General features: G+C 59.4%; 94 protein-coding genes and 9 pseudogenes (2 of these 103 cut by a window edge). 45 read left to right on the forward strand and 58 right to left on the reverse strand.

Translation table 11 applies throughout. The features are described 5' to 3' along the window. The 3 genes in view from HB780_RS12245 to HB780_RS12255 are tightly spaced (at most 33 nt apart) and all read left to right on the forward strand, a layout consistent with a single transcriptional unit that may run on beyond the window. Positions 1-421 carry the end of a class I fructose-bisphosphate aldolase gene (locus HB780_RS12245; protein ID WP_286202933.1) on the forward strand. Its footprint begins 422 nt before the window's first position, so only the last 421 of its 843 coding nucleotides appear in the window; its start codon lies off the left edge, out of view; the stop codon is at positions 419-421. A 33-nt stretch (positions 422-454) separates the two neighbouring features. Then, positions 455-1,984, forward strand: a complete 1,530-nt coding sequence (locus HB780_RS12250; protein ID WP_183688065.1) for an FGGY-family carbohydrate kinase — start codon at positions 455-457, stop codon at positions 1,982-1,984. Further along, complete coding sequence (locus tag HB780_RS12255; protein WP_183688067.1) at positions 1,981-3,606, forward strand: GMC family oxidoreductase; 1,626 nt, start codon at positions 1,981-1,983, stop codon at positions 3,604-3,606. Before HB780_RS12250 ends, HB780_RS12255 begins: the two co-directional genes overlap by 4 nt. A 303-nt stretch (positions 3,607-3,909) precedes the next feature. Here HB780_RS12255 and HB780_RS12260 read toward each other — a convergent pair whose 3' ends face one another. From HB780_RS12260 to HB780_RS12320, 13 genes and pseudogenes are all read right to left on the reverse strand, one after another. Beyond that, positions 3,910-6,252 (reverse strand): beta-glucosidase family protein, encoded by a 2,343-nt coding sequence (locus tag HB780_RS12260; protein ID WP_183688069.1) that lies wholly within the window; start codon positions 6,250-6,252, stop codon positions 3,910-3,912. A gap of 39 nt (positions 6,253-6,291) precedes the next feature. Beyond that, complete coding sequence (locus HB780_RS12265) at positions 6,292-6,780, reverse strand: MarR family winged helix-turn-helix transcriptional regulator (RefSeq protein ID WP_183688071.1); 489 nt, start codon at positions 6,778-6,780, stop codon at positions 6,292-6,294. Positions 6,781-6,832: 52 nt separating this feature from the next. Further along, positions 6,833-7,429 carry a cysteine hydrolase family protein gene (locus HB780_RS12270; RefSeq protein WP_183688073.1) on the reverse strand — a complete coding sequence of 199 codons (597 nt, stop codon included), beginning with the start codon at positions 7,427-7,429 and terminating at the stop codon, positions 6,833-6,835. A gap of 2 nt (positions 7,430-7,431) precedes the next feature. Further along, positions 7,432-8,481: an ABC transporter ATP-binding protein gene (locus HB780_RS12275; RefSeq protein ID WP_183688075.1), complete on the reverse strand. Its 1,050-nt coding sequence runs from the start codon at positions 8,479-8,481 to the stop codon at positions 7,432-7,434. Beyond that, positions 8,468-9,247, reverse strand: a complete 780-nt coding sequence (locus HB780_RS12280) for an ABC transporter permease (protein WP_183689705.1) — start codon at positions 9,245-9,247, stop codon at positions 8,468-8,470. The genes HB780_RS12275 and HB780_RS12280 overlap by 14 nt, the downstream gene beginning before the upstream one ends. 10 nt (positions 9,248-9,257) lie before the next feature. After that, entirely contained in the window at positions 9,258-10,172 is a 915-nt protein-coding gene (locus HB780_RS12285) for an ABC transporter permease (protein ID WP_183688077.1), read from the reverse strand. Next, complete coding sequence (locus tag HB780_RS12290) at positions 10,162-11,238, reverse strand: ABC transporter substrate-binding protein (RefSeq protein ID WP_183688079.1); 1,077 nt, start codon at positions 11,236-11,238, stop codon at positions 10,162-10,164. The genes HB780_RS12285 and HB780_RS12290 overlap by 11 nt, the downstream gene beginning before the upstream one ends. A gap of 356 nt (positions 11,239-11,594) precedes the next feature. Continuing rightward, entirely contained in the window at positions 11,595-13,850 is a 2,256-nt protein-coding gene (locus HB780_RS12295) for an MGH1-like glycoside hydrolase domain-containing protein (RefSeq protein ID WP_183688081.1), read from the reverse strand. A 17-nt stretch (positions 13,851-13,867) separates the two neighbouring features. Then, positions 13,868-14,191 (reverse strand): annotated as a pseudogene (locus tag HB780_RS12300) (carbohydrate-binding protein); the annotation flags it as partial. 190 nt (positions 14,192-14,381) lie between these two features. Then, positions 14,382-15,638, reverse strand: a complete 1,257-nt coding sequence (locus HB780_RS12305; protein WP_183688083.1) for an ABC transporter substrate-binding protein — start codon at positions 15,636-15,638, stop codon at positions 14,382-14,384. 28 nt (positions 15,639-15,666) lie between these two features. Then, positions 15,667-17,811: a putative bifunctional diguanylate cyclase/phosphodiesterase gene (locus HB780_RS12310; protein ID WP_286202934.1), complete on the reverse strand. Its 2,145-nt coding sequence runs from the start codon at positions 17,809-17,811 to the stop codon at positions 15,667-15,669. Positions 17,812-18,057: 246 nt separating this feature from the next. After that, positions 18,058-18,537 carry a chemotaxis protein CheW gene (locus tag HB780_RS12315; RefSeq protein ID WP_183688085.1) on the reverse strand — a complete coding sequence of 160 codons (480 nt, stop codon included), beginning with the start codon at positions 18,535-18,537 and terminating at the stop codon, positions 18,058-18,060. After that, positions 18,537-20,525, reverse strand: coding sequence for a methyl-accepting chemotaxis protein (locus HB780_RS12320; RefSeq protein ID WP_183688087.1), 1,989 nt, complete (start codon positions 20,523-20,525; stop codon positions 18,537-18,539). Before HB780_RS12320 ends, HB780_RS12315 begins: the two co-directional genes overlap by 1 nt. A gap of 783 nt (positions 20,526-21,308) precedes the next feature. Between HB780_RS12320 and HB780_RS12325 the strand changes: the two genes are divergently transcribed. The 3 genes from HB780_RS12325 to HB780_RS12335 all read left to right on the forward strand — a co-directional run bounded on the left by HB780_RS12325 (position 21,309) and on the right by HB780_RS12335 (position 23,302). Continuing rightward, positions 21,309-22,244 carry a TerC family protein gene (locus tag HB780_RS12325; RefSeq protein ID WP_183689707.1) on the forward strand — a complete coding sequence of 312 codons (936 nt, stop codon included), beginning with the start codon at positions 21,309-21,311 and terminating at the stop codon, positions 22,242-22,244. A 75-nt stretch (positions 22,245-22,319) separates the two neighbouring features. Next, entirely contained in the window at positions 22,320-22,625 is a 306-nt protein-coding gene (locus HB780_RS12330) for a hypothetical protein (protein WP_183688089.1), read from the forward strand. 47 nt (positions 22,626-22,672) lie between these two features. Then, the gene (locus tag HB780_RS12335) at positions 22,673-23,302 is read left to right on the forward strand and encodes an exopolysaccharide biosynthesis protein (protein WP_183688091.1); all 630 of its coding nucleotides are present in this window, start codon (positions 22,673-22,675) and stop codon (positions 23,300-23,302) included. Positions 23,303-23,373: 71 nt separating this feature from the next. Here the strand turns inward: HB780_RS12335 and HB780_RS12340 are convergent, their stop codons facing one another. The 5 genes and pseudogenes from HB780_RS12340 to HB780_RS12360 form a co-directional block, all read right to left on the reverse strand. Next, complete coding sequence (locus HB780_RS12340) at positions 23,374-25,503, reverse strand: mechanosensitive ion channel family protein (protein WP_286203043.1); 2,130 nt, start codon at positions 25,501-25,503, stop codon at positions 23,374-23,376. A gap of 22 nt (positions 25,504-25,525) precedes the next feature. Beyond that, complete coding sequence (locus HB780_RS12345) at positions 25,526-25,723, reverse strand: hypothetical protein (protein WP_183688095.1); 198 nt, start codon at positions 25,721-25,723, stop codon at positions 25,526-25,528. A gap of 142 nt (positions 25,724-25,865) precedes the next feature. Beyond that, positions 25,866-26,262: pseudogene (locus HB780_RS12350) on the reverse strand (nuclear transport factor 2 family protein). A 5-nt stretch (positions 26,263-26,267) separates the two neighbouring features. Beyond that, positions 26,268-27,164 carry an MBL fold metallo-hydrolase gene (locus tag HB780_RS12355; RefSeq protein WP_183688097.1) on the reverse strand — a complete coding sequence of 299 codons (897 nt, stop codon included), beginning with the start codon at positions 27,162-27,164 and terminating at the stop codon, positions 26,268-26,270. 145 nt (positions 27,165-27,309) lie between these two features. Then, positions 27,310-27,978, reverse strand: coding sequence for a DsbA family protein (locus HB780_RS12360; protein WP_183688099.1), 669 nt, complete (start codon positions 27,976-27,978; stop codon positions 27,310-27,312). Between the two features lie 112 nt (positions 27,979-28,090). Here HB780_RS12360 and HB780_RS12365 point away from each other — a divergent pair, with 112 nt between their 5' ends. Continuing rightward, positions 28,091-28,987, forward strand: coding sequence for a LysR family transcriptional regulator (locus HB780_RS12365; RefSeq protein WP_183688101.1), 897 nt, complete (start codon positions 28,091-28,093; stop codon positions 28,985-28,987). A 264-nt stretch (positions 28,988-29,251) separates the two neighbouring features. Here HB780_RS12365 and HB780_RS12370 read toward each other — a convergent pair whose 3' ends face one another. The 3 genes from HB780_RS12370 to HB780_RS12380 all read right to left on the reverse strand — a co-directional run bounded on the left by HB780_RS12370 (position 29,252) and on the right by HB780_RS12380 (position 33,740). Further along, positions 29,252-32,647 (reverse strand): acyl-[ACP]--phospholipid O-acyltransferase, encoded by a 3,396-nt coding sequence (locus HB780_RS12370; protein WP_183688103.1) that lies wholly within the window; start codon positions 32,645-32,647, stop codon positions 29,252-29,254. A 92-nt stretch (positions 32,648-32,739) separates the two neighbouring features. After that, the gene (locus HB780_RS12375; RefSeq protein ID WP_183688105.1) at positions 32,740-33,021 is read right to left on the reverse strand and encodes a YiaA/YiaB family inner membrane protein; all 282 of its coding nucleotides are present in this window, start codon (positions 33,019-33,021) and stop codon (positions 32,740-32,742) included. A gap of 32 nt (positions 33,022-33,053) precedes the next feature. Then, positions 33,054-33,740 (reverse strand): PspA/IM30 family protein, encoded by a 687-nt coding sequence (locus HB780_RS12380; protein WP_183688107.1) that lies wholly within the window; start codon positions 33,738-33,740, stop codon positions 33,054-33,056. A gap of 110 nt (positions 33,741-33,850) precedes the next feature. Between HB780_RS12380 and HB780_RS12385 the strand changes: the two genes are divergently transcribed. Beyond that, complete coding sequence (locus tag HB780_RS12385; protein ID WP_183688108.1) at positions 33,851-34,453, forward strand: TetR/AcrR family transcriptional regulator; 603 nt, start codon at positions 33,851-33,853, stop codon at positions 34,451-34,453. Positions 34,454-34,785: 332 nt separating this feature from the next. Here HB780_RS12385 and HB780_RS12390 read toward each other — a convergent pair whose 3' ends face one another. From HB780_RS12390 to HB780_RS12400, 3 genes and pseudogenes are all read right to left on the reverse strand, one after another. After that, positions 34,786-35,199 carry a DoxX family protein gene (locus HB780_RS12390; RefSeq protein ID WP_183688110.1) on the reverse strand — a complete coding sequence of 138 codons (414 nt, stop codon included), beginning with the start codon at positions 35,197-35,199 and terminating at the stop codon, positions 34,786-34,788. Positions 35,200-35,347: 148 nt separating this feature from the next. Next, entirely contained in the window at positions 35,348-35,653 is a 306-nt protein-coding gene (locus HB780_RS12395; RefSeq protein ID WP_183688112.1) for a YkgJ family cysteine cluster protein, read from the reverse strand. Between the two features lie 186 nt (positions 35,654-35,839). Continuing rightward, positions 35,840-36,097: pseudogene (locus tag HB780_RS12400) on the reverse strand (LysR substrate-binding domain-containing protein); the annotation flags it as partial. A 143-nt stretch (positions 36,098-36,240) separates the two neighbouring features. Between HB780_RS12400 and bcsN the strand changes: the two are divergent. From bcsN to HB780_RS12430, 6 genes are all read left to right on the forward strand, one after another. Continuing rightward, positions 36,241-37,230, forward strand: a complete 990-nt coding sequence (gene bcsN / locus HB780_RS12405; protein ID WP_183688114.1) for a cellulose biosynthesis protein BcsN — start codon at positions 36,241-36,243, stop codon at positions 37,228-37,230. 59 nt (positions 37,231-37,289) lie between these two features. Next, positions 37,290-39,482, forward strand: a complete 2,193-nt coding sequence (bcsA, locus tag HB780_RS12410; RefSeq protein ID WP_183688116.1) for a UDP-forming cellulose synthase catalytic subunit — start codon at positions 37,290-37,292, stop codon at positions 39,480-39,482. After that, a complete protein-coding gene (locus HB780_RS12415) occupies positions 39,479-41,812 on the forward strand; it encodes a cellulose biosynthesis cyclic di-GMP-binding regulatory protein BcsB (protein WP_183688118.1) in 2,334 nt (777 codons plus the stop codon). The genes bcsA and HB780_RS12415 overlap by 4 nt, the downstream gene beginning before the upstream one ends. After that, the gene (locus tag HB780_RS12420; RefSeq protein ID WP_183688120.1) at positions 41,809-42,858 is read left to right on the forward strand and encodes a family 8 glycosyl hydrolase; all 1,050 of its coding nucleotides are present in this window, start codon (positions 41,809-41,811) and stop codon (positions 42,856-42,858) included. The genes HB780_RS12415 and HB780_RS12420 overlap by 4 nt, the downstream gene beginning before the upstream one ends. 50 nt (positions 42,859-42,908) lie before the next feature. After that, positions 42,909-45,158 (forward strand): cellulose synthase, encoded by a 2,250-nt coding sequence (locus tag HB780_RS12425; protein WP_183688122.1) that lies wholly within the window; start codon positions 42,909-42,911, stop codon positions 45,156-45,158. Positions 45,159-45,308: 150 nt separating this feature from the next. Beyond that, positions 45,309-47,045, forward strand: coding sequence for a sensor domain-containing diguanylate cyclase (locus HB780_RS12430; protein ID WP_183688124.1), 1,737 nt, complete (start codon positions 45,309-45,311; stop codon positions 47,043-47,045). A 190-nt stretch (positions 47,046-47,235) separates the two neighbouring features. On the opposite strand, the pseudogene HB780_RS12435 reads toward HB780_RS12430, so the two are convergent. Continuing rightward, positions 47,236-47,704 (reverse strand): annotated as a pseudogene (locus HB780_RS12435) (hypothetical protein). A gap of 402 nt (positions 47,705-48,106) precedes the next feature. On the opposite strand from HB780_RS12435, the gene HB780_RS12440 reads away from it, so the two are divergent. The 5 genes and pseudogenes from HB780_RS12440 (at position 48,107) to HB780_RS12455 (ending at position 52,226) form a co-directional block, all read left to right on the forward strand. Continuing rightward, complete coding sequence (locus tag HB780_RS12440) at positions 48,107-49,807, forward strand: alpha/beta hydrolase family protein (RefSeq protein WP_183688126.1); 1,701 nt, start codon at positions 48,107-48,109, stop codon at positions 49,805-49,807. Between the two features lie 85 nt (positions 49,808-49,892). Further along, positions 49,893-50,066, forward strand: a pseudogene (locus HB780_RS33010) (IS6 family transposase); the annotation flags it as partial. Between the two features lie 175 nt (positions 50,067-50,241). Next, a complete protein-coding gene (locus tag HB780_RS12445) occupies positions 50,242-51,033 on the forward strand; it encodes an SDR family NAD(P)-dependent oxidoreductase (RefSeq protein ID WP_183688128.1) in 792 nt (263 codons plus the stop codon). 12 nt (positions 51,034-51,045) lie between these two features. After that, positions 51,046-51,825 (forward strand): MoaF C-terminal domain-containing protein, encoded by a 780-nt coding sequence (locus HB780_RS12450; protein WP_183688130.1) that lies wholly within the window; start codon positions 51,046-51,048, stop codon positions 51,823-51,825. Between the two features lie 11 nt (positions 51,826-51,836). Beyond that, entirely contained in the window at positions 51,837-52,226 is a 390-nt protein-coding gene (locus HB780_RS12455) for a nuclear transport factor 2 family protein (RefSeq protein WP_183688132.1), read from the forward strand. Between the two features lie 36 nt (positions 52,227-52,262). Here the strand turns inward: HB780_RS12455 and HB780_RS12460 are convergent, their stop codons facing one another. From HB780_RS12460 to HB780_RS12510, 11 genes are all read right to left on the reverse strand, one after another. Beyond that, a complete protein-coding gene (locus HB780_RS12460; protein ID WP_183688134.1) occupies positions 52,263-53,204 on the reverse strand; it encodes an AraC-like ligand-binding domain-containing protein in 942 nt (313 codons plus the stop codon). A 10-nt stretch (positions 53,205-53,214) separates the two neighbouring features. Then, entirely contained in the window at positions 53,215-53,931 is a 717-nt protein-coding gene (locus tag HB780_RS12465; protein WP_183689708.1) for an SDR family NAD(P)-dependent oxidoreductase, read from the reverse strand. 15 nt (positions 53,932-53,946) lie between these two features. After that, positions 53,947-54,666 (reverse strand): ABC transporter ATP-binding protein, encoded by a 720-nt coding sequence (locus tag HB780_RS12470; protein ID WP_183688136.1) that lies wholly within the window; start codon positions 54,664-54,666, stop codon positions 53,947-53,949. Position 54,667: 1 nt separating this feature from the next. Next, positions 54,668-55,372 carry an ABC transporter ATP-binding protein gene (locus HB780_RS12475; protein ID WP_183688138.1) on the reverse strand — a complete coding sequence of 235 codons (705 nt, stop codon included), beginning with the start codon at positions 55,370-55,372 and terminating at the stop codon, positions 54,668-54,670. Next, positions 55,369-56,406 (reverse strand): branched-chain amino acid ABC transporter permease, encoded by a 1,038-nt coding sequence (locus HB780_RS12480; RefSeq protein WP_183688140.1) that lies wholly within the window; start codon positions 56,404-56,406, stop codon positions 55,369-55,371. The genes HB780_RS12475 and HB780_RS12480 overlap by 4 nt, the downstream gene beginning before the upstream one ends. After that, complete coding sequence (locus HB780_RS12485; protein WP_183688142.1) at positions 56,403-57,269, reverse strand: branched-chain amino acid ABC transporter permease; 867 nt, start codon at positions 57,267-57,269, stop codon at positions 56,403-56,405. Before HB780_RS12485 ends, HB780_RS12480 begins: the two co-directional genes overlap by 4 nt. 69 nt (positions 57,270-57,338) lie before the next feature. Further along, entirely contained in the window at positions 57,339-58,592 is a 1,254-nt protein-coding gene (locus HB780_RS12490; RefSeq protein WP_183688144.1) for an ABC transporter substrate-binding protein, read from the reverse strand. A gap of 72 nt (positions 58,593-58,664) precedes the next feature. Then, positions 58,665-60,260, reverse strand: coding sequence for a GMC family oxidoreductase (locus HB780_RS12495; protein ID WP_183688146.1), 1,596 nt, complete (start codon positions 60,258-60,260; stop codon positions 58,665-58,667). A gap of 3 nt (positions 60,261-60,263) precedes the next feature. Then, the gene (locus HB780_RS12500) at positions 60,264-61,670 is read right to left on the reverse strand and encodes an aldehyde dehydrogenase family protein (RefSeq protein WP_183688148.1); all 1,407 of its coding nucleotides are present in this window, start codon (positions 61,668-61,670) and stop codon (positions 60,264-60,266) included. 125 nt (positions 61,671-61,795) lie between these two features. Then, positions 61,796-62,767 carry a helix-turn-helix domain-containing protein gene (locus HB780_RS12505; RefSeq protein WP_183688150.1) on the reverse strand — a complete coding sequence of 324 codons (972 nt, stop codon included), beginning with the start codon at positions 62,765-62,767 and terminating at the stop codon, positions 61,796-61,798. A gap of 135 nt (positions 62,768-62,902) precedes the next feature. Then, entirely contained in the window at positions 62,903-63,784 is an 882-nt protein-coding gene (locus HB780_RS12510; RefSeq protein WP_183688152.1) for a helix-turn-helix domain-containing protein, read from the reverse strand. 97 nt (positions 63,785-63,881) lie between these two features. On the opposite strand from HB780_RS12510, the gene HB780_RS12515 reads away from it, so the two are divergent. Both HB780_RS12515 and HB780_RS12520 read left to right on the forward strand, forming a co-directional pair. After that, complete coding sequence (locus HB780_RS12515) at positions 63,882-65,444, forward strand: 4-hydroxyphenylacetate 3-hydroxylase N-terminal domain-containing protein (protein WP_183688153.1); 1,563 nt, start codon at positions 63,882-63,884, stop codon at positions 65,442-65,444. Between the two features lie 9 nt (positions 65,445-65,453). After that, positions 65,454-65,966 carry a flavin reductase gene (locus tag HB780_RS12520; RefSeq protein WP_183688155.1) on the forward strand — a complete coding sequence of 171 codons (513 nt, stop codon included), beginning with the start codon at positions 65,454-65,456 and terminating at the stop codon, positions 65,964-65,966. A gap of 50 nt (positions 65,967-66,016) precedes the next feature. Here the strand turns inward: HB780_RS12520 and hpaR are convergent, their stop codons facing one another. Next, the gene (hpaR, locus tag HB780_RS12525; protein ID WP_183688157.1) at positions 66,017-66,490 is read right to left on the reverse strand and encodes a homoprotocatechuate degradation operon regulator HpaR; all 474 of its coding nucleotides are present in this window, start codon (positions 66,488-66,490) and stop codon (positions 66,017-66,019) included. Positions 66,491-66,611: 121 nt separating this feature from the next. Here hpaR and HB780_RS12530 point away from each other — a divergent pair, with 121 nt between their 5' ends. The 11 genes and pseudogenes from HB780_RS12530 to gspG all read left to right on the forward strand — a co-directional run bounded on the left by HB780_RS12530 (position 66,612) and on the right by gspG (position 79,961). After that, entirely contained in the window at positions 66,612-67,004 is a 393-nt protein-coding gene (locus HB780_RS12530) for a 5-carboxymethyl-2-hydroxymuconate Delta-isomerase (protein WP_183688159.1), read from the forward strand. A gap of 94 nt (positions 67,005-67,098) precedes the next feature. Next, complete coding sequence (hpaE, locus tag HB780_RS12535) at positions 67,099-68,616, forward strand: 5-carboxymethyl-2-hydroxymuconate semialdehyde dehydrogenase (RefSeq protein WP_183688161.1); 1,518 nt, start codon at positions 67,099-67,101, stop codon at positions 68,614-68,616. 38 nt (positions 68,617-68,654) lie between these two features. Then, positions 68,655-69,635, forward strand: a complete 981-nt coding sequence (gene hpaD, locus HB780_RS12540; protein ID WP_183688163.1) for a 3,4-dihydroxyphenylacetate 2,3-dioxygenase — start codon at positions 68,655-68,657, stop codon at positions 69,633-69,635. Positions 69,636-69,698: 63 nt separating this feature from the next. Continuing rightward, positions 69,699-71,153 carry an NADP-dependent succinate-semialdehyde dehydrogenase gene (gabD, locus tag HB780_RS12545; protein WP_183688165.1) on the forward strand — a complete coding sequence of 485 codons (1,455 nt, stop codon included), beginning with the start codon at positions 69,699-69,701 and terminating at the stop codon, positions 71,151-71,153. Positions 71,154-71,173: 20 nt separating this feature from the next. Further along, positions 71,174-72,043, forward strand: coding sequence for a fumarylacetoacetate hydrolase family protein (locus HB780_RS12550; RefSeq protein ID WP_183688167.1), 870 nt, complete (start codon positions 71,174-71,176; stop codon positions 72,041-72,043). Positions 72,044-72,045: 2 nt separating this feature from the next. Further along, positions 72,046-72,849: a 2-oxo-hept-4-ene-1,7-dioate hydratase gene (gene hpaH, locus HB780_RS12555; protein ID WP_183688169.1), complete on the forward strand. Its 804-nt coding sequence runs from the start codon at positions 72,046-72,048 to the stop codon at positions 72,847-72,849. An 11-nt stretch (positions 72,850-72,860) separates the two neighbouring features. Next, positions 72,861-73,673 (forward strand): 4-hydroxy-2-oxoheptanedioate aldolase, encoded by an 813-nt coding sequence (gene hpaI / locus HB780_RS12560; RefSeq protein WP_183688171.1) that lies wholly within the window; start codon positions 72,861-72,863, stop codon positions 73,671-73,673. An 843-nt stretch (positions 73,674-74,516) separates the two neighbouring features. Beyond that, positions 74,517-76,615 (forward strand): annotated as a pseudogene (locus tag HB780_RS12565) (LamG-like jellyroll fold domain-containing protein). 252 nt (positions 76,616-76,867) lie between these two features. Next, positions 76,868-79,012: a type II secretion system secretin GspD gene (gspD, locus tag HB780_RS12570; RefSeq protein ID WP_183688172.1), complete on the forward strand. Its 2,145-nt coding sequence runs from the start codon at positions 76,868-76,870 to the stop codon at positions 79,010-79,012. Beyond that, positions 79,009-79,515 carry a prepilin peptidase gene (locus HB780_RS12575; protein WP_183688174.1) on the forward strand — a complete coding sequence of 169 codons (507 nt, stop codon included), beginning with the start codon at positions 79,009-79,011 and terminating at the stop codon, positions 79,513-79,515. Before gspD ends, HB780_RS12575 begins: the two co-directional genes overlap by 4 nt. Next, positions 79,512-79,961 (forward strand): type II secretion system major pseudopilin GspG, encoded by a 450-nt coding sequence (gene gspG / locus HB780_RS12580; protein ID WP_183688176.1) that lies wholly within the window; start codon positions 79,512-79,514, stop codon positions 79,959-79,961. Before HB780_RS12575 ends, gspG begins: the two co-directional genes overlap by 4 nt. 22 nt (positions 79,962-79,983) lie before the next feature. Here the strand turns inward: gspG and HB780_RS12585 are convergent, their stop codons facing one another. The 10 genes from HB780_RS12585 to HB780_RS12630 all read right to left on the reverse strand — a co-directional run bounded on the left by HB780_RS12585 (position 79,984) and on the right by HB780_RS12630 (position 88,251). Beyond that, on the reverse strand, positions 79,984-80,634 hold the full coding sequence (locus tag HB780_RS12585; RefSeq protein ID WP_183688179.1) for a prepilin-type N-terminal cleavage/methylation domain-containing protein: 651 nt from the start codon (positions 80,632-80,634) through the stop codon (positions 79,984-79,986). 11 nt (positions 80,635-80,645) lie between these two features. Then, positions 80,646-81,020 carry a type II secretion system protein gene (locus HB780_RS12590; protein WP_183688181.1) on the reverse strand — a complete coding sequence of 125 codons (375 nt, stop codon included), beginning with the start codon at positions 81,018-81,020 and terminating at the stop codon, positions 80,646-80,648. Further along, positions 81,010-81,495 (reverse strand): GspH/FimT family pseudopilin, encoded by a 486-nt coding sequence (locus HB780_RS12595; protein ID WP_183688183.1) that lies wholly within the window; start codon positions 81,493-81,495, stop codon positions 81,010-81,012. The genes HB780_RS12590 and HB780_RS12595 overlap by 11 nt, the downstream gene beginning before the upstream one ends. Then, positions 81,492-82,703 carry a type II secretion system F family protein gene (locus HB780_RS12600; protein ID WP_286202935.1) on the reverse strand — a complete coding sequence of 404 codons (1,212 nt, stop codon included), beginning with the start codon at positions 82,701-82,703 and terminating at the stop codon, positions 81,492-81,494. Before HB780_RS12600 ends, HB780_RS12595 begins: the two co-directional genes overlap by 4 nt. A 2-nt stretch (positions 82,704-82,705) precedes the next feature. After that, positions 82,706-84,322 (reverse strand): GspE/PulE family protein, encoded by a 1,617-nt coding sequence (locus HB780_RS12605; protein WP_183688185.1) that lies wholly within the window; start codon positions 84,320-84,322, stop codon positions 82,706-82,708. Further along, on the reverse strand, positions 84,319-85,221 hold the full coding sequence (locus HB780_RS12610) for a hypothetical protein (protein WP_183688187.1): 903 nt from the start codon (positions 85,219-85,221) through the stop codon (positions 84,319-84,321). Before HB780_RS12610 ends, HB780_RS12605 begins: the two co-directional genes overlap by 4 nt. Continuing rightward, the gene (locus HB780_RS12615; RefSeq protein WP_286203044.1) at positions 85,218-85,721 is read right to left on the reverse strand and encodes a hypothetical protein; all 504 of its coding nucleotides are present in this window, start codon (positions 85,719-85,721) and stop codon (positions 85,218-85,220) included. The genes HB780_RS12610 and HB780_RS12615 overlap by 4 nt, the downstream gene beginning before the upstream one ends. Before the next feature lie 44 nt (positions 85,722-85,765). After that, positions 85,766-86,371 (reverse strand): type II secretion system protein GspM, encoded by a 606-nt coding sequence (gene gspM / locus HB780_RS12620; RefSeq protein ID WP_183688190.1) that lies wholly within the window; start codon positions 86,369-86,371, stop codon positions 85,766-85,768. Beyond that, entirely contained in the window at positions 86,368-87,084 is a 717-nt protein-coding gene (locus HB780_RS12625) for a PilN domain-containing protein (RefSeq protein WP_286202936.1), read from the reverse strand. Before HB780_RS12625 ends, gspM begins: the two co-directional genes overlap by 4 nt. Positions 87,085-87,762: 678 nt before the next feature. Continuing rightward, a complete protein-coding gene (locus tag HB780_RS12630; RefSeq protein ID WP_183688194.1) occupies positions 87,763-88,251 on the reverse strand; it encodes a MarR family winged helix-turn-helix transcriptional regulator in 489 nt (162 codons plus the stop codon). A 325-nt stretch (positions 88,252-88,576) separates the two neighbouring features. Here HB780_RS12630 and HB780_RS12635 point away from each other — a divergent pair, with 325 nt between their 5' ends. Both HB780_RS12635 and HB780_RS12640 read left to right on the forward strand, forming a co-directional pair. Continuing rightward, positions 88,577-89,416, forward strand: a complete 840-nt coding sequence (locus HB780_RS12635) for a p-hydroxycinnamoyl CoA hydratase/lyase (protein ID WP_183688195.1) — start codon at positions 88,577-88,579, stop codon at positions 89,414-89,416. Between the two features lie 13 nt (positions 89,417-89,429). Next, positions 89,430-91,586: an acetate--CoA ligase family protein gene (locus HB780_RS12640; RefSeq protein ID WP_183688197.1), complete on the forward strand. Its 2,157-nt coding sequence runs from the start codon at positions 89,430-89,432 to the stop codon at positions 91,584-91,586. A gap of 15 nt (positions 91,587-91,601) precedes the next feature. Here the strand turns inward: HB780_RS12640 and HB780_RS12645 are convergent, their stop codons facing one another. Beyond that, complete coding sequence (locus HB780_RS12645; protein ID WP_183688199.1) at positions 91,602-92,501, reverse strand: helix-turn-helix transcriptional regulator; 900 nt, start codon at positions 92,499-92,501, stop codon at positions 91,602-91,604. 246 nt (positions 92,502-92,747) lie between these two features. Between HB780_RS12645 and HB780_RS12650 the strand changes: the two genes are divergently transcribed. From HB780_RS12650 to HB780_RS12690, 9 genes are all read left to right on the forward strand, one after another. Further along, entirely contained in the window at positions 92,748-94,199 is a 1,452-nt protein-coding gene (locus tag HB780_RS12650; RefSeq protein ID WP_183688200.1) for an aldehyde dehydrogenase, read from the forward strand. Between the two features lie 77 nt (positions 94,200-94,276). Then, complete coding sequence (locus tag HB780_RS12655; protein WP_183688202.1) at positions 94,277-95,596, forward strand: ABC transporter substrate-binding protein; 1,320 nt, start codon at positions 94,277-94,279, stop codon at positions 95,594-95,596. Next, entirely contained in the window at positions 95,589-96,359 is a 771-nt protein-coding gene (locus HB780_RS12660) for an ABC transporter ATP-binding protein (protein ID WP_435693862.1), read from the forward strand. Before HB780_RS12655 ends, HB780_RS12660 begins: the two co-directional genes overlap by 8 nt. Next, positions 96,356-97,087, forward strand: a complete 732-nt coding sequence (locus HB780_RS12665; protein ID WP_183688206.1) for an ABC transporter ATP-binding protein — start codon at positions 96,356-96,358, stop codon at positions 97,085-97,087. The genes HB780_RS12660 and HB780_RS12665 overlap by 4 nt, the downstream gene beginning before the upstream one ends. Continuing rightward, positions 97,084-97,983 (forward strand): branched-chain amino acid ABC transporter permease, encoded by a 900-nt coding sequence (locus tag HB780_RS12670; protein ID WP_183688208.1) that lies wholly within the window; start codon positions 97,084-97,086, stop codon positions 97,981-97,983. Before HB780_RS12665 ends, HB780_RS12670 begins: the two co-directional genes overlap by 4 nt. Then, positions 97,980-98,999, forward strand: a complete 1,020-nt coding sequence (locus HB780_RS12675) for a branched-chain amino acid ABC transporter permease (protein ID WP_183688210.1) — start codon at positions 97,980-97,982, stop codon at positions 98,997-98,999. Before HB780_RS12670 ends, HB780_RS12675 begins: the two co-directional genes overlap by 4 nt. A 42-nt stretch (positions 99,000-99,041) precedes the next feature. Continuing rightward, positions 99,042-99,827: a coniferyl-alcohol dehydrogenase gene (locus tag HB780_RS12680; RefSeq protein WP_183688212.1), complete on the forward strand. Its 786-nt coding sequence runs from the start codon at positions 99,042-99,044 to the stop codon at positions 99,825-99,827. Positions 99,828-99,852: 25 nt separating this feature from the next. Further along, positions 99,853-101,298 carry an aldehyde dehydrogenase gene (locus HB780_RS12685; protein ID WP_183688214.1) on the forward strand — a complete coding sequence of 482 codons (1,446 nt, stop codon included), beginning with the start codon at positions 99,853-99,855 and terminating at the stop codon, positions 101,296-101,298. Between the two features lie 345 nt (positions 101,299-101,643). After that, complete coding sequence (locus HB780_RS12690) at positions 101,644-103,743, forward strand: TonB-dependent receptor (protein WP_435693885.1); 2,100 nt, start codon at positions 101,644-101,646, stop codon at positions 103,741-103,743. Between the two features lie 155 nt (positions 103,744-103,898). On the opposite strand, the gene HB780_RS12695 is transcribed toward HB780_RS12690, so the two are convergent. From HB780_RS12695 to HB780_RS12725, 7 genes and pseudogenes are all read right to left on the reverse strand, one after another. Next, a complete protein-coding gene (locus HB780_RS12695) occupies positions 103,899-105,023 on the reverse strand; it encodes an ABC transporter substrate-binding protein (RefSeq protein WP_183688218.1) in 1,125 nt (374 codons plus the stop codon). A gap of 29 nt (positions 105,024-105,052) precedes the next feature. Further along, positions 105,053-106,283, reverse strand: a pseudogene (locus HB780_RS12700) (MFS transporter). Continuing rightward, positions 106,280-108,157, reverse strand: coding sequence for an IucA/IucC family protein (locus tag HB780_RS12705; protein WP_183688220.1), 1,878 nt, complete (start codon positions 108,155-108,157; stop codon positions 106,280-106,282). Before HB780_RS12705 ends, HB780_RS12700 begins: the two are co-directional and overlap by 4 nt. After that, positions 108,157-109,296, reverse strand: a complete 1,140-nt coding sequence (locus HB780_RS12710; protein WP_183688222.1) for an NAD/NADP octopine/nopaline dehydrogenase family protein — start codon at positions 109,294-109,296, stop codon at positions 108,157-108,159. The genes HB780_RS12705 and HB780_RS12710 overlap by 1 nt, the downstream gene beginning before the upstream one ends. Next, a complete protein-coding gene (locus HB780_RS12715) occupies positions 109,293-110,303 on the reverse strand; it encodes a PLP-dependent cysteine synthase family protein (RefSeq protein WP_183688224.1) in 1,011 nt (336 codons plus the stop codon). The genes HB780_RS12710 and HB780_RS12715 overlap by 4 nt, the downstream gene beginning before the upstream one ends. After that, positions 110,300-111,676, reverse strand: a complete 1,377-nt coding sequence (locus HB780_RS12720) for a Y4yA family PLP-dependent enzyme (RefSeq protein WP_183688226.1) — start codon at positions 111,674-111,676, stop codon at positions 110,300-110,302. The genes HB780_RS12715 and HB780_RS12720 overlap by 4 nt, the downstream gene beginning before the upstream one ends. Further along, positions 111,673-112,110 (reverse strand): ParB N-terminal domain-containing protein, encoded by a 438-nt coding sequence (locus HB780_RS12725; protein WP_183688228.1) that lies wholly within the window; start codon positions 112,108-112,110, stop codon positions 111,673-111,675. Before HB780_RS12725 ends, HB780_RS12720 begins: the two co-directional genes overlap by 4 nt. Positions 112,111-112,681: 571 nt before the next feature. On the opposite strand from HB780_RS12725, the pseudogene HB780_RS33495 reads away from it, so the two are divergent. Continuing rightward, positions 112,682-112,756, forward strand: a pseudogene (locus HB780_RS33495) (IS6 family transposase); the annotation flags it as partial. A gap of 86 nt (positions 112,757-112,842) precedes the next feature. On the opposite strand, the gene HB780_RS12730 reads toward HB780_RS33495, so the two are convergent. From HB780_RS12730 to HB780_RS12740, 3 genes and pseudogenes are all read right to left on the reverse strand, one after another. After that, a complete protein-coding gene (locus HB780_RS12730; RefSeq protein WP_183688229.1) occupies positions 112,843-113,163 on the reverse strand; it encodes a YkgJ family cysteine cluster protein in 321 nt (106 codons plus the stop codon). A 366-nt stretch (positions 113,164-113,529) separates the two neighbouring features. Next, positions 113,530-113,732, reverse strand: a pseudogene (locus tag HB780_RS12735) (integrase core domain-containing protein); the annotation flags it as partial. A gap of 46 nt (positions 113,733-113,778) precedes the next feature. Then, the gene (locus tag HB780_RS12740; RefSeq protein ID WP_183688233.1) at positions 113,779-114,741 is read right to left on the reverse strand and encodes a LysR family transcriptional regulator; all 963 of its coding nucleotides are present in this window, start codon (positions 114,739-114,741) and stop codon (positions 113,779-113,781) included. A 234-nt stretch (positions 114,742-114,975) separates the two neighbouring features. Between HB780_RS12740 and HB780_RS12745 the strand changes: the two genes are divergently transcribed. Continuing rightward, a protein-coding gene (locus HB780_RS12745; protein ID WP_183688235.1) for an ABC transporter ATP-binding protein crosses the window boundary here: on the forward strand, positions 114,976-115,343 show its start. It continues 724 nt past the right edge of the window; the window shows 368 of its 1,092 coding nt (coding positions 1-368); it begins with the start codon at positions 114,976-114,978; the stop codon falls past the right edge of the window.

Below are 115,343 nucleotides of genomic sequence, written 5' to 3' on the forward strand. Positions count from 1 at the left end.
CGCGGACTGCGACAAATACGGCCTGCCGCTGATGATCGAGCCGCTGGTGATGCAGCCGGTCGACCAGGCCGGTGGCTACATGGTCGATGGCGATGCGGACAAGATCGTTACGTTGACGCGATTGGCGCGGGAAATGGGGGCCGACATCGTCAAGGCGGACCCGACCACCAATGCGGAAGATTTCCACAGGGTGGTGGAAGCAGCCCGTTGCCCGGTTCTCGTCCGCGGCGGCGGCAAGGAAGACCTTCGCGCCGTCTTCGACAAATCCGCGGCCTTGATGCGGCAGGGTGCCATGGGCATGGTCTATGGGCGCAATATCTATCAGCATGCCAATCCAGGCGCTGTCGTGCGCGGATTGATGGCGATCATACATGACGACGCCGGCGGCGAGGACGCTTTCGCGCTTTACCAGCGCGGCTGACAATGAAGACGGGAGCCTTGGGAGGGGTACGGCATGGCAGAATATCTATTGGGGCTCGATGCCGGCAACACCGTCATCAAGGCGATCATCTTCGACCGGGAGGGCAACGAAATCGCGGCGGCGGCGGCAGAGGGTCACAGCCGGATGCCGTGCCCCGGGCATGTGGAACGCGGGCTCGACGAACTCTGGGCGAATGCTCACAAAGTCATCCGCACCTGCATCGAGCAGGCGGGGATCCGACCCGGGGATATTGTCGCCGTTGGCTGTGCAGGTCACGGAAACGGACTTTACGCGCTGGACCGTGACGGGCAGCCGTTGCTCGGTATTCAATCTCTGGATACGCGAGCAGCTGCTCTCGTCGAGGAATGGCAGGCGCAAGGCGTTGGCGACCTCACCTATCCCATTGGCCAACAGCGGCCGTGGCCATCGCAGACGCCGACATTGCTTGCCTGGCTGAAACGGCACCGGCCGGAGACCTTTGCCAAGGTCGGCACGATTTTCCTGTGCAAGGATTTCATCGTCAACCGCTTGACCGGTACTCGCGTCAGCGAGGTGTCCGACATGACCGGCTGCGGCTTGCTGCATGTCGCCGATCGCCGTTACGATCGGACATTGATGGAGGCTTATGGTCTCGGCGACTGCATGGAACTTCTGCCGCCGTTGATCGAAAGCGCCGATATCGCGGGACGGATCACAGAGGAGGCCGCCAGTCAAACCGGGCTTGCCGCCGGGACGCCGGTCGTCGGTGGACTGTTTGACGTGATTGCTTCCGCCATCGGCTCGGGTGTCACCCGGACGGGTGCCGCCTCGATCATCGCCGGAACCTGGAGCATTAACCAGGTTATCATCGACAAGCCGCATCTAAACAGCCCGGTTTTCATGTCCTCCACCTTCGACCGGGAACGCTATATGGCGATCGAGTCAAGCGCCACCTCGGCGGCAAATCTTGAATGGCTGGTGCGCGAATTCTTTTCCGACACTCCGACGGATGGTCGCTCACCCTTCGATGTCTGCGGCGAGCTCGCCGCCACTATTGAGCCGGCTACGGATGACCCGCTCTACCATCCCTTCCTCTATGGCGCGCAGCAGAACGGCAATGCCCGCGCCGGCTTTTATGGCGTTGCCGGTTGGCATACCAAGGGGCATCTCGTGCGCGCCGTCCTTGAAGGCGTCGCTTTCGGTCACCGTGAGCACATAGAGACAATGCGCAGGGCAGGAGCCGTCTTCGACGAAGCGGTGCTTTCAGGCGGCGGTTCCCGAAGCTTGATCTGGCCGCAGATATTTGCCGACGTTCTGGGCCTGCCTGTGTCGATCGCGCGCTCGCGCGAGACCGGGGCGCTCGGGGCGGCGATCACGGCAGGAACAGGTGCCGGTATCTTCGCGGACTTTGCCGCAGGCGCGGCCTCGATGGTGCGGATGGAGCGCAACTACGCTCCGAACCGGCGCCTGGAAGGCCACTATGAACGGCGTTACGGCCTTTACCGGGATATCGCCGAGGCGATGGCCCCGATCTGGCGGCGCCTTGCCTCAGGGGCCGAACAGGTAGCAGGAGCCGTGAAATGAGCGAATCTCCAAACGAGGCGGTCATTGATGCCGGTTCCTACGACTTCATCATCGTCGGAGCGGGGTCGGCCGGCTGCGTGCTGGCCAACCGTCTCTCCGCAAATCCGGCAAACCGCGTCCTGTTGCTCGAGGCGGGTGGCAGCGATCGATATCACTGGGTGCATATCCCGATCGGTTATCTCTTCTGCATGGGTAATCCGCGCACGGATTGGATGATGAAGACCGCCGCCGAACCCGGGCTCAACGGCCGATCGCTTCCTTATCCGCGTGGAAAGCTGCTCGGTGGCTGTTCCTCGATCAACGGGATGATCTACATGCGCGGGCAAGCTGCCGACTATGATGGATGGCGGCAGGCGGGCAATGCCGGATGGGGCTGGGACGATGTGCTGCCGTATTTTCTCAAGTCGGAAGACAATTACCGAGGAAAATCGGCCATGCATGGGGAAGGCGGGGAATGGCGTGTCGAGCGACAGCGCCTTTCCTGGCCGATCCTCGATGCCTTCCGGGAGGCAGCGGCGGAACTCGGCATCCCGAAGACGGATGATTTCAACGGCGGCGACAATGAGGGGTCGGGCTATTTTGAGGTCAATCAGCGCGGCGGAGTGCGCTGGAACACCACCAAGGCCTTCCTGCGCCCGGCAATGAAAAGACCCAATCTCAGGGTCCTGACCGGTGCGGAAACAGAAAAACTTCAGCTCGATGGCCTCCGGGCCACCGGCGTCCGGTTTCGAATGAATGGCAAGCTTCATGCCGCGCGTGCCGGAGGTGAAATCATTCTCTCGGCCGGAGCGATCAACTCGCCAAAGATATTGGAAATCTCGGGGATCGGCGGGCCTGGCGTATTGCAGGCCGCGGGCATCGACGTGGCTCATTCGCTGCCCGGCGTCGGCGAGAATTTGCAGGATCATCTGCAGATCCGCACGGTCTTCCGCATCGAGGGCGCAAGGACGCTTAACCAGCTCTACCACAGCCTCTTTGCCCGCGCAGGCATGGGGCTTGAATACGCCTTTCGCCGCTCCGGCCCGCTTTCCATGGCGCCGAGCCAGCTCGGCATCTTTGCAAAGAGCGATCCATCCCTGGCGACGGCAGACCTTGAATATCACGTCCAGCCCCTCAGCGCCGACAGGCTGGGCGAGCCGCTGCATCGTTATCCGGCCGTGACCGTATCCGTTTGCAACCTCCGTCCGGAGAGCAGGGGAACAGTTCACGTAAGTGGTCCGAACGTCGCGGCCACACCGGACATAAAGCCGAATTACCTATCGGCCAGCCGAGATCGCATCATAGCGGCCAAGTCGATCCGCCATGCCCGCAGTCTCATGCAGACAAGCTCGATCTCAGCCTTCGCCCCAAAGGAAATGCTGCCAGGCACGGAGTTCCAGAGCGACGAAGAACTGATCCGAAGGGCTGGCGACATTGCGACGACGATTTTCCACCCTGTCGGCACCTGCAAAATGGGCAGCGACGAAAGCGCGGTTGTCGACGCCCGGCTGCGCGTACACGGCATTGGCGGACTGAGGGTCGTTGATGCTTCGATCATACCGAATATCGTTTCAGGCAACACGAATTCGCCGGTCATCATGATCGCCGAGAAGGCCGCCGAGATGATTGTCAATCAAGTGTGAGATCCCGGCATATGCCCAAGCGACAGCAGGCACCCGCATGAGGTAATCACCGAACTGAGGCATCCTGAAAACCGGACAAACTCTTGAGAGAACGGCTGATCCTCGAGAAACTGACAATGAGAATGGCGGGCGATTCAGTTGACCTGGCAGACACAGGATCAGGTGCCCGAAGAAATCCAGCAAAACCGCGACGTCACCGTTACCGCCATTCGCAACATCTTGCTGCTGGGCGGCCGTGATGTAGGGGACTAAACATCCAAGAGCGGAAACGCGATATGGCTGTCATTCCAGCGGATACAGCACCTAAACCTTGTTCAACCCTGCAAAGATTTCGGCGATATCCGTCTCCCGAACACTATCACCGACGTACCAGCTCAACGTGTCGTAGAAGCCGAGGAAAGAGCCCTTGGTCTTCGTAAGAAGCGCCGTGGCTTCCGCGCCGGTGATTGAAAGCTTGGCGACAAAGAAGGCGACGAGAGCGGCCTCGGCCTTCGGATGGGCAAACACCAGCGCCGTCGGTGAGTTGGGCAAAAGCACAGGCAGTGCTCGGCGCTCCGACCGGCATGGCAAAGTGACCTCCTGACGGATATCACGCGACGATGCCCCCGCTTCTATGACGAAAGCTTCCGCATCCAGCACCCACGCGGAACGGGCGGCGTCGAAATATTGGAAGTCGCGCTCAACGAGCGCAAGCGTCACCGTCTTCGCTTCACCGGGTTCCAGATGCAGTTTGACGAAGGCTTTTAGTTCACGGACTGGGCGCTTCAGGCCGGGTTTGAGCGGACGGACGTAAAGCTGAACGATTTCCTTGCCCGCGACCGATCCCGTGTTGCGTATGGTGACGCTCGCCGTACAGGCCACGCCCGGCGCGATCTCCTGTGCATTGATCACGAGATTCTCATAGCTGAATGTCGTGTAGCTGAGGCCATGCCCGAACGGGAACGCCGGGGCGATGGCCTTGAGATCGTAGTAGCGGTATCCGACGAAGATGCTTTCGCTGTAGAGATGGCGCCCCTGTTCGCCGGGATAGGTGTGCCAGCCGGGAATGTCCTGTATCCGCGCGGGCATGCTGGCAGACAGCTTGCCGCATGGGTTCTGCTCGCCGAACAGAATGCGGGCAATCGCTTCGCCACCGCCCTGCCCGGTATAGAAGCCGGCCAGCACCGCATCGACGTCGCCGAGCCAGGGCATTTCGACGGCATCCGGCATGGAGAGCACGACGACAACCTTGCGACCGGCTGCAGCCAGCGCATGGATGAGAGCATCGTGGCTGGCGGCCAGTTTTAGCGTATCGCGATCGTTGCCCTCGCCGTGCCGGCTCTTCTCGTTTTCCGCAAACACCACCGTCGCATCCGCTTTCGATGCTGCCTCGACAATCGCGTTGATCGACGCCTCCATCTCGACGTTGGCGGCAGATGCGAATGGCAGGTGCTGTACGTTGAAGTCTGCCCCTGTTCGTTCGGTAATCTGGGCGAAAGGACTATCGACGCGATAGGGGTTGGTCGTGGCGGAACCGGAACCCTGGATGACGGGCAGAACGGCGCCATCGCCCACGATGAGAAGCCGCCTCGTTTTTTTGGGGTCAATCGGCAGCACTTTGCGTTCGTTGCGCAACAGCACGATAGATTCCGCTGCGATCACCCGTGACAGGGCATGATGTTCCTCCAGATCGGTGGCGGTGTGAAGCCGCTCATGGGTCTTGCACTTGCGCAAGAGTTCCAGCACCTTCGCACAGGCTGCGTCCACCGTTTCCTGGGGCAAATTACAGGCTTCGATCGCCGCGCGCAGACGCGTCTTGCGCGGTTGGCTCTCCGGCATATCGAGATCCGTCCCGGCAAGAAGCGCCGCGCCACGGTCTTTGATCGCGTGCCAGTCCGACACGACAAGCCCGTCATAACCCCATTCTTCCCGCAAGACAGTGGTGAGGAGCCACCGGCTTTCGGCAGCCTGGACGCCGTTCAGCAGGTTGTAGGAACTCATGACGGTCCAGGGCGCACTCTTTGCTATCGCGCGCTCGAAGCCAGCCAGATAGATTTCGCGGAGCGCCCTTTCATCGACGTCGGAGCTGGTCGTGGTTCGCTCCATCTCGGAATTGTTGCAGGCAAAATGCTTCAGTGAGGCACCGACTCCATTGTCCTGCAGACCCGAGATGACAGCTGCCGCCAGATCGCCGCTGATGACGGGGTCTTCGGAAAAATATTCGTACGCGCGGCCGGCCAGCGGGGTGCGCCTGATGTTGATGCCGGGGCCGAGCAGCAGATGAACGCCGAAATTCTGGCATTCCGCCGCCAATGCGGCCCCCATGCGATAGGCTAGATCGACATCCCAGGAGCAGCCGAGCAGGTTGCCGTTTGGAAAGCACGTAGCAGGCCGGGTCGTGCCGAACATGCCGCCTGATGCGTCAGCCTGTTGTTCGACGAGCTGCAGGAATGCCTGCAGGCTGTCCTCGTCGCTGTCGCCGGCGTCGATCTGTGTGGTCGAGTAGCGAACGCCATAAGCGCCATCGGTCATAACGATCGATGGAATCCCAAGTCTTTCGATCCCGGCTGTTTTCCAAAGGCCGCGTCCACTAAGGAGATCGACCTTTTCGTCAACCGTCATTCGGCCGATGATCGACTTGATTTCGTCGTCGCTGGGCTGAAACATGATTAGTCTTTCGGGTTCTAAGCTGCAGCCGAGGGCCGCTCAGCAGATCTTCTGAAGCAACTCGATCAGCATCATGCGCTCTGCAAGCGTCAGGGTGCTTACCGTTTCCTGCGAAATCTCAAGCGCGATCGACAAATTGCGCGCCACCGTCGCCTCGCCTTCGGTCGTCAGCCGCAAGACCAGACGCCGCGCATCGGCCACATCCGGCGCAGTATGAACAAGTCCGCGCTTGACGAGGCGATCGACGACGCCTTTGATGGTCGCCATATCCATCGCCGTCTCGCGGCCAAGATTGCCCTGCGAACAGGGCTGAAGATCCTTGAGCTTGACCAGCGCTGCCCATTGGGTGGTGGTCAGCCTCTCCGCCATCAGGCTTGCGAAGATTGCCACATGACGCTGGTTGGCCTGTCGCAGGTAGAAACCGATCTGCTCGTCAAGAGCGTATTCGACTTGCTGGCCTTTCTCATGGGCAGTCGATGAAGATGCAGCTGTCGGCAAACCGGCTTTGTCTTTGAACGGAACGTCCATCGGATCTCCCAAATTTCGCTGTTCGCCTCTCCGAGCAGCACCGCCGCAAGATTTATGATCGCCATAGATTCAGGATGGCTTCGGTCGACAAAATTTCAATCTGCTCGGAAAGCCTTGGCGCCAAAATTTCCAGAATGACCGAATGCGCGGTCCTGTCGCCGCTTGCCAATGCGTCTTCTGCGAGAATGACGCGATAGCCGGCATCGACGGCATCGAGAACGCTTGCGTAGACGCAGACGTCAGTCTCGACGCCCGAAAAGATCAGCGTGTCGATACCTGCTGCTTGCAATCGCTCCGCAAAACCGGGCGCTCCGAAAACCGAATAGGTCTCCTTGTCGATGATGGAGCCAGGGCCAGCGATCGCCGCAAGCTCCGCGACGAGATCGAGCATCGCAATGTCCAATTCATCAACCGTCACAGCCGCCCAGCGACGATAGTAATTCTTCCACCGGCCCTTGGCGCTCTCCGCGTTTTGCGAAACGATAAAGCGGGCAAAGACCGTATCGGATGGCCTCGCTTTGCAGAGCGCCAGCACGTTCGGAAGTATCTCCGCAAGCGCCGGCGTGCGCCACGCCGTTTCCTCAGCAAAGAGCCGCTGCATGTCGATGACGACATGCAGCGTGTTGTTCGAGAAGGGCGCGGTTACCATGATCAGTTCGCCACCGGAACCGAATGTTCCGGAGACCAACTCAAGGTAATGGTGTCGCCATCGCTCAAAACCTTACCGTCGCGGTTCTGCGCAAACAGCTTGAGCGGCAGGCCATCCGGGGTCTCCAGGAGATAGGACAACACCGGCCCGGCATAGATGACGGTAGTGATGCGAGCGGTCAGGCTGTTGCCATCCGTCGGTCCGGATGCAATCGACATCTTTTCCGGGCGGACGGCCAGCGTGACCTTCGAGCCATTGGCGGGCAGCGTCCCCGTGGTCCTGACGACCGCGCCATCGCCGAGGCGGACGGCGCCGTTATCGACCGTACCGCTGAGGAAATTCGAATCGCCGAGGAATTCCGCCGCAAAGCGCGTCAGCGGTCGCTCATACACCGTTTCCGGCTCGCCTATCTGGACGATACGGCCCTTGTCGAGGATGGCCACCTTGTCGGACAGCGTCAATGCTTCTTCCTGGTCGTGGGTCACGAAGATCGTGGTCAGCCCGCTTTCGCGCTGGATGCGCAGCAATTCGACCTGCATCTCCTGACGGAGACGCCGATCGAGCGCAGACAGCGGCTCGTCGAGGAGCAGCACGCTCGGCTTGATGACGATGGCGCGCGCCAGCGCCACGCGCTGCTGCTGGCCGCCGGAAAGCTGCTTGGGCGTACGCTCGCCAAAGCCCGGAAGACGCACCATCTCCAGCGCGCGGTCGACTTCCTTGCGGGCTGCCGCACCCTTGATGCCGCGCCGTTCGAGGCCGAACGCAACGTTCTGGGCGATCGTCATATGCGGAAACAGCGCGTAGGACTGGAACATCATGCCAATGTTCCGGCCCCAGACTGGAATGTCTGTCACATCCTTGCTGCCGATCGTAACCACGCCCTGATCCGGCTTGATGAAGCCCGCGATGATGCGCAGAAGCGTGGTCTTGCCGGAACCCGACGGTCCGAGAAGGCTGGTGAAGGAGCCTTCCGGAAACTCGACGCTGATGTCGGCGAGGACGGGCGTGGTGCCATAGGTCTTGGCGACGGAATCGACTTTAACGTTTGTCACGGGTGTCTCCGGGCTTGGCGAAGCGCGCGAAAATCAGGATGATCGTCATCGAGCCGAGCAGAAGCACGGTCGAGATTGCATTGATTTCGGGGGTGAAGCCCTTGCGGATCGAGGAGTAGATCTGCACCGGCAGCGTGGTGTAGCCGGGCGTTGCGAGAAAGTAGGAAATCACGAACTGGTCGAGCGATACCGCGAAGGCGAACAGCGCAGCGCCCAGAATACTCGGATAGAGCAGCGGCAGCGTCACCGAGAAGAAGGCGTGCACTGGCGTAGAGCCAAGGCTCATCGCTGCTTCTTCCAGATCGGAACGAATGGTCCGGAAACCAGTGCCGACCACTAGAACCACGTAGGGGATGGCGAGTGCGACGTGTCCGATCAGCAAGGCGTGCATGCCGCGCCCGATGCCGCTCCAGTAGAAGAAGATCAGCATTGCCGTGCCGGTGATCAGCCATGGGATGGCGATAGGCGGCAGCAGCATCAGTTGCAGCAGGCTCTTGCCGCGGAATGTCCTGCGCGACAGCGCCACCGAGGCCATGGTTCCGAGCGTCGTCGCCAGCACAGCCGTGATCGTGGCAATGATGATGCTGTTCAGGCCGGCGGTCAGAAGCACAGTGTTGCTCCACAGCGCCTGATACCACTGCAGCGAAAAGCTGAACGGCAGTTCGTAGAGCGGCGATGCGTTGAACCCCATCGCCATCATCACGAGAATGGGCGTGTAGAGGAAGATCAAAATAGCGACGAGATAGATACGTCCAAGCGGTTTCATCATCCTCTCCTCAAGCTGCCGTGCCACGGCGCAGCACGCCGGAGAAGGTTGCGAAAATAGCGAGTACGACGGCGAGCAGCGTAAAGGACAACGATGCACCCAGCGGCCAGTTGAAGGCCTGCGTGAACTGGTCCTCGATCACCGTTCCCATGGTGACGCCGACACGACCACCCAGGATGCGCGGCTCCATGAACGAACCAATGACAGGGATGAAGATCAGGACGGACCCGGAAATCAGGCCGGGAGCCGCGAGCGGCACCAAAATCTTGAACAGAATGGTCCACCACCGCGCGCCGAGGCTCGATGCAGCCTCTATGATCGCGTCGTCGATAGCCACCAGGGCGATATAACAGGTCAGGATCATGTACGGCAGATAGCCGTGAACAAGACCGACCACGATGGCATAGCGCGTGTAGAGAAAGCCGATCGATCCGGCGTCGGGCGCAATCATATGCAGCAGGTTGTCGAGGAAGCCGTTTTCCCTGAGCACCATCGTCCAGGAAAAGACGCGCACAAGACCGTTGGTCCAGAAGGGCAAAAGGACCAGGATCAGCAGCATTTCACGCGTCTTGCCGAAGGTTGAGCGGACCAGCGCGACGGCGGCGAGAAAGCCGAGTACGGCGCAAAACAGCGTTGTCCAGAAGCCAATCAGCAGCGACGTGATACCGATACCGACCAGATAGGGTTGATCGATGAAGGCGCGGTACTGTTTCAGCGTAAAGACGATAGGGGCTTTGCCCATCGGGGTTGCCGACATGAAGCTGAACACGAACATGGTCAGCAGCGGCAGGAACACTGCAAGCGTCAACCACCCGTACGTCGGAAGCAGCAGAGCAGTCGTCGAAATCCATGACGGAAGCGTCCACCGGCTGCGCGGACCCGAAGGTCCGCGCTCTGACGCCGATGTCAGTTGATCATTCTGCATAGAAGGCTTTCACTTCCTGCCACGCATTGTTGAAGGCTTCGCGGCGATCGTCCGGCAGAGCCGACATGATGCCCATCGTCTTCAGATATTCAGGCTTGTGCACCTGGCGGCTGAGATCGTCGGCCGGCAGCGCAGCAAGAGCGGCCGAGTTCGACGAAGCCGGTGCACCCACTTTCGTTGCCCATTCGACGTAGAATACCGGATCGATCATCCAGTTGGCGAAAGCAAGGGCGCCTTCTGCATTCGGAGCCGATGCCGGGATACCGAGACCGTCGACCCAACCGATGCCGCCTTCCTTGGGAACGACGAACTGAACCGGAAGCTTCGAATTGCGCTTGGAGCGCACCGAACCGCCAGACCAGAAGAGCGACAGATCGAATTCCTTGGCGGCGAACGACTTGTTCCACTGATCTTCCGTGGACCACAACAGCTTGACGTTCGGCTTGATCGACTTCAGCGCAGTCTTTACAGCGGCGAGATCCTTAGGATCGTTGATGTCCTGGCCGCTCATCAGCGCGCCGACGCCGATGTTGATGATGGGATCGTCGTCCATGGCAACGCGGCCCTTGTAGGCGGGATCAGCCAGAACGGCGTAGCTGTCTGGAACCGGCATGCCTTCGCGGATCGCCAGTGAGGTCATGCCCCAAACCCACGGCACTGCAAAACCCTTGCCGTCCTTGCTGAAGTTCGGATTGGAACGCAGGGCTTCATCGACGGTTGCAGCGTTCGGAACCTTGCTGAAATCGATCGGCTGAAGCAGGTCCTCGGAAGCGGCCTGGGCGCAACGCGCGGCGTTGAGAACAACGAGGTCGTAGGCGCCGGGATTGGTGCGCAGCTTGGTCAGCATTTCCGATTCGGAGCTATAGTAGTCGTGAACGACTGCAATGCCGGTCTTCTCGGTGAAAGCCTTGATGGACCACGCTTCATCCGTGCCATAGCCCTGCCAGTTCAGCACCGTGATGGAGCCAGCGGAAAATGCCTTGCGCGGCAGGATGGAGAAGCTGACGCCAGCGGCAAGCGCTGCGGACATCAACTTCATCGTGTTGCGTCTGGTGAGTTCAGTCATTGTTGTACCCCTCTTGAACATACACAGTTATGGATGATCGTGACCGCAGTCAGCGACCTCAACGGATCGGCTAGGCCGAAAACAGATGACGTGTCGTAAGCACATCAAATTGTTTGTATGCAAACTATAATCAGAGGTGGTCCAGCACTTGAAATACGCTTTTTTGGGCGAGCAAAAGCCTGCACCGCATATGGCGGAACATCATTTAACAACAAAAAAAGTAGCGCGTAACTCCAATAACCTCCCACCTACGTCATTTGATCGTAGGCAAGCCTCCAGTTCAACCCTCTGATTTTAGCATCAGTCTTGTAGTTTTTTTATTTGTACACAAACTATTATTGAGGAAGCGATACCTGTCAAGCGATACCTTGCATCGGCAGAGGGTCGCACGGGGAGAAAGACACTTCGAGCTGGCGATCCCGGGCGCTTTCGGCAACCGTGATACGTATACCTTCCTGCGATGCAACGAAGCCGACACTCTCCCCATCCAGACGGACGACAAAGATGCTCTGAATGTTGACGCCCGGCAGCTCGATGTGGCCACTTTCGGAGGTTGGCGCGATAGTGCAGGCAAACCGCCCCTCTGCGATCGTGATGCGAGAGAGCGTGGTCCGCAGATCGGTCTTCAGCGTCGTGCGCTCGTTTAGCGTCATCACAAGATTCCCGGCTTCGACGCTTAGACGCAGCGCTCCCGAGGGCGACACCATCGGTCCGAGGACGATATCCTGCCCGATGTTGCGCACGGTCCAGCCCGTCCACGGATCGAACTCCACACTCTCGCCGGTCGCCATCAGCGGCAACATGGCGGCCCAGATATAGAACGGGTCGGTATCGCCCTGATCCATGGCCTCGCCGGTCACCGCGTTGTAGTTTTCAGAGGCGATGCGATCCTGCCGCCAGGACTTCATGAAGAGGTCGTAGCTCTGGCTGGCAAGCTTGCTCGCTTCCGCAATAAAGCCGTAACGGCGCAGACCGAGCCAGACCATGTAATTGACATTCGGCCAGATGCGTCCGCGCCAGTAGACATTGTCGGCGAAGGCAGGATCGTCGCGCGTCGCATTCGGAAGCACGCAGTCGCCGCCAAAGGTGCTCGCGTCGCTCAGATGCTCGAGGAGGCGAGCTGCCTGCGCCGGCGTCGCCGCACCGCAGAGCAGTGGATAGAAGCTGGTCGGAGACAGGGACCGCACGAAGCCACCACGACGCTGGCGGTTGGCGAAGATGCCACGGCTTTCGTCCCACAACGTTTCTGAGATGAGTGTGCGGCTGCGCTCGGCCAGTGCTGCGAATTCGCGCGCATCGTCATGCTTGCCGATCACGGCGGCCATCTTCGACAACATTTCGGCGTCAAGCGCCGCTGCACAGTTGAGGCCAAGGTCGAAGGTCGACAAAGTGCGGGTGACGGGATCGTAAACCGCCTCGTCATGGGTGGCGGAGTTGTCCATGCCGGTTTCGTTGCGAGCCGCAAAGGCTGTGCCTTTATAGAGTCCTTCGCCAACATCCGATGTGCCACAGGAGAGCAGACCAAAGCCGTCAGGATCGCGATTTTCCTGCCACCAACGCCGATTGCGCACCAGCGCATCATAGCTCGCCTGGATCATCGAACGTTCGCCGGTTCGCTGGTAGAGCTGCCAGACAACCAGCGCGCCGAACGGCAGCTGGGTGCGATCGACCCATGCATCGTTGGAGGTGACGATGCAGGCAATGTTGCCCTGCGGCGTAGCACTCGCCATTGCCGTCGCCATGTTCTCGCGCGCCAGATCCGCATCGAACACGCCAGCGAGAAGTGCTGCGAAGATCTGGTCGTTGAACCAGACGGCAAATTTCCCGAGGTTCCAGATCCGCGTCACCGCCGTGTACGGACGCGCGTTGGTTTCGTCCCAGATGGTGTTCCAGGCCACCACGTCACGCATCGCGTCGAGTGAGCCTTCGAACAAGCCGGTCTGCGCATCGGAGATATCGGCGGGTGCTCCGGCGGCAAGGCAGGCCTGTGCCTTCGCAATGGCAAGCTCCGCACTGTCGGCAACACCTGCGGCATAGGCGCCCCTGCGCATCATTTCGAGGTTGAAGCGCAAGGCGATGACCGGTGCCTCGTTTTTGCGGGTGGCGGTATAAAAGTAGCCATTCTCCTCGAAATCCGCGCGCAAGGCTTCGATCGTGTCATGCCCGGTTACATGCACCGGTGCCTCAGCGGTCGCGACCGCCACAAACCGGGTGCCAATCTTCACGAGGGTGACGTTTCTCCCTGCATCGTGGATAGCGATCTCACCGCCATCGGAAGAGATCGCAAGCGTCAGCCAGAAGCGCAGCCCCCATTCGGCCGACACCTTGCCGTCCCAACTGCCGCGAACGGCAAAGGGATCGGTCTTCGTCGTCGAAAAAGCCACGGTCGTGCCGCTGTGATCTGTCTCCAGCTCGATCAACGAGCCGTCGATCGTGTGACGTCCCAGCCGAACGGTATCGCGGCGTGGCTCGATCGCGGAGGTCGTCTTGCTGCGGGTAGAATACAGGATCGGCGTGATCCGAACGCCGAGCGGCAGGAAAACCATTTCCGCCGGTCTGTTGGACCAGCTGTTCCAGGCACGCATCAAGGGGATCGTCGAATGTTGTGGCATGGCTCTATGGTTTCCGGTCAGTTTAGCAACGGTATGAGCTTCGGTGCGGCAGTCAATCCACTCTTGCCGAGACTGTCGCCAAGATGGGGAGTGTTGTTGTAATAACGATTTGCGGCGATGTTGGCGACATGCAGTTCCAGCGAATGGACGCCACGCATCAACTGCCCCAAGGCAGACCGGTAGGGCCGCCAGCCTCGGCGATCGCTTTACGCGTCGTCTAACCGCGCGGCGACCACGGTATCGGCTCCAGACAATTCGAGGAGCCAATCGGCTCCATCGCCAATTTCGAAGGTCAGCCGGGAGATGCAGGCGCCGGAGAAATCGGCAAAGCTCTGCGTTTCCCGACGTCGAGACATCACCATGCAGAATTGGCGAGACATCACCCGCCTTCAAACTGCCGGATCGCGGCAAAGAAGAGAGGCGATGGTTCTTGTGGATGATGTTCGGCGAGTTAACCGGCCCGATCGACAAGCCAATCGTTATGACATCACCCCATAGGCGCGCTCTTTGCCGTGGTGCCGCGCTTGCGCTTTAACGTTGCATAACAACCTCATGAAGTCGCTGTTGCGCTGTTTGCGGGGACATATTCGAATCGTTGAAGAAATCGCCAAGGATACCGATCCAACCCTCCGACATTTGCGTGGGCATCGCCATGGACTGAGCGCTGACCACGCTCTTCTTCTCAGCGATCATCTGCAGACCAAGCTGGCCGCAGCGATCGAGGCTGCCTGGATCAACGTCGGTGCGTACCGGGAGGGAACCCTTAATGCGACTGAAGGCGACCTGATTGTCTCGATCCAGTACCATGCGCGCAAAAGCCTGCTGTGCCTCTGCGGCTCCTTCGCGGTTGGTCAACGGAAAGGCGAAAGCGTCGATCACCATGAAGTAAGCGATCGCGGTGCCTGGCACCAGACTACAACCGAAATCCTTGTCGACCGTGTAGCCGCGGGCCACGAGCTCGCCCTTGACCCAGTCTCCCATGAACTGCATGCCGGCCTCGCCCCGCCCAACAGCCGCAGCGGCGTCTGCCCATGTCTTGTTCGCTCGCACTGCCGCAGGCTCGGCATATTGAGACAGACGGCGCAACATCGCCAGCGCCTCGATCATCCGGGGATCGGCAACCATCTCCGGGTCACCACTGATGACCCGGGCATACCCCTCCGCACCCAGCTTATAATACATGATGTCGTTGAAAATCAGCGACGCCTCCCAGCGACCTCCACCGAGAGCAATAGGCAGGCGACCATTCGCCTTGATCTTGTCGGCGGCCGCAAAAATCTCGTCCCAGGTTTGTGGTGGCGATAGACCGACCTCATGGAAGACAGCCGGACTTGTCCAAAACCAGTTTTCCGCATGGATATTGGTCGGTGCAAAATAGATCTTGCCCTTGTAGCTGATGCGGTCGAGCACAGTGGCGGGGAGAACGTCGCGCCAATGGTCTGCCTGAGCCACCTGGTCGATGTCCCGCACAATCCCCATTTCCGGAAGTTCGCGTGAGCCCTCATTGGCGTTCCACTGCATAACCGCTGGCGCGTAGCCATTTGCGATACGCTCGCTCACGACCCTCTGGACTTCCACCTTGTTCTTGGTCGGCATATCGGCCCATTGGTTGCCGCCCGCGATCCATGCCTGCCTGAAGACGTCGAGCGCCGCCGCCTCACTCCGCGAGACCCAAAAATGCACGACGTCAACCGCCATCGCTTGATCGGCAGCCGCCGGCTGACCTTGGCACAGGTTCGCAAGCACGATGGCTGCTGCAAAACTTAACCGTTTGAACGTACGCTTCATTGCCGTCTTTCCTTGGGCATGAGAAAAATCAACCCACTGTTTCTGAGGGATTGAGTGGTTGGCTTCCCGTCAACCATCCGGTGGTGCGGCCGATATCTGACCTCGCCGCAACACTCTTTTTAGAACCGGTGAACCTCTTCGGTAGGTGCGCGCCTGCTCTGGCAGCAGGCTGCGGCTTGGCGAATAGATAGCCCTGGCCGATCTCGCAGCCGGCGCTTAAGAGAAAGCGCCGCTGAATGTCGGTTTCGATGCCTTCGGCGACACAGCGCTTGCCAAGGTTACGGGATAGATCGACCATGGCGCGAATGATCTGCTCGGACCGGATGTCGGTACCGATGTTGGCGACGAAGCTGCGATCGATCTTCAGTTCGTCAAAGGGAAAATCTCGCAGATGCACCAATGAGGCAAATCCGGTCCCAAAGTCGTCGAGCGAGATCGACAGGCCGTGTTCGCGGAAGCGCGTCACCGTCCCGAGGATCTGGTCGGCGCTGCGATTGATAAAGACGTCCTCGGTCACCTCCACCGCGAAGTCGCGCCAATCGAGCCCGTTCTCGCGAATTGCACCCGCGAGCATCTCGTAACCTTCCTCGCCGACCAGCAAGGCCTCGGGCAGGTTGATGGCGATCGGCCCGGGTATAAGCCCCGCGTCTTTCCATGCCCTGAGATCATGACTGACGATCGCTACCACCGCGCGGGTCATGCCACGAATGAGATGCGATCCTTCCATCAGCGGCAGGAAACGGCCCGGGGCAAGTATGCCGAGTTCGGGGTGACGCCAGCGCACAAGTGCCTCGAAGCCGAGATGCTCACCGGTCAACAGGCTGACCTTCGGCTGGTAGTGCACAATGAATTCGTTGCGATCCGCCGCGACAACCAAAGCAGCGGATAGTTGGTTCGCCTCCAGCCGCAGCGCAAGCGATGCTTCGTCGAAGATGACAACGGTGCTGCGTGCGCTCTTCGCTGCGTAGAGTGCAAGGTCGGCGATGCGAATAAGGCTTGGCTCGTCCGTCGCATGAATTGGTACAAGAGCGCCGCCGATGCTGGCCGATATCTGAAAGGTGTGCCCCTCGAACAGAACCTCCACTGCAATCGCTTCGATAGCGCGATTGGCGACCATCGCGAGCGATGCTGCATCGACAATCCCGGGCAGAAGCACGGCGAACTCGTCGCCGCCGAGACGCGCGACAACATCGCTCGAACGGAAGGTGTTCTGGAGTGCGGTTGCGACATGGCGCAACACTGCGTCCCCGGCAGGATGTCCAAAGCTGTCGTTGATGTTTTTGAAGCGATCAAGGTCTATAACGAGCATGGAAAACCCAGCTTCTTTCGTCTTCAAACCACTGAACAAATTACCGATAGCGCTATTAAATGCTGATCGATTGTCGAGCCCGGTGAGGGGGTCGGTATGCGCAAGTTGCGTCAATTGGTTCTCGAAATCCATCGTCCGACGGTGTTCGTTGCGCAATTTCTTCAACAGTGGACTGAAGAGAAATGTGCTCGCCAGGATTAGCGTTCCGGCTATCAATGCGAGAAGGGCGGACATGATCTTCTTGGCGTTATCAATGCTGATGTCGCTGCGGTTGTGAGCGCGGTCAATAAGGTCGCTGAATTGGCGGATCAGGACGCTGTCCGACGAAACGGCAAAGTCGATTGGACCCCAGAAGGTATAGCGTTGCCGACGATCTTCTTTCGAAGCTGCGGCCACCCGGGCGGCACGATCAAGAAAGTCGTCAAGTCGCCCACTAAGCTCAACACGCAACTCCTCTGAGGTCTCGTCGCGAGGATTGAGCTCCTCGAGGAAATTCTGCCCGATCCTATGGTGCAATTCCTCTAGCTGGCCGCTCATGGTTCGAATTTCAGTAATGGCCCCGCGGATGTCCTCGACCATCGGCGCGATGATGTAATCCGGCAAATTGGAATCTGCCGAGGCCCGCATCAGTGCCCGCGTCTGATTGGCGAGCTGCTGAAACCGGATAAACTGACTACTGGTGAGAAAGCTGATGTTCTGCTGCAGGGAATGACGATCAAGGGCGATCATGACCGTTAGATATGTGGCCCCTATGAGAAATGTCATAACCACGACGGCGTTGAGATAGTGTCGCCCTATGGATCTGATATATCTTTCGACTGAATATTGCGTTTTGGTCAGCGGGTTTGGCAGTTTCAGCATCATATCGTCGAATTCCTCGTAGACGCTCGCATCCAGGCAGTTGTTCGGCGCTCCCTTACATGTTCGTCGCGCGCAGCTTCGCTATGTTCCATTGCGCATAGTCCGTTCCAATGTCTTGCCGCCATCTGGTCGACTTGCACCTGATTTTACCAACGGGCAGCTTTCCCTCTCACGGGCTTGACTGCTGATCGCGTCATGCATGGATTAAGCCGATTTCCCGTGGCAGGAGTGCCAAAGCTTCCAGTCGCTCTAAGCGGCCAGATCTCCCTCACCGTCCTGCCCGAACATGCGTTCGAGGTTCAGAAAACAGATCATGCTGTCGTGCTGGGCGATGATGCCGTCGGAATAGCCGGTGCCGCCGGGCACGTTCATATTGGGTACCGGTTGGAGCAGCGCTGCATCAATCGTCAGAATGTCAGAAACGCTGTCGACAACGAGCCCCATCGCCGCGCCATTGATCTCGGCGACGACGATAGCGCTGCGTTCTGTTGGCGCGATGCTTTTCATGCCGAGTTTCAAGGCAAGGTCGATGATCGGGATCACGGCACCGCGCAGGTTCATCACACCGACGACATCAGCCGGTGCGTGGGGTATCGGCGTTGCAACAGCCCATCCGCGAATCTCACGGATGGATGTGGTCTTGACGCAGAATTCCTGGTCGTTGAGCCGAAAGGCGATGATCTCCAGCGTCTCGCCGCTACGTTGGGTATTTTGATGAAGCGCGCTCATTAAAACTCCTCCCAGCTTTCCTTCACCGCGACTGCCGCACCGCCATAGGCTCTGGCAACGTCGGCGACCATTCTACGCGCTGGAGAAGCCACGGGCTTATGATCGGGGAGAGCCTGGACGGGAGAACCCTTCACGGGGGCGATCGGGCGACGCACTGCCGCGCGCGGCACCTTGTTGTCCTCTCCACCAAAGTTGAACTGGGAGATCAGCTCGTGCAGGCGCCCCGCTTCATTGGCAAGTGATGCGCTGGCCGCATTGGTCTCTTCCACCATGGCGGCATTCCGCTGGGTGACCTGATCCATCTGATTGACCGCCGTGTTGACCTCGGCAAGCCCGGTCGACTGCTCCCGCGCGGAGGTGGCGATCGCGTCCATATGATGGTTGATCGTGACGACGTATTCCTCGATCGTCCTCAGTGCCCCACCCGTATCTCGTACCAGTTTGACACCACTTTCCACCTCGCTGGTGGAGGTGCTGATCAGATCCTTGATCTCCTTGGCAGCCTTGGCGGAACGCTGGGCGAGTTCCCGCACTTCCTGTGCGACGACGGCAAACCCCCTGCCCGCTTCGCCCGCACGGGCCGCCTCCACGCCGGCGTTCAGCGCCAGAAGGTTGGTCTGGAAAGCGATCTCGTCAATGACGCCGATGATGCTGGAGATCTGTTTTGAGGACTGCTCGATGCGCTGCATGGCATCGACAGCATTGGCAACGACCTTGCCCGACTGCGCAGCACTTGTATTAGCCTGGACGGCCACCGCACGCGCTTCGTCGGCACGCTTGGAGGAGTTCGAAACATTGGCGGTGATCTGATCGAGCGCTGCGGCCGTCTCCTCAAGCGAGGCTGCCTGTTGCTCGGTCCGTTTCGACAGATCCTCGGCGCTCCGGCTGATCTCGCGTGTTCCGTTATCGATCGAATTGGTCGACTGGGCAACCGAGCGCAAGGTTCCGCTGAGCTGGGCGACCGCCGCGTTGAGGTCATGGCGAAGAGATTCGAAATCCGCGGCAAAAGGCTCTGTCAACTCGAACGAAACATCGCCGGCGGCCAGTCGCTTCAAGCCAAGAGCGAGACCGGATGACGCATGCTGCATCTCCTCTTCCGCAATCCTTTTGGCTTCAATACTACTGCGAAGAAGTTCCTGTTCGCTGGATTGTCGCGTAGCCGCAGCCTCGGCTTCAAGCTCGCGTGTCCTCAATGCATTATCCTTGAACACCTGCACGGCGCGGGCTATCAAACCGATCTCGTCAAGACGCGCGGTACCCTGTGGCGAAACGGTGAGGTCACCGTTCGCGAGCCGCTCAATCGTCCTGGTGATCCCGACCAGGGGCTTTGCCACTGCGCTGCGGACCACGAGGAAAGCGCTGATGCTGAATATGGCCAGGCCGCCAAGGATCATCCAATACGTGGTCAAGATGGCGCTATTCGCCAGCTCGGTAAGGTCCTCGTTGATCTTGATCTTCTCGCCTTCGGCGGCCTGCGTCATACCGTCAATGGCCTCGATGACCGGATCGAATGCAGGTTCGCAACTCAACATATAGCTGGCCTGTGCGGCGGCGAGGTCTGCCGTCGACGTCGCTGTTTCGCCAAGCTTGGTGGAGACGGCACAAGCCTCGGAAAACAGTGCCGAAGCTTGGCTTGCAATCGCTTCATACGCATCGGCATTTTTTGGATAAGCACTTTTCGCGGCATTAATCTGCTCCACGAAGTCTTTCTTTGACTCTGTAATCTCCCCGAGAGCGTCGTTACGCCTATCATCGTCGGGGGCTATCGTCAGGCCGGCAATGGATCTTCCAGCGGCAACGAGCGCGCGTCCCGCGCCGGACAGATTGAGGGCGGCCTCTGCCTGATGCTCGCTGGCGCTGCTGTATCCCGCTTCAATGACATGCATCTTGGCTGTTGCGAAGAAGACCGAAGCAATTGTCAGCGATGCAAATATTGCAAGCATCAAACCGAGTTTGGCCTGAAGCCTGAGATTCCTGAGGAAATTCATATATTCTCCTGCATTCCATAAAAAGGCGATGTTGCTCTTCCAGAAATTAGGACCTTCACAGACACACCAATGAACCCGACCGATGGGCCGAGGAAATTCAGAATAGATCGAATGAGCCATCCTGAATGTAAGCATCATTTTTGAGGATTGATTGCATCATGCAATCATAATGCGCGCGCTATACTGCAGATGCAGTTCTTGTCGCTGGCGCCGCCGTAAAACTATTCACTGCAGCAAACTTGCGCACTACAGCTAAGCCGAATTTCTTTAATAAACTGCTATCTAAAAATTCTGGACGCCTTGGAACATATGAACGCCGCGCACTTAGGATAGAATTGCGTATTTCGGATAAATATATGCCGTTCGTCAGCTCTTAAGGAGCCTCACTCGACAAGAATTCGGCAGACATAATATGTTGAGAACCGCCGGGTTAGAATGCGGATGCGGACAATGCCGATCCAGGCTTCAACAGAAGCGATCGATTTGTCCCAATCCTTGGCTGATCGGCGTCAGCGATCGCACCCTCAGATGGCGAAGTGAACAAAGCCAAGCGTGGTGACACCCAGTTCGCAGCAAGGGCCTGGAGGCATCAAGCCAATATCAGCCCCTTGAACTGCGGGAACACGGCACCTATCTGCGGCTCAACCCGCTGGTCCGGGCCCCTCTGGTGAGAGCCGTCGGCGCTCTTGCGATGTCGGACCTTTCCGACATCTCGTGCCGACAGAGGTTCCTTTCTTGGAAACGTCTTTGTTTTTCGTGGAGTGGCTGGGAAAGCCGCTCTGGATGTGGGCAGGCTTCATCGCTCTGGTCATCGCAATTCTATCATTCGACCTTGGGATCTTGCATAAGGAAAACAAGGAAATCGGCGTCGGCGAAAGTCTCAGGCTTTCGGTGCTCTACATTTCGCTCGGCCTCGCCTTCGGCGGCTGGGTCTGGTGGTACCTCGGCGCTGACTCCGGCCTTGCCTACATGACAGGTTTCGTCGTCGAAAAGACCCTGGCGCTCGACAATGTCTTCGTCATCGCACTGATCTTCGCCTTCTTTGCCGCCCCGCGCCTCTACCAGCACCGGGTACTCTTCTGGGGTATTCTCGGCGTGATCGTGTTGCGTGCCATCATGATCGGTGTCGGCGCGACACTGGTGGCCGAATTTTCGTGGCTGCTTTACGTGTTCGCGGCGTTTCTCATCATAACCGGCATCAAGATGCTGGTGATGAAGGACGCGGAACCCGACGTTTCCAACAATCCCCTCGTCCGCTTCATGCGAAACCGGTTCAACGTCACCGACACGCATCATGGCGAGCAGTTCTTCGTGAAGCAGGCCCATCCGACCACCGGCAAGATCGTCTGGTTCATCACCCCGCTCTTCATGGCCCTGGTCATGATCGAAGTGGCCGACGTCATCTTCGCCGTCGACTCGGTTCCCGCGATCTTCGCGATCACCACGGATCCCTTCATCGTCTACACCTCCAACATCTTCGCCATCCTCGGCTTGCGCGCCCTCTATTTCGCGCTGGCGGCCATGATTCATCGCTTCAAATATCTGAAGCCGGCCCTGGCCGTCGTGCTGGTCTTCATCGGCTCGAAGATCTTCGTTGCCGACATGCTGGGCCTGGAAAAGTTTCCGGCCGCCCTCTCGCTCGGGATCACCTTCGCGATCATCGCAAGTGGCGTGGTCTGGAGCCTGCTCAAGACGCGCGGCCAGGCGAACAACGCTTAAAGCCTGCGACGCACCTGCTGAAGTGGCAGGTGCGCTGCCCCTCCTCTCCCAACAAACGCCCAACAAGGAACAGACATGCTCTCCAACATCATCGCATGGCTCTTTGCCACTTTCGCCATCGCTCCCCTTCAGGCCGAGATCGAGCGATACGCCGCCGCCGCAAATCTGCCGGTTGAGATCGTCCAGCAATCACGGACGTGCTTGTCATCGCAGGTACCCCTACTGGTACAACGTGCATCGGAGGATAGTTACTGGACCGTCTCCACCATTGTCGGCGTGGCGACCGGCTGGAGCGACCCGGCGGACCTGCTCGACAAGAACAATCCGGCTTGCGCTGATATCATTGGCCTCATCAAAACCAAAAGCGCTGATGCCACCTGACAAATTACAAAGCAGATCATTCCTCGGATCCGGAGTGGTGAAATCACATGACTGAACAGGCAGCCGGTACGGCACGGCAGGAAGAGATGGCATCCGTCCGTCTGAAAGAATTGGCAAGGCTGGCGCAATTGCAAGGCGGCGTCAGCTTGAGGGACGTGCCATCCAATCTGGGCCGGACCAGTATGGCTTTCACCATTCTTTTTCTGGCACTGCCTGCCCTCACGCCGATACCCGGACCGTTCGGGATGGTGTTCGGGAGCGCGCTGGCTCTTGTTGCCGTACAAATCGCCATGGGACGTCAGACGCCTTGGCTTCCGGCGTTCCTCAACCGGCGCAGACTGTCGCCGGCAATGGTGGATCTCATCGTCCGCTACAGCGTTCCGATCATTGCCAGAGTTGAGGCAATCATCCGCCCAGGGCGCCTGGCCATTTTCACGGGCAGGATGATGCAGTGGCTGCTGGCATTTCCGATCTTCGTGTTGGCGGTTGCTATCGCGCTGCCAATCCCGTTCGGCAACTTTCTGCCGGTTCTTGCGCTGACGGTGATTTCCATCGCACTGATGGCAAGAGATGGGCTCGTAACTCTGATCGGCCTGATGCTGTGCGCACTCGCATTCGCCGCCACCGCCGGGTTGGTGCAGGTCGCCATTGCGAGTTTCAACGCGCTTGGCTCCTGAGCAAGCGTGCCGTGTCGCCGGGCATGAAGCGATGGATGCGCTTGTCTCAACCTTATCCGGTTTCCAAGCCTCTATTCCTCTGTCTCCGACGCTGCATTCGCCGCCTTTTGCGCCTCGATGCGATTTTGCGTCAGGCGCGCAGCTGCGGCTGCGGTCGCGTCAGTGGTGCCACCTGCGACTTGAACGGTCGGCGTTCCGAAATGGATGCCTTTTTCCGCGAAGGTTCTGTTCAACATTGAAAGAGCCTTCCGGCGAATAGCGGACTGCTCTCCAGGTCTCGCCGTGAATTTCAGCCGAATTTCGATGCCGTAATCCGCCATCTGTTCGATGCCCTGCATTTTGAGCGGTTCGAGAATGTTGGGTCCAAGTTCCGGGTCGTCCGCAAGTTCCGCACCGATTTTCTTTATGGTCTTGCGCACGTCCTCCAGGTCGCTGTCATAGCTGAGTGTCAGAGAAAATTTCTCGATCACCCAATCACGGCTGAGATTTTGTACGGCGCCCAACTCTCCAAAAGGGACAACGGTAATCGGGCCGCGATGGTGCCGCAGGCGGATGGACCTCAGCGAGAAACCTTCAACAGTGCCCTTATACTTTGCCGACTGGATATACTCACCAATGCGAAAAGCATCGTCAAACAGGTAAAATACGCCGGAGATGATATCCTTTACCAGCGTCTGTGCGCCGAAACCGACAGCGATGCCGACAACGCCGGCCCCAGCCAACAATGGGCCGATCTGAATGCCGACGGCGTCGAGGATCATGAGGAGCCCGACAGCCCCGATCACCACGAAGAGAACGTTGCGCAGAATGGGGAGCAGGGTGTTTAGCCGCTGGCGTCGCCTGGCGTCTGGCCCGTCCGCATGAGTGCCGTGCACATCACTTCGCGACACAATCGCCATCTGGCTATCGATCAAGGTGCTAACAAGCTTCCAAATGACGTCTGTCACAAGCAGCACGATGACGATACGGATTGCAGCGCGGACAAGACGCGTGACCACCGTCTCGCCAGCGGCAAGGTCGCTGAGGTTCACATGCCAGGAACTGGCCACCAGAAGCGCGGCAACGACGATCAGCCCATTGCGCAGCGTTTGCATGATAACGACCGACCAACCGACAATAGAAGGGTCTGTCGCTATAGTGTCGTCGTCAAACCGCGTGATACGGCGAATGATGTCCTGGACCATCGACACGACGAGGGGCAGCATTGTGACGATAATGACGCTCCAGAAACCTGCATGAAGGCCTGAAACCCATAACAACCATGCCAGCACTGTACTGAGCGTAAGGCCGACTCCCACCAGGCGGCTCAAATGCGGTCCGTCGGCGCGAAACTGCCGCAGCCAGATCATGATGATCAATGCAATGGAGACGATACCGAGCCATGCCGCCATGAAGAGGTCGATCACGATGGCTGACGCGCCGATCGTTTGCATAACGGCAACGGCCGCCCGTCCCAAAGCCAGCAGTGCGACAATTCCGACAAGCCAATAATACCAAAACCACGCCAATGGCGTGCCGAGGGTTAAAAGGCGCATGTGTGGGAGTCTGGCACCCGGCGCGATAACAATCCGGCCGAAAAGAACCGCCAACCTGATCATCACCACCGCCGACAATAAGATAAGCGCGATGTCACGAAAGATGACGGGCCAGGGAAAGAGAATAAAGGCACCCAGGCTGCCGATCAGATAACCGGTTAGCCCAAGCAACCCCATGGACAGGCGGCAGGCATGGAGTTTGATCCGCTGCCGGACAGTCTCGGCGGGCGCGGTCAAGATGAAATTCAAGAGGCCGCGGCCTGACCACCAGGCAATGCGCTGAACGATAAAGCCGCCGGCGACAAAGAGAATGACCGCCAGAAGCAGTCCAACCGGGTCGAGCGCATCGTTGGTCTGAAAGATGCTCATCTCCGCGCGAATTTGCGTGGGAAGCGTTGGGACGGCGCTTGCCAGCGTGAGCAGGCGGCTGCGCAGATCTTGCAGGGCGGACCCGACAGTGGAAGGTGCAATAGTCTGCTCTGGCGGCGGCACCGTCGCTGGCGGCGTTTGCAAGAGCTGAGGCGTTATTTTGCTGACAATCGCGCGGCCTGCATCATCGTTCGGCAGCTCAATGATGACACGAATGGGGGCAGGCGGTGGGGATGGTTCGGCGGCTAACGCGGGTTGCCCAATCAGAAGACCGATCGCAAGCAGGAGAAACCGCATTTTCAAAATGCCACTATGGTCGTCAGCAGTGCCTATGGTCATAATTGCCCCGGCGACTGATGTCGTCGCTCGTTTTTGAATGGTCGATGGTTTCGCTGCCGCCAGCCGTAGCACATTCGGCCATATCGCGCGTAACAGCTAATTGCGGGTCTGGCTGAAATTTGTCCCCCTTGCTGGCGAGTACCGCAGCGTTGGACAGCCGCTCGCCGATAAAGCCCATGATAGCAGTGCATTGCGGACGATGTAGCCACGGCATACACGCGCCACATTCACAGCCAATATTCCTCGCATTTGAAACGCAAAATCCACGCCTGGAACTTAATCGCAGGCACAGGTCCCTGGAACGAGGGTTTCGCGATTGCCTAGTCGGTAACGAGCGCCTCCCTAACCATATGAGTATCGACATATTGGGTCATGCGGGCGATCTTACCATTTCGAAGTTCGTAGAGGTGGGCGAAGCCTGCCTCCATCGACTTGCCGGTCGCCTTGTAGGTACCGGAATAGATCCCCAAAAGCGGCGACCCTATCGCCGTCCTCCAGGAACGTGTGGACGTTGGCGCGGTAACCGATCCATTCGGTAGCAAGTCGGCGGAAGACACCTGCCACGATGGCGTCCGGTCCGACATACGTCCCTGCATAAGGGACGCCTTCGGCTTCCGTCCATTCGGCATCGGGGGCAAGGGCGATGAGCAGGTTGCGCCCATTTTCTTCCGAGGAACCTTCATAGGTCCCCCGGATCACCTCAAGATTACCCCCCATGAGAGTTAGCCCCACTTCATTTCGCCGGTGGCGACCTTGGAACCAATGTCCAGCGCAACGCCCATCCCGAGACCGGGGAAGCGTGCTTCCATCGCAGCCTTGAGCACGGCAGAGTCCTTGGTTTTGGCCAGTTCTTCCTCGAATGCCTTGAGGTAAGCAATGGTATGCTCGACGCCCGAAAGGTCGGTCGGCGCTTCCGGAGTCATATGTCCGGCAACAACGATCGCAGGCTTGCGCGCAGCAAGCTTTTCGAGAGTGCCGATCCAGGCGGCCCGCAGTTCAGCGCTGTTCGTGTCAGCCGTCCAGACGTGCACACCGTTGAAGATCATCACGCCGCCGAACACCGCGTTGAGGGACGGGACGAAGAGATAGCGCCGGTTGGCGAGCCCTTCCGCCTCGACGATCTCGATGGCCTCGCCATCGACGGTCAAAGAGCTGCCGCTGAAGGCTTCCGGTATGACGACATCGGCGAGCGTCTGCGGACCGTTTTCCTTGAGCTGCGGTCCCCAGACGGCCAGCTTCTTTTCGACACTGTCCTTAATGGCAGAAACAGCGGCTGGGGCTGCAATCACGCGCGCATCGGGAAAAGCCGCCTTGATCGGGCCGAGGCTGAAGTAATAGTCCGGATCGCTCTGACTGACATAGATCGTGGTGAGTTTCTTGCCGGTAGCCTTGATCGCCTCGGCGACGGCCTTGCCATCGGGGAGTGTGAAGCCGCCGTCTATCAACGCGGCTTCCGTCGCTCCGGAGACCAAGACGGGAGCACGGAAGAAGCCGTTCTGTCCGGCGGGAAAATGCTTCCAGGTGAGACCACCGGCTGCATGACCAAGGCCGGCGGGCGCAAAGACAGCGGTAACACCGGCTGCGAGCGTGGTTTTCATGATGGTTCTCCTAGTAAACATAGATGTCTCCCGGTGGTGGTTTGTGAATAGCGGGTGCGGTATAGGCCCGCACCTTTCCGGTTTGGCAGTTTCATCCGATGCGGCAATTGAGTCTTTCGCCGCAATGCCCCGCGCGCCAGGGGCATCCATTGTTCTAGGCGACCGGTTAGGGGTTTGGGCCGGCGCTTGGACGACCCGACCCGGTAAGCGCGTTAAGAAGCTCTGGGTTGGAGAACAACTCATTCGCCTGAACCAGACGGCGGCTCTGTCGGTCATCAACGATCAGTGCCGGAACCCCATCGACACGAAACCCCCGCATGGCGGTACGTCCAGCTTCAACCCGCCTGTGGTTCTCGGTCAGCAATTCCTGGTCCGGAACCCCAAGGCGGCTAGCAGCGACGCCAAGACCCGCATGGGTCAGAATATCCACAAGTTCGCGGGGGTCGGTCACGTCGCGACCCAATACATAGCGTGCCTCCTGAATGAGCCTCAGCGCATCGAGTTCGCGGGAAGGTTCCGTCAGAGCAACAGCTGTGAGTGCGAGAGTAGCCGGGCCTGAATCAAGAGAACTACCGAGCTTGCCAAGAACGTTCCTGCGGTATTGATCCGTGAAGGGTTGCCCCGTGATGCTGGCAATACGCTGGTCATGGGACCACGCATAGGCGGCAAAATGCGCATCCACCTCGCGCGCACCAGCCCCGGAGAATAACCCCACAGGGGCAAGTCCGATCGCCAGGTCGGGACTGGTCGCGAGCTCACCCAGTATTCGCGAGGCGCCATAGCACCAGCCACAGAGAGGATCGAAGAGATAGGTGATCTGGGGCTTGTCGTTCATATCTTCCTCGCTTTGTGCGGCAATACATACCACATGCGCATATGCCGCAAAAGATCGACAGAATACGACAGAATGTATGCTATAAGCTTACAATTAAGTGGGATCTGCTACCATGCCCGAAGCCATAAATCTGAACCGCCTCGCCTATTTTACTGCGGTTGTCGACACGGGGTCATTCACGCGGGCAGCCAAATATCTTGGTATTACCAAGGCCGTCGTAAGCAATCAGGTTGCGAAGCTGGAACAGGATATTGGCACCACCTTGCTGGTGCGGACCACGAGGCGCCTCCAACCGACCGAGGCGGGAGGAATCTTTCATGCGCGTTGCGTGTCGATCCTACGCGACGCCGAAGATGCTTTCGACGAACTGGCTGAGGCAAGGGTAGAACCAAAAGGGGTTTTGAGGATCACCGCACCCTATGATTATGGGACTTCGGTCATCGTGCCGCTGATAACCAAGTTCACTCTTCGATACCCCGCCTGCAAAGTTGAGCTGAGCCTGACCGATGAAACACTTGATCTGGTGGCGGCAAATATGGATATCGCGATCCGTGTCGGCTGGCTGGCGGACTCAAGCCTGCAAGCTCGGCGCATCGGTTCCTTTCGACAATTGCTCGTCGGCACGCCCGACCTTTCCGAACGGATAGCCGATATCAGCGTCCCGGAAGATTTGATTGCACTACCCTTTATCGCCAACACGGCGCTCCAGGAGCCGTTGCAGTGGTCCTTTTCGCGTGGAGACACCGACGCATACCTTGTACGTTTCTCAGCAGCCATCTCCATCAACACAACACCGGCCATTCTCGGAGCCGTCCGGGCTGGCGGTGGCCTTTCGATCGTGCCGGATTTCCTGGCGGAAAAATATCTGCAAAACGGACGACTTCTTCATGTCTTGCCGGAGTGGCACCTACCCTCGGGCGGGGTGTATACCGTTTATCCAGCAGCGCGTTTTCGTTCTCCGAAGGTCACGGCCTTTGTCGATATGCTGACAGAGTCGTTGCGACAATAATTTCAAGATCGACACATTTTAACAACGGACCTGAGCGCAGCCCAGTTGGCGAGTTGTTTTCGCTCAGGTGTCTATCGCCTGCCATTTCGGTCAATACCAGCAGCTGTTGGAGAATCAGTTTATCGTCGTCAGGGGGCCCTGGCTGATGGTTGCGATATGTGCTCCAGCCACGCGTCTGGGCCCTTGCGGCGGAACTGACTTCCAAGCAGACCGGATCGAGATAAATCGGCAACCCCTTGATACCAAGCGCCGACACTAAGGATTTCACGCGGCGCTGCGGGGGAGCTCCGAGTCTCGAGCAATCTTGCTCGCTGCGACAAAATCCACCTTTCCGGAGCCCAGCACCGGCACCTTGCCTATGTTGATTTCGGCTGGCACCATCATATCCATTGCCCCCTTGGACTTGGCGAAGGCAATGAATTCGGCTCGGGTGGCGTTCGGCGCGTCGGTCAGCAGCACCAGCCGTTCACCCTTCTTCGCATCAGGGATCGCGGAGACAACTGAAAGAGCGCCGGGCCAAAGCTGGCCGGCGAGCGCCTCGACGGCTGCAAGTGAGACCATTTCGCCGCCGATCTTCGCGAAGCGCTTTGCCCGGCCGCGAATCTTGATGAAGCCATCCTCGTCGATTGTCACGATATCTCCCGTGTCGTGCCAACCGTCGAAGAGTGGCTCGATAACGCCGGGATTTTCCGCGCGAAGATAGCCGGCCATGACATTCGCGCCACGAATCAGAAGACGTCCGCCTTCATCGATGCCAGGGACGGCTTCCAGTTTCCATTCCATGCCGGGCAAGATCTTTCCGACCGTTCCCGAACGATTGTACATGGGCGTGTTGAGCGAAATCACGGGCGAGGTCTCCGTCACGCCGTAGCCTTCGAGAATGCGCAGGCCGAATTTCTCCATATAGATCTCGCGGGTCGAGGGTTTCACGGGTTCGGCGCCGGAGAAGATGTAACGGATCGATCGGAAATCGTAGGGATGGGCTGTCCGTGCATAGCCGTTCAGGAACGTATCCGTGCCGAAGATAATCGTGGCGTTCGAGACATAAATCAGCTCAGGCACGATACGGTAATGCAGCGGAGACGGGTAGAAATACACGGGCACGCCCGAGACCAGCGGCAGGACGGTGCCTGCCGTCAGGCCAAAGGAGTGGAATATTGGCAGGATATTGAAGACCTTGTCGCCGGAGTGGAAATCGATGCGCGCCGCAGCCTGGGCGGCGTTCGAAAGGATATTGCGGTGGGTGAGCACCACGCCTTTCGGCGTTCCCTCGGAGCCGGAGGTGAAGAGGATCACGGCGGCATCGTCGGCAGTGCGTTTGACATGCGGCTTGTACTTGTGGAGCAGGCCGCGAATCTTGTCGACGAGCGTTACCGTCGTGCGGAGCTCATCGAGCCAGACGATCTTCACTTGTTTCTGGAGTTCGTCGATGACCGGACCGAGCTTGCCCTGCTCGATGAAGGCGCGTGAGGTTAAGATATGTTTCACCTCCGCGGCCTTGCAGGCCGACAGGATATTGGCGGCGCCGGCCGTGAAATTCAGCATGGCCGGAACCTTGCCCGCCGACATGACCCCGAGCAGGGTTGCGGCGGCGCCATTGGCATTCGGCAGCATCACCCCAAGCGTTTTTTCGTCTGCGAAGAGAAGTTTGAACTTGGCGCCGAGCACGGCCGCGCCTGTCAGCAGCTTCGCATAGGAGAGTTTGCCGGAGATGGGGTCCTCGACGGCAAGCCTGCTGCCGCCGCCTGTCACGGCAGCGTCGATGATGCGTTCCAGCACGGTCGAATCCGTGTCTGTGGTTTTGAACATCAGCATCGACATGACCTGGTAAAGGGCGGCGCCGGCAGCGATGCGGCGTTTGCGCCCCTTGAGCTCCGGCGGGACGCTGAGCCTGACCGGCTCGAGGATGGTCACCTTGACCTTGGGAAAGAAGCGACGCCGCACCTGCCCGCCCGAAAGGCGCGAAAAATAGCTTCTTTCGAGCCCGTCGATGCGGACCGGGACGATCATCGATCCCGTCTTGTCGGCAACCATGGCCGCGCCATCATAGACCTTCATCAGCGTGCCGGTGACCGTCAGCCGGCCTTCCGGGAAGATGCCGATCGCGTTGCCCTCGTTGACGATCTTGATCAGCGAACGCGTCGCCATTGGCTTGGTCGGATCGAGCGGCAGAAACCGGCACATCTTGAGGAAGGGGCGGACCCACCAGGCCTGGGCGATCTTGTAATCGACCGCAAAGACCGGCTCTTCCTCGGTAATGGCAAGCGCCAGCGCACCGTCGAGGAAGCTCACATGATTGAGGGCAATGATCGGCGCGCGGCCGGCTTTCTTGATGTTGTCGAGCCCTTCGACCTCAAGTCGCATGAAGGCGCGGAAAAGAATGGAGAGGAAATCGCGGAAAGGGTTGGTCGGCAAGGTCTTCAGCATCAAAAAGGCAACGCCGAGATTGATGACCGAGAGGCAAAGAACGACCATGGGAACAGACAGGCCGATGGCCTGCAGGATCGCAACCAGCGTAAGTCCGATGGCGATAAACAGTGCCGACAGCACATTTGCGGCGCCGATCACCCGAGCACGGCGAGCTTCATCGGCCCAGGTCTGCATCGCGGCAAACGTCGGGACGGCCATGAAGGCGCCGCCAATGGCCATGCCGGCGAGATCGACCGCCACACGCATGGTTTTTGCGCCGGCAAAGAAGCCAGCGATCGTATCCGCATGGGCGGCGGAGTGCAGGCCCCAGAGGTTCCATGCAAGATCAAGACCGAAGAGCGCAACGATGGCCGTACCAACCGGCGCCGGCAGCAGCACAACACGGCCGGCCGACATCCAGCCGGCGATGGCGGAGCCGACGGCGATCGAGATCGCGAAAATCGCCAGGTAGGCGGGGACGATGATTTCCGAGCCACCGAGGATCTCCGTGACCATGATCGGCAGCATGGACATGACAAAGGCGCCCACGAACCAGAACCAGCAGTTCATCAGTGCCGAGCGCCAGATCCGCTTGTCTTCCCTAAGTTCATTCACGAGCGTGACGCTTGAGCGGAAGATGTTTTTGTCAATGACCAGATCCGACGCTTTCGAACCGGTCGGCGGGATCATCTGCGCCGAAAACCAGCAAAGTATTGAAAGTCCCATCATCATCGGTCCGAAAATCCAGACATTGTCGCCCTTGGTAAAGGCAAGCGCCGCGACGATCGTACCGGTCAGGATGGCGATGAACGTGCCGCCCTCGATCCAGGCATTGGCTTTCGGCAAATCCCTGCGTTCGAGATGGTCGGGAAGAATGCCGTATTTGATCGGGCCGAAGAGGGCCGAGATCACGCCGAAGCCGAAGAGCGCCAGCATGAGGATCCAGATCGACGACAAAGCGATACCCAGAACGGAAATCGCCGCCACGCCGATCTCGGAACGTTTGAGTATCTCTGCCATCCTGGCCTTGTCGTATTTGTCGGCAAGCTCGCCGGCGACGGCGGAAAGCAACAGGAAGGGAACGATGAAAATCCCACCTGCAAGCGTCACCAGCGAGGCGCCCTCGGCTGCCATCTGGGCGAGGATCAGAAAAACCAGCGTCTGCTTGAGGAAATTATCGTTGAAAGCGGTGAGGAACTGCGTCCAGAACAACGGCGCGAACTTCCTCGATGTCATCAGATTGCGTTGCATGACAGTTCCCTTTTTGGATCGCAAAAGAAGGCCACAGAGTCGTTAGGCAAAGGTTGCGTCGGCGAACAACTCTGCGGCGTGGTTAAGGACTCCTAGTTTTCATTGCCCCGATTGAAGTTGACCAGGAGCTTTTCGGTCTTTGCATCCTCGATCTTACGGATCAGCTTCTCGGACTCGGCATTGTCACGCAGCGTCTTGGTGATGTTCACGGTCGTTTGCACCAGCATCAATACGCCCATTGCAAGATAGCCCTTGCCCCAGAGGTCGAGCGGCATCAGGTAAAGCCCGGCGGCGAGCATGAAGGCTGCCGTGCCGAAGGAAATATAGGAAAAGCTGACCCAGCTCGAGGAATGCTTCTGAAAACTATCGTTCATGATTATGGTCCCTTCGTTCGATAAAATATGCTTCAGGCGGCGTCGTTCGTGCGGGCGCGAAGCCGGGCGAGAACGTCATCGGCCGATGAGCGGAGCGGTGCGCCGCAGCCCGCATTGGCAAGCTTCTCGACGATACCGGCCGTGCGGGAGGGACTGTCCATGTCCCTGAGCACGGAGGCGATCGTGTCACTCTGATGTTGACGATCGCGCAGCCGCCCAAGCGTCTCCTCCGCCTCGTCGAGCGTCGCGAGACCAGAACCGGCGACAGCAATGTCGAGCTTCTGGGCCTCTTGCGTTGCGCGGGCCAGCCGCTCACCGCGTTGCAGTTCCTGCAGGCGCGCCTCGGCGGTTCGCAGGATCGCCTTCAGCTTGGTAATCGCCGTCGTGAACTGGGCTTGCGCCTTTTCCGACGTATCACGCTCCGCTTCGAGATAGGCGATGGCGTCGGCCGCGTCGCGAGCCAGGTCCTCACTGTGCTGTGCCAATGCGGCAAGCGCCCGCGTCTCAAGGTCGGCGATCCTGGCTAGGATCGTCGCATATTGCTTCTTTTCCTGGTCATTCTGGGCGATTGCCACCGCCACGGCGTGGCGGGCATATTGGATGCGCTGAGCCGCATCGCGAATTTGCTGGCTCAGCAGGGGCATAGCATGGCGATCTACAAAGGCTTGCTCGGCATCGTACGCCCTGCCGCGCAACAGCGTCACAATCAGATTGAACATTTCGTGTCTCCCGTTTATGAACGTTGTTCACGAGATGAGTTCTGACATAACAATGAACGTTGTTCAAGATATATTTTGAACAACGTTCATAAATCGAAATGGATTGGTTCATGGCCAGCAAGAGAGAAGAAAAGCGCGAAGACCTGAAGGCGCGGTTGATCGATGCGGCACGCAACCGGATAGCCAATGAAGGTCTGGCTAACCTGCGGGCGCGTGACATCACGCAAGACGCGGGGTGTGCGCTCGGTGGACTTTATACGGTGTTTTCGGACCTCAGCGAACTTATCATCCACGTGAACTCTTCGACGCTGAAGGCTCTGGGAGAATCGCTGGCGCTCACTGAGGTCAGTCGCCGCACACCGACCGACCGGCTGCGTAATTTGGCGCAGGGATATCTGAAGTTCGCGGTTGCCAATCGCAATCTATGGAAGGCTTTGTTCGATCACTATCCGCCTGAAGGCAGCCTGACACCGCAGTGGCATCTCGAGGAGCATATGTTCCTGATGGGCGTGATCGCCGAACCTCTTGCCGAACTGCAACCGGATATGTCCGCGGAAGACAGAGCCATTCGCGCCCGCACCCTGTTTGGCGCCGTGCACGGCGTGATCAGCATCAGCCTGGAAGCCCGGTTCGTGGGCTTGCCGCAGGAGCGGCTCGAGCGTGAGCTCGACGAATTCGTTCTCACCATCGCTGCCGGAGCGGCTGCAAGTTGAGCTTTACCGGCGAGCTGCGATTGTTGCCGATGACAGCGGCGTCATTGAAGGAGTTGTGCGTCAGCCTCGATTTTGACTCCAAAGGAGAACGAGACCGCTTCTCCATAGAGGGCAAATTGTGAATCCTTGATTTGAAGCAGCCTTACGGAAGAGATTGAACCGATACTCACAGAGACGGCCGCTGATGTCGGACACACATGCCCCATTGGATCTACACGGTTGATCGCGATTTCAATCGCGATCCATAGCTCATGGCATGCGGCGCCAGGCCCGCTTGAGATTTTCTGAGACAGTGTTCAATCACACCCCATAAAGTCATGAGACCCGTCGGCTCACGACCGACCTGCCCTGACGGCAAGTATGCTTCCAGGCCCGTGCACAGCGGCAAAGAGCAGGCCGGCAAGGAAAACAAAATGGTCGACGAAGAAGCCGAATTCAGCCTGGTTGCCAGTCCAACGCGACGGGCCGTGGAATGAGAATCCGAGGAAGATGACATAAACGGCAGCAACGATGGCAGCCGGTGTGAAGAATACGCCGGTCAGGAAGGCTATGACCAACAGCACTTCGAGGATCGCCGCGCACCAGGCGAGGAATAGTGGGAATGGGAAGCCCGCGGCGGCGATGTAGCTGGCGGTCGCGCCCATATCCATGAACTTGAACGAGACTGCCATCAGAAAGACAGCACCAAAGATCAGGCGGGCGATGAGTATGGCGGCGGTCTGCCAAGCTGATTGAGTGTTTTCCACGATGTCTCTCCGGGTTGAAGTGGTCGATGCTCCAAGGACGGACAGCAGAAGACGATTCCGACAGAGCCGTGAAAATTTATTTTGTTCGGGACGACCACCCCACGGGGTCGAAAGACGGCTACATCAGCAGTTCAATTGAAGCATTGCTTTATCTCAACTGGTCGAGCCCAAAAGACGCGCGGGCCTCCATACAGGCCCCATCTCCCGGAGTGCAGGCGCGACAAACATCTGGCCGAAGATCATAAACCAAGCATGATGTACTCGAACCGACGCGGCCGGACAAAGCAGAACAACGCGCGCCGTGACACCGCATTCCTCCTTGATCGTCCGAGACGAAATGCGCCGGTAAAGCGTCGAGCTCAGCTTCCGTCTCTGTGGAAAATCTTGGCCAAGTGGGCGAAAATGAGCAGCAAGCGCCGCAGGCTTCACAGTCAACGTCAATAGCAAAGGTCATTAGCGCGTTCTATCGCAACGATCCGGGAATGCCAGGCTTTTTATATCCCAGTCGGCATCAGATCATGTTTACAAGACTTCTTTGGCCTTGAAGGGATGCGATCCGGCCACCCGCTATTTCACGGCCTGCTCATCTCAAAGTGACCTAAATTACAGTGGGCTCACGCTGAAGCCACGAGTTCTATCGTCAGTTCCTTCCAGGACGGAACCTGAACGCATCGACGAATGCGGAGAATGCCGGCGAATGGTTGCGCCTATTGGGGTAGTAGAGATGATAGCCTTGGAAGGTCGGGCACCAAGGCTTGATGACTTCCAGTAGATAACCATCGTCGATATGGCGGCGAACGAGATCCGTCGGCGCGTAGGCAAGACCCATTCCGTCGAGAGACGCGCCGATCGCTGAGCCGATGTTACTGTAAACTAGCTGGCCATCGACGCGCACGCTGCCCCCCATCCTCGTGGATTTCTGATCTGTTAACCAATGGTTAACCATAATCGCGCTTATCTCAATATCGACGAAGGCCCTGTTCAAATCCATCGCGTCATTTCTCATGAATATGACGATAGACGACGACCGCGATTACGAAGATGCACCTACTTAAAATAATAGCCCTATTGTCGTTGGCTGGCCTTGGGACCAGTTGCACGACGACGGGCGGTGTGCGGCAATCGACGGGTGCGGAAACCGTTGCTAACGAAAAAGCGCTGGCATTTCCGCCACCCGGCGGTCCCGCCATCGTCAATGTCGTCGAGCAGAGGCACAAGGATGATGTGGAGCAGACGATTTCGCTTGCAACATCCTCGTCAGTCGCCGGCCAGAACTTTCTGAAAGTACAGTTTCTTGGCGTATCTGGAGGCAACCCCGGACTGGGTAGTACGCCGTACAAAGCTGTTAGCGAAAATGTGATAGCGCGGGAACTCGCTGCGGCAATACCGGGCGTCAGGCTCGCTCGCTCCGCGACCTTTGTACAGAATACCTATGGTCCGTTCGGTTATGCTTCCGGCCAAAGCCGCTCTGGAAATACCTGCCTTTACGCCTGGCAGCAAATTCGAGCCGGTCGCTCCACGCAGGCGCAATTGCAGAATTTCAGCATGGTTCAGATCCGGCTCCGGCTGTGTGACGCCCATGCAAATGAACATCAGCTCCTCAGCACCGTCTACGGCTATACGATTGCCGGGGGATTCAGGAATGAAGCGCTAAATCCATATGGAACTGTAAGGGGGGCCGACGCGGTGCTTGCTCGCCCCGGCGATCCCGTCTATCCGGATCTGGGCGGCTATCGCAGCAACGCGACCCCGATCGGCTATGAAGCCGCCCTTCCTGCTGTGCGTACGGTGATCGTGCGCCACCAGATCGCCGCCTCGCCGCAAACCTTGCCAGCTGTGGCCCTTCCGCAGGCAATCGGACCACGGGTGCCATTACCGGGCGAACAATACGGCCAGGCCCAAACGGGCACGGTCCCAATGCCGACAACGATAACAGGACAAGCTCAGCCAGCAGCGACACAGACCTATAGCACTGTCGTACCCTCACCGGATTGTATCGGTGCAGTGGCCAACGCTGACTGCATGAAATAGATTTTAGTCATTTGGAACGCCAGGATGGCGTTTGGCGAATACCTTTTGAAGGAACACCGATGCAGACAGCACGAAGCATCTTGATATGGGCTGCCGTTTCCCTATGCGGCATCGTGCTGATCACATTACCGGTCAACCTGCAAACCCAACTTATCGCCAGCGTGGTAGCCGTCACCTTCATGGCCGTCATCAAGGTCCTGAAACGCCAGGGCACCTGGCGGCTGGTTGCGCTCGCTCTGGGCACTTCGATCGTGTTGCGCTATGTCTACTGGCGCACGACCAGCACCCTGCCGCCTGTCAACCAGCCCGAAAACTTCATCCCCGGCCTGCTGCTTTATCTTGCGGAAATGTACAACGTGGCGATGCTGATGCTCAGCCTGTTCATCGTTGCAACGCCCCTACCATCACGCCCTGCCCGGGCAGCGAAGGTGCAGCACTTTCCTTCCGTCGACGTCTTCGTTCCGTCCTACAACGAAGATATCAACCTTCTGGCCAATACATTGGCTTCAGCCAAGGCGATGGACTATCCGGCCGACAAGCTCCAGGTCTGGCTGCTCGACGACGGCGGCACACTGCAGAAACGCAACTCTACCAAGATCCTGGAATCGCAGACGGCGATTGCGCGTCACAACGAGCTCCAGCAGCTTTGCCAGGAACTCGATGTCAAATATCTGACGCGTGAGCGCAACGAACATGCCAAGGCTGGAAATCTCAACAATGGCCTTCAACACTCGAGCGGCGACCTGATCGCCGTCTTCGACGCCGACCACGCGCCGGCTCGCGATTTTCTGCTTGAAACCGTTGGCTATTTTGAAGACGATCCGAAGCTCTTTCTCGTTCAGACGCCGCATTTTTTCATAAATCCCGATCCGCTGGAACGCAATCTGCAGACCTTCGACAACATGCCGAGTGAGAACGAGATGTTCTACGGCATCATCCAGCGCGGCCTGGACAAATGGAATGCAGCCTTCTTCTGCGGTTCAGCGGCGGTGTTGAGCCGTAAGGCACTCGAATCCCAAAGCGGCTTCAGCGGCATCAGCATCACCGAGGATTGCGAAACGGCACTGGCGCTGCACGGCGCCGGTTGGAACAGCATCTATGTCGACAAGCCGCTCATTGCCGGTTTGCAGCCTGCGACATTCGCGAGCTTCATCGGCCAGCGCAGCCGTTGGGCGCAGGGCATGATGCAAATCCTGCGTTTTCGCTTCCCGTTGCTGAAGCGTGGGCTCACCTTGCCGCAGCGTCTTTGCTACATGTCATCCACGCTTTTCTGGCTTTTTCCCTTCCCGCGCGCCATTTTCCTGTTCGCACCGCTATTCTATCTGTTCTTCGATCTGGAGATCTTCACCGCGTCCGGCAGCGAATTCCTCGCCTATACGCTGGCCTACATGCTCGTGAACTTGATGATGCAGAACTATCTTTATGGCTCCTTCCGCTGGCCGTGGATTTCGGAACTCTACGAATATGTGCAGATGGTGCATTTGCTGCCTGCCGTCGTTTCGGTGATCTTCAATCCACGAAAGCCGACCTTCAAGGTCACGGCCAAGGATGAATCGATATCGGTCAGCCGCCTTTCCGAGATCAGCCGTCCCTTCTTCGTCATTTTTGCGGTGCAGGTCATCGCGCTTGTGATCACGATATATCGCATCTATGCCGAGCCCTATAAGGCGGATGTGACGCTTGTCGTCGGCGGTTGGAACCTCATCAATCTGATCTTGGCCGGTTGCGCATTGGGCGTTGTGTCGGAGCGCGGCGAACGATCCTCCTCCCGTCGCATCAGGGTCGATCGCCGCAGCGAACTGGGCGTCAACGACAAGTGGCATACCGCCTCGATCGAGGATGTTTCAGTCCATGGTGCACGGCTTAACGTGTTCAACAAGGAGCTCGATCCGTTGGTTGTCGGTACGGAGGCGACACTGCGCTTTCAACCTTATGGTGGCGGCGAGATGCAAACCCTGCCGATCATGGTGCGCAATATCCATCCGTCCGGTGAAATCACGACGATCGGGTGTCAGTATGTGCCCAAGGGCGCATCGGATCATCGCTTGATCGCGGATCTGGTATTTGCAAATTCCGATCAATGGACGCAATTTCAGAAGGGTCGCCGCCGCAATCCCGGTATCATTCGCGGGACGATCTGGTTCCTGGGATTGTCGCTGTACCAGACGAGCCGTGGGCTGCTTTATTTCTTCCGTGGCATGCGACCGGAGCGGGAGGCCCAGCAGCAAAAGGCAAAGGCAGGTAACGGATGAAAGCAATCCTTTCAGCTGTCGTTTTGGCAATCGCTGCCGCCACGCTTGCCAACGCGCAGACACAGCCTTTCGACATGTCGCGGGAACGGCCGCAGACGTCAGCTCCGACCGTGTCGCCGGCAATCATACCTCTGCCGACGCGAACCGTCTCTGCTCCCAATGAGGCTGCCGCGACATCCGCCAACAGCGATTTCCAGAGATATGTCATACCCTTTGCGAAGTTTCGGCTGGAAGGCGAATATGATCGAAAATCATGGTCGATCTACCTGACCCCAGAACAGGCCGCGGCGCCCGCCAAATTCAATTTCGCCTATCAGAATGCCGTGGTCGTCGCGCCCGAAGCATCACAACTGACGATCCTTCTCAACAACCGCCCAATCGGCCAGCAGCAAATCGGATCGCCAGACAATCCGTCGACGGTCAGCTTCGACGTTCCACGCGGTCTATTGCAACCCGGAGCCAATCTGGTGTCGTTCGAGGCGACACAGCGTCATCGCACCGACTGCAATATCCAATCGACTTATGAATTATGGTCCGATATCGACCCTGCCAGAACCTATTTAAGCTTTGCTGAAGAGAACGCACAGAAACTGTCGAGTACGGACGCCATCCGTGCCATCGGTGTCGATGGCGCCGGCAAGACGGAATTCAATCTCGTGGTGCCGGCGCTGGCTCAGCCCGGCACCACGAAGCCCTTGCTAAGACTGACGCAGGGCCTTTCAGTGCTGAGCGGAATGCCGAACGAGACTTTCTCCTTCAGTACGGATTCTTTGCCGCCACCCGGCCCCGGAAAAATGACGGTTGTCGTCGGTACACCCGCCGAATTGCAACCGTTGTTTCCAACGCCGGCGGCGGCGCAAAATGCGGCCCTTGCAACATTCGTTCGGGATCCACGTACAGGTTCGACAGTCCTTCTCATCAGCGGGCCGTCTTGGCAGTCCGTTTCGGCAGCAATCGATATCGTCGTGTCGCCGACCGACAGGGATCCGGCTATCCGCCGCGACTTGCTGGTGACCCAACGGTGGACCGCCCCTGATGCCCCATTGATCTTTTCGGACACGGGCCTTTCGTTCTCGCAATTGGGTGTAGAGACAACCGAGTTCTCAGGTCGTCGCTTCCATACCAGCTTCAATGTGGGGATCCCGGCGGACTTCTATGCCAATGCCTATGGCGAGGCGACCATCTATCTCGATGCGGCCTATGCCAAGAATGTTCGGCCCGGCAGTCATATCGATATCTATGTCAACGGCAGTATTGCCACGACCAAGCCGATTACCTCGGCTGGTGGTGGTATTTTCCGGAAGCTTCCTATTCGCGTGACGATGCGTCACTTCAAACCGGGCCTGAACACCATAACATTGGAAGCGATGCTGCTGACCGATGACGACGATGTCTGCGCGCCGGGCACGACGGCCGACAACACCGCACGTTTCGCGCTTTTCAATACAAGTACTTTTCAGATGCCGGATTTCGCGAGGGTCGCCCAGCGCCCGAATCTCGCGGCTCTGGCGGGCACAGGCTATCCCTACGGTCGCAGCACTACCCCCACGGCCCTCTTCATCGACCGGACCGATCCCGATACTCTGTCCGCGACGGCAACGCTGTTAGGCCAAATGGCAATGGTCGCGGGACATCCAATCGCAGTTGACCTTATTGCGTCGCCGGGCAGCGCTGGAGACCGCAACGCGATCTTTATCGGTCCGATCTCGCAGATACCGGCAACGACTTTGTCGCAAATGAACATCGCGGCGGCGAGCCAGGCATCCTGGCGTCCTCCTTTGCCCGGACAAGGTACCCAGTCGGAAGCTGTCGCCACAGTGGATGAATGGCGCTCGCGAATTGGAGGCGGCATGTTGCAGCTTCAGATCCAGGCGTTTCAGGACTGGATGCATCGCAACTTCGACATCTCCTGGAGCTCGTTGCAATTCATTCCAGGCGCCGAGGAAATCTTCGCGCCTTCGAATATCAACAGCTTCATGATTGCCCAGGGAGACGGCGCGACGGCAAATTCGACATGGACGATCGTGACGGCGCCTTCGGCAAAGGATCTGCGAGCGGGCGCCAACTCCATCACGTCGCTGGGCGAATGGTCACAGATTGCCGGCCATGTTACCGTTTATTCCACCAAGACCGGAAAGATCGACACCGTGCCCGTAAGCCGCTTCGATTTTGTGACGACGCAACCCTGGTCGTTTACCAACTATCGCCTGATCGCCGCGAACTGGCTTTCAAGCAATATTCTGTCCTACGCGCTACTGCTGATCGCCTCCTCGCTGCTGATCGGGATAACGACGGCGGGCATTCTCGCAAAGATCGGCAGGCGCGGATGAAACGCTGGCGCATCATGGCCACTATAAGCAGCATCGTCTTCCTGGCGATGAGCCAGCAGCTTGCGGCGCAACATGCCCCGATCGATCCGCAGGCCTGGGAGGCCTATAAAGCGAAATTCCTCGACGCAAGCGGCCGAATTGTCGACAATGGAAACGGCAACATCAGCCATAGCGAAGGGCAAGGCTATGGTCTGTTGCTCGCCTATCTTTCAAACAATCCCGCCGACTTCGAACAGATCTGGTATTTCACGCGAACGGAATTGCTCCTGCGCGATGATGGTCTTACGGCTTGGAAATGGGATCCGGCCACGACACCCCATGTGGCAGACACCAACAATGCCTCCGATGGCGATATACTGATCGCCTATGCATTGGCGCTGGCGGGATCGGCCTGGAACAAAAAGGATTATCTGAGTGAAGCGTCGCATATGGCGCAGGCACTGCTTTTACGTGTCGTCATCCATGTCGACGGACGGACGGTTCTCCTTCCTGGCGCCGAAGGCTTTGGAGCCGCTGATCGAGACGACGGCCCAGTCGTCAACCCGTCCTACTGGGTTTACGAGGCGCTTCCCGTCATGGCGGTCCTGGCGCCTTCCGAAAATTGGCAAAAGCTGAAGAACGACGGTCTCTCGCTGCTACGATCCATGCAGTTCGGACCACGAAAATTGCCGGCGGATTGGGTGAGTCTACATGCCAAGCCAAGCCCGGCGGCGGGTTTTGACGCCGAATTCAGCTATAATTCCATCCGTATCCCGCTTTATCTCGTGCGAGCAGGCATAACGGACAAAGCGCTGCTGATGCGATTGCAGGCGGGCATGACCACCGATGGCGACACCCCGGCCACGATCGACCTCACGACGGGCAGACCGAAACAGCCGCTGGCGGAGCCCGGTTATAGAATTGTTAACGATGTTATGGCGTGTGTGACGAGTGGGACGAAATTACCCGCGTCGGTTCGCCAGTTCGCACCGTCCCTTTATTACCCGTCGACCCTACAATTGCTGGGCCTGGCTTTCATCGAGGAGAAGCATCCGGAGTGTTTATAAAATCCTCTCTGATTACGGTTTCCTTGGCAGTCGCGGCAACAGGAGTTGCCATGACAGTGAGGGACCGTGAGACGATCGAGGACAAGCTCCGAGTATCAGCGATGCATCATTCCGATATGCCGTCGGGACTAACCTCACGCATCAAACAAGCTGACATGGCGTTCGATGCGTCAGCCGCCGACATGGGAACTATTGCAGATCGCATCCAAGCGAGCGCTCCTTCCGCGATCTTGCCCAACGCACCGACGGCGATCCAAACCACCACCGACACACCAGCCGCCGTCGCCCAGGCAGCTCCCCGGTCTGGCGCGCCGCAACCCAACGCGGAACCAAAGGTCGATGAAAGTGCGCTGCGCTATTTCGCCAGTCGTGGCGACAAGGCGCGGCTTCAAGCCGAGATATCCCGACTTCAGGCGCTTTATCCGAACTGGGTACCGCCCGTCGATCCATTGGCCATACCGCAGAATAGCGACAAGCAACTTGAAGCCATGTGGCAGCTTTATTCCGAAGGCCGCTATGCCGAGCTACGCAAGGCGATCACGGATCGGCAGGCTGCGGAATCAGGATGGCAACCGCCTTCGGATTTGCTCGAACGCCTTGATGTCGCTGAAGCTCGCACGCGCCTGATCAATGCCTCCGATCTCAAGCAATATGCGACCGTCGTCGAGATTGGTGCCAGCACGCCAAGCCTGCTCACTTGCAGCGACATCGATATTCTATGGCGCGTCGCGGAAGCCTTTATCCGAACGGATCGGGCCAACCGCGGCCAGGACACCTATGCCTATATTCTGAGGAATTGTGTCACCCCTCAAGAGAGGCTTGCGACGGCGCAGAAGGCCGCAGCCCTGCTGCCCTACCAACCCATGCAGGATATCCTGGCGCTCGAGAAGCCGGACGGCAATAGCGGGCGGGAATTCGACAGTATCCGCACCGACCTCGCGCGCCGGTTTGTCGCCGAGGGCAACGACGATCCGAAATTGGACGTCGCGCCGACTTATCTGGCGGAGGTCGAACGCGTCGGTCAAAGCCAGGGCCTTGCTTCCGACGCCGTTCTTCTCGGCTGGTACTATCTGCGCCGCCAGAACTATGGCGACGCGGAAAAATGGTTCCGGATCGCCCATGACAAGGGAGATTCGGCTACGGCATCGCAAGGCTTTGCGCTGGTGCTGATTGCCGACGGCAAGCCCCAGGAGGCTGAGGACGTCATGTATAAATGGCGTCATGTCTCCAAGGACGCGACGGCGACTTACCTTGCGGCGACAGCCAATCTGATGGCGTTGCAGCCACCGGCCGCTCTTGGCGAGACTGTACTCAGCCGCATCGCCACCGAGGTCATCGCGCAGAAATATGTGCCGACCGCGCAGCAATTTGGCTGGTTTGCGCGCTCGCTGAACCAACCGCAAACCGCAGTTCGCTGGTTTGAGACGGCGCTCAACTGGAAGCCCGATGACGAACCATCGGCCTATGGGCTGGCCGTTACCCGCAATCAGCTGAACGACCGGCAAGGCGTGGCGGAGGTTCAAAGACTTTGGGCGGGACGGTCCGAGCGCATTGCCAGGCTCAACGAGGTCAAGCCACTGGCTCCGGTCGGCTCCGCAGCGCTGCCCTCGCCAAGCCAGGCAGCGCCGCAAACAGCCGTGGGCTCCTCACAGCCCTTTATCGCACCGCAGGCGAAAGCCGAGGCCATCGTGACGACAGGCCGCGGCTCCTCCTCGCCGAGTGGATACGGCCAATCCGAAAGGCCGGCTTCGCCTCTACGACGCAGCGCACGCCAGCCCCGCGGCTGCTCCACGACGATCAATTCCCAGCTTCTCACGCCAGGGGATGCTCTATCGCGCGGCTGGTGTCTGATGGATCTCAACCGCCCGATGGAAGCGATTGCAGCCTTCGAAACGGCGATGAACGCTCCGGCCGGCAAGATGCGGGAGGATGCCGCTTACGGGCAAAGTCTTGCCTATCTGCGTGCGGGGCTCACCAACAATGCAGCCGTTGCCGCGACCAAGGCGCCGCTCAGCCATCAACGCGCCGCCGAGCTGCAAGTTGCGATACTGGCCAACCGCGCGCTCTCCGCATTCACCGCCAAGCGCTATCAGGAGACCTTGATCTATCTTGATCAGCGTGCGCAACTCCAGCAGGAGCGGATCGATCTGATGGTGCTTCGCGGCTATTGCTATCTCAATCTCAAGATGTATGACGACGCGGAGCGCATCTTCAACGCTGTGGCGGCGACCGGCAACAAGGACGGGAATCGCGGCCTTACCGATTTGCGGCTCGCTCTCCATCCAGATCATGGCGAATGATCGGGGCAAATTGCCATCGGCAGGGCCAAGAGGCCCTGGCGCATGATTTCGATACGCCGGCATTCATGGACTTGCCACTATGTTGGAATACGGCAACCATATCATAACGAATCGCAAGCACGATGACACGCTTTACAATAGGCTTCCGGAGTGACCCACGCCTCGCCAAAACACGCTGAAACCGACGGCAACGTCATCAGACTATGGGCGGAACTCGAACATCGCACCAAGGTCACCCCCGCGATTCTTCATTCGATCAATCAGGAAGGTCGGCTGATCTCGGTCAGCGATGCTTGGCTTGCCAAACTCGGCTATGCGCGTGAAGAGGTCATTGGCAGGCCGTCTTCGGATTTTCTGACGCCGGAATCCCGCATCTATGCGATCAACGAAGTCTTGCCCGCTTTCTTCAAATCTGGTCGCATCGATGATGCCGAATATCAGATGGTATGCAAAAATGGACGGATTATCGACGTCCTGCTGTCAGCCGTGCTGGACGATAGCTCCCCTGAAATCGGCAGCGTCTCCCTGGCTGTCGTTACGGACGTGACCGCGCTCAAGACCGTCGAACGGCAGTTGGCGGCCAACGAGACGCGCTATAGAGGCCTGGTGGAAGACCAATCGGAGCTGATTTCGCTTGCCAGCCCTGAAGGTGATCTACGGTTCGTCAATCATGCCTATGCGCGTCACTACGGTCTGCAGCCGGATGAAATGATTGGCAGAAGTCTCTTCGATTTCGTGCCGGAAGACAGCCGTGCCGCGGTAGCCGCGCATCTTCAACACGTATGCAGTGTCGGTCATAGTGTGGAAGACGAAAATCAGGTCATTCTGCCAAACGGCCAAACCCGCTGGATGGCTTGGAGAAACAGAGCGCTCACCGACGCAAACGGACACGTCGTGGCTATTCATTCGGTCGCTCGCGATATTGATGACCGCGTCGCGGCAGAGCAGCGTCTCAAGGAGAGCGAGGCACGCTATCGCCTGTTGGCGGATCATGGCACCGACATGGTCTTTCAACTCGATCGCGATTTGGTACGCCAGTATGTCTCACCGGCTTGCCGCGAAATTTTGGGTTACGAGCCGGAGGAGTTGATAGGGAACAAGCCCATGAACTTGGCCCATCCGGACGAGCGCCCGCACGTACTCCTTGCTTTCCAGACATTGCTGGACGGCAGCGTGGAGCGCCGGTCGGTCATCAATCGTTTTCGCCATCGCGACGGACACTGGATTTGGGTCGAGGCACAGTTAAAGACGCTGAAGGATCCGAAGACAGGAAAACCGACGGGAATTATCGGAACGCTGAGAGACGTTTCGGCTCGAAAGGCTATCGAGGACGAGTTGCAAGACGCCAATCGGCGTCTGCAGGCGCTTGCCGAACAGGATGGGTTGACCGGCTTGGCCAACCGACGATTTTTCGACAACGCCCTCTTGCGCGAAGCTGGTCGAGCCGGCCAGGACAAGACGAGCCTCGGACTGCTTATGATCGACGTCGATTGGTTCAAGGCCTTCAATGATTGCTATGGTCATCCGGCCGGCGACGAATGCCTGAAAAGGATCGGAGCGACGATCCAAAAAATAGTCAACAGGCCCGGCGATGTTGCCGCACGTTATGGCGGAGAGGAATTCGCCGCACTGCTGCCAGATACGGACGAGCCGGCAGCCGCGGCGATCGCCGAACAGATTCGGCAGGCCGTGCTCGAGCTTGCAATCGAACACAGGGTTAGCCCGAACCAGGTCGCCACCATCAGCGTAGGCGCCGCGGCATTGACGGAAGGGGCGGTCACCGAACCTGCAACGCTTCTGCACAATGCCGACCGTGCACTTTATCGCGCCAAAGAAAATGGCCGCAACAAGGTCGCCTGCAGCACGCCGTCTGGAACGACAATCTAATCGGCGCGGCAAGACGGAAGGTTTGCGACAAGAGCTACTCGTCCGGTTGAGGGGCGGAGGTTATTTCGCCTTCCTCGTGGTCTGCAACCCGCGCCCCGATCAGATCATATCCTGGCCAACGGCTCGGGCGTGGCCGGGAGGTGCCGTCTCCTTAATGACTTCAGTTTGAGACGATGCAGCGGTTCTGCTTTCAAGCAGAGATCGACAAAGAGATTTCGCGCCATGTCGTGATGGCATCGCCGCGAAGATTGCGGTGATCGGCGGGAGTTAGATGCTTTCGATGGAGGAGGAAGAGGTTGGCGATCTGGTCGTTGGCTGAAACGAAAGACTGGCATTGTCGAGCCGATTTGAACCGCATCATGCGCCGCTCTCGTCGTCGCACAGCCAGGTGAGAATTCTCCGCTCGATTGTTGAGGCCCTCGGTTGAACCATGTTCAATTTCAGGGATCAACATAGCCGTTGGCATCGACGGCGCGCCACAGCCAGTATTTCTTTGCCTTGATGGACACGACCATCTCGTCAAGTTGCCATATGTCGGCAAAGTTGTGACTGAACTTCGTGGCCCACTCCGACACGGTTCGAAACGAGACATTGATCCCGGCAGGAAAGCGATGGCGCTTGTAGCGGTGTGCGGCAATGTCGGCGGCAAGCTTTGTCATGGACACGAATACCATTCAGATCAGCACAAATCGGCTAATCCGACGCCACCCTGGAAAACGAACTTGCGTGTTCATCAACGCGACGGCGTCCGGTAAATCGAGCTGCCTAACTTGATTGAAACCGCCATATTATAACATCTAATTGCAAATCAACAAACAAAACCAAATACATTAAGTCACTCTCTAATTTTATTATATTTATTTCCACTCTAAACTGATGTAATAAGATTTATTGTAGGGGTATTTCGGGGGAACTTACTTAACTTAGCGAATATATAAACTTTATGCTGGGGGAGATGGCATGAGTTACTATTTTGAACGGGGGCGACCTTATTCCCACTCTAGGAGGGCTCAGTATCGGTCTGGACCGATTTTGCGGACGGCGAGGGCGGATGCGGGGATATGATGGACGCGCATTTATCCCACAGGGGGCGGGGCCAGCTTGTCGCCGTTGCGTTCGAGGGGCATGCAGGAACCTTGCATTTGCCAGGGCAGGAGCGGATGCGCGCCAGCGTCGTGATCGTGCCCCCGCTCGGCCGTGACCGGATCTGGACCTATCGTGCCCTGTTCGAGTGGGCCAACATGCTTGCCCAGCACGGCTATGCGGTTCTGCGCTATGATCCGAGGCACGAAGGTGAATCCCTGTTCCTCAATGCCGGCGAAGAGACGGTAGCCAAATGGCTTGAAGGGGTCGAGCAGGCGGCTCGCTTTGTTCGTCAGATTTACGGCGAGCGCCCTGTGATTCTGAACGGCTTGCGTATTGGCGCGACCTTTGCCGGCAACCGAGTTGAGAAGGTGAAGCCTTCCGCCCTCGTGCTATGGGATCCTCTGTTCTCCGGACATCACTGGATAAGAGAACTGACGCTGGCGAATGTGATGATGAAGACCGCGCACACTCGCAGGGACGGGATGGAAGTCAACGGCTTGCATCTACCCCCGGAAAGTCTCGCCCATTTGGAGCGTGTGGATATCCCGGCCCGCACAGACATATGGCCGTTCGTGCTTCTTTCGGGTCCGAGCGCGACTAAGTTGATGAAAGCCCGCATTTGCCCAAATGCCGACCAAATCGAGTTCACCGGCTACGCGGACCTATTTAGAGATAGTTGCGCCAGCAAAGTCCCCTGGCAGCTTTTTTCGGAGACGCTTGATTGGCTTAATGCGAAGTTCCCCGTAGAAAATCACCCTTTTTCGCACATGCCCCTGCCGCCCGCGGTCTTGTCTGGTGGAGGTTGGCATGAACAAGGCGTGGAGTTTGGCGGCGGCTTGATGGGCGTTCTGTGCCTACCGACCGGCTCCTCGCCCCAGCGAAGCGTGATCTTTTGCAACACATCCGCCAACCCGCGGGCAGGCGATGGGAGTTTCACAACTCGCGCCTGCCGTGAGTTGGCAGAGCACAATCTTGCCACCTTAAGATTTGATTTCAGCGGATGCGGCGAGAGTCCGGCGCACGCGGCTGGCGGTTTCCATGTATACGAGACCTCGCGAACTGCGGAAGTGAATGAAGCTGCCCGTTTTCTGAGGGGACGGGGAATATCCACCGTCGCCGTCGCCGGCGTGTGCGCTGGCGGCTATCATGCATTTAGGGCCTTGATCGAAAGCGAAGAAATTGATCAGGCTCTGCCGATCAACGCGTGGCTTAGCTGGACACCAGGTACGCCCCTTGACCGCCCCGAGCATATTGAAGCTATACGATCAGTTTATCTGAAGGTCCCAGCGGGGATACGCCAGCATCTTCGCTTCCGCCACAAAATACGGTCTTTCTTAATGCCTAAATGGGCGCTCATCAAACATGTCCTACGTCCTGGCCGAGCTGCTGAGACCGTGCGCGCTGAGCTTCAGAAAGTACTTCGGCGAAACAGGAAGCTCAATCTCATCATGTGGAATGATGACAAGGCCTTAGAGGGTATGGTCAATTTTGGTCCTCGAGGGCGTTGGCTAAGCACCCAGCCCGGGGCGAGCCTGTCGCTTTTGCCGGACATCGATCATGCCGTCGTGGTGCAGCACAGCCAGACTATCGTCATTTCCGAGCTTCTTCGGCTTCTGGGGTTTCAGCCTGCACAATCGCGGCCAACCATGGCCAGGAACAAAAGTGCATCAGATTAAGCGATAACAAACAACGGCATGGTCAACTTAACGGCCTTTGGAGATTGATCTGGGAAGATGCGACACGACCCGCCGCCCTGATCCACTGTACCGTCGCCATCGATTTTCAGCCGATGTGATCGCTCATACCGTCTGGCTTTATTTCCGGTTCCCGCTCAGCTTGCGCATGGTCGAGGACCTGCTGGCGGCTCGTGATATCATTGTCTCACACCAGACGATCCGCCTGTGGGCGAAGAAATTCGGAAGGCAATTCGCCAACGTTTTTTTTGCCGTGATGCTCAAGATGTTTGACTGTCACGACCGATGTTCTTGCTCCCTCTCCCGATTCTCCTTGCCGGCGTTTGTGCACTCTCAGTCAAAACTGATTGCAGAAGTAGACGCGACGGCTCCGGCACTTTCGGCCATGATATCCCTCAAGGGTGAGAGGAGACATCATGCGTTTCAAGAACAAGACAACCTTGATCACGGGCGGAGGAACTGGAATCGGAGCGGCGGTAGCGCGCCGCATTCGATCGGAGGGTGGCAATGTCGCACTCCTGGGGCGGCGCCCGGAGCCACTTCACGCCATTGCCGAGGAGATCGGTGCAACCGTCGTTGCGGCTGACGCAGCGGACAGCGCCAGCATGAAAGCCGCCGTCGTAACGGTCGTCGAGGCGTTCGGCGGACTGGATATCCTCGTTGCCAATGCTGGCGGCCATGGCGTCGGCCCGACGATCAGCATGTCGGACGAGACCTGGGATATGGCCATCAGGCTCAATCTCAACACGGCCTTCGTCAGTGCGCGCGAGACGCTGCCCCACCTGATCGAGAGCAAAGGCAATATCGTCGTGCTTGCCTCGATCGCCGGGCTTTTCGCCGGTCCCGATGCCGCAGGCTACGTCACCATGAAACATGGTTGTATCGGTCTGGCGAAATCGCTGGCCCGAGACTATGGCCGTTTTGGCGTCAGGACCAACACCGTTTGCCCCGGCTGGGTGACAACGGCAATGGCCGACGAGCAAATGGAATTCATCGTGGAAAAATTCAAGCTGAAGAGCATCGAGGAGGCCTATGCCCTGGTGACGAAGGACGTTCCGCTTGGGCGCCCGGCCATGGCCGAAGATGTCGCCAATGCTGTCTGCTTCCTGGCATCGACGGAAGCGGCGATGATCAACGGCGCCATACTGACGGTCGACGGCGGAGCCGGAACTGTCGATCTGCCCACGCTCGCATTCGCCGAACACTGAGGAGGAAACATCATGAATCAGAATCCGAAAGACTGGAAAACCTACGATCAGTTTGCATACGGGATCGACACCAACCGTTTGCCGGCGACGAATGCCCTTTCCGGCTCATCCCACAAGATTGCTTTTGACGACGGCCGCAAGCTGGACCTCGTCTTCTCGAAGGGGAAGGTCCAGTGGTCCGACGGCAAAAACAGCGCAACCGAGAAGGTTGAAGTCATCGAGGTCGCGCCCGATACCTTCTTCGTCGAAATCATCTTCGCGGATCAGCCCAAGGAAGCCGAAACCTTGATCCTCAATGTCTCCAGCCGCCGCGTTCTCTCGATCTATTCGATCGTGCGCGAAAAGGAGCAAACCTTGGGCGAACCGCAGGTGGGCCAGATTTTTCGGCCAGGCATCATTGAAGGCGGTGCGGTCAGCGGGCCCAAACCGGTCGAAAGCCGTGATCTGATCGGGCTGCGGGCCCATTTCACTTATAGCCCGAACCACGTCTACGAACACACTTACCTCTCGTCGCAGCGCTATGCATGGCAGTGCCTGATCGGCGTTCAGCGTGGCCACGGCGACGTCGACCTAACCACCACCTACAAGTTCGACGAGGACCAGTACATCTTCACGTTCCGCGAGTTCAAGATCGCGGTCGCGTCGACATTCTTCTACAATTTCAAAGATATGCGTTCGACCGGAAAATTCCTCGGCATCGCCGGCGACGGCCACATCCAAAACTCCCCGGCCGGCGCCTTCATACGCAAGGCATCGATGACCTACTATCTTCCCGGTCAGGAACCGGTCTGAGAGGAACGGCAATGCGCACAGCATATGAAATCGTGAAGGCACACTACGATGCCAACGAACGCCGGGATATGGACGGCATGCTTGCCGACATAGCGCCCGACTGCCGATGGACGGAGATGGATGGCTTTCCCTGCGCCGGCACCTATGTCGGCCCGCAAGAGGTTTTCAAGAACGTCTTCCAGGCGCTGGGTGACATCTTCGAGGGCTATAACTTCAAGCTGGACCGACTGCTGGACGCCGGCAGCGACGTGATCGGCATCGGCGATTATGCCGGAACTCACAAGGAGACCGGGAAGCCCTTCAAGGCGCGTGTCGTCCATGTCTGGGGCGTCGCGGACGGCAAGATCCGGCGCTTCGAGCAGTTTACCGATACGCTGCGTGTGGCAGAAGCAATGAAATGAACTCTGAGACCGGCCCATGACGACAGGGGCCGGATTTCACGGAGCATCGACCTTTCGCCATTCGGATGGGGAAAGCGCGTAGCGACCACGAAATGCCCGCGAGAAATGGGCACTCGAAGAGAAGCCGAGCGCAAAGGCAATCTCGGAGATTTCGCCCGGACGGCATGTTGCGTCCCGTAGCCGGGACGCGGCTTTTTCCAACCGCAGGCTCCAGATATAGTCGGCGGGCGTCGTCTCCTCGACCTCGAACGCACGATAGACATAGCGCACGGAACACCCCATCCGGCGGGCAATCATACCGACATCGAGATCCGGCCGTGAAACATTATCCGAGACAAAGTCCTTCACTCGCCGCCTTAGCAAATCGAGGGAATGGGCGTTTGATCGCTCATGCCGCGGATCGCCGCGGATCATCGTCCGAACGAGTTCGATCATCGTCTGGCCGAGGCTTGCGCGCGTTGTGTCGTCCAACTCCCCGATCTCCCGGATTGTCGAATCCATCAGCGACAGCAGGATGCGCCGCATCCCCGCGTGCTCGGGCATCGCGACAAACGGCTCCGTCAGCCGGATAACCGCTGCAGCCGGTAAAGCGCGACGGGGCAATTGCAGGAGAAGCAGGCGAACGGCCGTTCTATTGGTCAGCATATAGGGGCGGCTCGGATCATAAATGACCGCAGCATCGGCGCCAATGGGAGCGTTGCGGCCATTTTGAATGAGGGAGGAACGACCGTGTGTCTGGATGATCAATTTGATGGCGTCGGGATTGTCCGAACCGAGGGCCACCCGTTCGCCGGAAACAGTATGCGTATCCGCTTCCAGCCGTGTCAGGCGACAGGAACCAAGCATTGCCGACACCAGTCGGCTCTTCTCTTCATTGCCGCATTGAAAATCAAGCCGCACATTGCCAAACAAACTGCGGGCAACGCCGGCAAGATCCCTGCCCCTCGCAACTTCGACGGATGAGAAAACCGATACCATGATGCCCTCCTCATGAGATCAGATAGCCGCCGTCGACCGGCAGGCAGACGCCGGTTATGTAAGCCGCTGCCTCCGACGAGAGGAAGACGATCGCGTCGGCGACCTCCGCCGCCTCGCCCCATCGCCCGGCCGGTATGCGGTTACGTATTGGCGTCGAGACGACCTCATCGGCAAACAAGGCGCGGCTGAGCGGCGTTGCGATCCAGCCCGGCGCAACAGCATTGACGCGAATGTTCGCCGCCGCATATTCCTGCGCCATCGACTTGGTCAATTGCACGATCGCTCCTTTGCTCGCCGAGTAGCCCGGCCGATCGGCTGCACCGAAAGTCGAATACATGGAGGCGATATTGATGATGGACGATCCAGCCTTCATCCTGCCGCGGCTCAAGCGGCAGCAATCCATGACGGACGTCAGGTTGATCGCGATCACCTCGTCGAACTTATCTTTCTGCCATTCGTCGCGATCGCGACTGACGCCGGTGCAGTTTACGAGGACATCGATCTGATCGAGAGTTGCAAAGAAATCCTCGAGAGCACCGGGCTGAAGGACGTTGACGTCCCGGCTCTCGATCCGCTCGCTGCGTGGTCCGCCGGAGGCGCCAAGGCCGCAACAGACAACCCGGGCGCCCAGTCCGGCAAAACGCTCAGCCGTAGCAGCCCCGATGCCTGATGTTCCACCAGGGATGACGACCGTACGGCCGACAAAGAGATCATTGGCAAAGGTCATCATCACTCCTTGAGTTCAACTGGCAAGATAGGCGCCATGAAGGATTTCGGGCTGGGCCTTCAATGTCGCGGAGGTGCCGTCATAGACCAGCCGGCCGCGTTCCAGGACCATCGCATGGGCGGCAAGGTCGAGAGCGAGATTGGCGAACTGTTCGATCAGAAGGACGCCGATATCGTTTTGGGCTGCAATCTTCAACGCTTCCGCCAGTCGCTTGACGACGGCCGGCGCAAGCCCGAGCGAAAGCTCATCGACGATCATGAAGTGCGGCCTGGCGATGAATGCCTGCGCCATCGCGACCATCTGCTTCTGTCCCCCTGAGAGATCAGAAGCCAGCTGGCGTTTGCGCTGGGAGAGTTCCGGAAATATCTCATACGCTCTTTCCAGACCATCGCGGCGGGCAGATGGCGACCCGTCGAGGGCGGCGACGAGGATATTGTCTTCCACCGAAAGCTGGCCGAGCACCCGATGCCCCTCCGGCACCAGCGCGATGCCGGTCCGGCGGATGCGATCTGGCGACAACCCATTCAGCGACACCTCGTCGAGCCGCATCGCGCCACCGACGGCCGGCAGGACGCCAGCGAGCGCCATGACGGTGCTGGACTTGCCGGCGCCGTTGGCTCCCAGCAATGCCGTGATTTCTCCGCTCCGGATTGAAAAGGAGAGATCGTGAATGACCCGTTTTCCGCCGCGCTCGACGGCAAGATTTTCGACAACCACCGATGAGATCGCCGCCATCTCAGAATTCCCCCAGATAGGCGCGCCGGACATTCGGGTCGGCAAGCACGATTTCCGTCGGCCCCAGCGCCAGCAGCTTTCCGTAGTCGAGCACCATCGTCTCGCTGCACATGGCACGAATGAGCTCGACGTCATGGTCGATCACCAATATCTGCGCCCCGATTTCGCTCGGGATACGCAAGACGAGTTCCCGAAACATGTTTCCCTCTTCTTCGGTCAGGCCAGCCGCGGGCTCGTCCAGCAGAATGAGTTTGGGATTTCCGATGACGCATTTGCCGAGCTCGACCAACCGGCGCTGGAAGAGATTGAGCGACTGGCCTAACTTGTCGGCAACGCTTCGAAGACCGGTGAACACAAGTGCCGCATCAACCGCCGCCGCATGATGGAGCGGCGCCACCACATGATCGGCGATCGCCGCGAGATTGTTCGATACCGTCAAATCCTCGACGACCTGCTCTGTCTGGAAAGATCGGCGGAGACCGGCGCGCACGCGCTGCAGCGGAGCCATCTTCAACAGCTGATCGCCATTCAGCGCGACGCTGCCTTGAACCGGCGTGACGAAGCCGGAGAGAACATTGAGGAGGGTCGTCTTCCCCGCGCCGTTCGGGCCGATCAGCCCGGCAACAGGTGCCGTAAGTGTCGCGGTCAATTCATTGATCGGCCTGAATCCGCCGAACTGCACGACAAGATTGTCGATGGCGATCATCGCGCCCTCTCCTTTGTCGAACGGAATTGCAGTCTGGTGATGAGAGAAGCGATCTGTCCGGCAATGCCAGCGGGCGCAGTTGCCAGTGCTTGGAACAGCGCGATGCCGAAAATACCGATGGTGACGTAGCCGTCGATACCGAGATCGGTCAGCAATGCCGGCACCGCACGCAGCAGCAGCCCGGCAATCAGCGCCCCATACCAGTTATAAGCGCCGCCGACGATCGCAAGCGCGAAGAGGTTCAAGCTCTCGAAAGCGCCAAAGGCGCGGCCATCAAGCTGGCCAACATTTCCGGCGAGCAGCGCGCCGGCGATGCCTGCAAGAAAGCCACTGAGCGCGAAGGCCCATGCCTTGTAGGTCAACACATTGACACCACTTGCGATGGCGACTGTTTCGCCTTTGCGGATCAGAGCCCAGGCACGACCGGGGCGCCCCAGCTTGTGCCATTGCGCAATCAGCAGACCGATCGTCGCGGCAAGGCAAACATAGAGGAAATAGGCGACCGCTCCGTCGGCAGTTCCAGGCCGGGAGAGCATGGCACGACCGGAGCCGTCGGCCCGCCCGAGAAAGCCGTCGCCGCCGTCGGGAAAGCCCCAGGCGCTGATAATGATCTGGAATGCGCCCGCCAGCATGAGCGTGACGAGGGCAAGATACAGCCCCTTCAGACGCAGCGCGGGTAGGCCGAAGGCAAGGCCGACAACGGAAGCAACGACACCTCCGGCCAGCAGACTCACTTCGAATGGCGGGTGAAAGGCGTGACCTACGCGAAGCGTTACCCAGCCGCCGACCCCGACAAGCGCGAATTGGCAGAGCGAGACGAGGCCGAGCTGACCATAGAGGATCGCCAGACCCGCGACCGAAAGCGAGAGCGCCACCGCGGACGTTGCCGCCGATAGCCAGTAGGAATTGGCGAGGCACATGACCACAGCTGCAAACACGGCCATCGTCGCGGGAATATTAAGAAGCTGTTTCGGAAAGCGCGCCACCAGGACGCGCTCTGGCAATGCCTGCATTGTCTGTTGCGAAATCATCATCGGTCCTTCAACACGGCCTTGGCCGTACTCCCCAAGATCGTGACCGCGACCAGCGCGATAATGAAAGGCGCAGCGGCGCGATAGGGCGATATCCAGCCAAACGGCGTGAGCGCTGCCTCGGCAATGCCGATCAGAAGCCCCGCGACGGCCGTTTCCCACAGCGAGCGCAGCTGGCCGAGAATTGCCGCAGCGATCGCCGGGATAACCAGCAGCGTCAGGAAGGTGCCCTGGAGGCGAACGAGGTCGGCAAGGAGCAGGCCGGCAAAACCGGCGAAAACACCGGTGATGATCCAGGCTGCCGTCTCGGTATAAAGAATGCGCACGCCGAGGATCGCGCTGAGGTCGCGGTCATTCGCCAAGGCTCGCATATCGAGACCGAGCCGGGTTCGATTGAGCAGCAGCGTGATAGCGCCAACCATGACCACCGCAAGCAAGAGGGCGATGATGCGTGTGTAAGTCAGGCGCACGCCGAAGAGGGAAACGAACATCAGGTCGGTCGGAAACTGCAGGCGGCGGGGTAATTCGCCCCAGACGATGCCCATCAAGGCAATCAGCACCAGGGCCGGCGCCAATGTCCCGACTGCGCGCACGACCGTGTCGCGATGCGACAACATGGGCGCGAAGATGCGTCCGTAAAGGAAGCTTATGGCCGTGGATACGGCGACGGCGGCAAGGATGGCGACAGCAAGCGGCATCTTCCATTCGAGAAGCTGCCAGGCGCAATGCGCGCCGATCGCTCCAAAAGCACCGAAGGCAAAGTTGAGGACGCCGGTTGCCCGAAAGAGGATGACAAGGCCGACGCCCGATAGAGCATAGACCGCGCCGATACCCAGCCCGGAAATGATAAATGGCAGAATGTTCATAGGTCGATCCTATCGGGCCGGACATGTCCCGCGGCCGCATGAGCCACGGGACCGATTTCACCGGCAATCTCAGTTCAATCCGGCGGACGCTTCGAAGGCGCGGATATCCTTCAGCTCCGGATCGGGTGACTGGACGCAGTCGGAGACGACTTTCCACTTGCCACCCTCGGCAACCGCCATGCGTGTTGTCGAATTGGCATTGTGGCGGGGCTGTCCATCGCCAAAATACCAGGGTGCGCAGAAGATATCGCTCTTGAAGCCCTTGATCTGGCGCACGGCAGCGGATGCCGTCTCGCGCGTGACATTCGACGGATCGAGCGTCACCAGCGCTTTTTCCGCAATCCGTGCCGCGAGGTAGCCCGCCTGGGCGAAGGTGTCGCGCGGGTCGGATTTTTGACCGTACTGATCCATGACGGCCAGCCAGTTCTGGTTGTCAGGCGTCTTGGCGTCCAGGTCGTTGAATTCCATGTTGACATAGAACTTGCCGTCCCAACCCGGACCAATGGTGCCGGGAACGGAGAGATCATAAACCGAGGCTGCGCTGAGGAAGGTGATCGTCTGGTTGAGACCTTGCTCTTCAGCTGCGCTCAGAAGCGGCACGGCCACCCCTTTGGACAAGCCGAGGACGATAACGTCGGGTTTGCTTGACGCTGCCTGCAGGATGATCGATGTGGCATCCGCCGAGCCCGGATCCATGAGGATCGTTTGAGCCGCAAAGCCTTTTTCCTTGGCAAGAAGCATCACGCCATCGCACGACCAGGTGCCGACATTGGGAATATTCGGTCCGATGCAGACGACCGACTTGGCGTTCAGCTTGTCGAGCGCATAGCCCATGGCGCCCAGCATCGAAACGCGCGGGCCGGCGTTCGTCGGTGCATAGTTTTCGGCAAAATAGCACTCGCGCGGCACGCCGACGCCTGCAACGACGAGGATGCCCGACTTCTTGTAGAAGTCCGCATTGGCGCCACACTCGACATAGCTCGAATTACCGACCATCAATACGGCCTTCTCGTCGTTGACGAGCTTGGCGGCGAGCTGCGATGCCGTCTCCGGATTCCACTGATCGTCCTCAACCAGATATTTGACAGGCCGCCCCTTGATGCCGCCATTGGCGTTCAGGCAGTCGAAATAGGCCTTGGCGGCCTTGGTCGAGTTCGAAAAATCATCCGGCCCGGTCTTGCCGGTGATCGCACCGATGACGATCGGTTCGCCGGTCGCCGGCTTGCCGGTATTGTCGCCGCAGGACGCGGCGGCATGGGCGCTGAACGCCGAAAGCAGCATCAGGGCGAGACCGACGGTCAGCCCCCTTATATCTATTCTCATGGTTTCCTCCTCCAGTTTCGATTGCGGACCGGGCTCCCCGACCGGCTCGTTTCCCCTTGTGGGATTTATATTTCAGCCAGCGATCGCCTTTCCGGTCATGAATGCCGCAGCCCGTGCAGCGATCATCATCACGGGTGCATTGGTGTTGCCCGAAACCAGGGTCGGCATCACCGATGCATCACACACCCTGAGGCCTTCCACCCCGCGCACCTTCAGATCAGCCTCGACGACCGCCATCGGATCGTCCGCTCGGCCCATGCGCGCGGTCCCCGCGGGATGAAACACGGTCTTGGCGGTCTGGCGAATGTAGTCGCGCAGCGCCACCGGATCATTTTCGACCCCCGGCTTCGGCAGGACGCGCCGCTTGACCAGCTTTGCTAGCGCGGGCGCATCGAGAATGCGGATCGCCGTCTCGACGCCGCGTACCAATGTATCGAGGTCAGCCGGATCGGAGAGAAGATTGGCGTTGAAATCCGCCTTATCCTTCGGGTCGGCGCTTCTGAGACGGATGGTGCCGCGCGAACGCGGCCGCAGGTAGCAAGGGCCGATGCTGAGGCCGTGACCGGGTTCAGGCTCACGATCCACAAAACCGACGAGAGCAGGCAGGACATGGAACTGCACATCCGGCTGGCCTGTGCCCGCAGTATCGACGAAACCGCCGCATTCGACGACGTTCGAAGCGAGCAGGCCGCGATGCGAAAGCAGGTAGCGTGCCATATGCCCGACGGCGCGAAGCCCGGCGTCATGCCCGAGCATGGAGATCGGGTCGTGCGTTTCGCCTTGCACCGGCACTTCAAGATGATCCTGGTAGTTTGCGCCGACGCCCGGCAGGTCCGCTATCACATCGATGCCATGAGAGCGGAGGTGTTCGGCCTCGCCAATGCCAGAAAGCTGCAGGATCTTGGGCGTGGCGATCGCGCCAGCCGTCAAGACGATTTCCCTGGAGGCGGTAAATATCGTGCCGTCCAGCAGCTCCACGCCCATTGCCCTACGGCCTTCGAACAGGATGCGCGCGACCTTACGTTCGATGAGAACCGTGACGTTCGGCCGCCCCTCGGCGTCACGCAGAAATGCCTGCGCGGAACTCCAACGACGCCCCCGGTAAGTTGTGTTCTGGTAGAAACCGACACCTTCCTGTTCGGCACCGTTAAAGTCCGGATTGTACGGGATGCCGATTTCCGTTGCTGCCTGAACGAAGGCTTCGCTCAGCGGATGGCGATGACGCGGATTTGAGACATGCAGGCCGCCGCGCTGGCCATGAAATTCGCCATTGAAGCTTTCATTGTTCTCAAGTGACCGGAAGGCAGGCAGCACATCTTCGTAGGACCAGCCGTGGCACCCCATCTGCGACCATGTGTCGTAATCATTCCTGTGGCCGCGGATGTAGATCATCGCATTGACGGAACTGCCGCCGCCAAGCACGTTTCCTTGCGGAATTATGCTCGGGCGACCGTTCAGGCCTTTCTCCGGCTCGGATGCATAGGGATGAATGTCGATACCCTTGCCGAGAACCTTGAAGAAGGTCGCCGGAATATGAATCCAGCGATCGCTATCGCGCCGACCGGATTCGATCAGCAGAACCTTGTTGGCCGGATTTTCGGAAAGCCGGTTTGCCAGCACACAGCCGGACGATCCGCCACCGACGATGATATAATCGAAATTCGCCATGGCTCAGCTCAACACCGTCTGGATCGTCGTGAATTCCTTCAGCCCCTCGGCACCGAATTCGACTCCGATGCCCGATTGCTTGACGCCGCCGAACGGCGCGTTCGGCTGGATCGCGCCATGCTTGTTGATCCAGACGGAACCGCATTCGAGCTGCATTGCGTAATGTCTCGCCTTCCCGGCATCCGCCGACCAGACCGAGCCGCCAAGCCCCGCCGGATTGGTATTGGCGCGAGCAATGACCTCGTCGATATCGGTATAGCGAATGATCGGCAGCGCCGGGCCGAACTGTTCCTCATCGACCAGGCGGACGCCGTGATCCACATCGGCGACAAGGGTGATCGGGTAGAAATAACCCGGCCGATCCATCGGCGCACCGCCGACGAGAATGCGGCCGCCGTTCGCGCGTGCGTCATCGACAAGTTCGCGAACCTTGTTGAACTGCAATTCGTTCTGGATCGGGCCGAGAATGCTTGCCTCGTCGAGACCGTCGCCAACGGGAATCCGCGCTGCATATTCAGCAAGCGCCTTGCAAACAGGTTCGTAGATACTGTCGTGCACATAGAGGCGTTTGAGTGCCGCGCAGGTCTGGCCGTTATTGATAAAGGCTCCCCAAAAGAGGCCCTCGGCGATCTGGGCCGGATCGGCGTCGGGAAGCACGATACCGGCATCGTTGCCGCCAAGTTCCAGCGTCAGTCGCTTCAATGTCGCGACAGCCGAGGCCATGACCTTTTTGCCGGTCTCGGTCGAGCCCGTGAAGGTCATTTTGGCGATGCCTTGATGAGAAGAGAGAGCGGCGCCAATACTGTTTTCACCGGTGATGACATTGACGACGCCGGGCGGCAGCACCTCGTTCATGATCTCGACAAGGCGGATCGTCGACAGCGGCGTCAGCGGCGAGGGCTTGATGACGACCGTATTGCCGGCACGCACCGCCGGGACGATATGCCAGCAGGCGATCATGACCGGCCAGTTCCAAGGCGTGATGGAACTGACGACGCCGATGGGTTTGCGGTGCAATTCGACGCGCCCTTCATTGTCGTCCTGCAGGATTTCGACCGGAAGATTCAATTCCGCCGTATGGCGCGTCCAAGCAAGCGCACCGCCGATTTCGAAACGCGAACCCAGTCCATTGAGCGGCTTACCCTGCTCAAGTGTCAGAAGATGAGCCAGCTCCTCGCCATTGGCGGCGATCTTTTCCGCAATGGCGCGGCATGCGGCCTGACGCTTTTCTTCCGGCACCCGGCTCCAGGTCTGAAAGGCCGACGATGCGGCGGCAACGGCGCGGTCGAGATCCGCCGGTGTCGCTAGCGGCATCTGGCCCACGATCTCTCCAGTCGATGGATTGCGAACATCGGCATAAGCCGCGGTATCGACGCGTGCTCCACCAAAGAACAGGCTGTACTGCTTCACGATTGGCTCCTCCCGTATTTATGGGAGGACTATGCGCTAGCGGACAAATGCAGTCTTGGGCTGGAGCGCGCCATGGCTTGACCTGAAACGCGATGTGGCGGACTAAAGCGCACGCTCTGCACTCATTATTGCGCAGCGGTCGATATCGGCTTCAGCAGATCGGTGGGCGCGCAATCGAACAGCTCCTTGAAGCTGCGATTGAAATAGGAAATATCGTTGAACCCTGCAGCGTAAGCCACCTCCGCTATGGTTCGCCCACTTTTCTGGTCCTTGAGTTGTTCGATCTTTTCACGCACCAGGCGCAGCCGCTTGTCGCGAATGACAGTTGTGCAAGTAACGCCCAGGCCCTGAAAATCCTCTTGCAGCGTGCGGATCGATACACCGATGCGTGTCGCCAGCCACTTGGCGCTGAGATCGCTCTCCGTCAGATGCCGGTCGATCAGAATATCGACCACCTGCAGCCGCCGAGATGCGCTGTCGTTGAGAGCAGGCATGGCGCCACCGCCCGAGACGAAGGCCTGGCGCGTGGCATTAAACATCAGATGCCGCAAATTGGCGGAACTGGCATCCGATTCCGACGTGGACATGATCTTTGCCACCAGAGCCCGCAGCATCATCGCCATCGGATCATAGGCTTCCAGTTTGCGGGCTATGTCGAAATCGACATGACTTTCGGAATACATGATCTGTCGCGGCAGATGCAGCGACAGATGATTACTGAATTGTCCGCCGAAATAAAATGTCGTCGGTCGCGCCGAATCCACGAGAATGCAATCACCGACATCCAGAATTGTCTGCTGCCCGACATGCTCGACGCCGCAAGAGCCTTCGAGTTGCAGGATGAGAAAAAGATGCTCGTTGGCGTCCCGGCGAATATCGTCCCAATCCCGATGGACGCGGTCGAGATCGTTGGAAACATGGGCGAACTCCATGCCGCAGACATCGACACGCCGGGCGGCCCCCGTCACGGCCTTGCCGCTTTCCATCGCTTTCGGATTGAAGTTCCCACAGATCGACTGGAGATCGTTTGTCCATTGATCGTAGGAAACGGGCGCCCACGCGTTTTGTGTCAGGGCTTGATTATTCAATAGCTCCAACTCTGCCTCCCAACAGTGTCAGTCCATGATATGTCCGTCTCGAGCAACTCTCCCATGAGCGCAAGACGGCGAAGCTGAAAGAGTGTCGAAGATCTATCGTGCTGTCAATATATTTCACATGTTAAATAGAATGAACTATTCCATGCCATGCTCATCGGACGCGTTCTGCCGTCGCCACTCGCTGGGCGGAATCCCGGTTCGGGCGCGGAAGAAGCGCGAGAAATAGGCAGCGTCCTTCAAGCCCACCTCATAGGCGATATCTTCCAACGAACGGATCGTGAAAAGCAACAGCCGCTTGGCCTCGAGCAGACGGCGCTCGGCAATCATATCCTTGACACCTTGGCCGAAAGCCGTGTGTCCGGCCTTCGCAAGCAGATGCGGTGTGGTGCCGAGGGTCGAAACATAGCGCTCAACGGGCCAGTTCTCGCGAAAGTGCTGATCGATCAGCCGCCGAAGCTGGGCCGCGAGCTGCTTTTGCGGCGATTGCGCCAACATCGGCGCGTCTGACGCCAGGCGTCCGATCTGGGTCAGGGCGGCGGCGGCCAACGGTGGGATGATCCTGTCGACCCGAACGCTTCCCTCGGCATACTCCTCGAAAATTAACCGCATGGTGCGCCCCAGCCTGTCCCAGAGCGCCGTCGCACCCTGCCCCCTCACCATAACCGGACGATCCAGCGGCAAGATCGTTTGGCCCGCGATCGACGGTAGCAGGCTGTCGGCGATCGATACGACGATTGCATCGGAGACAAGCGGATCAACATTGAAGCCGTGGACCACACCGCTCGGCACAAAGCTGACGGCTGGCGCCAAAAAGTCCAAGCGCTGATCCTCTATGAAATAGGAGCCGTTGCCGCAGGTCCAGAAGGTGATCTGCACCATCCTGTCATGTTTGTGCGCCTTGACCTGCCCGAGATGAATATTTGCTCGCGCCATAACCGTTTCGACGTGAAGAAACCCCAGCTCCAGAGGGCGATCCGGTTCGCCGTAGACGAAGAAGCTCGGGATGATGTTTTCCATGCGAACCGCCGAAAAAGTACAAGTGATTTGGCCATTCTGTCCATGGTCGAATGCGGATGCAAGCGTTAGCTTTTTTCCAGCATCACAGGAGGAAACGATGAAAGCCGAAGATTTTCGGGCCGATACCAAACGGCCTTTCACCGGCGAGGAGTATCTTGCCAGCCTGCGCGACGGCCGTGAGGTCTATATCAACGGCGAGCGCATCAAGGACGTGACGACGCATCCCTCGATGCGCAATTCGGCCCGCTCGCTTGCAAGGCTCTATGATGCGCTGCACGCGGAGAAGACGAAGGAGCGTCTGACATCGCCGACCGATACCGGCTCGGGAGGCTACACCCACAAATACTTCCGCGTCGCAAAATCCTCCACTGATCTTGTCGCCCAGCAGGGCGCAATCGCCGACTGGGCCCGCATGTCCTACGGATGGATGGGCCGCACCGCCGACTATAAGGCGGCATTGATGAATACGCTCGGGGCCAACGCCGACTGGTATGGCCCCTTCAAGGACAATGCACTCGCCTGGCACAAGCGCGCCCAGGAAGCAGCACTTTTCATGAACCATGCGATCGTCAACCCGCCGATCGACCGCCACAAGCCGGCGGATGCCGTGAAAGACGTGTTCGTTCACATCACCAAGGAAACAGATGCGGGCATCTACGTCTCGGGCGCCAAGGTCGTGGCGACATCCTCCGCGCTCACACACTATAATTTCCTGGCCCAAAGCTCGGCGACGGTTACCGAAGATCCCTCGTTGTCGGTGATGTTCATCGTGCCGATGAACGCGCCGGGCATCAAGATGTTCTGCCGTGTCTCCTACGAGAAAACGGCAAACCGTGTCGGCACGCCGTTCGATTACCCCCTTTCTTCCCGCTTCGATGAGAACGACGCCATCCTCGTGCTGGATAACGTCTTCATCCCCTGGGAAGACGTGCTGGTGCTGCGTGACGCGCCGAAGATCCTGTCCTTCCATCCGGCTTCGGGCTTCATGCATGGCTATTGCTTCCAGGGCTGCACGCGGTTCGCCGTCAAGCTCGACTTCCTGGCGGGCCTGCTCGCCAAGGCTCTAAGGGCGACCGGGGGCGACGCCTTCCGCGGCAATCAGGCCGCACTTGGCGAAGTCATCGCGCTGCGCCACATGTTCTGGAGCTTCTCCAACGCCATGGCCTACAATCCGATCCCTTGGGCAAATGGCGCAGTGCTCCCCAATCTGGAAGCGGCTCTCGCCTACCGTACCTTCATGTCGGAAGCCTATCCGCGCGTTATAGAAACAGTCCGCAAGGTCGTTGCCTCGGGTCTCATCTATCTGCCGTCTTCGGCCAAGGATTTCGGCAATCCTGAGATTGATCGCTATCTCAGCCAGTATGTGCGCGGCTCCAACGACATGGGACATATCGAGCGCATCAAGATTATGAAGCTGCTCTGGGACGCCACTGGAACCGAGTTCGGCGGCCGGCACGCCCTCTACGAGTTGAACTATGCCGGGGCACCGGAAGAGGTGCGCCTTCAGGTGCTCAAAGGCGCTGCGCGTGGCGGGCGATTGCGCGAGATGGAAGCGCTCGTCGATACCTGCATGAGCGACTACGATGAAAACGGCTGGACAGGCGATACCTGGTTGCCGCCGATCGGCAACACAGACCCGTTCAAGTCCGCAGCTGAATAGGAGGCGACCATGGAGGAGGCTGTTTCCAAAACCGAGTTCCGCAATGCAATGGCCCGTGTCTGTGCACCGGTCAACGTTATCACCACCAATGGACCCGCGGGGCGCGGCGGGTTCACGGCCACTGCCATGTGCAGCGTGACCGACGAGCCGCCGACGCTGCTTGTCTGCATGAATAGTCGATCGGCACAAACGGCACTATTTCTGGAAAATCACCGGTTCTGCGTGAACGTGTTAAGTCATGACCACAGAGAGCTGGCTGGGAAGTTTGCCGGAGCAACCGCTGACATGGAGGCACGCTATGCCGCCGCGGACTGGGTTACTATGCCTTCGGGCACGGATGCTTTGGCCGATGCTATCGTCTCGTTCGACTGCGAACTATCTGAGTCAAGACTTGTCGGCACCCATCACATTTTCATCGGACGGATCGCCGGCATCAGATCACGCCCGGATGGGAATGCGTTGCTATATTTTGACCGGAACTATGTTCATGTCCCGACGCAATTGGGCAGTTTTGGAGGTTGAGCCGTGTGAACTGTCGACCGCCTTGCCACACTAAGGCTGGGAGACGGCGGCTACTTGTTCAACGTCGCCAGTTCGTCGAGCATATCGAGCAGTATATCGATCCGTTCCCGGCCGAAGCGCTGCTCCAAAGCGGTATAGATCGTCCGGCTATCGGGGCTGACGTCGTTGATGATTTTCAGCCCGGTAGGCGTGATCTGAAGCAGGATGCGGCGGCCGTCTCCAGCGTCCTTGCTTTTGGTAATGAAGCCACGTTCCTCCAGAGACCGGATAATCCGCGTCAGGCTCGGAGCGAGGATAAAGGCCCGTTCCGACATCTCCGAGGCATCCAGAGTTCCCGCTTCCGCCAGAATGCGGATTACCCGCCATTGCTGCTCCGTGACGTCATGCAACGCCAGCATGGGGCGGAAATGCCCCATCACGGCTTCGCGCGCACGAAGCAACGCAATCGGCAGCGAACGGCGGGTGTCGCGGGGAAGAAGCGCATCCTGCGTGATGCCGTTCGTTTCAGGGGATTGTCTCGTCATGTGAGTTCTATGGATCAATTTTTTGCGATGCGCAACGATGCCGAGCGGCTTGCACCCTTGACAAGGACGACCATATTGTTAACATGTTAAATATATAGATCGCTGTGGGGCGGGAGGAACGATGCCGCATTTCACCATGGACTATTCGGCCAATCTCGATCGAACCGTGGACTTCGATGCGCTTTGTCGCGTTGTCCACGCCGAAATCCTGAAAACGGGCCTGTTCGAGATCGGCGCCGTGCGGGTGCGCGCCATCCGTTGCGAAGCCTATGCGATCGCGGATCTTCTGGCCGAGAACGCCTTCATCGACATGTCCTTCCGTATTGGTGAGGGACGTAGCGAGGAAGACAAGCAGCGAACCGGCGAGGCGATCTTCAAGGCGGTGATCCAGCACCTGGATATGCTTTTCCAGACGCCGCACTTTGCGCTGACCCTCGAAATCCGCGAGATCGACCCCGCGCTCAGCTGGAAGAAAAACGCCATCCATCCGCGTCTTCGCAAAACGGGCGACTAGGCCGCACAGCCGGAATCCACACGCAGCCGTCAACGGAAAGCTTCGCACCTGCCCCGCTTCGAACGGGGCGAGACAAGCAATATCGGAGAAGAGAATGTCGAAATTCGAAGATAACATCGCAAAGGCGGAGGCCTATCTGGCTCGTTTCCGCGAGCAGGGCGTGCTGAACCATATTGATGGTGAGGCGGTCTCCGCCGCCGACGGCACGACCTTCGATGTCATCTCGCCCGTCGATCTGAAGGTGCTGGCAAGGGTCGCGCATGGCAAGTCTGCGGATGTGGACCGGGCTGCAAAAGCCGCGAAAGCGGCCTTCCCCGCCTGGGCGGCGTTGCCGGGCGATGCGCGCAAGAAGCTGCTGCACAAGATAGCCGACGCCATCGTCGCTCGCGCCGAGGAAATCGCCTTCACCGAATGCATGGATACCGGCCAATCACTGAAATTCATGGCAAAGGCTGCGCTGCGCGGCGCCGAGAATTTCCGCTTCTTCGCCGATCGCGCCACGGAGGCTCGCGATGGAAAGACCTTGCGTGCGAACGGTCAGGTTAACATCACCAGCCGCGCGCCCATCGGCCCAGTTGGTGTCATCACGCCGTGGAACACCCCTTTCATGCTGTCGACCTGGAAGATCGCACCGGCGCTTGCCGCCGGCTGCACCATTGTCCACAAACCGGCGGAGTTTTCGCCGCTGACGGCTCGCCTGCTGGTCGAGATCGCGGAAGAGGCGGGCTTGCCCAAGGGCGTCTGGAACCTCGTCAACGGCTTCGGCGAGGATGCAGGCAAGGCGCTGACCGAGCATCCGGCCATCAAGGCGATCGGCTTCGTCGGCGAGAGCCGAACTGGCTCGATGATCATGAAACAGGGTGCCGATACACTGAAGCGCGTGCATTTCGAGCTTGGCGGTAAAAACCCTGCCATCGTGTTTGCCGATGCCGATCTGGAGCGCGCGGCCGACGCGGCGGTCTTCATGATCTATTCGCTGAACGGCGAGCGCTGCACCTCGTCCTCACGCCTGCTGGTGGAAGAGAGTATCTATGATCGCTTCACCGCAATGGTCGCCGAGAAGGCCAAACGCATCAAGGTCGGCCATCCGCTCGATCCAGAAACCGTCATCGGTCCGCTGATCCATCCCGTTCATGAAAAGAAGGTGCTGGAATATATCGCGATCGGCAAACAGGACGGCGCGACGATTGCCGCCGGGGGTGCGAAATTCGATGGACCGGGCGGTGGATGCTATGTCTCCCCCACCCTGTTTACCGGGGCGAATAACCAGATGCGCATCGCCCAGGAGGAAATCTTTGGCCCCGTGCTGACCGCGATCCCGTTCAAGGACGAGGCGGAGGCGTTGGCGCTCGCCAACGACGTGCAATACGGCCTCACCGGCTACCTCTGGACTTCGGATGTCACCCGCGCCTTCCGCTTCACCGATGCACTGGAGGCCGGAATGATTTGGGTGAATTCGGAAAACGTTCGCCATCTGCCGACCCCCTTCGGCGGCGTCAAGAATTCCGGCATCGGGCGCGACGGTGGCGACTGGTCCTTCGATTTCTATATGGAAACCAAAAACGTCGCCTTCGCCACCACGGCGCATGCGATCCAGAAACTCGGCGGCTGACAGCACGATAAGCCACATAAACTTTGGAGGAGAACCTCATGTCCTTGCCCGCACCAAACCTTTACCCGCCCTTCAACATCGTTCGCCTCAGCCATATCGAGCTTGCCGTTACCGATCTTGCCAAGTCGCGCGCCTTTTATGTCGATACGCTTGGCCTGCAAGTCACCGATGAGACGGCGGACACGATCTATCTGCGCGCGCTTGAAGAGCGCGGCCATCACTGCATCATCCTGAAGAAGGCCGGCGCCGCCGAAGCAAGAGACCTGGGCTTCAAGGTATTTTCCGAAGAAGACCTCGACAAGGCTGAGCATTTCTTCAAGGCGAAGGGCCTGCCGGTCGAATGGATCGAACGGCCATACCAGTCGCGCACGTTTCGCACTCGCGATCCGCACCGCATTCCGCTGGAATTCTATTCGAAGATGGACCGCCTGCCGCCGATCCATCAACAGTATGCCCTCTATAAGGGGGTGAAGCCGCTCAGGATTGACCACTTCAACTGCTTTTCGCCGAATGTCGACGAGAGCGTTGCCTTCTACAATGAGATCGGCTTCCGGGTGACGGAATACACGGCCGACGAGGAAACGGGGCGGCTCTGGGCGGCCTGGACGCACCGCAAGGGCGGCGTCCATGACATCGCCTTCACCAATGGTCGCGGCCCTCGCCTACACCATACCGCTTTCTGGGTGCCAACGCCGCTCAACATCATCGACCTGCTCGACCTGATGGCGACCACCGGCTGGCTTGCGAATATCGAGCGCGGCCCGGGCCGGCACGGCATTTCTAACGCCTTTTTCCTCTATATCCGCGATCCGGATGGCCACCGCATTGAGATCTATTGCTCGGACTACCAGACGGTCGATCCAGATCTGGAGCCGATCAAATGGGATCTCAAGGACCCGCAGCGCCAGACACTCTGGGGCGCACCAGCGCCAAAGTCCTGGTTCGAGGAGGGCAGTCTTTTTGCCGGAGCCCCCGTGGTTGATTCCGTCCTGAAGGCGCAGCCGATCGTCGCGCCGTAACGACAGGGCGACCCTAACCGCGAACCGTGTATCCGCTCCTCATCAATCGATCGGAACTCCATCATGTCTTTGAAAGACCCTTCACTCTTCCGCCAGGCGGCACTTATCGCCGGCGAATGGATCGACGCCGATCCCGCTAACGCGATCGAGGTGAATAACCCCGCGACGGGCGAGATCATCGGCCTTGTGCCGAAGCTTGGCGCCGCCGAGACCAGGGCGGCCATCGAGGCCGCCCGCGTGGCGCAAAAGGGCTGGGCCGCGCGCACTGCCAAGGATCGTTGCGCCATCCTGCGCAAATGGTACGAGCTGATGATCGAGAACAAGGATGATCTCGGTCGTATCCTGACACTGGAGCAGGGCAAGCCACTGACTGAGGCGACCGGTAAAATCGTCTACGGCGCAAGTTTCATCGAATGGTTTGCCGAGGAGGGTCGTCGTATCTATGGCGACCTGATCCCCGGCCACCAGCCCGACAAGCGCATCATGGTGATGAAGCAGCCGATCGGCGTTGTCGCCGCGATCACGCCATGGAACTTTCCCAATGCGATGATCACCCGCAAGGCCGGCCCCGCCTTCGCCGCCGGCTGCGCCATGGTCTTGAAACCCGCCTCGCAGACGCCGTTCTCCGCGATTGCAATTGCGATCCTAGCCGAACGCGCCGGATTGCCGAAGGGCCTGTTCAGCGTCATCACCGGCTCGGCCGCGGCCATCGGCGGCGAGATGACCTCGAACCCGGTGGTGCGCAAGCTGACCTTCACCGGCTCGACCGAAATCGGCACCGAGCTTTACAAGCAGAGCGCGCAGACGATCAAGAAACTCGGCCTTGAGCTTGGCGGCAATGCGCCGTTCATCGTCTTCGATGACGCCGATCTCGATGCTGCAGTCGAAGGCGCGCTGATCGCCAAATACCGCAACAACGGCCAGACCTGCGTTTGCGCCAACCGCATCTATGTGCAGGACGGTGTCTACGACGCCTTCGCTGCGAAGTTGACGACGGCGGTCGCCAAGCTGAAAACCGGCAATGGCTTTGACGAAGGGGTCATTTTGGGACCGCTGATCGACAAGGCAGCCCTTGCCAAGGTCGAAGAACATATTGCCGATGCCTTGAGCAAGGGCGCGCGCATCCTGCAGGGCGGCAAACAGCATGCACTGGGCGGCACCTTCTTCGAGGCGACAATCCTGGCCGATGTCACCAAGGATATGGCGGTCGCGCGCGAAGAAACCTTCGGACCCTTGGCTCCGCTCTTCCGCTTCAAGGACGAGGAGGATGTGATCGCGCAGGCGAACGATACGGAGTTCGGCCTCGCTTCCTACTTCTACGCCAAGGATCTCGCCCGCGTATTTCGTGTCGCCGAGGCGCTGGAATACGGCATGGTCGGCGTCAATACCGGGCTGATTTCGACGGCGGAAGCGCCGTTCGGCGGGGTCAAACTCTCCGGTCTTGGCCGTGAAGGCTCAAAGTACGGCATCGAGGAATTCACCGAGATCAAATATGTCTGCCTCGGCGGCATTGCCTGAGCAGAATAGGGAGAGAAACGATGCCCCACCCCAAACTTGTCAGCTTTTCCCGTAACGGACACGCCGGATATGGCCTGCTTGCCGTAGACGGCGTCGTCGACCTTTTCGCGCGCCATGGCGCGAAATGGCCGACGCTCCGCGAAGTCATCGTCGATGGTGCGCTGCTGACGCTCGCTGAGGAAGCCGCCGGTTTTGAACCCGATTTCCCGGTATCGGATATCCGCTACGAAATACCCGTTCCCAACCCGGAAAAGATCATCTGCGTCGGCGTGAACTTTCCCGACCGCAACGAGGAGTATAAGGACGGGCAGGCAGCACCATCCAATCCCTCCCTGTTCATCCGCTTTCCGCGTTCTTTCATCGGCCACGACCAGTCACTGATCCGCCCACCGGAAAGCCCGCAGCTCGACTACGAAGGCGAAATCGTCATCGTCATCGGAAAGAGCGGCCGCCGCATTCCCGAAGCACAGGCGCTCGACCATATCGCCGCGCTATCGCTCTGCAACGAAGGCACGATCCGCGACTGGGTGCGCCATGCCAAGTTCAACGTGACCCAAGGCAAGAACTTCGACCGCACTGGCTCGATCGGTCCCTGGTTGATCCCGTTTACCAGCGAAGCGCAGATCGCCGACATCAAGCTCGAAACCCGCGTCAACGGCGAGGTCCGCCAGAGCGACCGCACCAGCCGGATGATCTTCTCCTTCCGCAAGATCATCAACTACATCTCCACCTTCACGACGCTTGTGCCCGGCGATGTGATCGTCACCGGCACGCCGACGGGCGCTGGCGCCCGCTTCGATCCACCGATTTGGCTGAAGCCGGGCGATGTCGTCGAGGTCGAGGCCGATGGCATCGGCATCTTGCGCAACACGATCGCGGACGAGGTTTGACCATGTTGACACCTGACGAAATCCGGCAAGCGGCTGAACGGCTTGATATCGCGGAGAAGACGCGTGTCCAGACGGGCCTTTTGTCGCTGCAGCACCCGGGCATGACAATGGACGACGCCTATGCGGTGCAGTCGGCTTGGGTCAAGAAGAAGGCGGCCTCCGGTCGCAAGATCATCGGCTGGAAGATCGGGCTGACCTCGAAGGCGATGCAATATGCGCTCAACATCGATATCCCGGATTCCGGCGTTCTGTTCGACGACATGATGTTCGAGGACGGTGCGACCGTTCCCGCGGATCGTTTCATCCAGCCCCGGATCGAGGCTGAAATCGCTTTCATCATGAAGGCTCCCCTGAAAGGTCCCGGCGTCACCGTGTTCGACGTGCTGAACGCCACCGACTACATTACCCCTGCGCTGGAAATCCTCGATACGCGTGTTCTGCGGGTCGATCCCGAAACGAAGAAGGCCCGCACCATCGTCGACACGATCTCGGACAATGCCGCCAACGCCGGCATCGTACTTGGCGGACGCATGGCGCGTCCCGACACAGTCGACATGCGCTGGATGGGCGCGATTGTCAGTCGCAATTCCGAGGTCGAAGAAACCGGCCTGGGTGCTGGCGTGCTGAACCAGCCCGCCCGTGGTGTCGCCTGGCTTGCCAACCGGCTTGCCGAATACGGCGACAGCATCGAGGCGGGCCAGATCGTGCTTGCCGGCTCCTTCATCCGTCCGATCGAGGCGCGCCACGGCGATACCATCGTTGCCGATTTCGGATCCTACGGCAGCGTCAGCATCTATTTCGCATAGGAGAGCTATCCATGCCCGCGCCCAAAAACACGTTCAAGGCGGCTCTCACGGAGAAGCGCCCGCAGATCGGCCTCTGGCTGGCGCTCGCCAATCCCTATACGGCCGAAATCTGCGCGGGCGCTGGCTATGACTGGCTGCTGATCGATGGCGAGCATGCTCCAAACGATGTCCCGCTGATGATGGCGCAGTTGCAGGCGCTCAAAGGAACGGCGAGCCATCCCGTTATTCGCGTGCCGATCGGTGAAGCCTGGCTGCTGAAACAGACGCTTGATATCGGCGCGCAAACGATCCTGGTGCCCATGGTCGAGAATGGCGAGCAAGCCAAGGCCCTGGTGCGCGCCGTCCGCTACCCACCACACGGGATACGCGGCGTTGGCGCCGCCCTCGCGCGAGCCTCGGCATTCAACCGCATTCCCGATTATCTCCAGACCGCCAATGATGAGATCTGCCTGCTGCTACAAATCGAGAGCCGCGCCGGTCTGGCCGCACTCGATGACATCGCGACCACCGATGGCGTGGATGGTGTTTTCATCGGACCGGCCGATCTTGCCGCCGACATGGGCCATCTCGGCAAACCCGGCGATCCAGAGGTGCAGCAGGTGGTGGAAGCCGCATTGATCCGTATTCAGTCGCATGGAAAGGCGGCCGGCATCCTGACCGCCGATCAGTCGCTTGCCAAACGCTATCTCGAACTCGGAGCCACCTTCGTCGCCATCGGAAACGATGTCAGCCTTCTGGCGAACGGTGCCTCGCGCCTGCTGTCTGATTTTCACAAGACGAGCACTGTCGGCGCTGGAAGTTCAGCCACGGTAAAAGTTTACTGAGACAGCTGCAAACGGCCTCACTTGCCGGAGTGTGACGCAGCCTCGAAGGCTAATCCCCCTGACGTTGCTGCGTAAAGCCTTGATTTACATATACGGAATGGAAATCGTGCCCGGCAAACATCTCGGCGAAATATCGCCCATTGTGAGAGATTCTGTTGTGAGAACGATATGATCTTCTGATCGAGCAAGTCCTCGATGCCAATTTTCTCCCGGCAAGCAAGCCGGCTAACCTCGTCGAGAGGGCGCTTCAAAGCCAAGCCTCCAGAAGACCACTTTTTAGGGATTGGCCAGCATCCAGATATGACGGCTGCGTTGTACATTATCCAATTTGCGCCACATTTTGGCGTCGGGCGCCCTGGGTAAATTGACAGCAGAAATGCCATGTGAAACATGCGGCTGTACCGCACTGGTCCGCGCCAAAAGCCGACGAATATGGAAGGCGAGATTTCATTGGAAGTCCGTCAGCCTGTAAATTCTGCGTCCATATGGCTTTCGTGGCGGAAGGTGCGTCATTGCGGTAACGACATGATGTCGGCCCAAGACTGAAGGTGCCTTGCGCACGGGAAAACGTCGCTCAAATCGATGGAGCGAGCAGATCCGATCTTCGAGACCTGATCATGGACTCGAAGAGCAACAGAACGCTTAGCGATAGCGAAACAGATCTATGGGCTGGCGCGGTTTCACGCGCCAGACGGATACCCAATTCTAAAACAGACATTTCCTCCGCGGCCAAACCTGGCCGCAGTCTACAATTTTAGCTGCGTGGAATATAGTATGGCTGGATTTTCAGATCAAATTGACGACCAGATAATTGCGAATGCCTTTTCGAGGCGGACCTTCCTGATGGGCTTCGCCGCTCTAAGCCTGTCTGCCGTTGGCGCTCGCGCCGACAATGCCACATCCTCGTCCACGGACGCAACGGCTGCCCAGGATGGGTTCGTCCATCCCGGCCTGCTGCACACCGAAGCCGATTTTGCCCGCATGGCGGCAAAGGTTACCGCGGGGAATCGCCCTGGGTCAACGGCTGGAAGGTTTTGACTGATAATTCGCATGCTAGCCTAGGCTATAATCCACGTCCGCAATCGGCGGTCTACCGCGGCAACGACGGCGTTCATTCGCAAAACTACTCCTTGCTTTATAACGACATCGCCGCTGCTTACGCGCATGCCGTGCGCTGGAAGGTAACGGGTGACACCGCTTACGCCGAGAAGTCGATCCAGATCATGAATGGCTGGTCCGCGGTCCTGACGGTCATTGGTGGCAGTTCAGATTTAGATCTAGCGGCCGGCATCTACGGCTACGAATTTGCCAATGCGGCGGAAATCATGCGCTCGTATACAGGCTGGGCGGCGGCGGATTTCGCACGTTTCCAGAGCATGATGGTCAACGTCTTTTACCCAATCAATCATAGGTTCCTCACCGTGCATAACGGAACCCAGGTCACGCATTATTGGGCCAATTGGGATCTATGCAACATGGCATCGATCATGGCCATCGGCGTGCTCTGCGACAACCGGGCCTATTTCGACGAAGCGGTCGAGTATTTCAAAACCGGCGCAGGCAATGGCTGTATCATGCAGGCCGTCTACTACGTCCATCCGGGTTATCTGGGCCAATGGCAGGAGACCGGGCGCGATCAGGGCCACAATACGCTGGGCATAGCCCTGGTCGGGGCGATCTGCGAAATGGCCTGGAACCAGGGCATTGATCTCTACGGCTATGACAACAACCGCGTTCTTGCCGGAGCGGAATACGTCGCCAAGGGCAATCTGATCGAAAGCGGCACGACCTATTACACGGTGCCGTATCTGTTCTACACCAATGTCGACAAGGTCAATCAGAGCGGTTTCTCGACGGCAAGTCAGGGGACTGCCCGCCCATGCTGGGCGCTGCTCTACAATCACTATGTCAACCGCCAGGGCCTGGATGCTTCCTATACCGGCAAGTTCATGGATTTCATGTACAAGACTGCTCCGGAAGGCGGTGGCGGCAATTATGGACCCAACAGCGGCGGCTACGACCAGCTGGGTTATGGCACTCTTACCTGCAGCCGCGACCCGATTGCCTCCGGCAGTCCTCCCAGCGGCGTGACCGCCAGGTTGAGCGCGGGTGACATTGTTCTCTCATGGTGGGGTACGGCCTACGCGGCGGGCTACAGCGTCAAGCGGGCAACGCAATCGGGCGGCCCATACACGACCCTCAAGACCGGGATTACCGACCTGCTGACCTATACCGATACGGCTCCGACCGACGGTGTCTATTATTATGTGATCACGGCGGAGACGCCTTCGGGCGAAAGTGCCGCTTCCAACGAAGCGACGGCGTCGACGACAAAAGCTCTGCAAACCCAGTTCGCCTTCGATGAGGGGACCGGCACCACCACCGGAGACGGCGGCACCCTCGTCAATGCCACCTGGGCAACGGGCAAGACCGGCACGGCCGTCTCGCTGACCAGCAGCAACAGCGCCTATGTCTCACTACCGGAAAATATCGTGCTGTCCTCGGCCGATTTTACGATCGCGGCCTGGGTCTTCTGGAATGGCAATCAAAACTGGGCGCGCATTTTCGATTTCGGAACCGGCACAGGTCGTTACATGTTCCTGACGCCGCGCGGAGGGTCGGGCAAGGCCCGTTTCGCCATCACCCTGAACAGCGGGAATGGTGAGCAGGGGATCGACGCAAATATCGTCATGCCTTCCGGGCGCTGGGCCCATGTTGCGGTGACTTTGTCCGGCCATACCGGCACCCTCTACATAGATGGCGCAGAAGTCGGAACGAACACGGCGATGTATTTCGCGCCGTTCCATATCGGGCCGACGAAACAGAACTGGATCGGACGGTCACAATACAGTGCCGATCCTTATTTCAACGGTCTGATCGATGATTTCCGTATCTACAATGGTGCGTTGGACTCCTCCGGGATCACCGCCCTGATGGCGTAGTTCGGACGGTTTCGACGAATAGCTGAAGCGTTCCCGCCAGGAGAAAAACGGAAAGACGTACTCTCCTGGCGGAAGTGCCCTGACAACAAGACAAAGGCTGATGCCTTGTGACCGACTGCTTCGGAACCATCTTGGCGGATGCGGAGGTTGCACCACCAGAACCGTGGAGGCGGTTGTTTTTCGCCCGTTTCAATCGGCTCGTGCTTCGTCGCGGGAAGACGCAGAATATGTTTTCAGTAGGTGTTCTTTCCAATGAAATTTTTAAAGGCTGCTCACGCAGCGCTTGTACTCTTGCTGGCCGGATGTGTCTCCTCCGATCCAGTCGATAACGTCTTTTCCGACAAGCTGCTGCAGCTCGACGCGCGCGGAAAGCCGTTGCCGGCGACGACGAGCGGAACAAGCTCCCTGCTCGCGAATGGGAGCTCGGCAAATGCATTTGTCGGAGCGACCCAGCAGGGGAACGAGAGCTTCGTTTCGCAAGGCGCTCCAGCGTTTTCCGTTGAAAAGCGAATATCCGGCGGCGAAGGATATACCCTCAACCTTGTCGACGCTCCCATTTCCGCTGCGGCGAAAAGCATCCTGGGCGATATTCTCAAGGTCAGCTACGTCGTGGACCCGCGCGTCAACGGAAAGGTTACGCTGCAAACGAGCCAGCCGGTATCCCGGGACGCGCTTGTCGATATCCTGGAATCTGCCCTTGCCGTCAACGGAGCGGCAATCGTTCGCAAAGGCGATTCCTATCAGATCGTTCCGATCGGCAATTCATTCTCGACGACGCCCGCAGTCACCGTGCCTTCAGCGACACCGTCCGGCCCCGGCGTTCGGGTTCAGGTAGTCGAACTGCGCTTCATCGGCGCGGAGGAAATGAAAAGCATTCTGGAGCCGATCAGTCGTCCGGGATCCATTCTGCGCGCCGATACGGCACGCAATCTCCTGATGCTGGCTGGATCCAATGCGGACCTCTCCGCCATGCGGGATGCGATCGCCACCTTCGACGTCGACTGGATGAAGGGAATGTCGGTGGCGCTTCACCCGCTCAAGGCCTCGCAACCCGCTGATGTCGCAAAGGAGCTGAATACCATATTCGGCACCCAGGACGGGCCTAATGCAAAGCTGATCAAATTCGTTCCGAACGACCGACTGAATGCCGTTCTGGTCATAACGTCCCGCCGCGCCTACCTGTCGCAGGCGGCCGACTGGATCAACAAGCTTGATCGCATCGCCAGCACCAACGAGAAGCAGCTTTTCGTCTACAATATCCAGAACCGCCCGGCGAAGGAGTTGGCGCAGGTATTGCAGTCCGTGATCTCGGGCCAGGAAAAGAATCCGCCAAGCTCTTCGAACGCGGTCGCGCCGGACATGGCGCCGACGACGTTGACGGGAGATGCCACCTCCCCCGATCCTGCCGCTGCAAATACGAATGTGGCGTCCGCAACCGCGTCGGCATCGACGACGGCGGGAGATCCAATGCACACATCCGTCGTCGCGGACGTGGAAAACAATGCGCTGTTGATATCGACGACACAGCGCGAATACGAACACATTGAGCAGATTTTGAAGCAGTTGGATGTGATGCCGACGCAGGTTCTCATCGAGGCCGTCATCGCCGAGGTGACGCTTAATGATCAGTTGAAGTTCGGGCTGCGCTGGTTCTTTGAGAGTGGCAAATTCGGTGTTGGGCTTTCCGATCTCTCCGACGGCAGCACCGGGGCCAGCTTTCCAGGTTTTGCCTGGACTTTTGCCTCCAGCAATGTCGGCGCCACCCTGAACGCCCTATCGAGCATAACCAACGTCAACATCGTATCCGCACCGACCCTGATGGCCCTGAACAATCAGAAGGCAACGCTCCAGGTCGGAGATCAGGTTCCGATCGTCACGCAACAGTCGGCATCCACGACGACGAGCAACACCGCGATCGTCAGCTCGATCGACCTCAAAGATACCGGCGTGATCCTGACGGTCCTGCCCAGGGTCAACAGTTCAGGACGGGTCATGCTCGATATTCAGCAGGAGGTTTCGAACGTCGTGAAGACGACGACGTCGGGCATCGATTCGCCGACGATCCAGCAGAGAAAGCTCTCCACCAAGGTTATCGTCGATGACAATGAAAGCGTTGCGCTCGGCGGGCTGATCCAGCAGAGCAACACGCTGAACCACTCACAAGTGCCGCTCCTTGGGAAAATGCCGATCTTCGGCAATGCTTTCAAAAACAAGGAGGACACGATCAACAAGACCGAGCTGATCATCTTCATCAAGCCCCGTATCGTTCGGGACGTGCGGCAGGCAAGGGACGTGACGGAAGAGTTCCGAAACCAGCTGAATTTGAGCTCGGCCGTTCAGAAGCGACGCGGCGGCAAAAGCGAGCTGGAGCAGGATTTGAAGAGGCTGGAATATTGATCGGCCCGTTGACGCTACAGCAATGGATCGCGGTTCTGTTGATGATCGCAACGATCCTGCGGATCGCCTGGATCGATCTGAAGACCAGGCGTATTCCGGACCATTGGAATATCGTGCTCGCGGGACTGGGGATTGCCTACAGGCTTCCATTCGGCGTTTTCGACACCTTGCGAGCACTCGCGGTCGGATTGGCGACCATGGCCGTATTTACGCTCCTGCGCTGGGTTCATCTCCGAATAAGCGGCCGGATCGGGATCGGGCTGGGTGATGTCAAATTCATCGGAAGCGCCGCCATCTGGTTCGGTCCCTGGAACCTTCCCCTGTTCTTCATGCTGGCCAGCAGCACGGCTCTGTTGTTTTCCCTCGTCTTTCTACGAGGCAAATCGACGTCCCTTCGCAACATCAGGGTGCCGTTCGGGCCGTTCCTCGGAATTGCACTGGTCCTGACCTGGTTATCAGAGGTTATACCCTTGTTTTCATTGATATCTGCGAGCTCCTTATGACGAAAAGAGACATCATGGACGAGAAGAATGCGCGACCCGGAGCCCATGACGATGGTTTCACGCTCGTCGAGCTTCTGGTCGTGCTTGCCATCATCGCCCTCATCGCGGCGATCGCTGCCCCCCAGGTCCTGCGATATCTCGGATCGGCGCGTGTCGATGCGGCGAAAGCGCAAATGCGGAACCTGGAAAGTGCGCTTGAACTTCTCTACGTCGATGCCGGTCGCTATCCGACAACGGAGGAAGGTCTTTCAGCGCTTGTGGAGCACCCGGCCGGTTTTACATCCTGGAACGGTCCCTACATGAAACAGACGGCAGCACTCCGCGACCCATGGGGCAATCCATACCAGTATAAGGGTCCTGAGGGCCTGTCGGGCTATTCATTGCTGTCGTTCGGGCGAGACGGGAAGCCGGGCGGCGATGGTCAGGACGCCGATCTCAGCCCGTAGGCCCGCCAGACCGGCTTCGGCCTTATTCCGGCACGGCGGACAGATGAATGATCCTTTCGGCGGAGACCTTATGTCCCGAACGCGTGATTGAAACAGTGATGCCGACAGAGGCGGGCAATCTATCTACCCGGGTCCATTCGGTGCGCCATGCGCCGCCGGGTGAGGTCTGCGACGTATCGCCCTGTGTCCAATATCGAAACTGGAGCTCGTCTATCCGCGCCAGCTCGACGGCTTCTGTCTGACTTTGCTCGCCGGGCCTGCGCGGGCGAAGCGACTGCATCAGCCGGCCATCACTCTGCCGATCGGCGCTGCGCTCGAGGAAGATGCTCACGTCCCGGAGACCGTATTGCAGGCTGCCGATACGGCTGACCACAACGAAGGTAAGCCTTTCCGGGCCTCCAATCATCATCGGATGTCGTTGCGGACCGTCCTGTATCAGGGGAAAGGGACGCGCATCGCGAACGGTGTCTTCGACAAATCCGGCCAGGGCCTCCACTTCGACAATCGCGTCATTCCTTTCCCGCGCCATCATGACGGCGCGAAACTGGCTGACCATGGCCAGGATGATCATCGATAATGCCGCAATGAGGGCCAATGTCACGAGGACCTCGATCAGGGTGAAACCATCTTCATCCCGCCGGCGATCGATCCGGGCAGCGTCGAGGGGGGACATTGACGGTATCTTCACGGCAATCTCGGGCGGTAATTGATCAAAAAGTCGTAGTGGCGCTCGCCATCGGGAAGAAACACGCGCAAGCGCGCCATCCCCTCGTCATCCTGCTCCTCGGCAAAGGGTACGGGCTCTATCTCCCAGTGAAGGCCGTCTGTTTCGCCCCGCGGTGAAGAACTGTTTCCTGCCTCGGCTGTCGTGATCGCGAGTTCGATCTTCGGCACGGCGGTCAGGATCTTCATCTTCTCTTGCGCCATGGCCGAGCTCTTCGCCGCGAGTTGCACCGTCTGCAGAACGATTGCCGCCGAGATCGAGAGGATCACGAAAGCGCAGAGAACCTCGATCAGCGAAAAGCCTTCCTCTGCATGCGTGGCGGGATCACCTGTCATCGTCATTTCCCGACATGATCGTTGGGATGCCCGTCAGCCAGGGAATTCGAAGTGTCATCTTTGGAGAGCCGTCGCTCGAAAGAGAGATGGCGCCACCGGACGATGTGCCGTCGGGGAAAAAGACAATCGAGGCCTGGCTTTGCGACCGGGTCAGCTCCCGACCCGTGACAACTTCGACGGTCGCGGATGCCGGGATGGGGATACGCCGCCTGCCATCGGCGTCGGCAATTGTTTTTGCCTGGACATCGACTTGCAGAGCAAGCTCCCTACGGCGATTGATCGCCTCCATTCGGATCATTTGGGCAAGATGACCCGCATCCCGGATCACGCTCTCCGGAGACGCGGCCATCTGCCTTGCCGGGAACGAGGAAAAGGCAATCGCAGCGGTGACTGCGATGATTGCGAGCACGACAAGCATTTCGACAAGCGAAAAGCCGGCTTCGTACCCATCTGTTCCCGGTCCCGTTGTGCTCATTGCAAACTCAGATCGTTGATACCGAGAAGCGCACTCATGACCGAGATGACCAGACCGCCGATGAGGCCCCCCATGGCAATGGTTATGACCGGCGTCATCAGCGCGAGAAGCCGGCCTTGGGAGCGGAAAGCCTCTCCCTCCAGCAACTCGGCGGAGCGGAACAGAACGGTTGAAAGCGTGTTGACCTCATCTCCGATTGCGACGAGCGATACGACCGCGGTGGGAAATATCGCAGCCTCCCCGAGCGCGTCCGGCAGCCGCGAGCCGCTCAATACACGCTCACGGACGGTTTCCAATGGCGTGGAATAGGCCGCGATCGGGCAGGTTGCCGCAGCAAAAGCCAAAGCCTTCGGCATTTCGACGCCGTTTCCGAGCAACAGTGCCAGACTGTGGAGATAGCGGGCGAGACCCTGCTTTCGGATGAACGCGCCGATCAGTGGCAGTGAAATGGCTGCGTTGGAGATGAAAGCCTTCAACCGTGCTCGCTGGGTACTTCGCAGCGCGAGGAGACCCACCAGCAGGGGCGTGAGCGCCAATACCGGCCCCCAATTCACCAGCAAACCCCTCAGGACGTCGAGAGACCGGATCATCAACGGCGCCGGCCGACCAGCCCCCTCGAATATGGGAAGGATCGCCGGGACAAGGAAAAATGTCACGATCAACAACGCGGCGCACATCATCAGAACGAGGAAGGCGGGATAAGCGATGGCCTCTGTAATCTGGCTTCGTTGCGCGCGCTGTCGCTCCAGGTTGTTTGCGATGACCCCAAAGATGACGGGAAGCTTCCCGGTCTGCTCGCCACTCGCGATCAAAGCCGCGATGTCCTGACCCGTCCCCCCAATGGCCCGGAACGCTTCCGATGGGGCCTTGCCGCTGGCAAGCCGTTCAATCAGCTCCTTAGCGAGCATGCAATTGGCCCTGTTGCCCTGATCGGCAGCCATGGCCTTCAAGGCCCGGTCCAGGCCGAGCCCAGCATCCATCAGCATCGCGATATCGGCAAAAAATCGTTCCAAATTCGCTTTTACAGGCAGTATGCGGGCGACGGGAAACGATATTCTGGAGCGTGGTCGGCGCGCCTCGGAGAGTTCGAGAACCTTGAGACCGTCAGCTCTCAGCCGCAGGCGCGCCTCGGCTTCGCTCAAAGCCTCCAGCATACCGCGCTTCCTGGTGCCGTCCTTCGAGAAACCGACATAGGAGAAATTGGGCAATCTCACTCTCCTTGCAGATCGACGACGCGCGAGACTTCGGCGACGGTGGTAATGCCTGCTGCAACCAGTTCACGCGCCTGTTGCGCCAGCGGACGCATCCCCTCCTTGATCGCCAGATTTTCGATTTCGCTCTGGATCAGATCCCGGCCGATCGCCTCGCGTATCGGTTCCGTGACCTCCAGTATTTCGTAGACCGCCCGCCGGCCGGAATAACCGGCGCCATTGCATGTCTCGCAGCGAACGCCCGCCGCGTGTCCCGAACAATCCGGACATGCTTTTCTGAGGAGGCGCTGACCAATGATGCCCCGGAGCGTCGCGGCCAGCAGATAGCTCTCGACACCCATTTCGCGCAGCCGATTGATGGCGCCGGCCGCGCTGTTCGTGTGCAGTGTCGACAGAACGAGGTGGCCGGTCAGCGCTGCCTGCACAGCAATCTTCGCCGTCTCGGGATCTCTGATTTCACCGAGAAGAATAATGTCCGGATCCTGACGGAGGACCGAACGAAGGGCCGTGGCAAAGGTCAAGCCGATGGATGGTTCCACCTGCAACTGCGTTACTCCCGCAAGCCGGTACTCGACGGGATCCTCCACCGTGAAGATCTTCGATTTGGCATCGTTGATGTCGCTGAGGATGGAATAGAGCGTTGTCGTCTTGCCCGAGCCCGTTGGACCCGTCAGGAGCATGATCCCGTTCGGCCGTCGCACGATCCTCGCGATCGTCGCCATGCTTTCGGGTTGATAACCGAGAGCCGCCAGATCCAGCCGGATATTGGAGCGGTCAAGGATACGCAGCACAATCGTTTCGCCGTGGATGCTTGGCATCACCGAAACACGAAAGTCCACTTCCTGTCCTCGGATCGAAGCCCTGAGGCGGCCGTCTTGTGGCAGCCGGCGTTCGGAAATGTTCAGGCGGGACAGGATCTTGATGCGGCTCGTCACCGCCGCCGCGTTAAACTTTGGCACAATTTCCAGCGTATCGAGCAGACCGTCTCTCCTCAGGCGAATCCTGATCGAGTCCTCAAGCGGCTCGATATGCACATCCGTTGCCTTTTCATCCACCGCCCGCTGCAGGATGCGTGAAACGAACTTCACGATCGGCGCCTCACGGGCAATATCCAGCAGGCGGTCTACATCCTCCGCCTCGGCGCTATCCTGGAAGTCCGTAGTCTCGGATGAATTTTGGCCCTTGGCCCGTTCTCGAAAAAATTCGTCGATCAGTAAGCGCGGAGCGACGCTGATGGTGGCGGGAAGATCGGCAAGATAGGAAACGGCCTCGATGGTCGAGGATGCAAACGGGTCCGCTACAATCAGCGTGATACTGTCGCCTTGGCTCTGGCAGGGTATGACTGCATTCGACTGCGCAAAGACTGTTCCAATGCGCTCCAGCAGCTCTTCATCGACGCCCGCAATGACGGTGCAGCAATCGCATTGACAGAAGAGCGCCATGGCTTCCGCTAGCTGTGCATCCGGCATGAATGCCAGCTCGCGCATAACGATATCGACGGGGTGGCTCGTCGCGGCCTGGACGGAAAGCGCGCGCTGCACGGCTTCGGACGTGAGGTGCCCCGCCGCCTCCAATGCGGTCAGAAAAGCCTCCGGAGTCATTTGCTCCTTTGTCATTTGAGCGCATCCGTGACTGCCGTCAGCATTGGTTCGGCAACGAAGTCTCCACATGGAAGGTCCCGGCCGAAATAGGCCGTCGTTTCCGCTTCCTCGGGAACAGTGGGGATCGAGGCAACGTAGGCGAAGCCGTCGCCGGCGAGATCAAACACCGTAGCCGAACTGGCTTCCAGTTTCTGGTTGCGGAAGAGCCGCACGAAAATGGTCACGGCGCGTGGCTTGGCCGTCGATGCGATCAGAGGCAACGACCCGGATGCCCGCGATTCCAAAATGCGGCCGATAGCATCGGGAACAGCCTTGCTGGAGAGCGTTCGGCTGCCTGTCTGCACGGTAAAGACATTCGCGATGGCGGCGGGCGATACCAACTGCAAAGCGACGAGGTCCTGCAACTCGATCACATCTTCGAATACCGCATGCTTGTAGCCGGTTTCGCCGATGAGGTCGGCGGGAAGCTCTCGCTCGGCTCGGCGATCCGGTCGTCTGTAATTGTCCGTTGCCAATGCGAGCGTTGACGCGTTTTCCTCGGAAAAGCCCAACGCCTGGAAACCGAGCTCCAGAAGGGGAATACCAGCTTTGTTGAGGTCGATCAGGCCGGCGTGATCCTGCACTCCCAAAGCGATGGAGTATTCGCCCAGGCCGCAAAGCGACACGCCGTCCGCCTGGCGTATGTCGATATCGCCATGCTTGAGCCGCTTGGCGAGCTGTCCTGCAACATGGAGAGAAAGCGTCTTCTCGATCCGCGAATAGCGGAAGGAGCGCAGTGCGTTTTCGGCGGTCAGAGCCCGCAGGCGGGCCGATATCGAGAACGGAACAAGGATGGCCGATGCGACAAGCACCAGTCCGAGTACCGCAACCAGTGCAAAGCCTGATTGTGGATGATCGCCGTCTGCGGCGTTCATTCTTCGACCTCACCGGTCGCGGTCTGCCCGCTCTCGCCCGCCGCGAACAGATCATAGGAAATCGTTTCGTCCTTCTGCGCGAGTATCAGATTGCCTGCGCCGATTTTGGTGATCGTCCAGCCGGCAATCTTGCTTCCTATGGGGAGCCATTCGGCGGCTTGGCTCCCTTCGACGCGCACCAGTGCCCGGCGCTCTCCTTCGATAGTGCGCGTGCCCTGAAATGCGATTGCCGGTCGGGTGATGATGGCCGCACCCTTGTCGACGGAGGCTGTGTCCTGCTGTTGGACCGGCTTTTCTTGCGCAGCGAACTCCCGTCGCGTCGGGCTGAACAGGGGTCTTGAGAGCGTCTGCGAGAGGGCAGAGCCGTTGCGAAGGATGACGTCTCCGGCGATTGCAGTGCTGTCCATCGCCACGGGACCGGAGACGCCCGAGGCAAGCGCGGTGATGTCGACATCGCTGCGGAAAAGGCGGAAATTAAGTGCCAGAAGCGAGACAATCACCAAGGAAAGGAGCATCCAAAGCAATTTGCGAGCCGACAATCTGATCACGGCCTTGCTCCCTCGATCGCCACTGTTTCGGCCGGATTGAGGGGACTGAAAAACGACAATTGCACGCTGAGCTCGATCGGCTCGGCCAATCGCCCGCCATTTGCCGCGCTTGTTCCGTTCAGGATCAACTCCCGGACAATGATGTAAGGCTTCTCTGCTTCCAGTTGGAGGATGATGGCGTGGATGGCGGTGAGGCGGCCCTGCAGGCTTGCACGAACGCCGACATATTTGACCTTGTTCTTTTCGAGAGTCGGTAGACCACCGGCCGACACCACAGTTGCGCCGGCGGTGCCGGCGAGAGAGTTGAGCTTGTTCTGCAGTTCGGCCTGAATGACTGGTTCGGTCGCGCCGGCTAGAAATTCCTGAGAGGCATTCGTTGCGACAGGTTCCTTGGAGAGCGTCCCGTCCAGGGCGATCAATTGGTCGAAGCGAGCCAGGGCATGCCTGGCCTCGGTGATTTCATCGCTTTGCTGATCGATGATTGCAACGGCGGCCCAGGCTGTCGCCAATGTCAGGGTGACACCGAGCGCCACCGCCGAAATGGCGATCAGCCGTTGCACCATGATCGGCAAGTTCATGACAGTGATCAACAAACCGGTCATCGCATCGCTATTCGCATCTGGATGGAAAATCGTTCTCCCTCTTGCCCGGGAGTTCTCAGGACCTGAGAGGCGAAACTGGGATTTGACAACAAGGGAGATGCACCAAGGATCGCGATCAGGTCCGCCGCCGAATTGGAGAACCCGGCGATCGTGACTTGATCCTCCCGGATCGACATATCTGTAAGCCATGTTGAATCGGGAAGGATCCGTGTCAGCTCCTCCCAAATCATCGTAACCGGAATGGATTCAGCCTTGCCCGCGCGCGCCGCTTGCAACAGCTTCTGTTCCAGCTGTCGCCTTTCCAATTTTTTCCGGACGGCCAATGCCTGCGTCTGTTTGGTATCCGTGAGCTCCGCCAGGCGTGATATCGCTGATGCGTTTCGCAGATAGGCGTGCGCGAATGTTGCTACCGACAAAATGATGGCGGCTCCAAGCACGCCGCCTGACAGCTGCCTGCGAAGCCTGACGCGCCGAGGGAGGGTGTACATGGACTTGAGGCTTGCCTTGCTGACGAACTCAGGCTCACCTTCCGTGTCCAAGGCGATCGCCGACACCGCATGGCCGGCCCCGCCAATCGCTGCGATGATCGGATCGAGAATGGATTTGCGGACCACGGCATAGCTGGTCCCGTCTCCACGCAGATCTCCAGGCAAGAGCACGTAGGAATCGTCGCGCAGAAACGGCAGGGCTTCCTCGATATCGATCAAGGCCATCGTGCGAGCCCGGCCGTAAGGAAGAACCCTGCCGGACAACGGGCGTTTCAAATATCGATCAGGTGCAAGCCTCAAAAGAACAGGCATCCGTCGGTCGAGGGAAGCCAGGAGGTCTCGCAGGTCTTCGGGGCCTAGCGTGTGCGATGTGCGAAGGCCCGCCGGTGTTTCGACATCCACAACGCATCCATGGCGGTGGACGACTACGGTTACGGTGCCAACATGCGATCGGGTCGTAATGGTCTTCGGACTTCCATCCTTGCATAGCCTGGAAAGCCAATCCAAACCGTCGAGGATTATGGGGAAATCCATTTACAACTCATCCCCAACTTGCCGTTACTTTGTATGAAATTCCGATCTCATCGGGCATGCGGCTCGCGTGTTCGCGATCCGGGAGGCCAGCTGTAGATCGTATCCGAATGCCGATTTCTATATGAAAAAAAGCATGGCCTTTCACAAGCCGTGGATATGTCTGGCAAGGCGTGCGCCACTCCGATTCCCGCAGATCTTAGCCATTTTGAGAATAAAACTTCCAGCAGAGCACCGTCACGTCAAACGTAAGACTGTATGTCCGTCTTCGCGGCTGAGGCGGCTCGTCCTACGCTGATTTTCCGAGGGTTGCTCGAGTGGATCGATCCTCATGACAGGAGGACGAGCCGTGGCAGATTATAGAGAAGCTCTTCAAGTAACGATCGCGAGCTCCGGATTATCCTGGCGCGGCGGCCCATCGCCCTCTTCCCGGATGCTTCGTAGCACCTCCAACGCCGCCTCTCGCAACTCCGGTGCGAAAAGACGCCGAAACCGTGCCTCGTGTGCCTCGATGATGGCGCGCACCATCTCCAGCCTCTCCATGCCGGTCCTCGTCAGGCGAAGAGCCTGCGATCGGCCACTGACCGGAGCCCGGTCGACGAGCCCAGCCTTGGTGAGCCCGACCATCAGGGGAACCATGTTGGCACGCTGGATGCCCAGGCTACGTCCGAGATCGCTCTGGGTACAGCCGGGATTGGCGTCGATCAACGTCAGAATGGAAGCTTCGACTGGCCTGAGTTCGATGGCCTGAAGCCTTGAGCCCAGGTCAGCCATCATCACGTTGGATGCCCTCCTCAGCTGATAGCCAAGCAGGGTCTCAAGCGGGTCGGTCAATTTCGATGTGCGGGCGTCGATATCCATAATCCGCCTATAATGCTATTGCGCATAACAATCAAATAATGCTATGAGACATAACATAATCGGCACGGAGGTCATATGCCGGTATTGGAGGAATCCCGTTTGAAGAATACCGGCAGGCGCGCTGCGATCATTTGATCAGCGACGTAACAGCTATCTCCGCTCGTTGACCGCCGCGCGTTCGCGTGGCCCAACGTGGAGCGTCTCATTTCGATTGCACTGCGGCCCACCCGGCCCCCGGTGAGGCTTATCGTATTCCATGCAGGTCGCGACCTTGCGGCCGGTTCCCTTTTGATGCGCAGGCCCGTACGGCAAGAAGGACACCATCATGACAACAGAAAATTCCGAAAAAGACACCGTGGCTTTTGTCGTTGAAGCCGGCATAGCCTGGGTCAGCTTCAATCGTCCGGAAAAACGCAACGCCATGAGCCCCGCGCTCAATCGGCGCATGATGGAGGTTCTGGACGAGCTCGAATTTCGGGCCGACGTTGGCGTGCTGGTACTATCCGGCGAGGGGACTGCCTGGTCCGCGGGCATGGATCTCAAGGAGTATTTCCGCGAGACCGAGGCCCACGGCCTGCAAGGCACACGAAAGGCGCAGCGCGAAAGCTATGGCTGGTGGCGTCGGCTGCGCTGGTATCAGAAACCGACCATCGCCATGGTGAATGGCTGGTGCTTTGGCGGCGGCTACGGGCCTCTTTTTGCCTGCGACCTCGCTTTTGCCGCCGATGAAGCCAAATTCGGGCTGAGCGAGATCAACTGGGGCATCCTGCCCGGCGGCGGCGCCGCCAAGGTGGCCACGGAGCTGACATCCTTTCGCAATGCCATGTACCATGCGCTGACAGGCGAGAACATTGACGGCAGGAAGGCGGCCGAATGGGGCTTCGTCAACGAGTCCCTGCCGCTTGCGCAGTTGAAGGTGCGCGTGACCGACGTCGCCAACATTCTGCTGCAAAAGAACCCCGTCGCCCTCAAGGCCACCAAGGACGCCATTCGCCGCGTACGCGAGATGCCTTACGACAATGCCGAGGATTACCTGGTGCGCGCCCAGGAGGCTGCCAATAGCTACGACAACGAGGGGCGCAAGGAAGGCATCAAACAATTCATCGACGACAAGACCTACAAGCCTGGTCTTGGTGCCTACGACAAGTCCAAGCATCAGGCCTGAGGAGCGCCCTACCATGACGGTCGAGATCATTAGCCGGCTTCCATCAACTCTCCCGGGTGGTTCGATGGAACGGTTGCTGCGCCCGAGATCGGTGGCGATCGTCGGCGCCTCCGACAAGCCCGGCGCACTTGGCGCCTCAGTGTTGTCCAATCTCGACCGCAGCGGCTATGCCGGCGTCATTCATCTTATAAACCCCAAACGAACCGAAATCGGCGACCGGCCCTGCCTCGCCTCGATCGACGATCTGCCGGACGGGGTGGATGCGGCGGTTCTTGCAGTTCCGCGCGCAGCCGTGCTTGCCTCCATCGAGGCACTTGCCCGCCGCAGCGTTGGCGCGGCCGTCATCTTCTCAGCGGGCTTTGCAGAGGGCGGCGAAGAAGGATTGGCCGATCAGCGCGAGATTGCCCGCATCGCGGCAGAGGTCGGCATGGTGATCGAGGGGCCGAATTGCCTTGGGATGGTCAACCATATCGACCGCATCCCGCTGACCTTCATCGAAACTGTTGCAGAGGAACTCGGCGACCGGCCGGGCATTGCGATCGTGTCGCAGAGCGGCGCCATGGCGGCTGTTCTCGGCGTGACCTACGCCAGCCGCGATCTGGGGCTCTCCTATTCCATTTCCACCGGCAACGAAGCCGCAAGCGGTGTCGAGGACTATGTGGAATTTCTGGTGGAGGACACCTCCACGCGGGTCATCGCCATGATCGTCGAACAGTTCCGCAAGCCCGCCCGCTTCCTTGCCGCGGCGCGTAAAGCAAGCGCAAAAGGAAAGCGGATCGTCCTTCTTCATCCCGGCCGGAGCAGTGCGGCCCGTGAATCTGCCGCGACCCACACAGGCGCCATGGCCGGCGACTATCAGGTCATGCGCGCCAAAGTCGCGCGCGCCGGCGTCATTTTGGCTGAAACGCTTGAGGAGCTTGGCGACATCGCCGAGATCGCCCTGCGCTGCCCGATACTTCCCGCCGGAGGCCCCGCCGTGCTTGGCGAATCCGGCGCGTTCAAGGCGTTGACGCTCGATCTGTGCGAGGAACTCGGGCTCGATCTTCCCATCATCAGCGACGATACCGCGCCAGCGCTGCGCGCCGTCCTGCCGCCGTTCGTCGGCGTCAGCAATCCGCTGGATATGACGGCACAGGGCCTTGTCGAGCCGGACCTTTATGACAGGACGCTCACCGCGCTTTTCGGCGATGACCGTTTTGCCAGTATTGTCGCCTGCATCATCCAGACGGACCCGGTGACGTCAGCCATCAAGCTGCCGCCGATCCTGAAAGCCGTGCGCGAGCACAAGCCGGCAAAACCGCTGATCTTCGCCGGCCTCGACGAGGGTGCCCCCATCCCGGCGGACTATATCGCGCAGTTGCGCGCGCTCGGCATCGTCTATTTCCCCTCGACCGAACGCGCCTTCCGGGCGCTGAAGCGCATCGACGAATTTGCGGCGCGCGACGTTACCGCGTCCACCGCGCCGCCGGTCGCGATTGCCCGTCTCCCCTCGCAAGGAGGTGTCGCCCCCGAATATCGCGCCAAGCAGATCCTGGCGCCGCTGGGGATTCCCTTTCCTGAAGGACGCCTGGTAACAACCCTCGAGCAGGCCCTCGCGGCGGCGGCCGCCATCGGCTATCCGGTCGTGCTGAAGGCTCAATCGCCCGATCTCAGCCACAAGAGCGATGCGGGTGGCGTCATCATCGGATTGGCGGACGCAGCCAGCCTCAAGGAGGGCTGGGCAAAGCTGCACGCCGATATCGCGCGCCATCGCCCAGACCTGATCCTGGACGGCGTGCTGATCGAAGCCATGGGTAAACGCGGCATCGAGCTGATCATCGGCGCGCGCAACGATCCGGACTGGGGGCCTGTCATCCTGGCCGGTTTCGGCGGCGTTACGGCAGAGATCCTGAGGGATGTCCGCATTCTGACCCCAGATCTGCCCGATGACGCCATCATCCGCGAGCTATATCGGCTGAAGAATGCGCCTTTGCTGCGCGGTTTCCGTGGCTCGCCGCCGCTCGACGTCAGTGCCGCCGCCCGGATCATCGCCACGCTCGGCCGGTTGCTGCTCGCCGAGCCGACGATCCGGGAAATAGACCTCAATCCCGTCGTGATCTATCCCGACGGCGAAGGTGCGGTGGCGCTGGACGCCCTGATGCTGACCGCATCCCTGCCCGCCAGTACCTGAGCCGTCGAAAGATCCTTAAGGCCAGTCGGAATAGCCCGACGAGAGCATATCACTCCGGGCGACTTCCGTCTTCCTGGCGAAATCGCGATAGGTCGCGGGTGAAAATCCGGTCCTTTTCTTGAAGAAGTGACTGAAATAGGTGGGGTCGCGAAAACCGAGACTGTCGGATATCTCCTGAACCGTGCGAGCCGAGCGCTCCAGCCGCAGCTTCGCCTCCTGGACGACGCGCTCATGCAGGAGCTGGACGGGCGGGCGGCCAAGCGCGCCACAGCAGATCGAATGCAGGCGATCGGTGGTAACGCCAAGCTCCCGCGCATAATCGCTGATCGGCCGGTGCTGCCGGAACCAGATCTCCACCAACTGCCGGTATCGCTGCAGGATCGAGGCGCCACCGCCACGGCCGCGCTGCTCGGCCGCCTCGCTGCCGCCGGTGCGCCACAGCGTCATGAGGATCAGCCGCAAATAGGCGGAGATGACCATCCACGAAGCGCGCGAGGGGTCGCCAAGCTCCCGCACGAAGCCCGCCACCAGCGGCTGCGTCTCTTCGACGGCATGCAGCCTTGGCTCGTCCGTCAGCCAGAGCCGCTCGCTGAAAGTCCTCAGCGCATAGGATTCTGCCTGGTCACCGATCGCGTCCACCATGATCTGTGGCGACGCGCCGATCAGGAAGCCTGCGGCACCAGCCGCCATGCGCAGCTCGCACCGCGCCTGCGGCGGCAGATAGGCGAGCGCCGGCCCTTGCAACGATCGTTGCTCCTCGGGCTCGAACAGTAACGTGGCCGTTCCCGCCTGCAGCAGAAACAGATGGTGGAAATCGGCATAGATCCCTTTCTGGAAACGGAGCGTCCGCTGCGACAGTGATGGCTCCCGCCACTCGCCATGCGCATGATGATGGATGCCGCCTTCGGAAACCATAGGCCCCTCCTCCTGCCGGCATCGCGATTCCGTATCCGGGAATGCCAGATAATTGCAATATTAACCCAGAAAAACACATTCCTTCCATTTTGCAATGGCGTAGTCTCATCTCATGAGCCTCTGGGAGGAGGACTCCACACAATAGATACCAATTGCGAAGCCGTATCCCGGCCGCGCCCGATCGTGTGCGCTTTCTCCCATTAACGCAGGGTGCAGGGACGACCTGCGGGAAACTGGACGATCGCGATGTTTGTGGCAAAGCTTCTGATCAATGACGAGATGGCGGATGCGTCAGATGCATCCACCTTCGAATGCCTTGATCCGGCGACCGGCGATGTCGCGACCATCGCGCCGGCGGCCTCGACATTTGACGCAGCACGGGCGGCCAATGCCGCCGCCTCCGCCTTTCCCGCCTGGTCGGAACTAGGTCCTGGTGAACGCCGCGCACTGCTCAACCGGGCGGCAGACATTCTCCTTGCACGATCAGCTGATTTCGTGGCGGCGATGGTCGGAGAGACCGGGGCGACCGCCCTTTGGGCCAGGATCAATTGCGATCTCGCCACCGATATCCTGCGCGAGGCGGCAGCGCTGACGACCCAGGTGACGGGCGAGATCATCCCTTCGGGCATTCCGGGCAACATTGCCATGGCCATGCGCCAGCCTGCGGGCGTCTGTGTCGGCATCGCGCCTTGGAATGCGCCGATCATCCTTGGCGTGCGGGCAATCGCCATGCCGCTTGCCTGCGGCAATACGGTCGTACTCAAGGCCTCCGAACTCTGCCCGAAGACCCATTGCCTGATCGGAGAGGTCATGCGCGAGGCAGGTCTCCCCGCGGGCGTCGTCAATGTCGTCACCAACGCTCCGAAGGATGCCGCTGCCGTCGTGGAGGCGCTGATCGCCCATCCCGCTGTGCGCCGGATCAACTTCACCGGCTCGACGCGCGTCGGTCGGATCATTGCCGAGACAGCGGCGAGGCATCTGAAACGCTGCTTGCTCGAACTCGGCGGAAAGGCACCCTTTATCGTGCTCGCGGATGCCGATATCGACGAGGCTGTCCGTGCCGCCGCCTTTGGTGCCTTCATGAACCAGGGCCAGATCTGCATGTCCACCGAGCGCATCATCCTGCTCGACGCGATCGCCGATGAATTCGTCGAGAAATTCAAGGCGAAGGCCTCGACCCTCGTGGCCGGAAATCCACGCGAGGGAAACACGCCGCTCGGAACGATGATCAGTGCCGAGGCGGTGCGACGCATCAAGGCGCTCGTCGACGACGCCTTGCAAAAGGGAGCGGTCGTCGTCTGTGGCGGGCATGCGAACGGCATGCTGGTGGATGCGACCGTGGTCGATCATGTGACGCCCGCCATGCGCCTCTACCGGGAGGAAAGCTTTGGGCCGCTGGCGGCGATCATTCGCGTCGAAAGCGTCGACGAGGCCGTCACCATTGCCAACGACAATGAATACGGACTGTCCTCGGCAGTGTTCGGCCGCGATATCAACCAGGCGCTGGCCGTCGCCAGGCGCATCGAGGCCGGTATCTGCCATATCAACGAAGCCACCGTTTCCGACGAACCGCAAATGCCCTTCGGCGGGGCCAAGTCGAGCGGCTACGGCCGCTTTGGCGGCAAGACCGCGATCGATGAATTCACTGAATTGCGCTGGATCACGCTGGCATCCGGCACGCGCCACTATCCGATCTGAGCCGCATTGCGGCGTTCGACCGGCAGGACTGAAGAAACATCGGGGCGAGAGGGCTCCATAAAGGGAGGAACGATTGCATGACCAACAATCTCATCGGAACGAGGATCAACGCTGCATCGCTGACGCGCCGTTCGTTCATGGCGGCGACGGCGGCCGGCAGCGCGGCGCTGGCGCTTGCCGGGCGGACAGCATTTGCCGCCGACGGCGACACGCTCAAGGTCGGCTTCATCAGCCCGCGCACCGGGCCGCTCGGCGGCTTCGGCGAGACGGATGGATATGTGCTGGAACTGGCGCGCAAGGCGCTGGAGGCCGGACTACAGGCAGGCGGCAAGACCTGGAAGGTGGAGATCCTCGATCGCGACACGCAGTCCGATCCCTCCCGTGCCGGCCAATTGGCAAAGGACCTGATCAACAACCAGGGCATCGACCTGATGCTGGTCGTTTCCACCCCGGAAACCATCAACCCCGTGGCCGATGCCTGCGAGGCAGCCGGTGTCCCCTGCCTGTCGACGGTCATGCCCTGGGAAGCCTGGTATTTCGGTCGTGGCGCCAAGCCCGGCGCGCCGTCGCCGTTCAAATGGACCTATCATTTCGGCTTCGGCGTCGAAGAATTCCTGAAAACCTATATTTCGCAGTGGAATCTGATCGAGACCAACAAGAAGGTCGGCGTCATGTATCCCAACGATGCCGACGGCAACGCCATCCGCGCCAATCTGGCCCCGGCCCTTTCCAAGGCCGGCTTCACCATTGTCGATCCGGGCGCCTATGAGACCGGCACGACCGACTTCACGGCGCAGATCGCCCTCTTCAAGCAGGAAGGCGTCGAGATCTTCAACTCGTTCCCGATCCCGCCGGATTTCGCCGCCTTCTGGCGTCAGGCAGCCCAGCAGGGCCTGACCCAGCAGATCAAGATCTGCCAGGTTGCCAAGACGGGGCTCTTCCCCTCGGACATCGAGTCGCTCGGCGACCTCGGCGTCAATATCAGCAGCGCCGCCTACTGGCATAAGGCCTTCCCCTACAAATCGTCGCTGACGGGCGTGTCTGGGACGGAGCTTGCGGACGGCTACGAAGCATCGAGCGGCAAGCAGTGGACGCAGCAGCTTGGCGCCAGCCTCGCGCTTCTCGACGCCGGCTTCGATGCCCTGAAGGCCAGCACCGACGTCAAAAGCAAGGAGGCCGTGGCCAAGGCGATCAGCACGCTGAAGACCACGACGATTGCCGGCAAGGTCGACTTTACCAGCGGGCCGGTCGCCAACGTCTCTCCCGGACCGATCATCGGAACGCAGTGGGTGAAGGCGCAGGAAGGTTCGAAATTCGCGCTCGACTACGTCGTCACCGAAAATGTCACCGACCCGAATGTTCCGGTCGGCGCCAAGCTTACCCCGTACAATGGATAGTGGCACAGTGCAGCGACGAGATCAAAAGGAGCAGCCGGGCGAAGCCTTTCTCTCGGCTAAAGGGATCCACAAGCGCTTCGGTGCGCTTGTGGTTCTCGAAAACCTCGATTTTTCCATGGGCGATGGAGACGCGGTCGGCATCGTCGGGCCCAACGGCGCGGGCAAGACGACGCTGCTCAGCGTGCTTGCGGGTGCCTTTCCGCCAAGCGCCGGAACCGTCATCTTCGACGGCACTGATGTTACCGCGCTTTCGGCGGCCGATCGGTGTCGGTCGGGGCTGGTGCGGACGCATCAGATCCCGAAACCCTTCAGCGGCATGACCACCTTCGAGAATGTCTTCGTTGCCGCCTCGCACAGCGATGCCGCCAGTCGCGACGAGGCCTATGAGCGCGTCGTCGATTCGCTGACGCTGTGCGGCATGCTCGGCGTTGCCAATCGCCGAGCCGACACGCTCGGCCTGCTCGACCGGAAACGCCTGGAATTGGCGCGGGCGCTTGCCACCAAGCCGAAACTGATGCTGCTCGACGAGATCGGCGGTGGCCTGACCGACGGCGAGGCCAGCGAACTGGTGGATACCATCCTCGAATTGCGCCGGCGCGGCATCGGCATCGTCTGGATCGAGCATATCGTCCACATCCTGCTGCAGGTGGTCGAACGGCTGATCTGCATGGACGCCGGCAAGATCATCGCCGACGGCGAGCCCAAGGCGGTGATGAGCAATGCCGAGGTCGTCAAGGCCTATCTCGGAGGGACGCCCGCATGAGCCTTCTCTCCATCCGCGACCTCGACGTCCGCCACGGCCTGCTGCAGGCGGTGCGCGGCGTCAGTTTCGATATCGCCGAGGGCGAGGTGCTGGCCCTGATCGGCGCCAATGGCGCGGGCAAAACGACGCTGCTGCGATCGATTGCCGGTGCCCATCTTCCCGCTGCCGGCCAGGTGTTTCTCGGCGGACAGGAGATAACGACGGTACCCTCCCACAAGCGGATCGCCATGGGCATCGCTTTGGTGCCAGAGGGCCGGCGTCTTTTCTCGCAGATGACCGTCGAGGAAAACCTGCTGCTCGGCAAGACCTCCGGCCGCAAGGGCGACTGGACCATGGAACGGGTCTTCGACGCCTTCCCCAACCTGAAGCCCCGCCGCCGTGCCAAGACCGGCCATCTCTCGGGCGGCGAACAGCAGGCAACCGCCATCGGCCGGGCACTGATGAGCAATCCCGATATTCTCCTTCTGGACGAAGTCTCGCTCGGCCTGTCGCCGCTCGTGGTCGAGCGCGTCTATGCGCAGCTACAGGCGCTGCTGTCCTCGGGAACCACCATCCTTCTCGTCGAACAGGACCTCGGACGGGCGATGGGCGTCGCCAACCGCGTCATCTGCATGCTGGAGGGACGTGTCGTCCTCGACAGACCGGCGGCGGGTGTTACCCGCGACGAAATCACCCAAGCCTATTTCGGGCTGCACCATCGGGCCGACAGCGACAGGAGCGTATCGTGATCAATACCTTGATCCAGGGCATCCTGCTCGGCGGCTATTATGCCGTCATCGCCTGCGGCCTGTCCTTTATGTTCTCAGTCATGCGCATCATCAACCTGGCACATGGCAGCCTGGCGGTTGCGGCGGCCTACGGCCTATGGCTGCTGGCCTCGAAGTTCGGAATCTCGCCCTTCGCAGGGCTGCTGATCGTATTGCCGGTCATGGCAGCCTTCGGCTGGCTGCTGCAGCGTTTCGTTCTCGAACGCAGCGCCCGCGGCGGCACGCTGTTGCCGATCCTCACCACCTTCGGCCTGTCGATCGTCATCGACAACCTGCTGTTCGAGCAATTCGGCGCGGACACGAGATCGCTGGCGCCCTTTATCGGCAACCTGTCCTACGCGTCCTGGCAATTGCCCGGTCATATCTTCGTCGGCAAGCTCGCGGTGATGATGATGGCAACGGCGATCGTCATTCTCGGTGGGCTGCAATTTTTCCTCAGCCGCTTCGCCCTCGGCCGCGCAATCCGCGCCACGGCGGAAGACCCAGATACGGCAGGTCTCGTCGGCATCGACGCCCGCAGGGTGAATGCGATGGCGACCGCGATCACCATGGTCACCATCGGGATCGCCGGGGCGTTCCTCGCCATGCGGGCCACCTTCAGTGCCTATGCGGGGGCGCCGCAGTTGCTCTTTGCCTTCGAGGCAGCGGTCATCGGCGGCGCGGGCTCTCTGTGGGGCACGCTGGCAGGCGGCATCGTCCTCGGGCTCGCCCAATCGCTTGGCGCGCAACTGCATCCGCAGGGCTTTTTGATCGGCGGGCATGTCGTGTTCCTGCTGGTCGTCTTCCTGCGGCTCTTCCGGTCCGGTGTGCCAACCTTCAGCAAAATTCGCGCATTTTTTCTTCGGAGCCCAGCATGACCTTCCCCTCCAACGGCACATCCATCGAGCGCTGGACAACATCGTCGCGGCTGGCGCTGGCCGCCATGGCCATGGCACTGGTGATCCTGGCGGTTGCTCCAGCCTTCCTCGGCGCCGGCATGATCGACCGGATGACGGCCCTGTTCATCTACGTGATCCTTGCCGCCATGTGGAATGCACTGGCCGGGTTCGGCGGGCTCGTCTCGGTTGGCCAGCAGGTGTTCTTCGGCCTTGGCGCCTATTTCACCATCCGGCTCGCGGATGCGGGGCTCAATCCCTTCGTTGCACTGTTTGTCGCCGCGATCGTCACCGGCGCGCTATCGATCCCGCTGTCGCTGTTCATGCTGCGGCTGAAGGGCGGAGAATTCGCCATCGGCATGTGGGTCGTGGCCGAGCTCGTCCACCTGCTCGTCAATCTCGATCGCCTCATCCAGGGCGAGACCGGCACATCGCTGATCTCGCTGAACGTCTATGACAGCACCACCCGGCGCGCGACGATCTACTGGCTGGCGCTCATCGCCATGGCGGCCCTGCTCGGCACCCTTTTCATACTGATGCGCAGCCGCGCCGGGGCCGCCATGCAGGCCATCCGTGACAATGAGGACGCGGCAACCTCCGTCGGCGTGCGCGTCATCGCCACCAAAAGGCTGCTCTTCGTGCTCGCGGCATTCGGCATCGCGGTCGCCGGCGGCCTCTGGCTGGCGACCGCCACCACCTTCCAGCCGAAGACCTACTTCAGCGTCCAGTGGACCGCCTACATGATCTTCATGGTTCTGGTCGGCGGCATCGGAAAATTCGAAGGGGCGATTCTCGGGGCGATCCTGTTTTTCGTCATCGAGACCTTCTTCGGCGGAACCGGCGTCTGGTACCTGATCGGCCTCGGCGCAACAGCCGTGCTCTTCTCCCTTTACCTGCCGCACGGCCTCTGGGGAGAGATCGAACGTCGCTTCGGCCTGCAACTTCTGCCGGTCGGCTACCGGCTGACGCTGCCGGACCTCCTGAAAGACAAACGATAGCAACTGGCGGATTTTCCGATCCCGTTGAGAAAGGTGAGACCCATGCTTTTCGGCAAGACCATTCTGATCACCGGCGTCGCCTCCGGCATTGGCGCGCGCACCGCCGAGCTGGCGGGTCACCTGGGCGCTGATGTCATCGGTGTCGACGTGCGCGAACCGCCCCAGGCGCTCGCCTCCTTCATCAGGGGCGACATCTCGAATGCCGCCGGCGTCGCAGAAATCGTCCAGCAATTGCCCAAGCATATCGACGCGCTCGCCAATGTCGCGGGCCTCTCGGGCAATACCGGTATTGTGGCAACGCTGGCGGTGAATTTCTACGGGTTGCGCGCGCTGACAGAGGCGGTGGCACCACGGCTTCGCGAAGGCGGGGCGGTGGTCAATGTCGCCTCCATAGCCGGCTATGGCTGGCGCGCAAATCTCGAGCGGGCGAAGACATTGACCGCCATCGAGGGTTTTCCGGGTATCGAAAGCCTTGCCGCCAAGCACGGCCTGAAGGACGATGAGGGCTACCCTCTCTCCAAGGAACTGCTTCTGCTCTGGACAATGCGCGCCGCCCACGAGCCGCTGTTCAAGGAGCGCGGCATCCGCGTCAATGCCGTCAGCCCCGGCCCGGTCGAGACACCGATCCTCAGGCAGTTCCGTGCGGTCCTCGGCGACGAACGCGTCGACAACGATATCACCCGCGTCGGCCGTGCCGGGACCTCGGCCGATATCGCTCCGGCTATTCTCTTTCTTTGCTCGGATGGCGCACGCTGGATCAACGGCACCAACCTTGCCACCGACGGCGGCCTCGAAGCCTCCATCAACGCCTCGGTTCTCGGCTTCTAATTTTCGTTTTCATCAGGAGACAGACATGCATATTTCCCTTCTCATCAACGGTATGGATCGAGCCGCCGCCAGCGGCCGAACCTATGACCGTATGGATCCCTTCACCGAAGAGCTTGCAACCCGCGCGCCGGCGGCCGGTCTCGATGATGTCACGGCAGCGATCGACGCTGCATCGGCCGCTTTTCCCACATGGTCGAAGACCGGACCCAGCCAGCGCCGCGCGATCCTGATGAAGGCCGCCGATATCATGGATTCCAAGGTCGGCGAATTCACCCGGCTGATGATCGAGGAGACGGGAGCCACCGCCCCCTGGGCCGGCTTCAATGTGATGCTCGCCGCCAAAATCCTGCGCGAAGCCGGCGCGATGACGACGCAGATTTCCGGCGAGATCATTCCCTCGGACAAGCCCGGTACGCTCGCCATGGGCGTTCGCCAGGCGGCTGGCGTCTGCCTTGCAATCGCCCCCTGGAACGCCCCCGTCATCCTCGGCACCCGCGCCGTCGCCATGCCGATTGCCTGCGGTAACACGGTGATCTTCAAGGCATCCGAACAATGCCCGGGCACACATCGGCTGATCGCGACGGCGCTCGTTGAAGCGGGCCTGCCGGCAGGGGTCATCAATGTCATCACCAATGCGCCTGAAGACGCGCCGCAGATCGTGGAAGCGCTGATTGCTCATCCGGCCGTGCGTCGCGTCAACTTCACCGGCTCGACCAAGGTCGGCAAGATCATCGCCGAACTCAGCGGCCGGCACCTGAAGCCGGCGCTTCTGGAACTCGGCGGCAAGGCACCGCTTGTCATTCTCGACGACGCGGATATCGACGGTGCAGTGAATGCGGCGATCTTCGGTGCCTTCATGCATCAGGGCCAGATCTGCATGTCGACGGAACGCATCATCGTCCATCAGGCAATCGCAGATGAATTCGTCGATAAGCTCGCGGCGCGTGCCGCAAGACTTCCGGCAGGCGATCCGCGCGGCCATGTCGTGCTCGGCTCCCTCATCAGCCTGGACGCGGCCAAAAAGATGGAAGCACTGATCGCCGACGCTGAGGCCAAGGGCGCAAAGTTGGTTGCCGGCGGCAAGCGGACCGGCACGGTCGTCGAGGCGACCCTTCTCGACCACGTCACGCCTGAAATGCGCGTCTATGCGGAGGAGTCCTTCGGGCCGGTGAAGCCGATCATCCGCGTTGCAGATGAGGACGAGGCGGTGCGCGTCGCCAATGATACCGAATATGGGCTTTCGTCGGCGGTCTTCAGCCGCGATGTCCAGCGGGCGCTCGCTGTCGCAGCCCGCATCGAGACGGGGATCTGCCACATCAACGGCCCGACCCTGAACGACGAAGCGCAGATGCCCTTTGGCGGCGTCAAAGGCAGTGGCTACGGCCGCTTCGGCGGCAAGGCAGCCATCGCCGAATTCACCGACCTGCGCTGGATCACCATCGAAGATTCGGCTCAGCACTATCCATTCTGAGAAAACAGGCGGCAGGCACTGATCGATAGATTTTCCTGCCGCCTATACTCCGCGTTTGAAGACTGCCGACATGGAGCTTGCCAAAACTATCTGGCCCGGCGTTGGTGATGTAGGCGCCGCATGACGCCAGTCCGAGCGTAGCGCCTATACGTCTGAAATCACTAATGTTCTTAAGTTCTATTGCTATATCTGTATTGCTCCCTCCCCCGGGCCAATTTATCTTGACTATATTAATCATATTATATAGCTCCGCTAGCGTCGCGTGCGGGGATCAATGAACTCGCGTCGGTAACGTATCTAAGGGGGCATAGTGTGAATAAGCGTATTGGACTTCTGTCCGCGCTGATGGCGGGAGTGTGCACTCCCGCGATGGCGCAGACTGCGACCGAGTTGCAGCCCATCATCGTCAAGGCATCGGAGAATCCGACGGCCCTGCCGGAGGAATATCCGGGCGGGCAGATTGCGAAAGGCGGCCGCGTCGGAATGCTCGGCAACCGCGACGTGATGGACACACCGTTCAGTTCCACGAGCTATACGGCCACGATAATCGAGAACAAGGGAGCAAGCACCGTCGCGGAGGTGGTTGCGAGCGATCCGTCTGTCAGAAATACCCATGCCGCCGGTGGCATGCTTGACTCCTTCTATATCCGTGGTTTCCCGGTCAATGAAGGTAATTTCGGCGAAGTCGCCTTCGACGGCGTCTACGGCATTGCGCCGACCTATCGCGTCTTCACCGACTATGCGGAGCGGGTGGAGGTGCTCAAGGGGCCAAGCGCCCTGCTTTACGGCATTTCGCCGAACAGCAGCGTCGGCGGCGCGATCAATATCGTGCCCAAGCGCGCCCCGGACGAGGATCTGACGCGGGTCACCACCGATTATACGTCCGACCTGCAGGGCGGCACGCATCTCGATTTTGCCCGCCGCTTCGGCGAAGAGCGGCAGTTCGGCATGCGCTTCAATGGCAGCCTGCAGGGCGGGAACACCCCGATCGACGATCAGACTCAGCAAGCCTATGTCGGCTCGCTTGCCCTTGACTACGAGGGGGAGAACTTTCGCGCCACCGTCGATGTCATCGGTCAGAAGCAGCATTTCGATGCTCCGCAGCGCCCCTTCTTTCCGGTGGCGGGGATCGCCATTCCTGACGCTCCTGACGGCCGGCTGAATATCCAGGAGCCCTGGGAATGGTCAAGGAGCCGGGATCTCTCCTGGCTGACCCGAGCCGAATATGACGTCAGCGACACGGTGACGATCTTCGGCGCGGTCGGCGGCGGCAGCTCACATGTCGCAAGACTTTTCGGCACGCCAACGCTTCTGAATTCGAACGGCGATGTCAGCGTCACACCGCAGAACTTTGTGTTCGACGTCGACAGAATGACGGCCGAAACCGGCGCGCGCGCAAAGTTTGACACCGGCCCTGTCTCGCACGCCGTCACGCTGCAGGCCACCTACTTGCGGCAGACATTGGATCGTGGTTCCAATTCGGGCACTGCGCAGTTCACCAACATCTATGATCCGGTATTGCGTCCCGAACAGAACGTGCTGGCGCCGAGAAACGTTGGCAGAGTATCGGAAAGCGTCCTGTCCGGCATTGCCTTGTCGGATACGCTTTCGATCCTCGACGAACGCGTGCAGTTAACGGTTGGTGGCCGTTGGCAGTCGATCGATTCGAAGAATTTCAACGCAACGACAGGCGTGGTCACCTCGTCTTCCGACGAAACCGCGGTCACGCCGCTCATCGGCCTCGTGGTCAAGCCATGGGAAAACGTATCGCTCTATGCCAACTATATCGAAGGCCTCGGCGTTGGCGATACCGCGCCGGCAACCGCTGTAAACGCCGGCGAAACGCTGGCGCCCTATCGAACGAAGCAATACGAGATCGGCGCGAAGTTCGATCTCGGGCGGATTATTCTGAGCACCGCCGTTTTCCAGATCGAGAAGCCTTTCGGACAGCTTGAAAGCCAGAGCTCCGGCCTGGTCTTCGTGAACGGAGGGGAGCAACGCAATCGCGGCCTGGAGATCAATGTCGCTGGCGAAGTCACCGCGGATCTGCGCTTGCTCGGCGGGGTTGCTTTCATCGACGGCGAGCTTACCAAGACCAATAATGCCGCCACGGTCGGAAACACGCCGATCGGCGTCCCCTCGATTCAGGCAAATCTCGGCGCCGAATGGGATACGCCCTTCGTGGAAGGCCTGACGCTTGCTGCAAACATGATCTACACAGACGAGCAATTCGCCGACACTGCCAACAAACAGGAACTCCCTTCCTGGACGAGGTTTGATCTTGGTACGCGCTATGCGACCAAAATCCAGGATCGACCGGTGACCTTCCGCGCCTCCGTCGAGAACGTCTTCAACAAGGACTACTGGTCAGGCGTTGCAAGCTTCGGCACGATTTCGCAGGGCGCGCCCTTGACCGTCAAGGTGTCGATGACAACCGATTTCTGAGGAACAGAACTTCCCGGATCGCTGTCTGCAATTGTCGGCGCGCCTGCTCATTTATGGCAGGCGCGCCCTTTTGTTTTGTGGACGCTCGACCAAACAAAAGGCCGACGCAGGACATAGAGCTGCGTCGGCCATGACACTGTCTGAGAAGCAGGTTCTTACGGCGTTTTTGCCGTCAGGCTGACGCTATAACCCGGCTTGTAGGCAATCGGCAGAAAGCGCCGATGATATTCCGCGAAGGTCGCATCGGGATCAAGATCGGCGAAGAGGTCGGGGTGAAACCATTTCGCCAATTGCTGAATGGCGACGAATTCATAAGGACTATTGTAGAACTGGTGCCATATGCCGTGGAAATTGCGCGTCTTCTGCGCCTGGGTCCCGGTATAGGCGGGACGTGTCAGATACCATTCAAGCCTTTTCCGCAGGATCTCCGGATCTGCTCCCGGACCGAGCGGAATCCAGTGACCGCCTGGGGCATAGGCCTGCCAGTCCGAGCTGGTGACAACGACATGCTGCGGGTCTGAAACGATGACCTGCTCGGGATTGATCTGACCGAACGTCGTCGGCAGAAAGTCGCTGCCGATATTGTGACCACCAGCCACTTCGACATACCTGCCGAAGTTTTCCGCGCCGAAGGACAGGCAGCAGTCGTCCGAATAGCCGCCGATACGCTCGACGAACACGCGCGGGCGATCAGGTTTTGCCGTGTCGAGCACGTCGGTGACGCGGGCGACCGCTTGTCGGCGGAAGGCTATGATTTCCTCGGCAAGCTCCTTGCGATCCATGATCTCGCCCAGCAGGCGGATGGTCCGCTCGGTATTTTCGAGCGGATGGTGGCGGAAGTCGACATAAAGCACCGGAATGCCTAAGGATGCGAGCTTGTCTACATATTGGGCCTCCTCGTTGGCGCGCATCGCCTCGAGGTTGAGAAGAACGACATCCGGCTTGCGTATGATCGTCGATTCGATGTCGATCAGGCTACCTTCCTGTCCGGTAAAGGTCGGCAGTTTCGCAAGATCGGGAAAGGCCTCGAGATATTGGGCATAGGTTCCCGGATCGGCCTGGATCAGGTCGTTACGCCAGGCGACGATGCGCGAAAGCGGGTCCTTGGGCTCCAGTGAGGCGATCAGATAAAGTTGCCGGCCTTCGCCGAGCAGAATGCGCTGGACTGGCGCTTTGAGCGTCACCTTGCGGCCGGCGATGTCGGTAACGGTGATCGATGACTGTTCTTCCTGCGCCGTTGCCGGTGCATGCCAAAGGATGGGCAGCACGAACAATACCATTGCAGCCCGCCATATCGAACTCCGTCTTTTCACGAATACGCTCCTTCTTCGAATGCCTTGCGTGTCTTAAGCCACAGACCCAGCGCAAGGAAAAGCGACAATGTGTAAAGGGCCGAAACCAATGGGAAGGCTGCCTTCAATCCCAGGGCCTGCGTTACGGCGACACCAGCAGCGATGCCGGCGATCGAGGCTACCTGCTGGCAGGTCTGGGCAAGACCGAGAATGGAGCCTTGCCGCTCACTTGGCGTCGCCGCCGAAATCAGGGCGAGCAACACAGGTGTGGTCCCACCGAGAAGCGCGCCCCAGATGAGATAGACGGCGGAGAACAGAACGATGGATGTCGTCAGGCCCGCTAAAGTGGAAACCAGGGCACAGCTTGCCGAAATGACGATCATCCAGCCGAGAACGACAGTCCTTGGGCTGCCTTTCAAGAGCCGCGCCCAAAGCGGTGCGCCGATCACGAATCCCAGGGCAAGCAGCCCGTAGCTGAGGCCCGCCATCCAGTGGCGAGCGCCAAAGACTTGCGTCATGTACAAGGCGAACGGCACCTGTAGCACCATGCGGCTGGCCAGCAGCAAACCGATTAGCCAAAGGAGCCCGGTGACCGAGGGATCCTTGGCGGGCATGGGTTTATGGGTTTGAGCGTGAGAGACACCGGGTGTTGCAGCCACGCTCGACGGCAATGGCAGCGTTGCCCAGGCAACGACCGCGCATAAGGCGCAGACACCCCCAGCCGTAAGATTGATGTCGGAGAAGGAGGCGGCGTCAAGAATAAGGCCGCCGAAGAAGGCTCCGCCGAGCGATCCGACATTGGTCGCGACCTGCAACCAGGCGAACAATCCGGCGCGGTTACGGCCACCGGTGACCTCCACGCCGTAAGCCTGCGCCGGCGCGATATAGCCTGCGAAGGCGCCCTGCAGGAATCGCAGAGCGAGGATCGTCCAGACATCCTGAGCGAAGGCGACGAATAACTGCGTGACGGCCAGTCCGGCAAGCGCGCGCACCATCATCAGCCGATTTCCGTAACGATCGCCCATCCGGCCCCAAAAGGCGCTGGTCAGCGAGATACCGATCATCGGGCAAATGTAGACGCCGATACTTGCAAAGGAAAAGACGCTCTCGGAAGAGCTGAGCGTCTCGATCTGGATCGGCCAGAAGGGGACCGCTCATCTCCATGGCTCCCATGGAGATGAACTGCAATGCGAAGAGAAGCAGGAAGACCGGTCCGAAACTGCGGATCGCAAGAGCGGCATGCTTCATTTCGCGGCCACCAACGGATTATCGAGCTGATGCTCGACGCGGTAGTCGCGATATCGTTCGAGATGCATCCGCAGGACCGAACGCGTCGGCCAAGGCTTTTCAAGAAAGGCTTGCCGCTCTTCTGTCCAGAACGCATCCGACAGCATGCGGGGCCTCAAGAGATCGAATGCGGCCTGCGTTTCCTCGCGCAGGATCTGCCACGGATCGTCAATGGTGCAATGCTCCGCGAGGCACAGGGCCATCTCGTGGAGATGGCAGACGAAGCAGGCATCGATCACGAAGGAGCGCACGAGGCTGATGTCATCATTGAACGTCGTCGGCAGGATGCCCTTGCGGCTGAAAGGCGCCAGCCGATAACCGCGTTCTTCGAAAAGCGGCGCAAAGCTGCGTCCATCCCCGAAGTCGCGGATGAGCAGCTTTTGAGGATTGCCCGACGTGTCAAAGAGTATCGTGCTGTTTTGCTGGTGTGCCTCGAAGGCAATACCGTAGAGAAGATACATAGCAAGTGTCGGTCGAATAACCGTGCGGGCATAGGCTCTGAAAAAGGCGGATGCCCTCTCTTTCTCCACAACCGAATTCCGGGCAATTAGTTCACAGACGAGCGGCCGCTGAACCAGCGGACTTTCGGCGAGAAGGGCGGCCACGGTCACAGGGATGAGGCCGTCCTTGCGGGCAAGTGCATTCACCTCGCGGTAGACGACCGACAGGAACCGGCCCGGATGCTCGTCGCCGGTTTCCGGATCATGCAGAATTGCGCCGAGCTCCTCCGTGAAAATCTCCAGCGAGCCCTTGAGCAGATCCTCATTCGCAAGGATGTCGCTGACCAAGGTGCTGAGGCGCGGCCCCATGTGGATCGACTTCGCCTGCAGCGTTCTCTGCTCGCTGGTCATCCAGATGGCAACCGGTAGCTTGATGAACGGCTGCGGCTCCACAGTATCCGGCAGCATCGTCCGGAAGGACATGGCGGGGATCGTGATGATATCCGGACCGTCCACATCGAGGATACCCGAGGCGATCTGTGACGCGAACTCACGGCGAACGAAGTTTTCCAGATGCCATCCATGGATCGGCATGGGAAGCCAGTCGCTCACCTTCCTTCCCCGGCGCAGAAGACCGTCGCTCCACTGTTCCCACACATCCGGAAACGCGTTTGCGAACCATTCGGAATAGTCGGCGACATGGGACATCGCCTCGACATAGGCCCAATCCCTGCGCAAGGCGGCAATGCGCAGCGGAACGCGTGCACCGAACTCCGGTGAAAGAGCACTGATTTCCTCCGCCGACAGTCCGGGCTTGGCTTTCCAGGTGGGGTAGAAGGGATGACCCTCCAGCGAACCCCATTGATCGAGCGCCATCGCAACCAGATGCGTCGGCTGGCTTTTCTCGAGATGATCGATGAAGCCACCCGCGCCGCTGCCCGCTATCGCATGGCGAAGCTCGACGCTCCATTCCTCACGATAACCGCGCGCCAGCACGTCATTTTTCATGCTGTCTTCCACGTCCCGCAGAAGAACCTCGAAGCCGTCAGGCGCCGACGAGACATCAAGGGCCGGCGCGATCTCCTTGAGAAGAGCCGCCGGATCGTCCAGTCTTCGGCGAACGCCGTTTTCCTCGATCACCTCGATGACGCCCCGATTGAGCAAGGTGTCCGCCGGCGCGTGCTGCAGGCGGGTAAAATGCAGCACCCGGCGCGACACCCAAAGCGGCAACCAGGCCTGGTCTCCGTTCTCAGCCCACAGCAGGGCCTTGGCATCGAGCAGTTTTTCGGCAAAGACGCAGCGAACCAGGCGCCGGATCGCGTTTTGCGAGGCGGCTTCCCAAAGTTGGCTTTCGACGGTTGGACTTTGTGTCTTTTCGGAAATGGTTTCGCTCATCAGGCAACTCCCGGCCAGTTGGTGGGAACATGGGTGTGCGAGGGCTGAGGCAATGCGCCATGATAGTCCCGCGCCCAGGAATAGGTTTTCGTGATCGCCGGGATCGGTACGCGCAGGCGCGAAGCCACCTCCACGAGAAGGGCGAGCCCGAAGGCGATATCCTCGTGAAAGGCCCTGCTGTCGCGGTCGATCAGGTAACCGGCGCCGTGAGGATTGGGTATCAGCGGCGCCAGGATTCCGGCATAGGCTCGATTGGTGCGCAACAGGGAATACATGGTGCGATCATCCTCGATCTGATCGCCATAAGCCTCGATGAGCTCCTGGCGCAGCGGCTTGACCGAGCTCAGATCGATGCCGAAACGCTCCTGCGCCGCGTTGCGGATTGCCTGATTTTCGGCGTCACAGGCTTCCAGCAACTCTGCCCCTTCACGCGGGCAATCGCTCCACCAGCATAGCGGCGTCTCGAACGGTTTGTCGTGCCATGGGGCTTCGGGGCCGAGGAGCCCGTACAAGACGGCGGGATGCATGAGAGCGTTACCCGGCGTCAAGGTGATTTCGAGATAATTGTCGAGCATGGTCACGGGCGCTTCGAAAAGCTGTCCGAGCATATGTTGCAGTCGGCTACGGTCGGCCGTGCTTTCGCGCGCATGCAGCGCGGCGAAAAGCTCGGCCTTTGCGCCGCCCATGCGAACCTGCCTGCCGGCAACCAGCTCGAATGCGGTATGGGGCACGTCTTTCATGCCCCAGATCACCACATTGTCCTGACCGGCAAACGCTTGCGCAGCCAGCCAGTCGAAGCCGCAGAAGCCGGGAATGGCACCGATATAGACCGGTTTGTCGCGCGGCAGATGCGGTGCGATCCTCGCCAGGAGATCGGAACGGAGATGGGCTGGCTGCGTAACCACCACGATATCCGCGTCCTCAAGCGCCCGGTCGGGATCGGTTCCGACATAATCGGGCCGCCCGGAAAGCACCTGGCCCTCCGGAGTAAGCGCCTGCCATATGTCGTTCCCGGCCGCCCATTGCTCGGCCACCGAAGTGGAGCTGGTCAGCACGGATACCACCGTCTCCGGCCGCTGTTTGAAGAGGACGGCATTCAGATGGCCGGTGCGACCGGCCCCGCAGATCGTTACTTTCATGCTGCCCGCGCCCTGTTCACCAACCAGCCGTCGAGTTGGTCGGCGATCGAAGGATCGAGAAGACCGCGCTTTTCCATCCACTCGTCGTCGAAGAAGGAGCTAAGATATTTCTCGCCTCCATCGGCTACGGTCGTTACCACGTTGCCGCTCAGTTTGCCGGCCACGATGAATTCCAGCGCCTTGTAGATGGCGCCGCCGGTCGAGCCGCCAACCAGGAGCCCCTTGCGTCGAGCAATATAGCGGGCCGTCTCGAAGGCCTGGGTGTCAGTGACCTGAACACCTTCGTCGATGCAGGAATAGTCCAGCACCTTGCCAACCTCGTCGCCGGCGGGTGTGCCCGTACCGGACTGGTAATAGGGATAGCCCGGTTTTCCGAAGACGATCGATCCGGCGGGCTCGACCGCGATGGTCTTGATGCGAGCATTATGCCGCTTGAGGCCTTGGGAAATACCGGTCATCGAGCCGCCGGTGCCCACGCAACCGACGAATGCGTCGATGCCTTCAGGCAGCTGGGTCAGGAGCTCCTCGACGAAACCGGCATAACCTTCTGGATTTGCCGGATTGTCGGACTGGTTCATGAACAGCGCGCCGGGAAGCTGGGCGCCGAGCTGCGAGGCGAGACGCTGGCGTTCGACCACGGCGACCTCATCCTCGCGGTAGGTGCCTTCGACATAACGAATCTCCGCCCCGAGCGCCCGCATCGTGCGGATCTTGTCCGGAGCGGCATGATGATCCACCACCGCGATGAAACGCATGTCGAATTCAAGGGCGGCAAGCGCAAGGCCGATACCGGTATTGCCGGAGGAGGATTCGACGATGGTACCGCCCGGCTTCAGGCGACCATCGTTCAGCGCGGCAACCACCATGCTGCGTGCCATCCGGTCCTTCATCGAGCCGCCCGGATTGTTCTTCTCGATCTTGAGGATCAGAGTCGCGTTCCGACCGGGCAGATCTATCGACATCAACGGCGTCTGGCCGATAAACTGGGTTATCGTCGTGTAAGTCATAGGTACATCTCCAAATCGTCGGTGGTGAGAAAAGGCATGCCGTCCGCACCGTGATGCACACGGAAGCGCTTCGGCATCGGATGGCGATGAAATTCGTTTTCGAGCAGATCCATCTGGTATCCGGCTGTGTTGGCATAGACCAGAAGATCACCGGCGCGGGGCATGGCGGGGAAATCCAGCCAGCGGTTGGTCAGTACGTCCTCGTCAAGGCAGCTATGGCCTGCGAGATAGGCCTTGCATGGCTTTTCGGCAGGCGTGTACGCGGCAGCGGGAATGATGATCGGATCGATCAGGAACTCCGATGCGAACCAGGTCTCGCAGGCACTGAAGCTGCTGCCTTCCACGAAGACGACGGCCGTGTCCGGCCCCAGCGTCTTGACGCGGGTGATCCTGAAGACGGAGACGGCGGCCTGGTCGGCCAAGGCGCGGCCGGGTTCCAGCGCCAGCGTGAGGTTCTCGTCCCTGAAATAGTCGGCGATGCTCCGGCCGTCGTCGAGTGCCGCGGCAAGCAGGCAGCCCAGCCAGTCGGCGGCCGAAACCTCGCCGCCATACGGATAGAAGGAAGACGGCTGCTTATGGTTGCGATAGTCCGCCGCGCTCTGGCGCTCGATGTGAGCTTGATAGCCACGCGCATCGACATAGCGTATCGGCAGTCCGCCGCCGATATCGATCATTCTGGGAGTGAGGCCAATCGCGCGCGCCTCGCTGATCAACCAGGAGGCTTCGCGGATTGCGGCGGCCCGCGTTTCCCAGCCATAGCCGGAGAGATGGAAATGCAGACCGTCGAAGCGAAACCGCTTATCGGCGGCAATGACTGACAGGCAAAGCAGCACCTCATCGGCGTCCATGCCGAAGCGGCTACCGGCCTGACTGCCGGGGCGCAGGCGCAGCAGCACTGGCTGCGGCTCTCCATCCTCCGGCAGGCGGGCAGAGAGGTCATCCAGTTCTTCCGGCGAATCGACCGAGATCAGCGCCTTGCAGGCAATCAGCGCATCGTGAAATGCCCGCGTTTTCGCAGGGCCGGTTGCGACAATGCGGTCTCCCGCAGCACCCAGCGCCAGCGTGTCCCGCAGTTCATAGAGGCTGGAGACGTCGACGCCGATACCGGCATTGAGCGCAGCATGCATCAAACCCGGCGACTTGTTGACCTTCGCGCCATAATAGAGCGCGTGATTTACTCCATGTTGCGCGAGCACGTCGGTCAGCGCACGCGCATTTTCGCCCAATGCCTCGGGGCTTACCAAATGAAATGGGGAGCCATGTTTCTCCACCCACTCGATCAGCAACGTGCCATTGTGGCTGATAAGATCAGCTGTTCGGGGGCGCAGAATGGGAGAGAGACCAGCATCAGATCCTTGCCGATATAGCGTCATAGCGATGCTCCTGCACCGGCCGTCGCAAATGAGGCGTGCGTTGTAGGCCAATCCGGCCGCAGGCGCTCAAGCGGCACCATGCACGACGGCAGAGGCGCATCGACAATATGCCGTGTCGTTTTGAACGGAAATTTGCCGCCGCTTCTGGCCATGGCAAAAATCTTTTCGGGCGTGATAGTTTCGCCGCTCCGCCAGCCTTCCACCCGGACAAGATCGTAGCTCAGCATAAAGACTGGGACAGCGGTCAGCTGCAGTCGCCGTGCAACGCATAGGCGATGGTGACCGTCCATAACGAGAAGCTCGTCCTTTTCCACCATGATCGGCACCGTCCAGTAGCCGGTTTGGAGGATCTGAGCTTCAAGGATTTCGACGCGATCTGGATCAACCTCCTCGGTCGGGATCAACTGATCGGGGCATAAGAAATGGTATTTCATCGATCCGCCTTCTTGGTCAGTGGCTGTTGACGGGCGCGATAAAGGTGAGAAATTTTGTCAAGTTTGTGGCGGAGAGTATTTTTCTTTTTGGCTACTATAAATTGTAGTAATGCAGGAAATATCTTCCGTTCTCACCAGGCTTGAGCGCTACGAGACCCATTGAAACGTTTGAAAAATGGTAGCCAAACCCAACCAACGGCCGCATTCAAGGTAATGAATGGTAGTTCCAGGAAACACGCTGACTTTCAATCTAGCGAACAGGGACGCACGAAATAAACATGACTATTAATATCATGTTTATAGTCATGTATTGTAACTATCCACCATCTAAAATTGCATAGATATCATTAGCGACCGTCATCGAAGAACCTCTGGCACGCCCAACTGAGGCGATCGAATTTTTCGAGGGAAGCATAAATTCCAGCCAGAGGAGAATTAATCTGTTGATTTCCGCCAGGAGCTGACCCGGTTCCGGAAGTCCGGGTCAAAGCGGCGTTGAAACACTGCAGAATGTTTCGAGGCTCCGTAAGGTTAGCCTGTTGGCGATCGGTCTGTGCAATCTTGCAGCACGATCCAAGTTGCTCGTGATCGCCTTTATCGCCGCCACCGGTTTCCAGCTGAAGTGATCGCGCACGCGGTAACTCTGTTGGCAGCTAAATCACCTGATTTGCAAATGACGCGACGCGCCATAGGTCGGCCTTGGAAACCCAAGCATCCTGGGGTCCTGGCTATTTAAATCAGGTCACTCCCCTCTACTACTTCGAGCCCAAAAGACGAGCGGGCCTCCAGGCAGGCTGCGTCTCCTGGAACGCAAGCGCGACAAACATCTGGCCGAAGATCATAAACCAGGCATGATGTGTTCGAACCGACGCGGCCGGACAAAGCTGAACAGCGCGCGCCGTGACACCGCATTCCTCCTTGATCTTCCGAGACGAAATGCGCCGGTAAAGCGTCGAGCTCAGCTTCCGTCTCTGTGGAAAATCTTGGCCAACTGGGCGAAAATGAGCAGCAAGCGCCGCAGGCTTCACAGTCAAGGTCAACAGCAAGGATCATAGTGCGTTCTATCGCAGCGATCCGGGAATGCCAGGCTTTTTATATCCTAGTCGGCATCAGATCGTGCCTGCGAGACTTCTTGGCCTTGAAAGGGTCTGAACTGCCGGCCCTGTCGTTCGACAAGCGTAAGCTGGCGCGGAACGGTGACCCCGTTGAAAACCCCCATACGATTTAAAATTGATAGCAAAATTAGGTCATCTATGGAGTTGACCTTGCCCTGGAGTTCTATCCAGTTTTGAGTTCGTCCCAGCCATCTACGATGGTACCCCTGATTTGGGCCAGCGGGAGCTGGAATTTTCCGGAGGTAAGCTCAATTCGGCAATGGATCGGGTGAGCCGTTCATCAGGGAAATTAGCACTTTGTTGCCGGCCGGAATTCATTATAGTCCCTGCACCAGCCCTCAATTTCCCCGCGTGCGTCGTCAAGTCTCCTGAACCCGTGGGCATCTGGGCACCCTGCCCGGAACTTGCCATTGAAGAATTCGATGAAGGCCTTGTCGGTGGGTTTGCCACGTCGGGAGACTTCGAGGACAACATCCTTCTGGCCGCCCATAGATCGGATGACCGCGCTGCCATTGCCGCCGAACACCTACAAGCCAGAAGGCAAGGTGGATCACTATTCCGTTTTCGACCAACTCCTCGGATCCAGGCCGAGTGTCGGATAAAGCGCGTCTACCGCGACGATGTCACTGTTGAGTTCGGCGATCATCCAGTCGCGAACCTGCGTGACGATGGCGCGGGCCGGCTTGTCCCGCAGACGGACGAGATGGCACTGGCGGCCGGTCGTCATCAGATGTTCGCGCGCCGGCACCAGTGCCTTGGTTCGCAGCCAATGCGCAACGACGTTCAGCCAGCCGAGTGCAACGCCCTGCCCGAGAAGCGCTGCCTGCACCACGATGGCGTAGTCGGAAAAGATCATCGAGTTGATCGCATCGCCCTCGTTCGCCGGAGAAAACAGGCTCGACCAGTTCGGCTGGGCATCGCTGAGATTGATGGTGATGTCGGGGCTTCGTTTCATATCGTTACCGTCAGGCCCGTGGCTCTCCCGATAGGCTGGGCTGCAGATCGGGACCAGAATTTCCGGCATGACGAAGACCGCCTCGTGCCGCTCATCCGAGCCGTTGACGAAGCGCATGCCGAGATCCACGTCGTTGACCGGGCCTGCGAGCGCGCCCATCACGAGCTGGAAACGCAGGTCGACGGTCGGAAACTGCTTCTTGAATTCCGCCATGCGCGGCATCATCCAATGGGTGATGAAACCGGTCGAGACCGACAAGGAGACTGTCTGAATGCCGATGCGGCGATCCTCGATTTCGCGCAGCGCGTTCTCGATTCCCGAAAAACCGCGCGCAATCGCATCGAAGAGGATCCGGCCGGGTTCGGTCAGGCCGACACCTCCCGGCTGGCGGCTAAACAGCGCCGTATCGAGATGCTCCTCCAGACGCGCGATCATCCGGCTGACGGCCGCCGGTGTGACGTTGAGCTCGTTCGCTGCCTTGGAGAAGTTGCCGCAGCGCGCCGCAGCCTCGAAAGTAAAGAGGCCATTCATGGACGGCAGGGACCGGCGCAATTTATTCATTACATAATGTAACACCTTTCTGAACTTTTTTTCAATTGCGGACAGCTCGGTTCTTTGGTCTGTTACCAATCAAGGAAGGCAAAAGACCTTCAAGGAAAATCGGGGAACAGGATATGCAAACCCGCCGGGCGGACAGCGTTCCGGCATGGGCCACATATCCAGGTTTCTACTCAACAATGAATGCAGCGCATGTCGATCCGGCATCGCCGTGTACAAATTTTGCAGTGGAATCAAATGATTGATCTAAAGAGCGCTGAGCGTTTGGGCGTTTCCATTCGCGCTGCAAACAAGAGCTACGGAGAATTCCGGGCGCTGGACAATGTCAGCCTGGAAGTGGCTGCGGGCGAATTCGTCTCGATCCTCGGGCCTTCCGGATCGGGAAAGACGACCTTTCTGGGAATTCTGGGCGGCTTTGTGCAGCCCACGTCCGGATCCATCTGGCTCGGCGAACGGGATATTACATTCGAGCCTCCGCACAAACGCAATATCGGCATCGTCTTCCAGAACTACGCGCTTTTTCCGCATATGAGCGTCGCCGAGAACATCACATTTCCCCTCAGGGCACGCCGCCTACCGAAATCGGAGTGGCCAAGCAAGCTGCG

The sequence above is a fragment of the Rhizobium lusitanum genome, from assembly GCF_014189535.1.
GTDB lineage: Bacteria > Pseudomonadota > Alphaproteobacteria > Rhizobiales > Rhizobiaceae > Rhizobium > Rhizobium lusitanum_C.

What these genes read in the sequence shown, in the direction of transcription:
- HB780_RS12250 (WP_183688065.1), top strand. Translation starts at nt 455, where the DNA reads ATGGCAGAATATCTATTGGGGCTCGATGCCGGCAACACCGTCATCAAG.
- HB780_RS12255 (WP_183688067.1), top strand. Translation starts at nt 1,981, where the DNA reads ATGAGCGAATCTCCAAACGAGGCGGTCATTGATGCCGGTTCCTACGAC.
- HB780_RS12260 (WP_183688069.1), bottom strand. Translation starts at nt 6,252, where the DNA reads ATGTTTCAGCCCAGCGACGACGAAATCAAGTCGATCATCGGCCGAATG.
- HB780_RS12265 (WP_183688071.1), bottom strand. Translation starts at nt 6,780, where the DNA reads ATGGACGTTCCGTTCAAAGACAAAGCCGGTTTGCCGACAGCTGCATCT.
- HB780_RS12270 (WP_183688073.1), bottom strand. Translation starts at nt 7,429, where the DNA reads ATGGTAACCGCGCCCTTCTCGAACAACACGCTGCATGTCGTCATCGAC.
- HB780_RS12280 (WP_183689705.1), bottom strand. Translation starts at nt 9,247, where the DNA reads ATGAAACCGCTTGGACGTATCTATCTCGTCGCTATTTTGATCTTCCTC.
- HB780_RS12285 (WP_183688077.1), bottom strand. Translation starts at nt 10,172, where the DNA reads ATGCAGAATGATCAACTGACATCGGCGTCAGAGCGCGGACCTTCGGGT.
- HB780_RS12290 (WP_183688079.1), bottom strand. Translation starts at nt 11,238, where the DNA reads ATGACTGAACTCACCAGACGCAACACGATGAAGTTGATGTCCGCAGCG.
- HB780_RS12295 (WP_183688081.1), bottom strand. Translation starts at nt 13,850, where the DNA reads ATGCCACAACATTCGACGATCCCCTTGATGCGTGCCTGGAACAGCTGG.
- HB780_RS12305 (WP_183688083.1), bottom strand. Translation starts at nt 15,638, where the DNA reads ATGAAGCGTACGTTCAAACGGTTAAGTTTTGCAGCAGCCATCGTGCTT.
- HB780_RS12310 (WP_286202934.1), bottom strand. Translation starts at nt 17,811, where the DNA reads ATGATGCTGAAACTGCCAAACCCGCTGACCAAAACGCAATATTCAGTC.
- HB780_RS12315 (WP_183688085.1), bottom strand. Translation starts at nt 18,537, where the DNA reads ATGAGCGCGCTTCATCAAAATACCCAACGTAGCGGCGAGACGCTGGAG.
- HB780_RS12320 (WP_183688087.1), bottom strand. Translation starts at nt 20,525, where the DNA reads ATGAATTTCCTCAGGAATCTCAGGCTTCAGGCCAAACTCGGTTTGATG.
- HB780_RS12325 (WP_183689707.1), top strand. Translation starts at nt 21,309, where the DNA reads ATGTGGGCAGGCTTCATCGCTCTGGTCATCGCAATTCTATCATTCGAC.
- HB780_RS12330 (WP_183688089.1), top strand. Translation starts at nt 22,320, where the DNA reads ATGCTCTCCAACATCATCGCATGGCTCTTTGCCACTTTCGCCATCGCT.
- HB780_RS12335 (WP_183688091.1), top strand. Translation starts at nt 22,673, where the DNA reads ATGACTGAACAGGCAGCCGGTACGGCACGGCAGGAAGAGATGGCATCC.
- HB780_RS12340 (WP_286203043.1), bottom strand. Translation starts at nt 25,503, where the DNA reads ATGCGGTTTCTCCTGCTTGCGATCGGTCTTCTGATTGGGCAACCCGCG.
- HB780_RS12345 (WP_183688095.1), bottom strand. Translation starts at nt 25,723, where the DNA reads ATGGGCTTTATCGGCGAGCGGCTGTCCAACGCTGCGGTACTCGCCAGC.
- HB780_RS12355 (WP_183688097.1), bottom strand. Translation starts at nt 27,164, where the DNA reads ATGTTTACTAGGAGAACCATCATGAAAACCACGCTCGCAGCCGGTGTT.
- HB780_RS12360 (WP_183688099.1), bottom strand. Translation starts at nt 27,978, where the DNA reads ATGAACGACAAGCCCCAGATCACCTATCTCTTCGATCCTCTCTGTGGC.
- HB780_RS12365 (WP_183688101.1), top strand. Translation starts at nt 28,091, where the DNA reads ATGCCCGAAGCCATAAATCTGAACCGCCTCGCCTATTTTACTGCGGTT.
- HB780_RS12370 (WP_183688103.1), bottom strand. Translation starts at nt 32,647, where the DNA reads ATGCAACGCAATCTGATGACATCGAGGAAGTTCGCGCCGTTGTTCTGG.
- HB780_RS12375 (WP_183688105.1), bottom strand. Translation starts at nt 33,021, where the DNA reads ATGAACGATAGTTTTCAGAAGCATTCCTCGAGCTGGGTCAGCTTTTCC.
- HB780_RS12380 (WP_183688107.1), bottom strand. Translation starts at nt 33,740, where the DNA reads ATGTTCAATCTGATTGTGACGCTGTTGCGCGGCAGGGCGTACGATGCC.
- HB780_RS12385 (WP_183688108.1), top strand. Translation starts at nt 33,851, where the DNA reads ATGGCCAGCAAGAGAGAAGAAAAGCGCGAAGACCTGAAGGCGCGGTTG.
- HB780_RS12395 (WP_183688112.1), bottom strand. Translation starts at nt 35,653, where the DNA reads ATGACCTTTGCTATTGACGTTGACTGTGAAGCCTGCGGCGCTTGCTGC.
- bcsN (WP_183688114.1), top strand. Translation starts at nt 36,241, where the DNA reads ATGCACCTACTTAAAATAATAGCCCTATTGTCGTTGGCTGGCCTTGGG.
- bcsA (WP_183688116.1), top strand. Translation starts at nt 37,290, where the DNA reads ATGCAGACAGCACGAAGCATCTTGATATGGGCTGCCGTTTCCCTATGC.
- HB780_RS12415 (WP_183688118.1), top strand. Translation starts at nt 39,479, where the DNA reads ATGAAAGCAATCCTTTCAGCTGTCGTTTTGGCAATCGCTGCCGCCACG.
- HB780_RS12420 (WP_183688120.1), top strand. Translation starts at nt 41,809, where the DNA reads ATGAAACGCTGGCGCATCATGGCCACTATAAGCAGCATCGTCTTCCTG.
- HB780_RS12425 (WP_183688122.1), top strand. Translation starts at nt 42,909, where the DNA reads ATGACAGTGAGGGACCGTGAGACGATCGAGGACAAGCTCCGAGTATCA.
- HB780_RS12440 (WP_183688126.1), top strand. Translation starts at nt 48,107, where the DNA reads ATGATGGACGCGCATTTATCCCACAGGGGGCGGGGCCAGCTTGTCGCC.
- HB780_RS12445 (WP_183688128.1), top strand. Translation starts at nt 50,242, where the DNA reads ATGCGTTTCAAGAACAAGACAACCTTGATCACGGGCGGAGGAACTGGA.
- HB780_RS12450 (WP_183688130.1), top strand. Translation starts at nt 51,046, where the DNA reads ATGAATCAGAATCCGAAAGACTGGAAAACCTACGATCAGTTTGCATAC.
- HB780_RS12455 (WP_183688132.1), top strand. Translation starts at nt 51,837, where the DNA reads ATGCGCACAGCATATGAAATCGTGAAGGCACACTACGATGCCAACGAA.
- HB780_RS12460 (WP_183688134.1), bottom strand. Translation starts at nt 53,204, where the DNA reads ATGGTATCGGTTTTCTCATCCGTCGAAGTTGCGAGGGGCAGGGATCTT.
- HB780_RS12465 (WP_183689708.1), bottom strand. Translation starts at nt 53,931, where the DNA reads ATGACCTTTGCCAATGATCTCTTTGTCGGCCGTACGGTCGTCATCCCT.
- HB780_RS12470 (WP_183688136.1), bottom strand. Translation starts at nt 54,666, where the DNA reads ATGGCGGCGATCTCATCGGTGGTTGTCGAAAATCTTGCCGTCGAGCGC.
- HB780_RS12475 (WP_183688138.1), bottom strand. Translation starts at nt 55,372, where the DNA reads ATGATCGCCATCGACAATCTTGTCGTGCAGTTCGGCGGATTCAGGCCG.
- HB780_RS12480 (WP_183688140.1), bottom strand. Translation starts at nt 56,406, where the DNA reads ATGATGATTTCGCAACAGACAATGCAGGCATTGCCAGAGCGCGTCCTG.
- HB780_RS12485 (WP_183688142.1), bottom strand. Translation starts at nt 57,269, where the DNA reads ATGAACATTCTGCCATTTATCATTTCCGGGCTGGGTATCGGCGCGGTC.
- HB780_RS12490 (WP_183688144.1), bottom strand. Translation starts at nt 58,592, where the DNA reads ATGAGAATAGATATAAGGGGGCTGACCGTCGGTCTCGCCCTGATGCTG.
- HB780_RS12495 (WP_183688146.1), bottom strand. Translation starts at nt 60,260, where the DNA reads ATGGCGAATTTCGATTATATCATCGTCGGTGGCGGATCGTCCGGCTGT.
- HB780_RS12510 (WP_183688152.1), bottom strand. Translation starts at nt 63,784, where the DNA reads ATGGAAAACATCATCCCGAGCTTCTTCGTCTACGGCGAACCGGATCGC.
- HB780_RS12515 (WP_183688153.1), top strand. Translation starts at nt 63,882, where the DNA reads ATGAAAGCCGAAGATTTTCGGGCCGATACCAAACGGCCTTTCACCGGC.
- HB780_RS12520 (WP_183688155.1), top strand. Translation starts at nt 65,454, where the DNA reads ATGGAGGAGGCTGTTTCCAAAACCGAGTTCCGCAATGCAATGGCCCGT.
- hpaR (WP_183688157.1), bottom strand. Translation starts at nt 66,490, where the DNA reads ATGACGAGACAATCCCCTGAAACGAACGGCATCACGCAGGATGCGCTT.
- HB780_RS12530 (WP_183688159.1), top strand. Translation starts at nt 66,612, where the DNA reads ATGCCGCATTTCACCATGGACTATTCGGCCAATCTCGATCGAACCGTG.
- hpaE (WP_183688161.1), top strand. Translation starts at nt 67,099, where the DNA reads ATGTCGAAATTCGAAGATAACATCGCAAAGGCGGAGGCCTATCTGGCT.
- hpaD (WP_183688163.1), top strand. Translation starts at nt 68,655, where the DNA reads ATGTCCTTGCCCGCACCAAACCTTTACCCGCCCTTCAACATCGTTCGC.
- gabD (WP_183688165.1), top strand. Translation starts at nt 69,699, where the DNA reads ATGTCTTTGAAAGACCCTTCACTCTTCCGCCAGGCGGCACTTATCGCC.
- HB780_RS12550 (WP_183688167.1), top strand. Translation starts at nt 71,174, where the DNA reads ATGCCCCACCCCAAACTTGTCAGCTTTTCCCGTAACGGACACGCCGGA.
- hpaH (WP_183688169.1), top strand. Translation starts at nt 72,046, where the DNA reads ATGTTGACACCTGACGAAATCCGGCAAGCGGCTGAACGGCTTGATATC.
- hpaI (WP_183688171.1), top strand. Translation starts at nt 72,861, where the DNA reads ATGCCCGCGCCCAAAAACACGTTCAAGGCGGCTCTCACGGAGAAGCGC.
- gspD (WP_183688172.1), top strand. Translation starts at nt 76,868, where the DNA reads ATGAAATTTTTAAAGGCTGCTCACGCAGCGCTTGTACTCTTGCTGGCC.
- gspG (WP_183688176.1), top strand. Translation starts at nt 79,512, where the DNA reads ATGACGAAAAGAGACATCATGGACGAGAAGAATGCGCGACCCGGAGCC.
- HB780_RS12585 (WP_183688179.1), bottom strand. Translation starts at nt 80,634, where the DNA reads ATGTCCCCCCTCGACGCTGCCCGGATCGATCGCCGGCGGGATGAAGAT.
- HB780_RS12590 (WP_183688181.1), bottom strand. Translation starts at nt 81,020, where the DNA reads ATGACAGGTGATCCCGCCACGCATGCAGAGGAAGGCTTTTCGCTGATC.
- HB780_RS12595 (WP_183688183.1), bottom strand. Translation starts at nt 81,495, where the DNA reads ATGAGCACAACGGGACCGGGAACAGATGGGTACGAAGCCGGCTTTTCG.
- HB780_RS12605 (WP_183688185.1), bottom strand. Translation starts at nt 84,322, where the DNA reads ATGACAAAGGAGCAAATGACTCCGGAGGCTTTTCTGACCGCATTGGAG.
- HB780_RS12610 (WP_183688187.1), bottom strand. Translation starts at nt 85,221, where the DNA reads ATGAACGCCGCAGACGGCGATCATCCACAATCAGGCTTTGCACTGGTT.
- gspM (WP_183688190.1), bottom strand. Translation starts at nt 86,371, where the DNA reads ATGACCGGTTTGTTGATCACTGTCATGAACTTGCCGATCATGGTGCAA.
- HB780_RS12625 (WP_286202936.1), bottom strand. Translation starts at nt 87,084, where the DNA reads ATGGCCTTGATCGATATCGAGGAAGCCCTGCCGTTTCTGCGCGACGAT.
- HB780_RS12630 (WP_183688194.1), bottom strand. Translation starts at nt 88,251, where the DNA reads ATGGATATCGACGCCCGCACATCGAAATTGACCGACCCGCTTGAGACC.
- HB780_RS12635 (WP_183688195.1), top strand. Translation starts at nt 88,577, where the DNA reads ATGACAACAGAAAATTCCGAAAAAGACACCGTGGCTTTTGTCGTTGAA.
- HB780_RS12640 (WP_183688197.1), top strand. Translation starts at nt 89,430, where the DNA reads ATGACGGTCGAGATCATTAGCCGGCTTCCATCAACTCTCCCGGGTGGT.
- HB780_RS12645 (WP_183688199.1), bottom strand. Translation starts at nt 92,501, where the DNA reads ATGGTTTCCGAAGGCGGCATCCATCATCATGCGCATGGCGAGTGGCGG.
- HB780_RS12650 (WP_183688200.1), top strand. Translation starts at nt 92,748, where the DNA reads ATGTTTGTGGCAAAGCTTCTGATCAATGACGAGATGGCGGATGCGTCA.
- HB780_RS12655 (WP_183688202.1), top strand. Translation starts at nt 94,277, where the DNA reads ATGACCAACAATCTCATCGGAACGAGGATCAACGCTGCATCGCTGACG.
- HB780_RS12660 (WP_435693862.1), top strand. Translation starts at nt 95,589, where the DNA reads ATGGATAGTGGCACAGTGCAGCGACGAGATCAAAAGGAGCAGCCGGGC.
- HB780_RS12665 (WP_183688206.1), top strand. Translation starts at nt 96,356, where the DNA reads ATGAGCCTTCTCTCCATCCGCGACCTCGACGTCCGCCACGGCCTGCTG.
- HB780_RS12675 (WP_183688210.1), top strand. Translation starts at nt 97,980, where the DNA reads ATGACCTTCCCCTCCAACGGCACATCCATCGAGCGCTGGACAACATCG.
- HB780_RS12680 (WP_183688212.1), top strand. Translation starts at nt 99,042, where the DNA reads ATGCTTTTCGGCAAGACCATTCTGATCACCGGCGTCGCCTCCGGCATT.
- HB780_RS12685 (WP_183688214.1), top strand. Translation starts at nt 99,853, where the DNA reads ATGCATATTTCCCTTCTCATCAACGGTATGGATCGAGCCGCCGCCAGC.
- HB780_RS12690 (WP_435693885.1), top strand. Translation starts at nt 101,644, where the DNA reads ATGGCGGGAGTGTGCACTCCCGCGATGGCGCAGACTGCGACCGAGTTG.
- HB780_RS12695 (WP_183688218.1), bottom strand. Translation starts at nt 105,023, where the DNA reads ATGGTATTGTTCGTGCTGCCCATCCTTTGGCATGCACCGGCAACGGCG.
- HB780_RS12705 (WP_183688220.1), bottom strand. Translation starts at nt 108,157, where the DNA reads ATGAGCGAAACCATTTCCGAAAAGACACAAAGTCCAACCGTCGAAAGC.
- HB780_RS12710 (WP_183688222.1), bottom strand. Translation starts at nt 109,296, where the DNA reads ATGAAAGTAACGATCTGCGGGGCCGGTCGCACCGGCCATCTGAATGCC.
- HB780_RS12715 (WP_183688224.1), bottom strand. Translation starts at nt 110,303, where the DNA reads ATGACTTACACGACGATAACCCAGTTTATCGGCCAGACGCCGTTGATG.
- HB780_RS12720 (WP_183688226.1), bottom strand. Translation starts at nt 111,676, where the DNA reads ATGACGCTATATCGGCAAGGATCTGATGCTGGTCTCTCTCCCATTCTG.
- HB780_RS12725 (WP_183688228.1), bottom strand. Translation starts at nt 112,110, where the DNA reads ATGAAATACCATTTCTTATGCCCCGATCAGTTGATCCCGACCGAGGAG.
- HB780_RS12730 (WP_183688229.1), bottom strand. Translation starts at nt 113,163, where the DNA reads ATGATCCTTGCTGTTGACCTTGACTGTGAAGCCTGCGGCGCTTGCTGC.
- HB780_RS12740 (WP_183688233.1), bottom strand. Translation starts at nt 114,741, where the DNA reads ATGAATAAATTGCGCCGGTCCCTGCCGTCCATGAATGGCCTCTTTACT.